The following is a 115343-nucleotide window of genomic DNA, read 5'->3' as shown; positions in this document are numbered from 1 at the left end:
TTCGCCCCCGGCAGCAAGATGGTCTACTCGAACCTCGGCTACCTCGTCCTCGGGCGCGTGATCGAGGCCGTCACGGGCCAGAAGTACGAGGCGTGGGTCCAAAAAAACATTCTCGCGCCGGCGGGCGCTCGGGGCATGTCGTTGGGGCGCGGGGTACCGGAAAAGCGCGCGAAGGGCGAGGTGTGCTACTACGACTCGAAGAAGCGCACCGGACGGTGCCTGTACGCGCCGCGCGCCGGCGATCAGGTACCGCGGCCGGACGGCGCAGACAATATTGAAGGGTACGAGGCGCACGGTGGATGGATCGGGTCGGCGATCGACCTGGTGCGGTTCGCGGCCGCATTCGATTACGGCAAGAAATCCCCGGTGCTCTCCACAAAGGCGATCACCGAAATGTGGGCGCGGCCCGACGGTGACGCGGGGTTTGATTCCGACAAACACCCCCGGGACGCTTATTACGGCTGCGGGTGGAGCGTGCGGCCCGTGGGTAAGACGGGCAAAGCCAACACGTGGCACAACGGGCTGATCCCCGGGACCAGCTCGCTCCTCGTCCGCCGGTGGGACGGGTTAAACTGGGCGGTGTTATTTAACACTGACGCGACCGCCGAGGGGCAGCAACCGTCCGCGCTGATCGACGAGTTAATGCACGCCACCGCCGGGACCGTGAAACAGTGGCCTGAGAACGATTTGTCTGAAAAATTCTCCCCGCGCGAAAAAAAATAAGGGCACCGGCGTCAACGAGATGACACCGAATCGCCCCGGTGGGCGATTCGGCTGTTGTTCGCGCACGCCCCTTGGTAAACTAAAATCGCTTACAACTGAGAAAATTTTCCGACCAACGGAGCGGTTCGGGACAAGTAATTGTGTAGAGAGTGGTGTGAAATTGTGCGGCGGAGTAAATGACACCGCACCACTAACGAACAATAAGCACTACCGCCGCAAACGCCCCGTAACCTTTTGCCCGAGGGCTGGATATGCGACCTCTCCAGTTCCTGAAACGACACCCGATCACTGCGCTCGGCGCGCTCGTACTCGTGTTTGTGGTGTGGATCGGCTTGGATCTTCGCAAACCGAACTCCGAGTCGACTGAAGCTGCCCCTTTTCCGGTGGGAACTGCTTTTTTGACGAAACGGTTCCCGGCTCCGCCGGAATTTGAGTACGCAAAGCCATCACCGCAAGGAACGGCCCAAGTTCTACCAAAACTCAAACCGGGAATGACCCGTATCGAAGTCGAGGGACTTGTCGGTGCACCTGTTTCCAGCGACGTTCACCCCGCAATGGTGGCAGGCGGACGGATCACGTATCACACGGCATACGAGGCTGATCTCGAGCCTCTCTCCACGGTGCGCCCGATCCGGCACACTAAGGTGATCGGCCCCGCACCGCCCCGTACATTGATCACGTTAGAGTTTGATGCCACCAAACCCGGGCACCCGCTGGTCGAAATCCACTATCCCGACCCGTTGTTCTGATCCGCGCTTCGCACAACTTACCCGCCGCCGGCGATGTCCGGCGGCTTTTTCGTCCCATTACAATTAGCTCCGCCCGCGCCGATTGTGTCGGTTCTGCCGACAGCGCGAGCGGTCCGTATTGACCCATTTTTCCACGCTTCTTAGATTGGGAGTCTGGCGGGGTCCGCGGGCACCGGAGCGACGCGCAGCCCGGCGCGGGCATTCACGCTATGGGAGTTTGACAATGGCGACAGCGCAAGCGGGCCTCGAACCGACCATCTTCGAGCGCCTGGGCGACCGGTTCAACGCCTTCGTTGAGGGGTGCGTGCGCGCCATCTCCCGCATGTTGGGCGGTTCGACCGACGAGCGCCGGATCAAGAGCATCGGTTACGTCCGGCCCCGGAACGCGGAGACACACACCGTTATCCCCGGCTCGGCCCTCGCGCGGGTGAACGAACTCGAACCCAAGATGCAGGCGCTCACCGACGACCAGTTGAAGGCGCTCAGCACGGAGTTCCGGGACCGGCTGAAGAAGGGCGCGACGCTCGACTCCATTCTGCCCGAGGCGTTCGCCGCGTGCCGCGAGTCCGCGCGCCGCACCAAGAACATGCGGCACTACGACGTGCAGCTCCTGGGCGGCGCGGTGCTCCACGGGTACGGCACCGGACTGGGCAGCATCGCGGAAATGAAAACGGGTGAGGGCAAAACGCTCGTCGCCACGCTCGCCGCGTACCTCAACGCCCTCGACGACCGGGGCGTTCACGTCGTGACCGTGAACGACTACCTCGCGCGCCGCGACTGCGAGTGGATGCTCCCCATTTACAACGCACTGGGCGTTTCGGCCGCGTACATCCAGTCCGACATGGACCCGGAAACGCGCCGCCGCGCCTACGAGTGCGACATCACCTACGGCACCGCGTCCGAGTTCGGGTTCGACTACCTGCGCGACAACATGAAGATCGCGCGCTTCGACGACGAGCAGTACCACCCGTACTACCGCCAGGTCCAGCGCGCGCACCACTACGCTATCATCGACGAGGTGGACAACATCCTCGTCGACGAGGCCCGGACGCCGCTCATCATCAGCGGCCCGGCGTTCTCCGACGCCAAGCGGTTCGCCGAGGCGGACAAGGTCACACGCGCGCTGACGGAACTCGAGCGCAAGGCGCGCAAGGAACTGATCGCGGCCGGAACGGTTAAGGCGGGGGGAACCGAGGGCGACAACCTCACGATCCTGACCCCCGTCGACCCGGCGAAGGTCGATCCGCAGAACCCGCCGCCCAAGGGCGTGTACTTCGAGATCAAGGAAAAAGAGCGCACCTGCCACCTGACCGATGCGGGCGTGCGCAAGGCGGAAGAGCTGGCCGGTGTCGAGAGCTTCTACACCGCCGGTAACATGGAGTGGCCGCACCTGATGGACAACGCGCTGAAGGCGCACCACCTCTATCAGCTCGACCGCCACTACATGATCGACCGCGACCAGCGGGAGAACAACGAACTCAGCATCGTCATCATCGACGAACACACCGGGCGCGCGATGTACGGGCGCCAGTGGTCCGACGGGTTGCACCAAGCAGTAGAAGCGAAGCACCCGAAAGAGGGCGTGCAGATCAAGCAAGAAACGCAGACGATGGCCACGGTCACGCTGCAAAATTTCTTCAAGCTCTACACGAAACTCGCCGGGATGACCGGGACCGCGAAGACCGAGGAAACCGAGTTCTGGAAGATCTACAAGCTCGACGTGGTCGCGGTCCCGACCAACCGGCCGATGCGCCGGATCGAGCACAAGGATCTCGTGTACCGCACCGACAAGGAAAAGTGGGACGCGGTCGTCAAAGAAGTGGTGGAGCTGAGTAAGACCGGGCGCCCGATCCTGATCGGCACCAAAGACGTCGACCGCAGCGAGAAGCTCTCGCAGATGCTCCGGCGCCAGGGCATCAAGCACGAGCTGCTCAACGCGAAGCCGGAAAACGTGGGGCGCGAGGCCGAGATCGTCGCCCAGGCCGGGCGCATCGGCGCGGTGACCATCTCCACGAACATGGCCGGCCGCGGAACCGACATCATCCTCGGCGGCAACGCCGAAACTCTGGCGTGGGCGCGCCTCAAGCAACTCAAGGACTCCGACAACCGCCCGCTGTACCCGACGCGCCTCGAAGTGCCCAACGACGTCTGGACCTCGACGGTCAACGAGATCGAGTCCAAGGAAAAAATGAAAGAGGAGGGGCGCAAGGTCGCGGAGATGGGCGGGATGCACATCCTAGGCACCGAGCGCCACGACTCGCGCCGCATCGACAACCAATTGCGCGGGCGCGCCGGGCGCCAGGGCGACCCCGGTTCCAGCCGGTTCTACCTGTCGCTCCAGGACGAACTGATGCGCCACTTCGGGGGCGAGTGGGTCGGTAAGGTGCTTACGCGCTTGGGTATGGAAGAGGGCGAGGCGATCGAGTCCGGGATGGTGAGCCGGCGCATCGAGGGGGCACAAAAAAAGCGCGAGGAGATGCACTTCGACCAGCGCAAGAATCTCCTCGAATACGACGAGGTCATGGACCTCCAGCGGAAGCGCGTCTACGGCGCGCGCCAGGAGATCCTGGACGGCAAGAACCCGCGGCTGATGATCCTCGACATGATCCGCGTCCAGATCGCGGCCGCGAACGAGCGGTTCCTCGCGGACAACTACGGGGCGGCCAGCTTCGCGGAGTTCGCCAGTAACCGGCTCGGCATGGAATTCGAGGCCGGCGACTTCCGCACCTCCTCATACGAGGACGCCTCGCGCCAGGCGCTCGAACAGGCCATCGCGAACGTGCCGACCTTCATCCAGGAGCGACTGGAAGAGAACCTCAACCCCGATGAGGAAGAAAAGGACTGGAAGTGGTCCGAACTGACGCGAGCACTCAACGCGAAGTACGACCTCAAGCTGACCGAAAAGGATCTGCGGAAGATCGGGGCGGACAAACTCGCGGAAGCGCTCGTTCAGAAGGCCGAGACCGCGGTAAAGGCCGTGAACCTGTCCGACGGCGAGCGGTTCCTTTCGCGCACCTACGGCGCGAACGCCCTGGCCGAGTGGTGCCGGCAGAAATTCGGCGTGAAGGTCACCATCGAGGAGATCCAGCCGCACAGCGGCGAAGCCCTGACCGAGTACCTGTACCACAAGGTTCTGGCGACCTACCGACAGAAGGACGTGGAGTTCCCGGTCCGCGTCGCGATGCAGAATTTCATGGCGGATAAGCCCGCGGCGGGGCAACAGCGGTACGACCGCGACGGCCTCGCGCAGTGGGCGACGCGGCGCCTGGGCACGGTCCTCGCCACCCGCAAGCACGGGCCGAACGCGCTCGCCGACCAAGCCGGCTTCTTCGCGGCCGCCGACAAGTCGCTCGAAGAGGAGGGCTGGACCGACGAGTTCCTCCGCACGGAACCGCGCTCCCGGCTCCGCGAGAAGCTCACGGAGATCGCGCCGAAGGCGATGCCGACGGCCGACGTCAGCGAGATCGACAAGCAGCTCGAATCGATCTACACCGGCGCGAAAGTGGCCGAGCAGGAAGACGCGAAGGAATTGACCGATTGGGCACAACGGGAGCTCAGCCTCGCGCTCGACCCGGCGAGGATCGTCGGCAAGACGCAGGACGAAGCACGGCACGGGATTCTGAACGCCTATGACGAGAAGTACCGCCCCGAGATGCACTCCGTGGAGCGCTCACTGGTGCTGGAACAGATCGACAGCGCGTGGAAGACGCACCTGTTGGTGATGGACAACCTGCGCAGCGGCGTCGGACTGGCCGGGTACGCCCAGGAAGACCCGAAGATCGTGTACAAGCGCGAGGGGATGCAGGAATTCGACAAGATGTGGGCGGGGCTCCGCGACCGCACGACGGAGTCCGTGTTCCGCATGGAAGAAATGGGCGACGAGGAAGCCCAGGCCGCTCTGTGGGCCGGCGCCCGCGCCACGCACGCAGCAGCAATCTCCGCGTCCCAGGCGCGTCAGGCACAGGCTGACGCGAGCGAGCAACAAACGAACGCGGGCGGCGAAGGCAAGAAGGTGGAGCCGATCCGCAACGAGGGGAAGAAAGTAGGCCGCAACGACCCGTGCCCGTGCGGTAGCGGCAAGAAGTACAAGAACTGCCACATGAAGATGGAAGCGGGCAAGAAGTAAGTACCGCGGAAACCAGGCTCGCGTAATTTTGTCAGGTACGAAACTCAGAGGCAGGGTGCTTCGGCAAAGTGTCGAGGCACCTTGCCTCTTTTAATTTCTAGTTTGTCTTGACAGCCACTCCTGGTCACTGTTAGGCTCACATCGGTTTGCACATCTCGCACCTTGCATCTTCGGATAATTTGTCGATGTTTCGCAATCGCCTGATCGGATTCTTTGGCTTGGTGATCGCTATTGGCATGATGGCCTGCGCGAGCCCCCAAAAGGCATTCGCCGCCGTTGCTAACCCATTCACATGGGGCTCTTACAAAGGCACAGATAATAACAATCACAACTACCCTCGTTGGGTCAATATTCCAAACCAGAATGGCAAGGTGAATTTCGATATCGGACAGGGGAGCGCAACAGACCCGGCTGGCTGGACGCCGATCTCAGCAGTTGCGAAAGTTTACAAGCCTTCGGCTGTCCAACCGGGGGGATACGAAGCAACCCCGGCCCTAACGATGACCACGGCTAATTTTCTTACCGTTCTGGGTATATCCACAATGTCTTGAGCAGACAATAATCCGAAAGCTGTGTTCGACAGAAACATAACTGTCATGATTGTCGTAACTATCACTTATAGGAACAATGCAAACCAGAACATCACTCAAGATGTGGTCATGCCCGCGTTCTATGTGAACACCACCGCGTTCTAATCTGATCGGATGAGCAGTTCGCCACCCCTTCCGGGAGAGAAGACATGGAACGTCGGCCCGCCTTTACTTTGCTAGAGTTGTTAGTCGTCATTGCAATCTTAGCGATCTTGATCGGGCTCCTGTTACCGGCAGTTCAAAAGGTTCGGGAAGCTGCGGCCCGAATGCGGAGTGTAAACAATCTCCGCCAGATCAGCTTGGCACTCCACAACTTCGCGAGTGCCAACAACGAAGAGTTACCGACAGTCGACGGCAACCCGCGGCGGGTATGGTTTGAACCGCTCCAGATGACGACGACCCAGCGCGGCCCGATTCTGTTCAATGCCCTTCTCCCCCACCTCGAAGTTACCATTGCGTCCACCCAAATTCTACCGGACTACGTTCCTGTGTACGTCAGTCCGGTCGATCCGGGGTTCACTGCGGATCAAGGTTCTGGGCCACTTAAAGGGGCTACAAGTTACGCGGGAAACGCTCAGGTGTTTGCCGGTCAACCGCGGATGGTGACGGCATTTTCGGACGGCCACAGCAACACCATTGCATTCGCCGAACACTACGCTTCGTGTGGCAGCTTGCGGTACAGGTATGCGTGGTGGGAAGTGGTAGGGCGTCCGGGTTACCAGCTCCACCGACCGACCTTCGCGGACGGCGGGGCTCTCTTTAAAGGACAGAACGAGCAAGATGTCTACCCAATCACGAGTGGCGACCCGATCGTCACGCGCCCGAGTCGGCCGGGAGCGATCTTCCAAGTCGCGCCGCAGGTCTGGTTCCAAGACAGTTGGGAAGCCCCGCGCGCGCCGGGCGCAAACGAGTGCGACTGGTCCGTTCCCCAAACACCCCACCGCAGCGGGATGCTGGTCGCATTAGCCGATGGCAGCGTGCGAACTCTCAGCACGTCAATGAGTCCAGAAACCTTTTGGGCAGCCGTTACCCCGGCAGGTGGTGAGGTACTGGGCGGAGACTGGTAAGTTGAGTTGACATGGGAATCGCGTCGGAAAGGAGGTATCCTTTCCGACGCTTCTGTATTTAGTGCCGGGAACGGATTCCCAATGCTCCTCAACCTCGTCTACCTGCTCGCGCTTGCGATCCTCTCACCGTGGCTGATATGGCGCGCGGCACGTACCGGGCGCTACCGCCAGAACCTCACCGCAAAGCTACTCGGCCGCGCCCGCATTGCACCGCGCGCGAAAGAGCCAGTCGCGTGGTTCCACGCGGTCAGCGTGGGCGAAGTGAACCTGCTCGGTACGCTCGTACCCAAATTCCGGAAGCGCCACCCGGACTGGTACGTGGTCGTTTCGTCTACCACCGATACGGGGCTCGCAGAAGCACGCAAGCAGTTCGCAGATCTCGACGTAATCGCGTGGCCGTTCGACTTCACCTGGGCCGTTACGACCGCTCTCGATGCGGTCAACCCGTCCCTCGTCGTACTCACCGAAAGCGAACTCTGGCCGAACTTCCTCGCCGCAGCGAGCACACGAAACGTGCCAGTAGTTGTGGTGAATGCCCGCCTCAGCCCGCGGAGTTTCCAGCGCCTGAAGCGCGTCGCGGGCTTCGCCCGGCGCATACTGTTCCGACACGTCACTCGATTCGCGGTTCAAGAAACCGAATACACCGAGCGCCTTCAACAACTCGGCGTGCCGTTCGCGAAACTCGTCACCACGGGATCGATCAAGTACGACGGGGCCGCGGGCGAACGGGATACCCCGAAGACGCGCGCACTGAGACGCGCAATCGGGCTTGGGGAACCTACCCCCCCGTCCCCCCTCCCTGAAGGGAAGGGGGAGCCGACTTTCAGGGCCTCAGCGATTGGGGCTCTCTCGGCGATTTCGCGCGCCAGCACCCCCTTCCCTTCAGGGAGGGGGGACGGGGGGGTAGGTTCCCCCCTGGTTCTCCTCGCGGGCAGCACGCACGCGCCCGAAGAAGCACTCATCCTGACCGCCTTCGCGCGCCTCCACGCGCAGTTCTCTCACCTGCGACTGATCCTGGTTCCACGGCACCCAGACCGCTTCGAGGAAGTCGCTCGCCTCGTCGAAGACTCACGGCTCCCGTTTGTGCGCCGGAGCCGAATCACAGCCCCACTGCCTGAAATGCCCGCGGTAGTGCTGCTCGACACGGTGGGCGAACTCGGTGCCGCGTGGGGGCTAGCGGACGTGGGATTCACCGGCGGCAGTCTCGATGGTAAGCGCGGCGGTCAAAGTATGATCGAACCAGCCGGGTATGGCGTGCCGTGCGTGTTCGGGCCGCACGTTTGGAACTTCCGCGCCGCCGCCCGGCGGTTGGTCGAAGTCGGAGGCGCTGTCATGTTGAAAGACGCGACCGAACTGGAAACCGAACTCGCCAAACTCATCGCCGATTCCGACCGGCGCGCACAGATGGGGAGCACTGCACGCGACCTCGTGCATCGACAACAAGGGGCAACTTCCCGCACTCTTGACGTGATCGATTCCGTAATCACTTCCCCGGTACTCACTCGGGCCGCCTGAATCGGCTAGAATTGACTCACCTCAATTCACGGTCCGGGTGTGATGATCCAGACCTATACCTTCAGTGCCGCGGGCGGACACGCGGTCAACGAAGACGCATTCGTACTTTGTCCCACCACCGATAGAGGTGCGTGGATCGCGACCCTCGCCGACGGGCAGGGCGGACGCGCCGGCGGAGCACGGGCCGCGCAACTTGCGTGTGATGTTGCCGCTCAGCACGCCACCCGAGGTGAGTCGCTCGATTGGGTCGAAATCTTGACTCGCGCCGACGTTGCGGTCGCACAGGATCGCGAGGCCGGCTTCACGACGCTTATTGGTCTGTGTGTTCGCGCCGACCGCGTTATTGGCGCATCGTGTGGCGACAGCGCCGCGGTTGTGGTGTGCGGCGATCAAGCACCGCGCGTACTGACCTCCCGACAATACAAAAATCCGCCGGTTGGTTGCGGGGATGCAATCTTCGTCCCGTTCGAGATGAAACTCACAAACCCCTGGAAGTTACTCGCGATCACGGACGGCGTGTGGAAGTACGCAGGGTGGGAGCGCGTGTGGGATTATGCCGCTCGATTATCGGGCACCGAACTGATCGCGGAACTCCAAAGCGCGGCCCGGCTCGCCCTCACCGGCGAATTCCAAGACGACTTCACCATTGTGTTACTGGAGAGCGCGTAACCGTGTATCGCATCACCCAGTGCCTCTCCGTCGGGCCATTCGCATCACCAGAGCGCGCACAGAAGCTCCTCGCGGCCGGCGTCACGCACGTCCTGAACGTGTCCGACGGGCCGAGTCACGTCTCGGCCGGCAAAGATTCGTTCGCAGACGTCCTGTGGGTACCAATGTCCGATAGCCGCCGCTTGATGTTTCCAACCGCAGTGCAGGCGATCGATGCACTTCACGAACTTGCCTCGGCACCAAACGCGCACGTTTACGTTCACTGCGTCGCGGGCATAGTCCGCTCGCCGACGATCCTGTGGCTGTACCTGATTGCGTGCGGTCTTCCCACGAAATTCGCACGTGACGTCATCGAAACGCGCTCGCCCAACGCAACCGCGGGCCACTACCGTATGGTCGACCACGAGCACGTGTCGCTCGCGCAAAAGCACGGATCGAAGCACTACCTTCCGCACCCGCGCCCGGACGTAATTGTCCCGTTCCCGTTGTCGGAGGACGCGGAGGAATGACCACGCCCCTGGCCTACCTCAACGGTCGGTTCCTGCCGTTTACGGAAGCCGCACTACCGCTGCACGACGCCGGGTTCGTGTCCGGCGCGACGATCGTGGATAACGCGCGCACCTTCCGGCACAAGCTGTTCCGCTGGCCAGATCACCTCGCACGCTTCCGGCGCGACTGTGCCGCGTGCTTCGTTCCGCTCAATGCGACCGACGAGTACCTCACCGCGACCGCGGAGGAACTCGTCGCGCACAACGCGGCTCTGCTCCCCCCGAACGGTGAATTGCAGTTAGTTACGTTCGCTACCCCCGGGCCGCTCGGATTCTACTCGGGCGAAGTGAATAACGGACCACCAACGATCGGTATGGTGACGTACCCGCTCCCGTTCGCGCGCTACCGGCGGTTCTTCACTGAGGGCGCGGCGCTCGCGGTCGCAGGCACGCAATCATCCGACCCGGACGATCTTCTACCGCCGCGAATCAAACACCGTAGCCGGTTGTTCTGGCACATCGCGGACAAAACACTAAACGACCCCACAAGCCGATATTACTCCCCAGGCGCGGTGCCGGTCGTTCTCGATCGCGTGGGAACCGCGGACACCGCGATCGCGTGCGTCTTGGCTGTCGTGGACGATACCGTCATCTACCCACTACCGGATCGCGTGCAAGACAGTATCAGTGCAAAGGTAGTTGCTGATTTGTGCGCCACAATCGGACTGAAGCACCGGACCGAATCGCTCGACTTCCGCCAGATTTGCGGGCCAAACGAAGGCAACAGAAAAAGCGCAATCGCTCTCGACCCGTCCGAACTACTCTTAGCCGGCACCGGCTTTTGCGTGGCCGGGGTCAGGCGGTTCGCATGCTCCGAACACGTGCGCGACTACCCGCGGCCGGGACCGGTGTTCAGCCGGTTACTGACAGCGTGGAGCGATTTAGTTGGAGTAGACATCGCGAAGCAGTTTACCGGGTAACGGATCTCGGAAACGCGGTTTACCACTTCTCGCATTATCGATCTGGATGGGAAGCGGTCCGTTCGTCACAGTTCTTCACAGCCTCTTCTTTACACCCTTGACAGTTTGTGACATTTGTCACAAGCTACGGTCTCTGTCCCAACCGGGCCGCTGGTGGTGGTGACGCGCTTACCTCTCTCCACCCCGCCGACCTCGTGACCGGTTGGGTTTATTGCCGTCCGCTCAAGCGCCAGGATTGCCACATGTCCCTCTCTCGCTCTCGCGCACGTCGGCCGCGGTTCCCGTGGCTGCTCGCGCTCGTTTGTGCCCTCCCAGTTGGGCTTCTTGGCGCGGCCCCCACGAGTCCGCTCGCGCTCTTTGGCGCGGGGTGGGAACCGTTCCTGTTCCTCACCTCCGATACTTACGGGTTGGGTGAGAAACTCGGGTTACTCGGGTGCCTCGTCGTCGCCGTGTGCGGCCTGGGCTACGCCGCGTGGCTCATGAAGCAGGTGTACGCGGCCGACACCGGTACGCCCGCGATGCAGAAAGTCGCGCTGGCCGTGCGCGAGGGCGCGAACGCCTACCTGCGGCGGCAATTCACCGTCGTCGGTGTGCTCATTGTGCTCCTCACCGGCGTCATCATCGCGTCGAAGTGGCCGTGGCACGTTGAACCCGGAGCGCACTCCGCAGGCGAACTGAAGACGATCGCGGTCGGGCGCGGGATCGCGTTCCTGATGGGCGCGCTGTTCTCCGCGGCGGTCGGGTTCACGGGCATGCGCCTCGCGACCGCGGGTAACCTGCGCGTCGCGGCCGCGGCCCGCACGAGCTTCGGCAGCGCGATGCGGATGGCGTACAAGACCGGCACCATCACCGGCATGTTCACCTGCGGGTTGGGATTGCTCGGCGGGACACTAATCCTGCTCATGTTCGGCGAACTCGCCTACGAAATCCTCATCGGCTACGGCTTCGGTGGGTCGCTCCTGGCGCTGTTCATGCGCGTCGGGGGCGGCATCTACACGAAGGCTGCGGACGTGGGGGCTGATCTCGTCGGGAAAGTGGAGCAGGCCATTGCGGAAGACGACCCGCGGAACGCGGCCACCATCGCTGACAACGTGGGCGACAACGTCGGCGACTGTGCGGGGATGGCATCGGACGTGTTCGAGAGCTACTCGGTGACGCTGGTCGCGTCGGTCATGCTCGGGTATGCCGCGTTCGGCTACAAGGGCATGATATTCCCACTCCTGGTGCAAGCTGTTGGAGTGATCGCGAGCATCATCAGCACTTCGATGGTGGGGGCCGGGATCACGACCGGCAACAGTTCCATCGCAATGGGTTCGATCAACCGCGGATTCTGGCGCAGTGCGGTCATCAGTACGATCGGCTTCATGCTCTTCGGCCTCATCTACCTCCGGTTCGACGCGGCCTACATCGTCGAACGCGGCATCGACAAGGGCATGTACCAGGAACTCTACGACAACCCGGACGTGCGCAAGGAACTGAACCTCACGACCACCGGACAGCACACGGTCGCAGATCAGGTGAAAGACCTGCGCGACCTGCGGAACGGGCCGGAACGGAACTCGGACAAGACGGTGAAACTGGAAGAGGAGGTTGAGAAGTACCGCGCTGCGGCGCTGGAGGCGTGGCGCAAACTCGACCCTGCAAAGAAGGCCGAGTTCGCTGAGCGCAAGGTTCACGTTGCCGCCGCGAGCCGAGACCACGAGAAAACGCTCGTCACGGAACTGAAGGGCCGAGGGCTGAACCAGGACGGCGAGAACCGCGGCACGGCCACACTGCTCGAACTGTCCCAAGCGCGCTACCACGTCCCGCTGAAACCGGGGCTGAACCTCTCGATCGCGTGGTGCTGCCTCATCGGAATTTTGCTCGCGGTCGCGCTCAACAAGTGTACCGAATACTGGACCAGCACCGAGTACAGCCCGGTGCGCGAGGTGGTGCGGTCGAGCAGCACGGGCCACGCGACCAACATCATTTCCGGTCTGGCTCTCGGCCTCGAAAGCTCGGTGTGGGCGGTGCTCATCATCTCGGGCGCGATCCTCGGCGCTGTGGCGGTGTGTAACGACGCGCAGAACCTTCTCTACATGGCGTTCGGCGTCGCGATGTGCGGCATCGGGATGCTCACGCTCACCGGCGACACGATCAGCATGGACGTGTTCGGGCCGATCGCGGACAACGCGAACGGGATCGGCGAAATGGCGTTCAACCGTAACGCGGACGGCAAAGACCTGAAAGAAGGTGATGCCGGATTCATGAGCGAAGCCGAGAACAAGGCCGCGCGCCAGATCCTCGCGGACCTCGACGCGGTCGGTAACACAACGAAGGCCATCACGAAGGGCGTCGCAATCGGTTCGGCGGTTATCGCGGCCGTGTCACTATTCGCCAGCTTCATCGCGGTGCTCGTTACCGGGAGCGAGGAGAAGATCGGGCAGTTGCTCATCGGCGACTTCACCGCGGGCGCGTCGAAACTGACCGTCGCGGAACCGCTCGTGTTCATCGGCATGCTGATCGGCGGCGCGGTGCCGTTCCTGTTCAGTGCGATGACAATCCGGGCTGTCGGGCGCGCGGCGTATCTCATCGTGTTCGAGTGCCGCAAGCAATTCCGTGACCCGGAGATCATGGCCGGCACGAAGACGCCCGATTACGGGCGCGTGGTAGACATCTGCACGGGCACGGCCCAGCACGAGTTGATCGGCCCTGGGTTGCTCGCGATCGGTACGCCGCTCGTGGTCGGGTTCTTGCTCGGGCCGTTCGCCCTGGGTGGCTTCCTGGCCGGGATGATTCTGAGCGGTCAACTCATGGCAGTGTTCATGTCGAACGCCGGTGGTTCGTGGGACAACGCCAAGAAGATGATCGAGGACGAGCCCAAGAGCAAGGAGCGGAACACCGGTAAGGGTAGCGAAAAGCACAAGGCGAGTGTGACCGGCGACACGGTGGGCGACCCACTGAAGGACACGTCCGGCCCCGCGATTAATCCGCTCATCAAAGTGATGAACATGGTGAGCTTGTTGGCGCTACCCCTGGTGATCCTGCACAACGTGAAGGACGGAACCGGGAACGCGGTGATCGGCATCACGGTCGCGGTCGTGGCGGGTTTGGCCGTCGCGTGGGCGTGGTGGCAGTCGAAGAAAGACACCGCCGCAATGAACGCAATGGACCAGGCGCCCCCAGCGCCGACCAGCGACGGGAAGTGATACGCGAAGCAGATGAACGAGTTCGGGCCGGGTGACGGAGGTGACGGGATCGGGTGTCGATCTTGTTCGCTTCTGTCACCCGGTCCGAACTCTTGTGTTTCCGGTCAAACCGCTGCGTGATAGGCTATTCGCGTCGTACCCTCCCCACGCGCGGCACAACATGGACCTGTTCGCTGTTACGCTTTACTCGCACGATCCCCATTCCGGGCGCCTGCTCCTGCACGCGATGCCGGTCATGGTCGTCGTGCTGTGCTGTCTCGCCATCGCCTACCGGTATTACTCCGCGTTCCTCGCAGCGAAGGTCGCGGTGCTTGATGATTCGCGTGTTACGCCCGCGCACCGCCTCAACGACGGCCAGAACTACCACCCCACGAACAAGTGGGTGCTGTTCGGGCACCACTTCGCGGCCATTTCTGGCGCCGGTCCGCTCATCGGCCCGGTGCTCGCCATTCAGTACGGGTTCGCGCCCGGACTCGTGTGGCTGGTCATCGGCGTGTGCCTCGCTGGGGCCGTTCAGGACATGCTCGTGTTGGCCGCGAGCGTTCGGCGCGATGGGAAATCGATCGCCGAAATCGCGCGGCACGAACTCGGCTACCCGGCCGCGATCATCGCGTCGGTCGCGATCCTGTTTATCGTGGTGATCGCGCTCGCCGGTCTGGGGATCGTGGTGGTGAAGGCGCTCGGCGGCGAAGAGGTAAAGTTGCCCGCGGGAATGACCATCGAATCGCCAGAGCCACCAGCCCAACGCGAAGGTGTCTACCATTTTCCCGCGAAGTGCCGCGTCCGGTACTCTCCCGAGGCACAGCTCACGCTCCGGTCCGAAACGTTCCGCATCAGGTGTCCGGAAGCACCGGCCGTGTTGTCGGAGCCGGCGCTGCCCGTAACTTACCGGCTCCCCACCGGTTGCACTCAGGTCGTGCCTGGGAGTTCGTGGGGAACGTTCACAATCGCGTGTACGATCCCGATCGCCCTGTTGGTCGGGCTGTGGATGTACCGTATTCGCCCGGGGCGCGTGGTCGAAGCGTCGCTCATTGGCGGGTTCCTCACGCTCGCCGCGGTCGTGGCCGGGAACTGGGTTCCCGGGTCGCCACTCGAACGCTTCTTCTCTCTCACGCGCGACCAAACCATCGTCACTCTGGGTGTTTACGGGTTCATCGCCGCAGTGCTCCCGGTGTGGCTGCTACTAGGGCCGCGCGACTACCTCTCCAGTTTCCTGAAGATCGGCACCGTCGGGTTGCTCATTGTGAGCGTGTGTGTCGCGAACCCGGCACTTCAGGCCCCGCCGATCAACGAAGTGTTCATTAACGGCGGACCGACGTTTCTCGGGGTGCCCGGGCTTTCCGCTCCGGTTTTCCCGTTCGTGTTCATTTGCGTGATGTGCGGGGCCGTCAGTGGGTTCCACTCGCTCGTTTCTAGCGGTACAACACCGAAGATGGTGGAAAAGGAATCACACATCCGCACCATCGGCTACGGGTCCATGCTGATCGAAGGGGTCGTCGGAGTAACGGCACTCGTTGCCGCTGCAGCGTTGCCGCCGGAACTGTACTACGCGATCAACGTGCCCATCGACCGCACATCGGAATACCAAAAGCAACTCGACGAGGTGTACGACAAGTACGGCGTGAAGGTGCCCCCGGAGGGAAAAGACCCGGCGCACGCGACCAATGTGGATTCGCCGCAGCACCTCGACCTGGGCCGGGTGGAAGAGAAGGTCGGCGGCGAGTCACTACGCGGGCGAACGGGCGGCGCGGTCACGCTCGCCGTGGGCATGTCCGTCGTCTTCGAGCAGGCGTTCAACTGGTTCGGCGTTACAGGCGAGTGGCTCCTGAAATACTGGTACCACTTCGCAATCATGTTCGAGGCGCTCTTTATTCTCACGACGATCGACGCCGGAACGCGCATCGCGCGATTCTTGTTACAAGAAAGTGTGGGGCGCGTTTACGCTCCGATGGCTAAGCAGAACTGGTTGCCCGGGGCGCTCCTCGCCAGCGCCACAGTTACTGGCGGTTGGTGCTGGCTCGTGTGGACCGGCAGCATTGATACCATTTGGCCCATGTTCGGTATCGCGAATCAGTTGCTCGCGGTGCTGGCACTCGCACTCGTAACGACCTGGATGGTAAACAACGGGCGCGGAAAGTACGCGGCCGTCACAATCCTCCCGATGCTGTTCGTGACCAGTACCACGCTCACGGCCAGCTTTCAGTTGGTCACGGGCCGGTTCGCACAGTTGATCGAAACCGGGCGCGCGAAGGTGACAGCGGGAGCGTCCGAAGTGGGGCAGAAAATGATCCTGACGGGTTTCCTCAACACAGCGCTCACCCTCTTCGTCGTTACGTGTGTCGTCACGCTCCTGTTTTGGTCCGCCGCGCGCTGGCTGACGGTGTGGCTGGGTTGGGGTAAACCGAGCAGCGCCCCCACGAAACCGAATGGTGTGGTATGACGCGACACGCGCGCGAAGCCGTTTCGCTCGCAGTTGCGGCGGCGCTGGGCGAGGTCGTACTCGTCGCGTTCATGACCACCGATTGGTCGGCAGTTGGGGCGAACGTGCTGTTGTTCGCGTTCCTCGTCGGCCCGCCGCTCTTTCTCGCCATGACCGCATGGCGCCGGCGCACGCACCCGGCGCGTTCGCGCCTGCTCTTCGTGGTGGCAGTCGTGATCGCGGTCGGCGGGTTGGGTGTGCTCGGCTGGGATCTTTATCGCTACAGCACAAACGCGCAGTTCCGCCGAACGCCGAACATGCACGGGTTAATCGTACCCATCGTTCAGTGGGTCGTTATTCTGGCGGCTTGGCTGGTTCTGGTGGTTCAAGAGGGCCGGGACAAACACACGGCCAAGAGCGCACCACTTCCCCTGTCTGGGGCAGAAAAACAAACATCAACGCGCCCACAATCGTAGCCGCAAAAAATCGCACACAAAGCGCTTGACCCGAGCCGCACTTCACGGCATACCACGCGGCTCATTCCGTGGGAACAATCCGCGTCGGGGGACGGGTCATGCGGCGAGCCTTACTCGCGGTGGGGGTGATGTGCGCGGTCGGGGTGACCGGCCGCAGCACGGCACAGTTCAACACGACGAGCGCGTCCAATAACAGCGGAACGACCATGCCGGGGCAGGTCGTGGGCGGGTACACCGGTCAGGTTCTACCCGTGGGACAATCGGCCCCTCAAGCCGCACCGCAAGCGGGCCAGTCGATCACCGCGAATGGGATGCAGCGCCCCTACGATCCCAATCGCCCCTACGACGCCTTCAAGGGCACGGGTATCGATCCGAAGAACGTGCTCGCTCCGCTCGTCGGTGCGGACGGGAAGCCGATTGCCACGCCGGACGCACTCGACAAGCTCTCGGAGCGGATCAAAGCGTTCTTCATTAAGAACCCGCCGCCCCCGCGCCCGCCCTACACGCCGGGCATCACCCGCCGGGCCAAGGAACGTGGGAATCAGATGTGGCGCCGGGATTGACCGCGCGAGTTACGACATGCCTATTCGGTTAGCTGAAACGAGTCCAGAAACGCAGTCGATTCGTCCGAGGCCGCGTAGCTGTCTGTACCAAGTACCGTCACTTGGTACAGTCGCGTACCGACAAGGTAAATCCGAGCGCGGAGAATGCCTGGTTTAGGCTCCGTAACGTGCACCAAGAAATCGCGCCCCGGGTACTTGCCCGCGAGCGTGATATTCGTTCCCGACACCGCTTTGCCGCCCGCGGCGCGAATCATGTCACTCTTCGCCGAATCCAAATAGCGCGGGATCAACTCCGCCGGCTCGTCACCCTTGAGCGGCAGCTCCGTTACTGCGACCGTGCGTGCCCCTTCTGTCGTCACAACGGAATACACGACGGAGCGCAAGCCGCCGACGGTCTTCTCAACGACCTTTGGTTCACCGCCGAACTGCGCCTGGAACTTGTCACCCTTTGAGACGAATACAGACGGGCGTTGCTGGCAGCCCGCTACCAGCAACACGGTAACAACAATCCCCAGGTGCAACCGAATCGCGAACACGGTGCCCACCCTCGCGGTGAACGATGCGCCGGGCGCATTAAACGCCCCGGCACCAACCAGCGGTCCTATTTCTTTTCTAACGGATCGGCAGCTCCTTCGCCTTCCTCGAGCGACGTAAAGAGCGCGGGGGGTAGTATCCGCAAATTGATCGCGTACCGCACCTTCAACTCTTTTCCGCCGCTCACTGCGAGCGACATCGCGGAAACGAGCTTGTCCTCCTTACCGAGCACCCGCTCCACCTGAGCCGCGGGACCACCGGCTTTCTCGATCAGCTTCACCAGACGGTCCGGGTTCACAACGATATCAATGACCGGCGCGTCAGCGGCCTTTACCGTAAGTGCGTCCTTCACCACCGTGACCGCGTCCGTGCCAACCGCCACGAACACGCCCTTCGGCGCGAACGCGAACGCGATCACGCACTTATCACCACCGAACGGCTTCGTGACATCAAAGAAATTCCCCCCGGCCATCTTGTACGTGTGAATGTTGATGGCTCCGGCTTTATCCGCACTCCACTTGAACCGCTCTTGTTCGTTCTCCGGCGCGTTCTTCTCGACGAAGGCTTTGAATTCCTTTTCCAGTGCCGTGGTGCCCTCGAACGCACCCGCCGCGACCACGCTGAAGTCACCGTCCTTGTTCGGCCCGCGAACGGCCCCGACAATATCAACCTCACCCGTCTTCACAGTGCGGATCAGTCCTTTAAATATCTCGTCCGCAAGCGCCTTGGACGGGTCGTTGGCGGGAACTAGTTTTTGTCCCTCTTCGAGCGACTTCGCCGCACCGGTCTTCAGTTCATCGTTGAAGAACGGGAGGCGCGTCTTGAACCCGACGGCCGTGTCCGGCCCGAGCAACCCGGCGAACTTATTGCCAACCGGTTTGAAGCCCGCGATCGCCTTCGATAGAGCAGAATCGGGCTTCCCTTTGAGTGCCGCGTCGATGCTCAGATCTCCGGTCGGCACGTCCAGGTTGAGTCGCAGCGTGGCCGTGTCCCCGCCGCCCAGGAGCAGAAAGTAGCGCCCGACCATCTTCTCGAACTCTTCGACGAGCGGCTTGAAGACCGCCGCCTCCTGAGCGCCGATGCCGAATCCCCCGCGCCCGTTCCCAAAATCGAGCGCTTTCTTGAAGTCTTCGAGGCCCTTCGCCGCAGCCAGCTTCACTTCGGGCGTCAGTCGATCGAAGTGAAGTTTCCCGGCGAAAAGCGCCTGGTCCGCCGGATCGTAAAGCTTGTTGGCCGGGACGAGGGCCTTCGCTTCCAGCGCCGGTTCCGGCTTCGATCCGTAGGAGATGTAAGCGTACTGCTCGCTGAACCGCATCCGGGCCTTATACTGCGGGTCCAGCGGCGGGAGCTGGTACAGCCCCTTACCCAAATCTTCGGGCTTGCCTTTATTGAATCGCTCGCACAGCGCGAGGAAGTCCTTCTCGTTAGTGATTGGGAACGCGATCACTGCCGTGATATCTTCCGGCTTCGGAGCCAGGTTCACGTACCCCACCACTGGTCGAATCATATCCAATCCGTTGAAGCCCTTTTCGCCGAAGCGTTCTTTGATCGAATCGTTCAGCGCTTTGACCGCTTTTGCGCCGCCGATGAGGTCGGCCGCGGCTCGCAGGTCGCCGAGCACGCGGTTGGCCGGCTGCGTTTGGAACGTGATCGGCGGAGCCGGGGGATCGGCGGAGAGGGCGATCGGCGCGAAGAACGCTGCGGCGGTCAAAACCAGCGCGTACCGCATTTGGGGGCCTCCGAACGAATGAGGTAACCGGCTCACCTCAGAATACGGCCCCCAGATGTCGTTTGCCATCCGGGGCGCGATCAATTAGAACGCCCAACGGAGTGTATTCCGCGCCGGAGCTTGTGCCCCGGATTCCAGCCAGAGTCTCACATGCACGAACGCGCTTCGACCTATTTCCGGGGGCTACAGGACCGGATCTGTGCCGCACTCGAAAGTGCCGACGGTACCGCCCGGTTCCGCGAGGACACGTGGACGCGGCCCGGCGGCGGGGGCGGGCGCTCGCGCGTGATCGAGAACGGCGCGGTGTTCGAGAAGGGCGGAGTGAACTTCTCCGAAGTGTTCGGCTCGTTCACCCCGGAGTTCGCGAAGCAAATGCCCGGCGACGGGTTGGCGTTCACGGCTGTGGGCGTGTCGCTCGTGCTGCACCCGCGCAGCCCACTGGTACCGACCGTACACGCGAATTTCCGCTACCTCACACACGGTGCGAAGGCGTGGTTCGGCGGCGGCGGCGACCTCACCCCGTATTACCCCTTCAAGGAAGACGTGATTCACTTCCACCGCGTCTGGAAGAAGGTGTGCGACGCACACGCGACAGTCGCCGATCACGCAAAAATGAAGAAAGAGTGCGACGACTACTTTCACTTGAAGCACCGCAACGAGGCGCGCGGGGTCGGCGGGATCTTCTTCGACTACCTGGACGCGACCGACGCCGCGTTCGCGTTCGTGCAGGCTGCGGGGGATGCGTTCCTGGACGCATACCTGCCGGTCGTGGAGCGCCGAAAAGCACTGAACTATTCGCCGGAACAGCGGTTCTTTCAGGAGTACCGGCGCGGGCGCTACGTGGAATTCAACCTGGTGTACGACCGCGGTACGGTGTTCGGTCTGAAGACCGACGGCCGCACCGAGAGCATCTTGATGAGCCTCCCACCCGTCGTGCGATACATCTACGATTACCGCCCCGCGCCCGGATCACCGGAAGCGGAGCTGACGGAACACTGGCTCAAACCCAAGGACTGGGCCGCGATGGAGGGGTGAGCGACTCAAACCGCCCTTTTCTCTGTCTCTAGTGCGTGCAATGTACTTCGACGGTCGATGTTCTTTTGCGTCCCCGATTTTTCGCGTCCGGGACGCACCCACGCAATATCGCCGTCGGAATCCGCGGTCATCTGGGCATCGCGGGTGTCATCCGTCTCGAAGCCCCCGACCGTTTTGAAACCCGCGTTGTTGCGTGGACTGGCAAACATGTGATAGACCACAACGGCCGTGGTCTTCCCGAGCAGGTAGTTTTGAACCAGGGTATCCGCTCCGCGAGCGTCGCCGACCACGAACGAGTCTCCGCATGCCAGTGCCGCATCGATTGCTTGGCGGTAATGCACATCGAACTCGATCGCGGTCAGGTTGAGGTGCCCACTGACGAAATGCGTCATGGAGTTCGTGCTCGATTAGTGGTGCCGACCTTCACAACGATCTCTCCCGCCACCTCTCGTTAGCAGCACCCGGACTTCGCCCCGTTCGGTGCGGGTGCGCACCCGCTAACACCGCACTTGTCTGGCGCGAGGCAATCCGTGTGCTTGCGCCCGAGGTGGAACAGCACGCCCGCGGGCGTCATCTCGGCGAACGCGACCGGGAACTGCGACACGGCGTCGCGTTCGTATTCCACTTCGACCACCAGATCGTCCGAACCAAGCAGTGGGGCCGCGAGGTTCAAGATGCTCGCCAGTTTCCCGGCGGTCAGACGGTGCGCGGTGTCGTTCGCGACCCACACCTGAAGTAGGCACGAAACAACGGAGCGTCTCGTCCCTCCGCAATCCATGAAGTCCTTCTGTACGCGCCCGACTTCGGTGACGTGAAAGTGTGCGGGCACGAAATCACCGTCCGGGAGCATCAGGTGCAAGGCCGCGCCCGGATCAGCCAGCAAAACACCTCGAAATTCAGCCACGTTCATTCGCGTATCTCCAATCAACCGGTCGTATACGACCAGCCGCACTGAGGGCACTTGTTCTCGCCAGCGGGGATCGATCCGCGGCATGCGACGCACACGGACGGTTCGGACACGTCGTCCGGTTCCGGTGCGTCAGGTGCTTCCGGCACTTCGCTCTCCGGCTCGCCCGTACCGAACTTCCAACCGTACACGATGTGACTAATCGCCGCTACGATCGTGCAGCCAAAGAGGAGCACTTCGCCCAACGTGAGCGGCGCGGCGAGCAGGCGCGGGAGCATGAGAACCACCCCGGCCAGACGCACCGTCCAGTCGCGCGCGAACAAGAGGAAAAGCCCCGCGACCGCGACGAACAGGAGCGCGTTGATGAACTCGGGGCCACCCACGGGGGCGGTCATTTCTCTCTCCACTCTCCCAATCGAACTCGATCGATGCAGCCTATCGGGACCGGCACCCGTATGCAAGTTGGCACCACGGTGGCGCCCCGCTCACAATGGACGCCATCACCCCCGGAGTCTCGCATGTCCACTTTTCGCAAAGTCGCGCTCGTTACGGGTAGCGCCACCGGTGTCGGGCGCGCGTGTGCCGTCCGGTTCGCCAAGCTCGGGTACGCGGTCGTGGTGAATTATTCCAAGTCCGAAACCGAGGCTCACGAAACGCTCAAGCTCGTTGAGGCCGAAGGCGCGCCGGCGCTGTTGTGCAAGGCGACGGTCGCGGACGCGGGCGCGGTGAACGAAATGATCGCCGCAACGGAAGCGACCTTCGACCGGCTCGACGTGCTCGTGAACAACGCGGGCACCACGCACTTCGTCCCGCACACCGACCTCGACGCTCTCACCGACCAGGTCTGGGACGACATCTTCAAAGTGAACGTGATGGGAACGTTCTACTGCACCCGCGCCGCGATGCCGCTGCTGAAGGCGAGTGGAGGGAACGTGGTCAACGTGACGAGTGTCGCGGGATTGACGGGGCTGGGAAGCTCGATCCCGTACTGCGCGAGCAAGGCCGCGCTAAACTGCATGACACAGTCACTCGCTCGTACCTTCGGGCCGGACGTGCGCGTGAACGCGGTCGCCCCGGGACCGATCCTCACGCGCTGGCTCGAAGGGCGCGAGGCCCATATCGCAAGATTCCTGGAACAAGCCCCGCTCGGACGCGCCGCCAGCCCCGACGACATTGCCGACGCGGTGGTCTATCTTGCCAACGGTACCACGCTGACGACCGGGCAGGTTTTGGTCGTCGACGGCGGCCGAACGATGTAACGGGGTAACGTCAGTCAGTCTTCCTCGATATGGGGGCGATGGTCTTCATTTCCGTATTCTCGCCCCGAAGATCCTTCAGCGCCTCCTGCCACTGGCGCTTGTCATCGGGCGTGATGCACCCGGTCGCGGTCACTAGCGCAGCGAGCACGACAAGTGTCAGAATCCGTCGCATAACATGTCCCCCGGCACGGCGAGCGAGCCCAATACCGCCGGGGGTAGCACCACGCAACGAGAATTCGATTAGAAGCGAACGTCACTTCTCGGGTACCGCCATCGGGATCGGGCTACTCGGTGGTCCGAGCGTTCCAGTGGCCGCGCGGCCGGTGTCGGTGAGCGCGGTCCCGGAGCGGTACTTCGCGCCCTCGCCCGGTTCGTACCCGGGCGGCGTGATTCGCCACTTCACACCAGACTGCGCCCACTGCACGCCTTCATCGAACAACCGCTTCATCTCGTGCGGATCGAAATCGGTGCTGGATAGCGGCGACTGCACCCGCTCCGGAATGACCGACACGTTGTAGTTCATCCCGGTCATCGTCGTGAGCAGGAAGAGTTTGTGCAGGTCGCTGCGCGTCTGGTCGTAAACGATGGTAGAGATCGCGTTGCTCGCGATGGCGAACGTGCGCGGTTTCACCGGCGTCGGGTCCGGGTACATTTTCCCCGCAACCAGGACGTACACCTCGGACCCGTGGAGCCAACCCGCCGGCAGCTTCTCGTGCTCGGCGTGTGGCACCCACGGCGGGGCGAAGAACATGGACGACGTGGTACCGCCATCAATGTGGCGCTCGACGAACCGCTTGCCGTCCACCGTGACCGGAATGCGCACGGGCGGGAAGAAGCCCGGGATCGACGCGGACGCGAGGAGCACTTTGCGGAACAGTTCGCGGCTCTGCGGTGTGTCGCGGGCCGCGATCGCACCCATGTCCCACACGACCGCCCGGCGCGCATCGAGATCAGTGGTGCCGACGTAGAACCGACGCCCCTTGCGGTGCTCGATCGCGAACCGGGCAATGCGCTCGTCCGTGGCGACTTGGTGAATCACTCGGTTCAGCGGTGAACTGTCTGCGAGCGACTCTGATAACAGAGCAGGAATGAGTCGGTTCTTGCGGTAGATGTCCGAACTGCGGAGCGTGGTGTAACACCGCTGCAACTCCGCGTCCTCGGACGTCCCCAGGAACGCAAACGCACCGAGCAATGCGCCGGTGCTAATACCGGTCACCACATCGAACTCGGGGCGCGTACCGGTCGCGGTCCAGCCGACGAGAACGCCCGCAGGGTACGCCCCATAAGAGCCGCCGCCGGTGATGACCAGAATGTGTTTTTTGGGAAGTGGGACGGGCGGTTTGGCCCCTGCGCGCGCCTTCTCCGCGAACGCGAGCAGGTCTTCCGTGCGAATGGTGCTGCGACCGGCTTCCTGGGCCTCCAAATCGAGCCATCCGACGGACGCCTTGAGTTCGGCAGGTGTACGCTCACCCCGCGAGCGCAAGCGCCCGGGCGTGAGGCGATCGCCGACGGCACTCGGGCCTGCGCACCCGAGCACGACAGCGCCCATGAGCAGCGCCAGCCCAAGGGCCGGCACCGGTCGCGTGAACGTGCGGACCATTCTTCCCCCCAAGAATTTGAGGGGGATAACGTGAGGGTGCGAAACCCGCAAGAGAATACTGCCGGGTTTCGCAGAGACTGCTTATTTACGGTGCCGAATCCGGGAGCGCATCCGGCGCTTCTTCCGACCCACTTTCCGCCGACCGGTGCCGCGACGCCGACCCATAATTCGCTCCTACCGTCAGAAATTGTCAGGGAGGTTTGTGTGTTGTTGCGAAGTCGTGATTCTAGCCACAAGTGAGCGAGTGACAAGTACCGTTCGCGGCACCAAACCCGTCGCTCGCCCCAATCACCCCAGTCGCCAGAATCAAATTATGAGCCCCAAACCGCCCGTGCGGAGCAATCTGGGCGTGAGACATGGGCTTCTGACCGGGACGCCGAATCTGTTGGTTGCGATTTCACGAAGATATGGACACGATACCTTCAGCCAACACGCGCAACTCACTTCAACAAGCGTGAGTTCGGGAGCGGTGTACCCGGAGGGGCGGATAGGGTTGTCCGCCTTCCGTTGCAGCCATATACTTTCTACTCTTATAAAGACAGCCTGCGGGCACGGAGTTCGCTGCGGATGCGGTTCCACCTGATCGATCGAATCGACCGTTGGGAACCGGGCAAGACGCTGGCGGCCACCAAGTACCTCGCGCTGGGGGAAGAGTATCTGGCCGACCACTTCCCGCAATTCCCGGTCATGCCCGGCGTTCTCATGCTCCAGGCGTGCGTGGAAGCGGCGGCGTGGTTGTGGCGAGCAACGACCAACTTCAAACACCCGGTCATTGTGCTCCGGGAGCTGAAGCCCGTGAAGTACGGGACGTTCATGCTCCCCGGGCGCCGGATGGACGTCACCGCCGACCTGACGAAGTTTGACGCGGCAACCGACACCGCAACGTTTAAGTGCAAAGGAATCAACGACGCCGGCGAATCGACCGTCAACGCGACCTTTATCCTTCACGGATACTCGCTTGCGGATCGCGGACCGGCGGGAGCGGCGACGGACACCCGACTAATCGAACACTGGAAGAGCCGCTGGGCACTGTTAACTGGCGAGTTACGGAAGAAATAGGCGGCTCGCCGCCACATCTTTAAGATTCCGTTATCAGCAACCGGCACCGAATTGACGATAAGTGTGCGGACCGACAGGACGAAGCAATGATTTTGAAGGATCAAGTTGCACTGGTGACGGGCGGAAGCCGGGGGATCGGGCGCGGCATCGTGCTCGCTCTGGCCCGTGAAGGCGCCAAAGTGTCCTTTGTCTACCGCGGTAACGCGGAAGCGGCCCAGCAACTCGTTCAGGAAGTGGCTGCGATCGGCGGAACCGCGAAGGCGGTGCAAGCAGACGTGGCCGATCCCGCCGCGGCCGAAGCCGTCGTCGGCGGGATTCTGGCGGAACACGGCCGAATCGATATCCTGGTCAATAACGCCGGTGTCATCCGCGACAAACTGTTCCTCAAGATGGAAGCTGATGACTGGAATACGGTCATCGGAACCAACTTGACCGGAACGTTCGCGTTCTGCAAGGCCGTGGCCCAACCGATGGCGTTCAAGCAACGGTCCGGGCGGATCATCAACGTGTCGAGCATCGCCGCCGAACACGTAAACAAGGGCCAGGCGAACTACGCGGCGAGCAAGGGCGCGATCAACAGTTTCACGCGGGTTCTCGCGGCGGAACTGGCTGCTCGGAATGTACTTGTGAACGCCGTTGCCCCCGGCTTCATTGCGACCGATATGAGCCAGGCCGTGCGGAACATGGCCGGCGAAGACAACCTGAAGAAGCTTATTCCGGTGCGGCGGCTCGGTACACCGGACGACATCGCCAACGTGATCCTCTTTCTCTGTGGTCCGGGCGCTGCGTACATCACTGGGCAGGTGATTACTGTGGACGGCGGCCTCAGCCTCGGGGCGGTGTCCGGCTGACCTGGCCGGCTGGAGAACTCAAAGATGACGCGCGAAGATATTTTCGGCAAGGTCCGCACCACGCTCATCGACGCCCTCAGCGTCGACGACGATCAAGTGACGCCGACCGCACGGCTCAAGGGCGACTTGGGCGCCGAGTCCATCGACTTCCTGGACATCGTGTTCCGACTGGAAAAGCAGTTCGGCGTCACGATCCCGCGGGAAGAACTCTTCCCCGAGTCCATTTTCCAGGGCGACGCCGGGTTCGTCTCCAACGGGAAAGTGACCCCGGTCGGGTTGGTCGAACTCGAAAAGCAGATGCCCTACGCAGACCTCACCGAATTCAAGAAAGATCCGCGACTCGATAAAGTCGAGGATCTGTTCACGGTCGACCTGATCGTGCGTTACCTGGAATCGAAGGTCGCCGCCAAGAAGTAATCGTGTTAGCGATTTTGTGAGGTGGGTCCGCGTTTCGCGCCGGCCCACCGTTCGTTCTTCCTGCACCGCTCGACAAAAGCACTCAACATGCGATGGACGTGGATCGACCGGTTCGTGACGTTCGAGTCCGGCAAGTCGGCCACGGCGGTGAAGAACCTAAGCCTGGCCGAAGATCACTTCGCCGATCACTTTCCCGGCTTCCCGGTCATGCCGGCGCCACTCATTCTGGAAGGTCTCGCCCAAACCGGCGGTATCCTCGTGGGTGAGGCCCGGCAGTACCGCGAAAACGTAGTGCTCGCGAAAATCACCGCGAAGTTCCACTCCGAAGCGATGGCCGGTGAACAGTTAACGTACACGACCACGCTGCTGGACCTGAACGATACGGGTGCGAGGGTGTCCGCCACGGCACACAGCGGTGATAGTCTCATCGTTGAAGCCGAAATTATGTTCGCCCACGCGAACCCGTCGCAACTCCCACCCGGACTGCCCGATACCAAGTTCGTCTTTAATGGCGAACTGACTCACTTGCTCCGTATGGCGGCCGCTGTGAGTAAACCTTCTGCCCCCAGCACATAGTGCCTCAAACAAACAATGCGACAAACCACAAGAAGCCCCTGATTGGGGCTTCCGATTTTCCCCTCAAATCCCAAACAACCCAATTTACCCATTCCACCGAACCTTTCGCGCCGAAAAGACTTGCGCTTCTGTTAAATCGGACGCAAGTAATCCGGGCGAATACACTACCACTTGAAATATAGCGCCATAACTGGCGCCATTATCCACGGAGTTCAGCACCGAGTGGCCACATGGTAAGTAACTCTCGCCGCACCGTGCTGACCGGATTGGGCGTCCTCAACCCGATCGGGTCCACGCCCGAATCGCTATGGGACGCACTCGTTGCGGGCGCCCGCGGCGTTCGCACAGTTTCGCTCTTCGATGCAACCGAATTGCCCTGTCACATCGCGGGCGAGATCCAGGGATTCTCCGCGAAGGCGATGATCGACAAGGGTTACCGCCGGTCGCTCAACGCGATGGCCCGAACAGTCGAACTCGGGGTCATCGGCGCACAGCTCGGGCTTCAGAACGCCGGGATCGCAAAGGGTACGATCCCCGCGCACCGAATCGGGATCGAGTTCGCCTCGCTAATGGGCGCAACCGACCTGAACGACATGGCCGCGGCGAGCAAGGTGTCGTCCCCGGATGGCGAGACGATCGACCACGCTCTCTGGGGTTCCGCCGGTCTGCCCGAAATTACGCCACTGTGGATGCTGAAGTACCTGCCGAACATGCCGGCGTGCCACACCACGATCCTGTACGACATCCAGGGGCCGAGCAACACGCAGATCCCGGGCGATACGTCGGGGCTGGTCGCGCTGTTTGAAGCCGCCCGTATCCTCCGCCGCAACACAGCAGACGTGATGGTCGTGGGCGGGAGTGAAGCCCGCATCAACCCGATCACCCTTAGCCGGCACAACCTGTTCGTCCAACTGTCGCGCCAAAACGACAATCCGGGACACGCGGTTCGCCCGTTCGACGCGGACCGCGACGGCAGCGTGTTGGGTGAAGGAGCCGCTGTCTTCACGCTCGAAGAACTGACCCACGCCCGCAACCGGAACGCGACCATCCTGGGTGAACTGGTGGGGTGGGCGGCCGGGGTCGATCGTGGCAAGAAGGGGCCGGGACTGGCGCGAGTCATCCGCAACGCGCTGACCGCCGCCGGCATCCAACCGCAAGACGTGGACCACGTTAACGCACACGGCACCGGTACCACCATCGGCGACTCGTTCGAGGCACGCGGGATCGCCGAAGTGTTCGGACGGGACGTGCCGGTTTTTGCGCCACTGAGCCGGTTCGGGAACCTCGGTGCGGCCTCTGGATTGATGGAACTGGCGTGCAGTGTGCTCGCCCTCCGTCACGGGCTGTTGCCCGGCACACTCAACCACGAGAAACCGGCCGCGGACTGTCCGATTGCGGTTCACGCGGGAGCACCGCGTCCCGTGGCCAAGCCCTACGCGGTGAAAGTGAGCTACACCGATCTCGGTCAGTGTGCCGTGGCCGTCGTGAAGAAGTGGGAATAGCCCCAAGAAACGTAATTGCAGCGATTTACAGCGTAGGCAGCGAATTCGAGAGCGAGACGCGGAGAGCGTGAAGCCCTCTAATCGGCTCGGGCAGCCGGTCGCCAAGAGGTAGTGTGATGCGCAGACGAGTGGTAATCACTGGGATGGGCGTTATCAGCCCGCTGGGTCACAGCGTGGGTGAGTTGTTTGCCGCACAAGTTGCGGGCCGAACAGCGGTTGGGCCGATCGCGCACTTCGACGCCCGCACGTTCCCGACCACGTTCGCTTCCGAAGTCAAGGGTTTCGACCTCGCGAAGTTTATTCCGGACGCGGCCAAGTTCCGCAACTGCGGTGTGAACACCAAGTACGCGCTCGCGGCCGGCCGACAAGCACTTGTGGACGCCGGACTTCTCGAAGTGAAAGGCGATCGCTCACGGATGGGGGTGTACCTCGGCTCCGGTGAGGGTCAGGAAAACTTCGAGGCACTCACGACCAGCACGTCGAAAGCTACTCCTGCGGGCGAACGCACCGCGAACCTGCGTGAAGCCGCGGCCCTGTTACTCAAGCGGCTCAACGGCCCGGAAGAAGCCGAAGCGGAGATGTACGCCCCGTCCGGCTACCTCGCCGACACGTTCGGCCTTGATGGACCGTTCGCGTCGTGCCAAACTGCGTGCGCAGCGAGTTCGCAAGCCATCGGCGAAGCGGCGGAGATGATCCGCACGAACGAAGCGGACGTCATGCTCGCGGGCGGATCGCACAGCATGATTACGCCCACGGGTATCAGTGGCTTCAACCGGCTCACCGCGCTGTCGCAGCGAAACGACAGCCCAAAAACAGCGAGCCGCCCGTTCGACCTCACGCGCGATGGCTTCGTGATTGGTGAAGGTGCGGGTCTGATCGTGCTAGAAGAACTGGAACACGCGAAGGCCCGCGGTGCCAATATCATCGCGGAATTAACGGGTTACGGTTCGACGGCCGATGCGTTCCGTATGACCGACCCGCACCCGGAGGGCCGCGGAGCCATTCGGTGCATGGCCGAGGCACTGACCGACGCGGGCCTGAACCCCACCGACATCGGCTACATCAATGCGCACGGCACCAGTACCCAGGCCAACGACTCGGCTGAAACCGCCGCGATTAAGTCAGTGTTTGGCGATTACGCTTATAAATTGCCGGTTTCGAGCAGCAAGAGCATGCTCGGCCACCTGATCGCTGCTGCGGGGGTCGTCGAGCTGATTATTTCGATGATGGCGCTCCAGAAGGGCGTGGTCCCGCCGACGATTAACCTCGAAACGCCCGACCCCGTTTGCGACCTGGATTACGTTCCGCACCAAGCCCGTGAGGTGCGGTTCAAACACGTGCTGTCCAACAGTTTCGGTTTCGGTGGGCAGAACATTGCACTGATCGCTAGTGCGTTCCGGGGTTGAAGATTGGAGCCAGCATTCTGATAATGAAAGGTTGATAATTGTAACAGGACGTTCCTCGTCACCGAGACGAGAGTTTTGCGGATCGGATGCCGCATCATTCTACCCGGAGGGTTCGGGGTGGTTTTCTGGTTGTGGACTGGTATCGCGTTGCTCGCCTTCTTCCCCATCGCGGTGGGGTTGTTTTTGGCGATTGCGTACCTGTACGTCCGCTGGAAATACATGGGCTTCCTGACTCGCATCTTTCAGGAAAAGCCCCTGTTCGTCGTCCCCCGGGGCGAACCGGACCCGCGCGCCGAAGAAGTCTCGATTCCCGCGGCCGACGGACTGGCCCTTCGCGGGTGCTACTTCCGCACCAGCGCCCCCGAGCGCCGCGGGGTGATCCTGTTCGGCCTGGAGTTCGGCTCGAACCGGTGGGCCTGCCGGCAGTATTGCCAGGCGCTCATCGAAGCGGGCTACGACGTGTTCGCGGTCGAACCGCGGAACCAGGGCGAGAGCGAGCGCGACCCGAACTACGAACCGCTCCAGTGGGTGACCGACCGGGACGTGTCCGACATGCGGTCGGCCGTTTCGTACCTGCGATCGCGCCCGGACGCGGACCCGAACGGGATCGGCATCTTCGGCATCAGTAAGGGTGGAAGCACCGGCCTGTTGATCGCCGCGTCCGACCCGTGGGTGAAGTGTGTTGCGACCGACGGCATGTACGGCACGCACACCACGATGGTGCCGTATATGCAGCGCTGGATTCAGATCTACAGCGGCAACCGTCGCATTCAGAAGGCGCTGCCGGGTTGGTTCTACGGCATGGTCGGCACCGTGGGTGTGAAGCGCGTGGCGCGCAACCGCGGGGTGACGTACCCTAGCGTAGAAAAGGCCGCCGCCAAACTGAACCGCCCGCTCCTGATGATCCACGGGGCGGGCGACACGTACATCAAGCCCGAAATGGCCACGTCCCTCTTCGCACGGGCCACCGGAACGAAGAAACTGTGGCTGGTGCCCAAGGCGAAGCACAACCAAGCCCTGCACATTGCCGGGGACGAGTACAACCGCATGATAGTCGAGTTCTTCGACCGCCACTTGGCTGAAGAGAGCCGAGAGTTGGTGCCGGTAGGGTAAGAGGTTGGGACTCCGGCCGAAAATTGACGGCCCTGTTACGGTTGATTGTGGGTCGTAATTCGTATCTACGAACCGCGACCCATCCTACCGACGCCCACGGCCCGCCGTGGGCGTCGTCGCGCGCGGGTGAGTCATGTCTCTGAAACGGTTCCTGCTCGTTCGGCTCGGTCGGTTACTGACGTACCCGGTGCGGAAGCAGTTGCGCCAATTTGAGATCGCGTGCGAAACGCCCGAAGCGGTGCAGAACGCGCTCCTTTTCGACATCCTCCGCAAGCAAGCCGACACACAGTTCGGGCGTGACCACAAGTTCGGCGCGATTACGTCTGTCGCCGAGTACCGCAACAACGTCCCGGTCGCGCCCTACGAGTACGTCAGCCCCTACATCGAGAAAGTCCAAACGGGTGACACGCGGGCACTACTAGCCGACCCGCGTGTGCTGATGTTCGCACTCACCAGCGGCACCACGGCCAGTCGCAAACTCATTCCCGTAACGGACTCCTACCTCGCGGCGTACCGGCGCGGCTGGAACATGTGGGGCGTGAAGATGTACCGCGACAACCGCGGTCGGCGGATCGCGATGCGCCCCATCGTGCAACTCGGCGGTGATCCGGAAGAGTTCCGCACGCCATCAGGCATCCCGTGCGGGAACCTCTCGGGCTACACCGCGATGGTGCAACGGCGGCTCATCAAATGGATGTACACGGTCCCGCACGTGACCGGCAAAATCAAGGACGCGAAGGCGCGGTACTACGTCGCTCTGCGGTTCTCGATCGGCCGGAACGTGTCGCAGCTAATGGCCGCGAACCCGAGCACACTGGTTCAACTGGCCCGCACACTCGACGCGGAAAAAGAATTCCTCCTCCGCGATCTGCACGACGGTACACTCCGCGCGGACCTCGACATCAGTCCGGAAGTTCGCGCCTATCTCACCCCTCGCGCGAAGAAAAACCCAGCCCGCGCGGATGAATTGAGTGCGATCGCGGGAAAACTCGGCCGCCTGTACCCAATGGACGTATGGCCCACAGACGCGACCGTCATCAACACGTGGACCGGCGGAAGTATGGGGCCGTACCTGCGGCAACTGCCGCAATACTACGGCGAACCACCGGTTCACGATCTGGGGCTACTCGCGAGCGAGGGGCGGTTCACGATCCCGCTTTCGGGCGGCACCGCGAGCGGTGTACTCGATATCTGGTCGCACTACTTCGAGTTCATTCCCGAAAACGAAATCGATTCGCCCAAACCCACGGTACTCGGCGCACACGAGCTCCGAGAGGGTGGGAGCTACTTCATCCTGCCGACCACCTCATACGGGCTGTACCGCTACCACATTTCGGACCTCGTCCGCGTGACGGGCTTCCAGGGCAAGACGCCGCTCGTCGAGTTTCTGGGTAAGGGGCACCGGTTCGCGAACCTGACCGGCGAGAAACTAAGCGAGTACCACGTCACAAAAGCGATGGACGCGGTCGCCCCGCGCACCAACCAGCCCGTCACAGCGTACAGCGTCAGCCCAGTTTGGGACGACAAACAGCCCTATTACGCGATCTTCCTCGAAGAACCGGACGTCGCCAACGAACCGGCGCTGAAACACTTCCTCGCGGAGTTCGACAAACAACTTGGTGTCGAGAACATGGAATACGCTGCAAAACGCGAGAGCGGGCGGCTCGGTCCGCTGCGTGCGATGGTGATCGCCACCGGCACGTGGGCGAAATGGGACCGCGACCGGTTGTCACAAACCGGCGGCTCGCCGGAACAGTACAAACACCCGTGCCTGATCGGTGACCTGAAGTTCCGTGAAACGATGACCGTGCTGCGCGAAGTCGTGTAGGCGAGAACGAAGAGCCACGGATGACGCAGATAACGCAGATCAAAACCAAGAATGGAACCTGATCCTGGTTTGGCCTTCATCTGCGTCATCCGCGGCTTATTTCTGCCCTCGCTATCATCGGCCTACATCTGTCATTTCTGACACGCGCACAGCAGTCGCTATACTCTACCTCAATTCACGCTTCCCCTTCGAGCCACAGCCATGCCACCAGCCACCGCCACTACCCCACCCGAGATCAAGTTCGATACCGCAGCCGCGGTCCAGCGGCTCGTGCGGTTCCTTGGGATCAACGCGATCACCGGACACGAAGCGCCCATCGGAAAGGAACTGGTCGCGGCGCTGAAGGAAGTCGGCGTGCCCGCAAAGGCCATCAGCTTCGACGACGCACACACGCGCATCCCGGAACCAACGCCGATCGGCAACCTCATCGTGAAGTTGCCCGGTACCGGTAAGAAGAGCGCGAAGCCGATCCTGTTCATGACGCACATGGACACCGTTCCGCTGTGCGCTGGGGCGAAGCCGAAAGTGGTCGGCAAGCGCGTGGTGAACGAACTCGAAGGAACCACCGCACTCGGAGGTGATAACCGCACCGGGTGCGCGGTGCTGGTCACGCTCGTGGCCGAACTCATCAAGCAGAACCTCCCGCACCCGCCGATCACGATGCTGTTCACGGTGCGCGAGGAGAGCGGGCTGTTCGGCGCGAAGCACCTGAACCCGGCGGACCTCGGCGGGCCGACCGTGGGCTTCAACTTCGACGGGCGCCGCGCCGCGGACGTCATCACTGGTGCCATCGGCGCCGATCGCTGGACCGTGGACATTCGCGGGAAGGCGGCCCACGCGGGCGTGGCCCCTGAAAAGGGTATCTCCGCGACAATGGTTCTCGCGCTGGCAATGGCCGAGGTCCACGCGGGCGGGTGGTTCGGCAAAGTGGTGAAAGAAGAGCGTGAGGGAACAAGCAACGTCGGCTGGGTCGGCACCACCGATGGCAAGAGCGCCGGCGACGCGACCAACGTGGTCACCGACTTCGTTCACGTAAAGGGCGAGAGCCGCAGCCACGACGCGAAGTTCGTGCGCGACATCACGGCCGCGTTCAAGGCCGCGTTCACTAACGCCGCGTCAAAGGTGAAGGACCACGAGGGCCGCACCGCGAAAGTAAAGTTCACGTCGCGCCTGGACTACGTCCCCTTCCGGTTGAAGCCTGATGCACCCGTCATCAAACTAGCCGAGTCCGCGGTCCGCGCGATCGGACTCGAGCCGAACCTGCGCGTCACCAACGGTGGGCTAGATGCGAACTGGATGGTCAAGCACGGCATCCCAACCGTGACCTTCGGCGCCGGACAGAACGAGATTCACACAGTGAAAGAGTTCGTAGACCTGACCGAGTTCGAGAGCGGGTGCCGCCTGGCACTCGCGCTGGCAACCGCGGAGTAAAAGAGGCACTTTCTCAAACGACGCGAACCCGGCCAAAGGCCGGGTTCGGGCATTTTCGGCACACTTACTTCGCGATTACACCGAGGCGTTGAGCGCCGGCGTAGTGCGGTTGTAACCACCCGCGCGGTGCAGGACCGTCCACGCTTCGGCTTGCCGATTTCCGGCTTCCACGGTCACGAGGAACCGGCCGCCGTGAACTTCGGACTCGTAGTATCGAGCGTCGTCTTCCGGAATACCGACACCGATCAGTGCCCCAACCAGCCCCAGAATCGCCGCACCACCGGCCGCGTTGAGCAGCACCGTGCCCAGCGTACCGACCGCGAGTACCGGCCCGATCACCGGAATGGTGCCTGCGAGAACGCCCAACCCCACGAGTGCCCCAGCCCCGGCCCCGATGACCGCCCCAGCCGCGGCACCCTCACCGGCGAGCGTTTCGTTGTTTCGCTCGTTCACCATATTGCCTTCGGCGTCGCGTGCGATCATGCCGATGGTGCTGTCCGCGAATCCCGCGTCGCGCAGGTCGCGGATCGCCGATTCTGCTTCCGACCGAGTGTAGAAGACGCCGACCACGGCGTTCGCTGTTGCCTTCTTCATGATGGTTCTCCTGATGTAACCGGGCCGGCTTCGATGTGTCGGGCGGCCCCGATCCGATTCAGACAAAGAGGCTAGATGCACACGCAGTGCCGAACGACTACGGAACGCTAGGCCCACGATTGGCATGAAATGATGTGACAAAAACGCAACGGGACGCGCACATGTGCGCGTCCCGTTGCGTGTCAGACTTTGTGCGCCCGGGTTACTTGTAGTTACGCCGTGCGCGGCAGTAACACACGCTCGATGAAGGTGGTGTCTACCTTTCCTTCGATGAACTGTGGGTTGTCGAAAATGGTCTTCAGAATCGGGATCGTGGTGTGAATGCCCTCGACCACGAACTCGCGCAAGCACCGGCGCATCACCGCGAACGCCTCGGCCCGGGTCGGTTGGTGAACGAGTAACTTCGCCACCATGCTGTCGTAGTTCGACGGCACGCGGTACCCGGCACACACGTGCGAGTCGAGCCGCACGCCCGGGCCGCCCGGCGGGCGCCAGGTCTTTACCACACCGGGGCTCCCGCGAAAGTCATTGGCCGGGTCTTCCGCGTTGATGCGCACCTCGATCGCGCACCCGCGCTGCTGGATGTCCTTTTGCGCGTAGCTGAGTTTCCCACCGGCCGCGACGCGAATCTGTTCGCGGATGATGTCTACCCCGGTCACCAGTTCCGTGACCGGGTGTTCCACCTGCACGCGGGCGTTCACTTCGATGAAGTAGAAGTTGTTCTGCTGGTCCACGAGGAACTCGCAGGTGCCCGCGTTGTAATACTTGGCCTCCTTCGCGAGCCGCACGGCCGCGGTACACATCTCCTGGCGCACCTTGTCCGGCAGGTTCGGCGACGGCGACTCTTCCACCAGCTTCTGGTGCCGGCGCTGGAGCGAGCAGTCGCGCTCGAAGAGGTGAATCACGTTCCCGTGCTGGTCGCCGATGAGTTGCACCTCGACGTGCCGGGGGCGATCGAGGTACTTCTCCAGGAACACACTACCGTCTTTGAACGCGGCCTCGGCCTCGGCCCGCGCCGCGGCCAGCCCGGTCACGAGTTCCGCCTCGTCACGGGCGACGCGCATCCCGCGGCCCCCGCCCCCGGCGGACGCCTTGACCAGCACCGGGTACCCGACGTTCCGGGCGAACCGCTTTGCCTCGTCCTCGGACTCGATTAACCCGTCGCTCCCCGGGACGGTGGGCACCTTCGCGGCTCGCGCCACCGTCTTCGACTTGTCTTTGTTCCCGAGCCGGTCCATCGCGTCCACGGACGGCCCGATGAATTCGATGCCGGACGCGCGGCACTGCTCCGCGAACCGGCTGTTCTCGGAGAGGAACCCGTAACCGGGGTGAATGGCCTGCGAACCGGTCTTTTCGGCCGCGGCGATGATCCGCGGGATCTTGAGGTAGCTCTCGGCGGAAACGGCCGGGCCGATGCACACGGTCTGGTCGGCGTGGTCCAACCACGGCGCGCCGCGATCGGCTTCCGAATAGACCGCGACCGCCTCGATGTTGAGATCGTGACACGCGCGGATCACCCGCAGCGCGATCTCCCCGCGGTTGGCGACAAGAATCCGGTTGAACATAGTCGTAAAGTCGTAAGGTCGAAAGCCGTGGGGCCAGCCGCTCAGGTCTTCGACTTTACGACTTTCGACCTTACGACTTTCGACTCGTGTTTAGGAAGGGTCGACCCGGAACAGAACGGTGCCGAACTCAACGAAGTCCCCGCTCTGAACGCAGATTTCGGCGATGGTTCCGGCGCAGTCGGCGGTCACGGGGTTGTACGTCTTCATCGCCTCGATCGTGCAGACGACGGTCTTGGCGTTGATCTTCGCACCGACAGTCACGAAGTCGGGCTTCTTCGGGTCGGGCTTGATGTAGAACGTGCCGACCATCGGCGACTTGATCTCGAGGTAATTCTTGGACGCTGCGGCCGGGGCCGCTCCCGCGCTCGCTGGGGCCGAAACCGGCGCCGGGGCACCGGGGGCGTGAGCGACCGGGTACGGGGCCACATGTGCGACCGGAGCCGGGGCGTAAGCCACCGGAGCGGCTGGCGGGGCGACCATCGCGGCGCGCTTGCGGAGCCGGATACGCTGTTCCCCCTCCGTCAGATCCACTTCACCGAGATCGTGCTCGGTCATGAGTTTCAGGAGGTATTCGACCGTCTTGACATCGAACGGCCGGGGCGCATCCCGTTTGTCGTCGGCCACCGCGAAACCCTCAATAACGAAACCCCGGCAAGACCGGGGAATATGAGGGGCTAGTGTATAAGTTTTGGTGTGATGTGGCGCGGGATGTTGTCGGTTGCGACCATATCCTGCCGGTTCCAACTTGGGAACTCGGCAGGAGAAATAGCACTTGTATAAATATCAAATAGGCGAGAGTCACTTAGCCCACATTCAGGGTCACAGGTTCGCGGGAAAGTGTGGTCAGGAGCTTGCAGCCGTCGTGGGTGATGAGAACGTCGTCTTCGATGCGGATGCCGCCCCACCCCGGGATGTAGATACCCGGCTCGATGGTGACGACCATACCGGCTTCGAGCACGTCTTCCGAGTTCGCCCGGATGCGCGGGGCCTCGTGAATTTCCAGCCCGATCCCGTGGCCGACGCCGTGGGTGAAGAAGTCACCCAGCTTCAGTTCCGGGTATTTATCGAACTTGGCGTTCGCGATCACCTTACGGGCCGCGGCGTCCACGTCCTTCGCCTTCACGCCGTGTCGGATCACTGCCATCGCCGCGTTCTGGGCTGCGAGCACCACCGCGTAGAGTTTCTCGAAGTCGTAGCCCACGCGCTCCATCTTGTTGCGCCGGCTCGGGGACGTCCCGAACGGGCTCTTCAGGGTGCGGGTGATGTCGGACTTGTACAGCAGGTCCGCGCCCCAATCGACGAGCAACTTGCTGCCTTCGCCGAGTTGCCGGGCGGTCGGCTGGGCGTGGGGCAGCGCCCCACGTTCGCCCACGGCCACGATCGGCGGGAACGACGTGCTCCGGGCACCGGCGCGCCGGACGTAGCCCTCGAGGGCGTCCACCATGTCCTTTTCGCTGTCGGCTTCGCGGAGCGTCGCCACGAACATCCGGAACCCGCGCTCGGCCACCCGCACGGACTCGCGGATCTTCTCGACCTCACCGGGGTCTTTTATCGCGCGCTGCTTTTCCACGACCCCGTCGACCGGGACGAACGTAATTTTCGGAGCGAACTGCTTGAAGGCTTCCAGTTCGCCGAGCGTGATCCGGTTCCCCTCGACACCAACGGCCTTCGCACCAGATTTGGTCAGCGTTTCGGCCGCCGCCTCGATCGTCGTTTTGTTGTGCGGGCGAATAACAATGTCCAGGTCCGAGCACTCTTCCTTGATCTGCTCCTCGAACCGCGTGTCACCGATGATGACGTTGTTCTTCGGGAGCGCAGCGTAGAAACTGCAGTCTCCCGTGAACGAACTCAAATAGGTTACGTTGGGGGCCGCGGTGACGAGGAATGCGTCAAGACCGTTTGCCTTAAGTGTCTGACCCAGGGCTGACCGGCGTTGTTGAAGGTAGTTCATACGAGAGAAATGGGTGCGAGGGGCTGGGAAGTACGAGTGATGTGCCACACGTACAGGCACTTTAACCCGCCTAACCGGAGAAAAAAAGGGAGTCAAAGTCAGTTACTATCGGCTTCGGCGCGAGAATTCAACAATGAACTGAATTAATTACTGCAACTCACGCGACAGACGAATCGTAGGACGAGTACGGACGTTAAGCCTGGTTCCAATTATCCTCATGTGACGTTTTGGGGCGTTTTTAAGTTAAAACAGGAGATTCGAGCGCGGAATGGCACATCAGAGAATAAGCGATCCTGCCCAAGTCGACAGATTTTGGTTCGGGTACCACCCGCGGGCGCTGGCGCCCACGATTGTCGCGGTCGCGATCGTTTCGATCGTGACGTGGACCGGGCGCTGGTACCTGGACCATCTGTCGGAACTCGCGAACCGCTTGGGCGCGCTGGCCCTGTTCGCGGTTGCGTGGGGCCGTGGCCGGTGCTAGTGACCGTGTTCCTGTACCGTACTGTGACGTACTCGTACCGGCTCACGGACCGCGCTCTGGTCGTCGATTTTGGCTTCTGGCACCGTCCCGTCCCGCCCGTACTTCTAGCCGATATTACAAGCGTGCGCAACGGACCAACACTCCTCGGCAGCGCGCTGAGCGTGGGTTGGATTGAAATTCAAACGATTGGGGGGAATATACGGCTTGTTGGCGTCTACCGCCCACATGAAATCGCCGAACGCATCCGCACCGCGGTGACCACGAGCCGCGCGAAAACGGGAACGAATGAGACACCGCCTCCCGGCAAGTAGAGACGTTCAATCGCCCAAGTCCGCGTCCTCGTCTGCCACGCGCTCAACGGCTCGCGTAACGGTCAGCCCGAGTTCCCGCAAGCGCGCCCGGAGCGTCTTTCGTGTGATCCCCAACACCTCCGCGGCCTGAACCTGATTCCCCCCGGTGTGTTTAAGAACGAGCGGTAACAGAACCCGTTCGACCGCGGAAACTGTCTCCGCGTACAACCCGCGACTGCCACCTTCCAAGCGCTCGCGGACGAACGCTTCCAACTCGAATTTGCTGTCTATGGGTGGGCTACTTGGAGAAACCGAAGCCCGGAGTGATCCCGGCAGAAAAGCCGGTAGCAGCAGTTCCCCGCGTGCAAGTAGCAGCGCCTGTTTCAGCACGCTTTGAAGCTCCCGGACGTTCCCCGGCCACGGGTACGCACGCAGGATCTCCAGCGCGTCCGGCGCGGCATCGCGCACTTCTCGGCCCAGCTCCCGGCTGTACCGACCGAGGTAGTGACGAACCAGCAGTGGCAGGTCGTCCCCGCGCTCGCGCAGAGGGGGAAGGGCGACCGTGAACACTCCGAGCCGGTAGTACAAATCCCCGCGAAACAGACCCCGCGCGACCATTTCCGGCAAGTCGCGGTTGGTCGCAGCCAGTACCCGCACATCCGTGCTAATCGTCTCGTTTCCGCCGACGCGCTCGAACGCCTGATCTTGCAGCACGCGCAGCATCTTGGCCTGCGTCGCCAGCGGCATGTCGCCGATCTCGTCGAGGAAGATCGTCCCGCCGTGGGCCTGCTCGAACCGCCCGATCCGGCGCCGATCCGCGCCCGTAAACGCCCCCTTCTCGTGCCCGAACAGTTCGCTCTCTAACAAGTTCTCCGGGATCGCGGCGCAGTTCAGTGCGAGGAATGGCCCGGTCGCCCGGCGCCCGTGCTGGTAGATCGCACGGGCGATCACTTCTTTGCCGGTCCCGCTCTCACCCGTAATGAGAACCGCCACGTTCTGATCGGCGACGCGGCCGACGGCCTTGTACACCTCGCGCATCGCCGGACAGCGGCCGATGATCGCGTCCGTTCGGTCGTCAGTCGGGAGCGTGTCGGCCAGAACCGCGGGCTGGCGAACGAGTCGACTCACTTCTAGAGCCTGGGCGACCACGCGCTTGAGTTGCTCCAGTTCGACGGGTTTGAAGAGGTAATCAAACGCTCCCTCTTTCATCGCTTCAATGGCGGTGTCTGTGCCGGCCGACCCGGTGATGAACACGACCGGAGTGCGCCGGTCCGCCGCCCGGAGCCGGCGGAACACGTCCAGCCCGGTCCCGTCCGGGAGGTGCATGTCGAGCAACACCACATCCGGCGGGGCGTTCGCCGCCAGTGCCAAGCCCTCGGTCGCGGACCGCGCGACGAGGAGTTCGGCCGGTCCGTCGCGTAGCGCGTGCCGGACCAGTTTCTGGAGCAGTTCCGGCTCGTCGTCGATCATCAGCACGCGGGGCACGGCCGGTCTCCGGACGGTCACGGATTGGGAGAGTACATTATCACCACGCACACTCACAGTTTCGAGATCAGCCCGTGACCGACGCCGCCTTCCGGGTTCTGGTCGAGCACGCCGCGGACCTGCTCGTCGTCACCGACGCCGCGGGCGTGATCCGGTACGTCAGCCCGTCGGCCCGGCGACTCGGGTACGCGGGCGCCTGGACCGGGCGCCGGGTGGAAGAGGTCGTTCATCCCGACGACCGGTCCGCGCTGACCGGCGCACTCGCGACCGCGGCCCCGGTCGAGTGCCGGCTGCCGCTCGTGTCCGGGGCGTGGCGGTTCGTGGAGGCGGTCGCCGCTGACTTACGGGCCGATCCAGTGGTCGGCGGGTTGATGATCGACTTCCGGGACGTGACCGACCGGAAGCGCGCGGAGGAACAGCTCCGTGCGCTGAACGACGATCTCGAACGGCGCGTCGCGGAGCGAACCGCGGAGGTCACCGCGGCCCACACGGTCACGGCATCGATCCCGGGCGTCGTCTATCGGATGCGGATCGATATTCCGACCCGGCGAGTTTTCCACGACTTCGTGAGCGACGGTATCCGCGAACTGGCCGGGATCGTTCCCGAAGACGCGCTGGGGGACGCGACCGGGTTCATCGAACTGATCTACCCGGACGATCGCCCGCGCATGGAAGCCCTTCTGATGGCGGCCATCCAGACGGGCGCTGCGACCGATGTGGAGTACCGGCTCCGGCACAGCGACGGGCACCTGAAATGGGTCCGCGGGCGCTTGAAACTCTCGGGCACCACGCCCGACGGGTGGCTCGTGTTCGACGGCTTCGCACACGACATCACGTCCCAAAAAGAAACCGAACGGCAGCTCCGGGAGAACGATGCCAAGTTCCGCGCGCTGTTCGAGGGGACCAGCGCCGGGGTGATCCTGGTGGACGCGGAGCGGGACCAGATCGTTGATTGCAACGAGGCCCTACTCGGCATGCTCCGGTGCCGGCGCGAGGCCGTCGTCGGGCAACCAGCGGCCCGATTCCGCGCCCCAATTCAGGCCGGTGGGGTGCCAGTAGCGGAACTCCGCGAGCGGGTCGCCGAGCAGGTCACGCGGCAGGGCGGTTTACGCGAAGAACTCTCGCTCCGCCGACCGGACGGAACGGAGTTCCAGGCGGAAGTGGTCATCAGCCCGTTCCGCCTGGACGGGCGACTCATGGCGCTCGGTGTCGCAACGGACGTGAGCGGGCGGAAGCGCGCGGAGGAGGCGTTGCGTCAGGCCGCTCAAGCGGCAGAAGCGGCGAGCCGCGCCAAGAGCGAGTTTTTGGCCCACATGAGCCACGAAATTCGCACGCCTATGAACGGCATCATTGGACTGACGGCCCTCGCACTCGACGGCAACCCGCCGCCCGAGCAGCGCGAGTACCTCGAACTGGTTCGTTCGTCGGCCGATGCCCTGCTCGCTACGCTCAACGACCTGCTCGACCTGTCCAAGATCGAAGCGGGCAAACTCGATCTCGATTGCACACCGTTCGCCCTTCGGCGGTTACTCGATGAGAGCCTCCGGGCGTTTGCCGTGCAAGCACGCGGGAAGGGGCTGGAGTTCGCGTGTCACGTCGAACCTGATGTTTCCGACACGCTCTCCGGCGATCCGCACAGGCTGCGTCAGATTCTCACCAACCTCGTCGCGAACGCGATCAAATTCACCGAACGCGGTGGCGTGAGCGTGCGCGTCGAGCCGGTCCCGGACGACGGTCGCGTCGGGCTGCGGTTCACCGTGCGCGACACCGGAATCGGCATCCCGGCCGACAAACAGGAGCACGTCTTCCGAGCGTTCGAGCAGGCCGACAACTCGACCACCCGGCGCTACGGTGGAACGGGCTTGGGGCTGACCATCGCGGGCCGACTATCCGCGCTGATGGGCGGGCAGATCGGGGTTCACAGTACCCCCGGTTTCGGGAGCACGTTCTTTTTCACAGTGCGACTCGACCGCGCCACAGAAAGTGTCTCGGAACCTCCCACCGCGTGTGCCACGAGTGCGCCGAATCGCACCGGGCGCCGGTTACGGATTCTCGTGGCCGAAGATCACGAAGTGAATCAAATCTTGACGCGGAGGCTCCTCGAACGCGCGGGGCACGAGGTCGTGCTCGTAGACAACGGCCGGGCCGCGTTGGACGCCCTTCGTGGTCGTGAATTCGATCTCGCGCTGCTCGATATTCAGATGCCCGAACTCGACGGACTGGAAGTGGTCCGGCACTTGCGTGAACACGAACGCGAACACAAACTCCCGCGGCGCCCCGTTCTCGCGCTCACGGCGTTCTCCATGAAGGGCGACCGGGAGCGGTGTCTCGCGGTTGGAATGGACGGGTACCTGTCGAAGCCGATTCGAGCGGCCGAACTGTATGCCGCCCTCGATCGGTACGCAACGGCGCGCCCCGTAGTCACAAGAACTGCGCCCGCAACGGAACTGCTCGACCGACCAACTATTCTCGCCGCATGTGCCGGCGATCAGGAGTTGCTCGACGAAATCACCCAGGTGTTCCGCGACCGCGCGCCGGCTCTCCTCGGTGCAGTTCGCGACGCGGTTGAGCGGGAAGACGCCGACAAGCTGACCCGTTCCGCCCATGCGTGCAAGGGTGTCACCGCAACGTTCTCTTCTATCGCCGCCGCAACCGCTCGGAAGCTGGAACACCAGGGACACGCCAAAGACCTGACCGGAGCCAGCGAACTGTGCTCCGAACTCGCGGGGCAGCTCGAACAAATCGCACGCGAACTCGTCGGGTTGCGTGTCTGCACTCTGCGTTAACGAGATCCACCCACTACCCATCCCGAGTTTGGGTCGCGCGGACCCATCCTGGGTCTACACGACCCCGCGTTCCGGTGTCGCCTATCACCAGAACAGCGAAAATCTCGATTCTCTTTTCTCACACAAGCCAATACCACGAAATAATTTCCGCCAATTGATTAAGAATAATTAACGAATAGGTACAGCGTTCGCTTTTCCATCTCGCATCTCAACCCGTCGCCCCGACTTCGCGGGGGCATCGCGAGGTGCGTCATGAAGAAGATCCCGATTCCGCTCCTGGTTCTGGTAGCCGCAACTGGTGCTGCGGCCGCGTGGTGGTACTGGCCCCGAAGCAACGGACCCGAACAACTCCGGCTCCCCGGTACGGTCGAGATTCAAGAAGTCCGACTCGCCTCCAAAATCGGCGGTCGCGTCGCAACCGTGCAAGTCGCAGAGGGGCAAGTTCTGGAACCGGGTCAGGTGATTGCGACGTTCGAGAAACCGGAACTGTCGGCCCGACTAGAGCAGGCTCGCGCCAAATTGGAGATCGCCCGCGCGTCGCTCGACAAAGCCAATCACGGATCGCGCCCCGAGGAAATCGCGGAAGCAAAAGCCGCTGCTGCTGCCGCCCGCGCTCGACTCGCGCGAATCAAAGCTGGAACCCGTGAAGAGGAAAAGGAGCGTGCCCGAACCGAAGTCGAAGCCGCAGTCGCGGACGAACGGCAGGCCGAAGAGGAATACATCCGATTGAAGCAACTCAATGACTCCGGCGTCGGCGCCCGAACCGATTTCCTGGCCGCGATCACGACGCGCGACCGAACCAAAGCTCACGCCGTCGCAGCTCGCGCGGCTCTCGCTCTGGCACTCGCAGGGAACCGACCGGAAGAAATCACCGAGGCCGAGGCCGAAGCTGCTCGCGCGGATGCCCGGTACGAACTGCTCCGCAAGGGCACGCGGGAAGAAGATAAGGCCGCGGCGTACTCCGCGGTGACCGAAGCCGAGGCCCAACTCGCCGAAGCCGAGACGAATTTACGAGAGGCCACCGTCACCGCGCCGGAGCGGTGCGTGGTGGAAGTGCTGGCGGTCCGCCCCGGGGACGTGCTTCCGGCCGGACAACCCATAGCCCGCGTGCTCCGGGCCGATGACCTGTGGGTGAAAGTCTTCGTCCCCTCCACCGACCTGGGCAAGCTGAAACCAAATCAGCCGGTCGAGGTGACCGTGGATTCGCACCCGGGTCAGCGCTTCCGCGGTGAAATCACACAGATCGCGTCCACCGCAGAATTTACCCCACGGAACGTGCAATCCGCGGACGAACGGAAGCACCAGGTCTTTGCGGCCAAGGTGCGAGTGACCGACCCGCATGGCGTGTTCAAGTCCGGAATGGCGGCCGAAGTCTTCGTCACCCCGACCGGGGGGCAATGACATGGAACCCGCGATCATGATCGAGCGCGCCTCGATCCGGTTCGGCAAGTTCACAGCAGTGGATGAAGTGTCGTTCGATGTCGGGCGTGGGGAAGTATTCGGGCTACTTGGCCCGAACGGGTCCGGGAAAACCACCCTGATCCGCGCCCTGTGCGGGCTGATCCCGTTCGCATCCGGTCGGGCCGAAGTGCTCGGGCGAGACGTGAGCGCGGACCCTGAGGGCATCCGCCAGAACATCGGGTACATGTCGCAGAAGTTCTCGCTCTACGCCGACCTGACCGTTCGCGAGAACATGGACTTTTACGCCGGCATCTACGGACTTCCAGGGACCGAAGCCCGCGCACGGCAAGCGGAACTGGTCGAACTTACGGGCTTGGGGCCGTATCTGACGCGCCGGTCCGGGTTGCTATCAGGGGGCTGGAAGCAGCGACTCGCGCTGGTGTGTGCGCTGCTCCACCGCCCGCGGCTCGTGTTCCTCGACGAGCCGACCGCGGGCATCGACCCGGTCGCCCGCCGCGACTTGTGGGACTTGCTGTTCCGGCTCGCGGCCGAGGGCGTCACGCTGTTCGTCACCACACACTACATGGACGAAGCCGAGCGGTGCGGTCGGGTGGGATACTTGTACCTGAGCAAGTTGCTCACGCTGGGCACGCCGGAAGAACTCAAGCGCCTCCCGACCGTGACCCCGCCGGGCACGAAGCGCCTGGAAATCAATGGGGGCGAAACGGCAGCGACCCTCGACCGACTGAAACGGCACCCGGCAGTTCGTGAAGCCACGATCTTCGGCCAGTCGGTTCACGCCCTGGTCGCGGAAGGCGCTAATGCGGCCGACCTCGGACTGCAACCCGATCAGGTGCGCGTCACCACCCCGAGCCTGGAAGACGTGTTCGTCACCCTCGCGAAAGCACAACAAGCCGCGTGACCTCACACGTGCGGCCCAGTGGAGAATTGCCCAATGTCCCTGACGACTTCACTCCGCCGGACCGCATCGGTAGCCCGGAAGGAGTTCCTGCACATGTTCCGGGACCGCGGGACGCTGTTCTTCGCGCTCGCCATCCCGGTACTCGAACTCATCATGCTGGGGTACGCCGTTGACACCAACGTGCGACACATCCGCACCGTGATTTTCGACGCGGCCCAGACTCAGGAGAGCCGCGAACTGCTGCGTGCGTTCGAGAACTCGGACGACTTCGATGTGGTGGAAATGGTGTACCGCGACGAGGATCTGACCCAGCGAATTGTGGCCGGAAAAGCACACGTCGCGGTGAAGATCCCGGAGAACTACTCGCGCCAGTTACAGGCCGGGCAAACGGCCCAGTTACTCGTTCTCGTGGACGGGTCCGAGTCGAGTGTCGCCTCGACTGCTCTGAACGTGAGCAACGCAATCGCGCTCCAGGAGTCGCTGAAACTCGCACTGAGTAACCGGGTGCTGCCGGTCGAGAGCCGTCCGCGGATCTTGTTCAACCCGGACACGCGATCGGCCAACTTCTTCATCCCCGGGTTGATGGTCTTTCTGTGCCAGATGATGGCCTCGATGCTGACGGCCAACGCGATCGTGCGCGAAAAGGAACTCGGCACACTCGAGCAACTCTTCATGACCCCGGTCCGCCCCGGCGAGTTGATGGTCGGGAAACTGGTGCCGTATTTGGTGTTGTCCTTTGTGCAGTTCCTCACAGTCGCCGGCCTCATGAGGGCGGTGTTCCAGGTACCGATTGCCGGGAGTTTCCCGTTGCTCCTGGCGATCAACCTGCCGTTCGTGGTTGCGGCCCTGGGGATCGGGTTACTCATCTCGGCGAAGTCGAACACGCGCGAGGAAGCCGGGCAAAAGGTGATGGGGAGTGTGCTGCCCTGCGTGTTCCTCTCGGGGTACATCTTCCCAATCGAATCGATGCCGGCGCTGCTCCGACCGCTGTCCCATGTGATCCCGACGACGTGGATGATCGACGCGGCCCGCGGCGTGATCCTCCGCGGTGCTGGATGGGCCGAGTTGTGGCAGAACGCCGCAATCCTCAGTGCGATGGCGTTCGTGGTTATCACGCTCGCGGCCGTGCAATTCAAGAAGCGTGTGTCGTGAAGCACTATGGCGAATTGAACACCACAACAAAACAAGCCCCACTCGTTTCTGCGAGTGGGGCTTGTGACTTTGACGCGCCGGCTCGGTCTACTGCCTGACCTGATTCGCGGAAGGCTCACGGCACCGCCGCCCGGAACCGGCCGGTGCCCGGCACGGAACCACGATCGGCGGGTTGTTCCAGACCGTGCCGGGCACCGGCCGGTTCCGGGCGAAAGCGGTGCTGGAACAGCCTTCCCCGAGGCGAGTGCAACGGTATGCGCTCGGCTGACGCAACATCAGCCTGCTGTAAAACAGCGAGCTAAACCAACTCGGCTCGTCGGGTGTATTGTACTCTCTTGCGGCGCGGGCACCTACTCACTTCGGCGCCAAGTCGAAAAGGGTATCCTGGACTAGATCGGGTTATGGAAAAGCGCCATACGGCCACAAATTCAAGGGGCGCGGGCGTGAACCATTCCGGCAAGCCTCCCAGAGGGATTGTTCCAGACCACGCAGCGTGCGATGCTACACGGCATGTGCCGTCACCGCCATGCGAACGAAAATAGGGTCACCCCAACAACACCGGCCAAAGCCCGGTGTCTGGTTGAAATACTCCGCCGCCAAGTCACCCGACGGAAGTTAATCCTGTTAGAATGCGGGATCATTCGTTACGCGCCATTCGCTGACTGCGGCCGGCCGCTCTGGGATCTGATGGCACTCCAACCGTGGTTTGAAACCACGCAACCACCCGCCGAATGGTTCAAGATCTATCGCGCCACTCAACAAGTGCCGGACGTTGCTCCGAGCAATGGCCAACCGTGGCAGTTCACTCAAGTCAACGGGCATCACGCGGTCGAGTGGCTCGAACAGCACGCGGATGGCACCGCGGACGACGACCAGTTGCTCCTCGCTGGTGAGTATTTTCACCACGCCGAGTACGCGGCTGAGGCCTATCGCTTTGACACCCCCGACGACCAGCGCGCCGAGTTGGAAATCCGCTACGGGGTTGCGTCCTGGCTCCTCAGCTTACGTGAGATTGGCCCGAAACTATGGAACATGCTCGACTATTATCTCGCTAGTTTTCCTGGCGAGTTCTACGTGTGGGCGGCTTGGCGACCGTTTCATCCCGAACATCAGGCTGTCGCAACAAGCCTGATCGATGACACCTTGGGCCACCCGCTTCGGTCCACTCGGTTCGACGAATCGTGGCGAACACCAGATACCATTGCAATCGCATCTACGATGTACGAGACGCGCGATTTCTCTTCGGCACCAATCCTGGCCGATGTGCTGGAAGATGCGGGCTGCGACAACACAGACATCCTTACCCACTGCCGAACCGAGCGCCGACATTGTCGCGGCTGCTGGGTAGTTGATCTGTTGCTAGGGCGGTCCTGATCAGTCGGGGCTGCCTCACAACACGGCCGCTCTCACCTACGAGAACACGATCTCACTTCTTCGCCGGTCCGAGGTACTCCAGGGTTAAGTGAGTCACGGCACGGGTGCCCTTATCGAAGTTCACGCTCGCCGAGAGGCGCGTCGACCCCGCCGACAGGTTCGCTTCCATCGAAATCGAATCCGTGCCCTTCGCTTGGACGTCGAAGAGTTCCCCTGTCGCGCTCATGGTTCCGCGTTCCAGTTTACCGGGAGCATGGAACATCACCTTGTACCGACCGGCTCGGGCGATCTCGACTTCCCAGTGCCCTTCGCTGTCCGCGTTCCACCCGGCCTTCGGCCCGCGCCAGTCCTGGCGGCTCAAGCAAACGGGGTTCTCCTTTTCCGAACCGATCACGATCCGCGGAGGTTCAAAACCCTTCTTCGTCACGTCCGAGAACCACGCCTCATATTCACGTTTGAGTTGGGCAACTTCCTCCGGCTTGTCGGCCGCGAGGTCTTTCTCCTCGAACGGGTCGGCCGCAATGTCGAAGAGTTCGTATTTCGGTGTCCACTTCGCGTTCGGAGCCACGCCCGCGGACTGCACGAGCTTATATTTCGGCCCGCGTGCCGCGAACGCGCGGTACTTCTCCGGTTCGCCGCCGCGGTGCCACTGGAAGAACAGCGTGCGCCCCGGCCAGTTTCCCGGAGTGTTGGCAAGTTGCCGCGCGAAACTCCGGCCGTCGAACGCGGCAGCCGAGTTCGCGCCACACAGTTCCAGTAGCGTCGGCGTGATGTCGATGTGTGCGAGCGGCGTATCGATCGCCTGCCCGCCTCTCACTTTCGCCGGGTAGCGGACGTAGCACGGTACCCGAATACCGCCCTCGTACACGGTACCCTTGCGGTTCCGTAACCCGGCGTTCCAGCGCACACCGCCGGGACCGTTGTCTGTCAGAAAGACGACGATCGTGTTGTCCTTGAGCTTCTTGTCCTCCAGTGCCCGCATGAGTGCGGCAAAGTTGGTGTCGATGTTCTCGATCATGCCGTAAGCCTTCGCGATCTCGTCGGTGTTCAACTTGGGAGTGGCCCACGGCTGACCGATCTTCGGGAAGTTCTTCTCGGTGAGGTCGAGTTTCGCATACTTCGCAGCGAATGCTTCCGGCACCTGATACGGCGCGTGCGGCGCGTTAAACGCCACGAACGCGAAAAACGGCTTGTCGCTCTCGGTCGTAATAAACTTCACCGCGGCGCTGGTGAACACGTCGGTGCAGTAGCCCTGTGTCTTCACCGCCAAGCCGTTTCGCTTCAGCACCGGGTCGAAGTACGCAGTCTTTAGGTCCGCGTCCGGCGGATCACTCGGCTGCGCGAGTCCACCGCCCGCGCTCCACAGCGTTTGCTGGAACCCGCGGTCCTCCGGGCGCAGCGGATAGTTGTCACCGAGGTGCCATTTCCCGAACAGTCCCGTGCGGTAACCGGTGGAACTGAGGTGCTGGGCGAGCGTCTTCGCATCGGGTCGCATCAGCGAGCGCCCGAGGTACGTGTCCACCACTCCAGTTCGGTAGTTGTAAAGCCCGGTCAGGAGACTCGCCCGCGTGGGCGAACACACCGGCGACACGTAGAAGTTTTTGAGCCACACCGATTCCTTCGCGAACGTGTCCAGGTTCGGCGTTTTCAGGATCGGGTTGCCGTGCGCGCCGAGGTCGCCGAACCCCTGATCGTCGGTGATGAGGACGAGAACGTTCGGTGGAGCATCGGCCGCGAACAGGAAGGTAGGCAGTGCCAGAATGAGAGCGGAGAGGAGCCAGCGCATGAGTTGTGTTCCCCGTTTAGCGATGGCCCCGGCGGAGCCACCGCTAAACTGAACACAGCAGGTGTTCAAGATCAACACGGAAACAGACTCTTATGCCCGACCCGATCCGAATTGCGGCCCTCGTGAGTGGAGGCGGTACCACGCTCCAGAACCTCATCGACTTGATCGCACGCGGGGCGCTGAACGCCCAGATTGTGGGTGTGGTGTCCAGTCGCGCGGATGTGTTCGGTGTGACGCGCGCGGAGCGAGCGGGCGTCCCGGTTAGCGTCGTGGAGAAGGCACCCGGCCGGTCGCCCGCGTTCGCGGATCGTGTGTGGGATGCCGTGCGCGGATTCGCCCCCGATCTCGTGTGCCTCGCCGGGTGGCTGCACTTACTGCCGATCGCGGCAGACTTCCGGCACAAGGTGCTGAACATCCACCCGTCATTGTTGCCCGCGTTCGGCGGGAAAGGAATGTACGGGCACCACGTTCACGAGGCGGTACTGAACTACGGCGCGAAGGTGTCGGGCTGCACGGTTCACTTCGCCGACGACACCTACGACACCGGGCCGATTCTGGTGCAAAAGTGTGTGCCCGTCAAAGACGGCGACACGCCCGATACGCTCGCCGCGCGTGTCTTCCAAGCCGAGTGCGAAGCGTACCCAGAAGCCATCCGCTTGATCGCGGACGGCCGGGTTACGGTGCAAGAACGACGAGTCGTGATTTCAGGCTGAGGTGCGGTCAGTTCGCCGGCTTCTCGCCACTCGTATCGCTGGTGCCCGGTTTGCGGAACTTCGCCGGCAGTTTCGGCGCTTCCGCGGGAGCCGCAACCGGCTTCACCTTGAGTGCCTTGTCCGCGATGTCCGTGCGGTAATGCATCCCGGTGAAGTTGATGAGCTTCACCGCTTCGTAGGCGCGGGCCTTCGCGTCTGCGAGCGTGTCACCGAGTGCGGTCACACCCAGCACGCGCCCGCCGTCCGTCACGAGGCGATCGCGTTCGTCGATCTTCGTGCCCGCGTGGAACACCTTCACGTCCGGGAGCCGGTCCGCATCCGCGATCCCGGTGATCGGCTTGCCGTTGTCGTACTTGCCCGGGTACCCGCCCGCGCACAGCACGACGCACACCGCGGGGCGCGTGTCCCACACGATCTTGTCCTCGAACTCTTGGAGGCGCTCGTCGGCGACCGCTTCGAGCAGGTCGAGCAGGTCGGTCTTCAGGCGCATGATGAGCACCTGCGTTTCGGGGTCACCGAACCGGCAGTTGAACTCCAGCACCCGCGTGCCCTGGTTAGTCAGAATGAAGCCGCCGAACAGCACCCCCTGGAACGGGTAGCGCCCGCGCTTCATCGCGTGGATCGTGGGGAAGAAGACGGTGCGGTCCCATTCCTTCATCAGTTCCGGGGTCGCGACCGGGGCCGGGCAGTACGCACCCATACCCCCGGTGTTCGGTCCGGTGTCGCCGTCGCCCACGGCCTTGTGGTCCTGGCACGCGGGGAGCGGCAAAAAGGTGCGCCCGCTCACGAGCGCGAGAACAGAAACTTCTTCGCCGTCGAGTCGCTTCTCCACCACGACGTTCCGACCGGCCTTCGACCCGAACTCCGCGTCCGTCATGATTCGGCGCACGGCCGCGACCGCTTCCGGCCCGGTCTTGCACACCACCACGCCCTTACCCGCGGCCAGGCCGTCGGCCTTCACCACTACAGGGTAGTCGCGCGTCTCGATGTAGTCGCGTGCGGGTTGCGGGTGGTCGAACACGCGGAACTCCGCGGTGGGCACGTCCGCGTGGCGCATCAGTTCCTTCGCGAACACCTTGCTCGACTCGATCCGCGCCGCGTCCTTGGACGGTCCGAAAACCTTGAGCCCCTTCCCGCGGAGGAAGTCCGCGAGTCCGGCCGCGAGCGGGTCTTCGGGACCGATCACCACCAGCCCGATCTTCTCGCGCAGGCAGAAGCGCTGGAGCTTGTCCGTTTCGGTGTACTCGATGGCTACGTTCGTGATGCCGTCGCTTGCCGTGCCCGCGTTCCCGGGAGCACAAAAAATCGTGCCCGCGCGCGGCGATTGTTTCAGCCGCCATGCCAGTGCATGCTCACGACCGCCCTTACCAATCACCATCACGTTCATGATTTGTGCTTCGTGTTTTCGTGTTTCGTGCTGTTCCGTCATTTTATCCGCACTCGAACCGAAAGCCACGCGCGAGAAGGTTGGCGCAGTTTCCTCTCGACTTCGGAATTGATTTCGCGTAGCCTAAGTGTTAAATTAGCTTCAACTATTCGACATAAGAAGTTAGTCGTTCGGAGGTCCGAGTGAGTACCGAGAACGCCCTGGGGGACGAGCGAAACGACCTACCTTCTACCCCACCCGACACGGGCACCCTCTCCCTGGAAGGCTTGAACAGCACCGTCGCAATACCGCCCGAAAATGCGAGCTTTTGGCGCCAGTATCGTGCGTTCGTTGGCCCGGCGTTCCTCGTGAGCGTGGGCTACATGGACCCCGGCAACTGGGGAACGGACCTCCAGGCCGGTGCGAGCTACCGCTTCGACCTGCTGTGGATCGTCGCGCTGTCGAGTTTCATGGCGATCATCATGCAGGTGTGCTCCGCGCGCCTGGGGATCGTCACCGGAAAAGATTTGGCACAAGCGTGCCGCGACTATTTCCCGGCGTGGACCCGGTGGCCGAACTGGTTGGCGTGCGAGATCGCGATCGGAGCCTGTGATCTGGCCGAAGTACTCGGGAGCGCGGTGGCGCTCAACCTCCTCTTCCACATCCCGCTGTTCTGGGCGGTGCTCATCACCGCGTTCGACGTGCTGCTGATCCTCGCACTTCAGGGATTCGGAGTGCGCTTCATCGAGGCCGTCATCCTGGCACTCGTCGCCACCATTGGCGGGTGCTACTTCGTCGAAATCTTCGTGTTACCGCACACAACGCCGGACTTCCTGGAAATGGGGGCCGCGCTCATCACTCCGGGGTTCCGCCGCGAAGGAATGATCGTGGGGGCGATCGGCATCATCGGGGCGACCGTGATGCCGCACAACCTGTACTTGCACTCGGCCCTGGTCCGCACGCGGCAAATCGGGTTCGACGAATCGACGATCCGCCGGGCGATCAAGTTCAACACCATTGATACGGTCGGGGCGCTGTCGCTCGCGTTCTTCGTAAATGCGTCCATTCTGGTACTCGCGGCCACGACGTTTTACGGTCGAGAGAGTGTCGCATTGCCGACCGGAGAAATCATCCCGTTCGACGATGATGCGGACTGGATTCGCGTCGCGTACCTGACGCTCGCGCCTCTGCTGGGAGCAACGTCGGCGAGCGTCCTGTTCGCGGTCGCACTACTCGCGAGCGGTCAGAGCAGCACCATTACGGGAACGCTGGCGGGACAGGTGGTGATGGAAGGGTTCATGCACTGGCGCCTGCGCCCGTGGGTGCGGCGAATTATCACGCGCCTGATCGCCATCCTTCCGGCGATCATCATCATTGGGATTCGCGGGAGCGGGAGCGTTACGGATCTGCTTGTACTAAGTCAGGTTGTGCTGGCGATGCAGTTACCGCTGGCACTGTTCCCGCTGCTGTACTTCACCAGCTCGAAGAAGCGAATGGGGAAGTTCCGCAACGGCTGGTTCCTGCTCACCGTTGGGTGGACGTCCTGCCTGCTTATCACCGCGTTAGATTTCTACGGGTTGCCGGACACGATGCAAAAAGCGTGGGTGGTGATCGTGGGTAAATCGGGAGAGTAGCAACTCCGTGCTTGTGCGGAGGGTTGGCCCAGTAGCGGGCGTCCTCCGCACGAGATTCGTCAGCATCACTCCTTGAACTCCCACACCTTGACCGTTTTGTCACTGCTCCCCGTAACGATCATCTCCCCTCCGGGATTGAACGCCACTGTGGTTACCGCGTCCGTGTGCCCCTTCAGCACGGTCCGCTCCTTACCGGTTTCGGCATCGTAAACGCGAGCGGTCTTATCAGCACCACCGGTGACGACCTGTTTGCCATCAGCACTAAAGGCGATCGTGTTCACCGCGTCCTTGTGTCCCTTCAATGTGGTCTGCACCTTACCGGTGAGTGCCGCATAAACGCGAACCTCACCGTTCTTCCCGCCGACTGCAATCGCCTTGCTGGACGGGCACACGACCAACACCGTCGCCTCGAACTTTTCCAACTTCTCTTCCCAGAGGGGTTTAGCTTGCGCCTTATCCCACCGCCGGAGCACGCCATCGGAGATCGTGGCGACCACGTCCGCCTCACCCGCCGCGGCCAAGTCCACTTTCTCCTTGTGCCGGAACGTGCCCTCGTTTTCGCTGGTAAGCACGTTGTTCGCGAAGTTGTTTTTGAGCAATCTCAGGTTTTTGTGCTCGTCGCTGGCGCTGGTCTGGAGCCAGTATTCGCCGTCCGCGGTCACACCGTAAGCCTTGAAGTTCTCGTTCCCACCGGTCCCGGGAAAGATCCGGTCCTTCTTGGGAACGCTAACCTGGTGTCGGTTCGCGTTGTCATTGGTCATCAGGTACAGCCAGACACTGTCCGGAGAAATCTGAAGGTGATTGATCGGCCTAGCCAGCTCAGCCCCGTCGAGCAACGTTTCCGACTCCTTACCAGTCATCGTGTCCCAGAGAATCAGCGCCCCGTCTGCGTCACCGGCCGCGACGAGATCCAAGCCGAACACAACGGCCGTGATTGCACTCTTATAGGTGAAGGTGTATTTCGTGCCCCATCCCTTTATCGCTGCGGGTACAGCAAGCGGCGTAGCCGTGGTTTGTGCGGGAACAGGCGGATCGGCCGCGATGAGAGCGTGAAGGCCAAACGCACCCAGCGCGAGCGCGACGCCGGTTACCCCGGCCGCGAACAGTTTGAACGTAGTGGTGTGCATGGGAACCCCTTGAACCAGGGCGGCCACCGGCGCGGGAATCCCGTCCCCGGCGGTTACCCCGACCGCGACGAGTACCGCGGACCGGAACGTTGACGCGGCCAGTTGCGCTGGCACAGTTGCCAGAGCCGCCGACGCCGGTAACAGCACACCCAACCCCGCCGCCGAGACCGCGACACCGCGACGCGAGAGCCGATCGGCGAGCAGCTTCCGGGCACGCGAGAGCCGGCCCGAGAGTGTCCCTTCGCTCCACCCGAGTAGCCCCGCGGCTTCCGCACGCGACCGCTGTTCGAGATCGCACAAGACGATCGCGGAGCGGTATTTGGTAGGAAGCCCCGCGAGCACGTCGTCGATCTTCGCCCGCAACGCGATCACGTCCGGATCGCTCGCGTCCGAGGGCACCGGAACGCGAGTGAAATCGACAGAGGCCGATGAAACGAGCTTCCGCGCCCATGCTCGTGCTTTCTTCGCTACGTGAACCGCGACCCCGTACAGCCACGCCCCGACGCGCTCCGGTGGAGACACCGTTGCGGCCCGAGTCGCGAGCACGAGGAATGTCGCTTGGAAGGCGTCGTCCGCGGTGTGAACGTCGGGGTGAAGAACGCGCCGACACGTGGCGAGCACCATCGGCCCGTGGCGCCGAACCAGTTCGGCGAACGCGACCTCATCGCGGGCTTCCGCGAACCGGCGCACGAGTTCGCCGTCGTCCGCGTTCACTTCGGCGGAAACGATCGTGACCGGAGCGGCTCGGAACCAGGCTCGCAGGCGTGCGGACATGAGCGGAACCCTCCGCCCTCGCGTCGCGAGAGCTTTCATGCGGGGTAGGGAGTGTGTTACCGCCTCCCTTTCCCTCAAGGGGCCTTAGCGCGTACACGATTTTCCCAAATTTGCGAAAACAAATCCAACCGCAAGAATTCTGTACCGCAGCACCTCACAACTCGCCCAATAAATACAGATCGAAAATTCAGTTGTAAAATTTAGTTCACTAGCATACGATATCGATTGCGGTGGATACCAATTCGCAGATGTTTCAGTTGCGCAGCGGGGATAGTAGTCGGGCTGTGCCCGACAGTATGGAACTCGCAGCATAGCCGCGGATTGGCAGGCGTCGGGCACAGCCCGACCTACCAACCACAACGACCTGCGAATCTGTAGATCGGTGACTCCACTGGAGGCTGAGAAACGTGTTCTGGAGGGTACTGTTGGTGATTGTTAGCCAAATGCCGCTCCGTCGCCGTGGGTGTTCCGATCGCCCAATGCGGCTCATCTGCTTGAAATTCAGGCAAATGAGAGCAGCAGCCGCGGATCACAGCCCTCGAACCGGCCCGAATTGTTAGCAAATGTCAGCGTGGTGACTGTGCGGGAGGCAGACCGAAATTTTCGAGCAAAAACGCCCTCACGTCAAAATGCCGATCGGTCGCGAGCGTATTCCCGGTGTACCTCGCGGCTCCATTCAGGAAAAACGATGCTCTTTCGATTGAGCAACGTCACCAAAACATACGGCCCCGTCACGGCCCTGCGCGGGCTGACGGTCGAGGCCGCTCCCGGCGCTGTGGGCCTACTCGGTCCCAACGGTGCGGGCAAAACCACCCTCATCCGAACGCTCCTGGGCCTCATCAACGTCGATTCCGGCGGCGGTGAAGTCCTGGGGCTGAACATCCACACGCAGCGGCTGGACATCCGCCAGCGGGTCGGGTTCATGCCCGAGGACGAGTGCCTGTTCCCGGCCGTGCCCGGCGTCGGATTCGTGTCCTACGCCGGTGAATTGTGCGGAATGGCACCCGGCGACGCGATGCAACGGGCACACGAAGTCCTCAACTACATCGGACTCGACGAGGCCCGCTACCGCCCGGTCGAATCGTACTCCACCGGCATGAAACAGCGGCTCAAACTTGCGGCCGCCATCGTCCACGATCCGAAGCTGCTCATACTCGACGAACCCACCAACGGCATGGACCCGGCCGGCCGACAGGAAATGATCGAGCTGGCCCGCGATCTCTCGCACGGCAAGGGGATGAGCCTGATCTTTTCGAGCCATCTGCTGCCGGATGTCGAAGCCGTGTGCGATCACGTCGTCGTGATGGGACGCGGGGCGCTTCTGGCCCAGGGCAACATTCAGGAAATGAAACAGGCACACCCGCGGTCGTTCGACGTGCGCGTGAAGGGTGATCGAGACGTGTTCCTGGCGCGTCTGCGGGCTGCGGGTGGCGACGCCAAACCCTACGAAGACGCTCTGCGTGTCGAGCTACCCGAAGGGCAAACGACGGACCTAATCTGGCGGATCGCGGCGGAAACGGGTGAACAAATTCGGCACCTGCGCCCACACCGCAGCTCGCTCGAAGACGTGTTCCTTGAAGCGGTCGGAGGGTAGGTTTCGTTCAGTCGGCCCTTTGTGTTCGCCAAGGGATACATCACTCGAACTGTGAAGGTGCCACATGCGAGGCGTGCGATCAGCCAACGTTATTGCAGCGGTAACATTATGTTCTCTTGGGCTCGTGGCGCATGTCGTATCAGCGGAGAAGCCCCTCGCTAAGCCTATCGAACCGGAGAAATTAGTTGTGAATGTGGACAATGGAATTTTGTCCATAAATACCAAAGCAATCTCCTTACCTGGGAATCGTGGTGCCGTCGTTGAACTGCTTGGAGAACCGTCTCGTGTATTGAATAAAGCCAACACCATCTTTGTCTGGGATGAGCTGGGAATCTTAATTCACGAGAATCCGGATACCAAAAAGATTGAACAAGTAAGTGTAGCGTTAGGATTACTCAAATATGAATTCTGGCCAAAGAAATCATTCCGAGGCAAATTGGCCGTCGATGGTGCGGTGATCACGGCAGACACCACCATTGAAGCAATCAACCGAGACAAGAAGGGGAAGAAATTCACTGCAACTGGGTTCGGGCTCCATTCTTCCGTCAGTTACGAGAAGGTAGAGGTAGTGACTAACAGGGCGAAGGGCATGGAAGTGAAACCCGATGGCCCAATCGCTGAATTTCTTATCGGGGTGAAATGAGTGAAACTGTGATCGTTCTGTTTCACCACAGTCGTCAGTGGTTTCAACAGATCATCATGACTTTGTGACCTTCGACTCGACGACTTTCGACCCGACGATACGCGCCTGTGGAGCAGCCGGGACGTAACTATGCCGATCTTCGACCAGGGCTACCAACACTGGCAGGGGCAACTCTCGGGGCACGGCTGGCGCTGGCTCGCGGTGGCCCGTCACGGCGTCCGCGCGCAGCTCCAGAATCGGTTCGTCCGGCTCCTGCTTTTCGTCGCGTGGATGCCCGCGCTGGCACTGGTCACGGCGCTCACGCTCTGGGGGTTGCTCGAACAGCAGGCCGAATCCGTTATCAGTCTCCTTCAGAGGTTGCTCCCGCCAGAAATGGTGGCGCAACCGCGTGACTTCCGGGGCGCGATGTGGACGGTCGCATACGCCTACTTCTTCAAGGCTGAACTCCTCTGTTCGCTGTTCTTGGTACTGATCGTCGGCCCGAACCTCGTGAGCCGCGACCTCCGGTTCAACGCACTCCCGCTGTACCTCTCGCGCCCGCTCCGGCGCGTCGATTACTTCCTGGGTAAGCTCGGCGTCATCGGCTTCTTCCTGGCCATGACGGTCGTGATCCCCGCGGTCGGCGCGTACCTGTTGGGGGTGGCCTTCAGTCTCGACTTGGGTGTCATTCGAGACACGCACCGGTTGCTGTGGGCGGGCGTACTGTACGGGTTGGTCATCACGATCGCGTCCGGAACGCTGATGCTGGCGCTGTCGTCGCTGTCGCGGCGCTCGATTTACGTCGGGATCGCCTGGGCCGGGATCATCTTCCTGAGCCACATGCTGAGTTCGGCGCTCGTGGGTATTCAAAACGACACCGAGCGGCGCGAGATCGTCCGCGCGGATATTGAAGCGTGGGTCAAAGATCACCCACCGCCGACGGGTATCGAGATGCGCGGGCCGTACCCGATTTCGCGGTCCACTGCGACGCGGCGCGTAGTCACTCCAGATACGCAGAAGCTCCCGGATCTGAGTCCGGAAGAACGTACCCAGGAACGGTGGATGCGCGACTGGTCGGTCGCCATGAGTGACGCCGGCTCACGGGCCGAAAGCGCCCGCGCCGCCCGCAGCTACAGCGACTGGCGCCCCACGCTCTCGTTCGCCAACAACCTGGATCGTATGGGCGACTGGCTGCTTGAAACGGACGGCGCATGGGAACTGCTGGGCCGCACGCTCGAGCGCCCGCGGCAAATCGTCGGCCCACTGGCAAAGGGGCGCAACGTCCCCGTTCCGAGTGGCCCACCCAACGACCGGCGACTGGCCGAGCGCATGGTTTGGCAGTTCCCCTGGTACTGGTCGGCCGGTGCGCTGACCGGCTTGTGCCTGATGTCCGCGTTCGTACTGTCGCGCCGCGTGAAGTCCCTGGACCGGCTCAAATGACCCCGATCATCGAGTTCGACGGCGTTTCCAAGTGGTACGGGAACGTCATCGGCCTGAACAAACTGACGCTGCACGTCCCGGCGGGCGTTACGGGCCTACTCGGTCCCAACGGCGCCGGCAAATCGACGTTGTTGCAACTGGCCACTGGTCAACTGCGACCGAGCCAGGGCACCGTCCGCGTGTTCGGCCAGGACGTCTGGGACAACCCGGGGCTGAATCATCTCATCGGCCTGTGCCCAGAACAGGACGCCTTCTACGAATGGATGACCGGGCACGACTTCGTCCGCACCTGTGCCCGCCTGAGCGGAATGAGCCGCCGGGACGCGACCAAGGCCGCGAACCGCGCGATGGAAATGGTCGGGATGACGGAGCACATGTACCGCGGGGTGCGCGGGTACTCGAAGGGGATGCGCCAGCGCACAAAGCTGGCCCAAGCGATGGTCCACAACCCGCGCGTGCTGTTCCTCGACGAACCACTCACCGGGACCGATCCCGTTGCCCGCCGCGACCTCATCGACGTGGTTCGCGGCCTCGGTGCGAGCGGATGCAGCGTGGTGGTATCGAGCCACGTGTTGCACGAGATCCAATCCCTTACCCCGCGTATCGTACTCCTGCACCGGGGGCGACTTGTTGCGCAGGGGCACGTCCGCGAGATCCGCGACCTGATCGACAAGCACCCGCACCGCATCGTGCTGGTGTGCGAACAGTACCGCGCGCTCGCGGCCAAGTTAGCCACGTGCGCCGATGTGGACGGGATCAAATTTATCGAGCGCGAATCGAGCCTTGTGGTCGAAACGCGGCAACCGGACGCCTTCTACGCGCGGCTGCCCGAGTTGGCCGCGACCGGCGGACTGTCACTCCGCGAAGTGTACTCGGAAGACGATAACCTCGAAGCCGTGTTTAAGTACCTGGTGAACCGATGACCGTAGCGGAAGTTCGGCCCCCGCGCCGCTCACTGTCAACTGAAACATCCGCTCTGATGGCACTGTTCGATTTAACGGTGCGCCAGCACACGCACGGCCGGCGGCTGTTGGTTCTCATCCTCTTGTATTTGCTGCCGTGTGCGCTGGCGGTACTGCTCCGCTCGCTCCCGCACCCAGCGCCGACCGACGCACTGGAATTCGCGCTCGTTCTCACGCTTTTGCCGCACGGGTTGGCTCCACTCACGGCTCTGCTGTACACGGCCGGCGTGGTGTCGGACGAGGTCGAAGAACAAACTCTGACGTACCTGCTACTACGGTCGATCCCGCGCTGGGAACTGTTCCTCACGAAGCTGCTCGCGACGATGTGCATGACCGCGCTACTAGTCGCAATGGCGGTACTGGCCCTCTACACATCGATCTACGCGGGCACGCCCCAATTCTGGAGCGAAGCCCTACCGCGTGCGGGTGGGGTGATCGCGGTCGCGACACTGGCCCAAGTCGGCTACTGCGTGCTGTTCGGGTTCCTGGGACTGGTCACGCGACGGGCACTGATAGGCGGGATCGCTTACATCGTGGCAGTCGAGGGCATACTGGCGAACCTCGACTTCGTGGGGCGCTCGCTCACAGTGGTGTACTACGTCCGCACGCTGTCACTCCGGTGGCTGGACTTGCCCACGGAGCAGTTGCGCCGGTGCCAGGATGCTTGGGGTATGACGGAGTTAGACAAGCTTCCGTCGTCGAGTACATGTGCGTTGGGGTTGCTCGGCTTCGGGGCCGCCGTTTCGTTGGTGTCGGCCCTGTGGTTCGCACGCAGCGAGTTCCGAGTGAAGACGCCGGGCAGCGATTGAGACGCTGATTCTGCTCAGGACAGGAACGCGAACTGCTCGGCCGCGGGGCCGGAGCGAAGCCAGCCGGCGACCATCGCGGACACGGTGACCTTCTCCGCGCGCCGAAACACCAAACCGCACTCACACGACACTTGCTCGAACGGCCCCTTGTACACAACCGCACACGGTCCGGGGGCCGCAGTACCGGCCTTCCAGCCTTGCAACCGAAGTTCGCGGAGTTCGACGCCGTTCACAGTGAAACAGTGGATGTCGCCGAGCTTCTCGTAGAAGAGGCCGCCGAATCCAGCGCGGAGCAACAGACCGAGGGGTTCCGTTTCCACCGGCACGCGCTGAACCATTGACGCCAGCCCCGGCAGTTTCGGCGTGCCCGGGAACGGCTTGTCACTCACCAACCCGTGGATCGAGAGCTTGCCGCCCGGCCGAAGCGCACGGTGCGCGTCAACGAGGAGCTTGGCCAGGCGCTCGGGTGATACGAGCGCGTTGAATGTGCCTTCGAGTAGAACTTCGTCGAGTGAGTTGTCCTTGTGCGGGATGCGGTCCGGCACTTGGTCCGTGAGACGGTGCTGCCACACAGCTTGTGCGGGCTGTTCGAGCGGCGCGGGCGGGTCGTCGAACCCGGAGTGGTCGATGTCTTCGTGGAGGGTGTAAATCTCCCACAACGTCCGGTCCGGATCGGTCACCCAGAACTTCGTCTGCCGCGAGTAGCAGCACTCCACGCCCTCTTGCCGCTGCGTCGCGATCCCGGCCTCTTCGAGCCGGCGCTGCACGCCAACGAGAGCCGCCGAATCGGGAAACCGGAGGCCAATGTGGTTGAGCGCCCCGCCGGGCTGTTGCGGACTCGGGTAGAGCGCGAGCACGAGCGGCGGAACGGCGACGTCGAACTTCGCGTAGTCGTCGAAGTGCTTCGCCGGCGCCGTGCCCAGCAGCGTGCGATAGAACCGCACCGAGCGCGTCAGGTCCGCGACGTGCAACCCCACGTGGAAGCGCGTTGCGGTGGTTGGTGCGGCATCGATCGTTGCGGACATTGGTTGCTCCGTCTTGGGCGTGCGACCGGTGCGAGCCGGTGCAATTGAGAACGAAGGATAAGAACGGGCCTCAATCTCGTCAACCGACTCAGGTCGGTCGCGTACTTGAGCACCCGGCTCCTGTGTTCGGCTCAAAGAACAAGAACTGCTCGGCGATGGGACCGAGTCGGAGTTGCTCCCACACCGCGACCGGCACGCTCACGCGCTTTCCGCGCTCGAAGACGTGCCCACCGTCGGCGGTCGCGCGGGCGAATGGCCCTTTGTAGAGCACCTGTTTCGTCTCGCTTGCGTTTTTGGGAGACGCCGGTTTCCACGCGACGAACTTGACCTCTCGTAGCTCGACGCCGTCGGCGACGAACCACGCTTTTTCGGTGAACTTCACCACTTGCGCGCCGACGAATCCCGCGCGGCGCAGCACGTTGATCGGCTCCGTTTGAGCCGGAACGTAAGCGACCATTGCGGCCAACCCGGGTAGTTTCGGCGGAGCGCCGGGGAAGGGCTTGTCGCCCATCAGTCCGTGCGTGAGGATCTTCCCACCCGGTTTCAGCACGCGGGCGACTTCTTTCAGCAGGGCCGCGCGTTGAGCGTCGGTCAGTTCGGCGTTAAAAGTCCCGACGAGCCGAACCTCGTCGAGCGAGTTACCCTTGTGCGGAATGCGTTCGGGCAAACCGTTGGTGACAAAGTGTTCCCACACAGCTTCCGGTCGGGTCTTCGCACCGCTCTCGGCATCCGCGCGGGCCACTTTGCCCTCGAAGCTCTTGCGAACCATTTCCGGGAGCACGTCTTCTTCAACGCGGTAGATTTCCCAGAAGTTGCCGAACGGGTCCGTCACCCACAACTTGTTCTGCTTCGCGTAGCCGCACACCGTGCCGTCCTGGGCCTGCGTGCAGACGCCGGCCGCTTCAAGTCGTTTGCGGTAGTGCTGGATCGTCTCGTCGGACCCGACGCGGAGGCCGATGTGACTGAGGGAGGCACCGGGACCGGGCGGGTGCGGGGCGAGCGAGAAGATAACGGGCGGGTCTTCGAGTTCAAATTTGGCGTAGTCGGCGTGGTGCTTTGCGGGCTTCAGACCGAAGAGGAGCGTGTAGAACTCCACTGCCCGCACGAGGTCGGGCACGTTAAGCGACATGTGAAACTTAACCGGCTCTTCGATCACTGTCAGGGACGACATCACCAAACCTCTTCGGACTCTCGCTCCGGCGCTGGTATCAGTCGAGCCGGCGGATGAACCACCCACGCGGCTACAGCAAGCACCAGAGCGATCCCGGCAAAACTGTAAAAGAACAGTGCGGTTCCGCTGTTCTGTTCGCGAACGAAGGAAAGCAGAACCGGTCCGCTCGCGGACGCGAACACCGACAATACCTGTACCGTTGCCTGAATGCTACCCAAGTGGGCGCGCCCGTAGGTGTGACCGTACACGGCAAAGTAGATGACCGTAATGATACCACCCGAAGCGCCGAGCAGTGTAGCGTAAACGGCCGCTCCCACGAGTGTCGTTACCAGCGGGAAGATCAACAGCGACGCGGCCAAGATCGCGACACCCGCGCCGAGTAACTTCCCTAGCGGTCGGTGGCGCGCGAGCGCACCCGCGATGACATTTGCCGGTAGCCCGCTGACCATCAGCACCCCGAGCACCAAACCGTTGGCCTGTTTCCCGTCTAAACCATGTTCCTGCAAGAGCAGTTCGTTGTCGAGTGTCAGTGCGGAAAAGATCAGGTTAAAAACGGTCGCCGCAGAAGTGTACACCCAGAACGAAGGTGTCGCGAGTGCGGCCCATACTGTCATGGACGCGGCCCCTTGCGTCTCAAGTGCCGGCTCATCGGGAGGCACCCCGCACGCTTCGGGCGAACTCCGCGCGAACAACAAGCCAAGCGGAACGAGTCCCAGTAGAAGCGCCAGCCCCACGCCCTCCCACGCCGCGCGCCAACCGACCGACTTCACACTCGCTTCTACGATGAAAATCGGTGCCACGAACCCGACGGCGAGTAACAGCGTGAACGCCCCCATCGCCGCGCCGGCGCGTCGACGGAACCACTTCCCGACGAGCGCGATCGCCACGACCGAAAGTGCCCCCTGACCCAATCCACGAACCAGTATGAGCGCGACTGCAAGTTCCACCTCGTTCGCCGCACGACTCATGAGAAGCACGCACGCGCCAAGTGCCGCACCCAAGCCACCAAGAACGAGCCGCGTGCCGAATTTATCGATGGCCCGACCAATAGGAATGACGCACACCGCACCTACGACGATGGCCCAGAAATTGATGACGTTGAACCGCAAATCACTGATACCGAGTTCAGCGCGAAGTGGTTCTTTAATCAGTCCCAAACCGTAAGTACGACCCGGCAGCGTGGCCGACATCGCGACGGCCGCGATCCCCACGTTGACCCACCCGTAGTAGAACGGCAATCCGGCGACCCACGATCGCGTAGAGGGGGATGCGACTTCCGAACTCATGCGACTCCACGGGTCAAGGCAGCGTGATGACGGGCACTTCCTGGTCCGACTGTTTGCTCACCGTGAACTTGTGCGGTGACCTCTCCGGTTTGGCCAGTTTACCCGCGAGTTGATCCCCGCCCTCTGGCTCGAACGGTGTTTTCTTCGGCACGGGCCAGGTGATCGTGATGATGTAATCGCCCGCAGGTGCCCCGTCACCCTCGGCGTAAGTGGTGAGCGCATAGTTCCCCTGCTCGTCCGTTCGCGCGATGACTCTGTGGCTACGCAATGAGAGAAGGGCATGCATCGTGACTATGTGACGCTACAGGCGCGTCAAGTATTCGAGGGCACCGCTCGACCAATCGCGAGTGCGCGTAAAAACTCACTCCGCCGAAGTGACGAACTCAACCACCGCCAACGCGCTGCGGCGACCTATTGGGAGTAGCTCGGACGGCCAAAATTAGGGAGGATTTGTGGAAAGGGATCGGGAGTAAGACGTCTTTACAACTGTACCCCAAATCTCAGTTCTTTTTGGTGCCGCCGAGATGAACGCGATCCTTCTTCCCGCGCTACTGCTTGCTTGCGCCGCAGACGACACTCCACCCGCACCAAAACTGCCGCTGGGCAAAGACACGACCTACGTCACCGGCCCCCTCGACAAGCACGGGTACATCGATTACGAGGCCGCTCTCAATGCCGAATTGAGTAAGGGAGTTACACCGGAAAAGAACGCCAACGCGCTGCTCGCCCTCGCCTTTGGTCCAGCACCCGAAGGTGGTGACGGTATTCCACTCGATTACTACCGGTGGCTCGATGTGCCCGTTCCACCGAAACAGGGCGATTACTTCGTCAACATCTACGCCTACGTCCACAACAAGCTCGGTATCTCTGGTGACCGACTGGAAGCGGTTTTTGATGCCCAAAGTCGCTTCTCGCAGCGCCCGTGGGCGTCGAAAGACTGCCCCCCGCTCGCCGAGTGGCTGGAAGCCAACCAAAAACCTCTGGCCCTCGCTATCGAAGGCCTGAAGCGACCGGAATACTTCAACCCGCTCGTGTCTCGCCGGAAAGAAGGCGATCCGAGTAACCTGATCGGCGCGCTACTCCATACCGTCCAGAAGTATCGCGAATTAGCGTCCGCACTCACGGCCCGCGCCATGCTCCGGTTGCAAGAAAAAAAGTTCGACGAGGCGTGGCAAGACCTGCTCGCGTGCCACCGCTTGGGCCGGTTCGTTACGCGCGGCGGCACGCTGATCGAATCACTCGTCGGTATCGCCATCGGTCAAATTGCCAGTAACGCAACGGTGACCTATCTGGAGCACGCCGACCTCACGTCCAAACAAGCTATGCAATGCCAAAAAGACCTACGCGACCTCCCGCGCGGCACGGCGTTGACCGACAAAATTGGCGTTAGCGAGCGCATGATGGGACTCGATGCGCTCCAGTTGATTCGTCGCGGGGGTGCGGGTGGGCTGGCAGGACTCGTGGGGAACGAGGCACCTCCTATCGCGGACGAAAAGAAGGCACTCGAAATGATGGACTGGACCGCGGTTATGCAAACGATGAACAAGTGGTACGATCGCCTCAGTGCGGCAACGAAAATCAAAGACCGCGCGGCGCGTGACAAAGAATTCAAGAAAATCGCAGAGGAGTATCAGGTAACCAAAAAGGATCTGGCAGACCCGGAGAAGATGAAGAAGCTCCTGAACGATAAGGACGGCGGAAAAGTGGTCGGGAAGGCACTGGGAGACGTTCTGATGGGCTTGCTCTCCCCAGCCCTTGAGAAGGTGCAATCGGCACACGACCGTTCGCGTCAGGTAGATACCAACCTCCAGATCGCGTTCGCACTGGCGGCCTACAACAAGGACAACGGTCGCTACCCAGCCAAGCTTGCCGATCTCGCACCCAAGTACCTCGCCAACGTGCCCGATGACGTCTTCATAGACAAGCCACTGACTTACAAACCAAGCGAGAAGGGCTACTTGTTCTATAGCGTCGGCGTCAACGGTAAGGACGATGGCGGCAGCGGTTACAGCGACGACCCGCCCGGTGACGACCTCCGGGTCAAGATGCCGCAGCCCGAGTTGAAGAAGAAATAGGCGATTACCGCAACTGATCGCCGAGAAACACAAATGAATCGGGCCGTTGAGTGCGTTTCACTCGACGGCCCGATTCATTGCGTATCATCAACGGACGACTACACTTCGGTCACACTAACTGGTTCGGGGGTCGCGATCGGAGCGGGGGTGACCGCCGTATTACCGGCCAAGAGCGAGTGCCGGTTGATCCCCTTCTCTTCCAGCTTCTTCAGCTTGGTGTGGAGTGTATCACGGCTGATGTTCAGCAGTTTGGCCGCGTGGCTCACGTTCCCGTTCGTCTGCTTCATGGCCCGGCAAATGGCCCACGTTTCGATTTCACTCATATCCAGGCTCGGCGGCAGGTCCGGAGCCGCAGCGCCGGAAGTCACCGCTGGGGCCGCAACCAGTTCGGTCGTGCCGGTGAGCGGGATCGCGTCCGCTTCGATTGTGTCACCCTCACTCATCACCGCGGCGCTCTCGATGGCCGCACGCAGTTGCCGCACGTTTCCGGGCCACGGGTAAGCCTGGAGCTTGCGCATCGCGGCTGCCGTGAGTTTGAACTTCCGCCGGCACTCGCTGGACACTTTCGCCAGGAAGAACGCGGCCAGTTCGGGGATGTCTTCCGGGTGCTCGCGCAGCGGAGGCACGCGGATCGGGATCACCTTCAGCCGGAACATCAAGTCCTGGCGGAACCGGCCGGCTTTCACTTCCTTTTCGAGATCGCGGTGCGTCGCGGCCACGATCCGCACGTCAGCCTTGATGTCGCCCGTCGCACCCACCGGACGGAACGCCTTACCCTCAATCACGCGGAGCAATTTCGCCTGGCATTCCAGCGAAAGTTCGCCCACTTCGTCGAGGAACAACGTCCCTTCGTCCGCTTGCTGGAACAGACCGGGGTGGTCACGGTCCGCGCCGCTGAACGCACCCTTCTTGTAACCAAACAGTTCCGCTTCGAGCAGTGTCGGTGCGATGGCCGCACAGTTCACCACAACGAGCGGCCCTTCGGCCCGGCGACTGTTGCGGTGTAGCGCCAACGCGACGAGCTCCTTCCCGGACCCGCTCTCGCCCTGCACGAGCACCGTAAACGGCTGCGGCGCTGCGCGCAAAATCTGCTGGCGTAAGTGGATAACAGCGTTACTGCCACCGATGATATCGTCAGCCGCGGGCGTGTGGGTACGCAGACGCGAGTTCTCAGCCTCCAAGGTGCGCCGGGTACGCAGGATTTCCAGCCCGTGAGCCAGGAACCCGGCGACGGCCTCAATGAACCGCACGTCGCGTTCCACGAACGCGCGCCCGGAGCGGTACACGTGCAACGTGGCGAACGGCTCGCCAGACGCCTTCAGCGGAATGCAAATTGCGTCTGCGAAAGAAGATAGTGAGTCGGTCGGCGGGTGCGCCGCGCTGAGGTCCGGAAACAGCCAGATCGTTTTGCCGTTCTTCTGGGCCTGTGCGGTGAGTCGGCGGCTGAGCGGGATGTCGATCGCGGCCGATTCGGGCATCACGATCTTGGGACCGGGGTCTTCCGGATCGAGGCTCAGGTACCCCGCGAGTTTCGCGGCGGTCTGGTTCAGAATCGAGCGCAGAGCAAACCCGATAAGATCGTGCGGCGTCTTGGTTTCGACCGCGCCGGTCATGAACTTGCACAGCGCGGTGAGTTCATCTACCCGGAGCTGTTTGGCGGTCTGGTCCGGCGGGAGGTCGTTCGGCAGGAGCCGGTCGAGCGGGAGTTCGTGGACCTTTGTCGCGTTGTGCGGCCCTTCGTTCACCGTCTTGATGTTCGGCATCGTGGCCGGCGCGTCTTTGACCGGCTTCGGCGGGCTCTTCGGCTCGAGAACGAATTTGAGCACCACTTCGCCGATCTTGACCCGCTGCCCGTCGCTCAATTCGACCGCGCCGTTCACCCGATGCCCATCCACGCGGGTGCCGTTCAGCCCGAAATCGCGAACGTGCCAGCGCCCGTCCTCGAAGTAGATCTTCGCGTGGGTCCGACTCGCCATCTCGTCGCGTAGCACGACGGTATTATCCCGGCTGCGGCCGAGTGTGACCGGCTGCCCGGACGGGGACAGATCGAGAGTCGGCGGTACGCATTCTCCACCTTCGAGAGTGAGGCGCGCGCGCATCGTGACTACGCTCCAGCAGAGGGCCGCCGTCGGACGACACCAGAATGGCGAGAAGACGGCTGCGACGGCCCCCAGAACAACCGTTCGCTACGGAAAACTTTAGCACGCATTTTGCTTTGCGGAAGCCCCGTCGTGGGGTTCCCGTATCCCGCCCGTAGAACTAAGGTGAACAACGAAGGCAAAATACGCACAATAAACCCGAGAACGCGCCCCGAACAAACACGAATCGCGGAACAGATTTCGGTTCCGCCCGCCGCGTTGAGAAACACATTCGCACGGACAAGAGAGCGCGATTCGTATTTGTGGCTCGCACACCAATTGAGGCTCGAAATGCAAAACCACATCGAAGGCGTCGCATACGTTTTGGGCGACAACATCGACACCGACCAGATCATCCCCGCCCAGTACCTGACGTACAATCCGTCGATCGCGGCGGAGTACAAAATGTTCGGGAAGTACGCCCTCAGTGGCGTTCCAGAGGCCGCTGCGGGGTTGCCCAAGGGCCACGTCCCGTTCCACCCGCCCACCGGCGACGGGTTCGTCTCGCCGTACAAGATCGTCATCGGCGGGAAGAACTTCGGCTGCGGCTCCAGCCGCGAGCACGCCCCGATCGCACTGGCCGCCGCGGGCGTGGTCGCGGTGGTCGCAGAATTCTACGCACGCATCTTCTACCGAAACAGTGTGAACGGCGGCTATTTGGTCCCGCTCGAAGCGAAAGAGCGGCTCATCGACCGCATCTGTACCGGTGATAAGCTCGTTATCGACATCGCCGCGGGCACGCTCAAGAACGAGACGAGCGGCGAAACGTTCTCGCTGCTCCCGCTGGGCGAAGTCGCCCCGATTCTCGAAGCCGGTGGCCTGTTCCCATACGCGAAGAAAGTGGGCATGCTGGCGAGCTGAACCTCGCAAATTGAATCGAGCCATCTGACTACAGACGCTCTCACAATTACCCGCGACTCGAATGGCGACCACGTTCGCGATTCGAGTCACGCCATTTCAAGCGACAATTTCTTGACTATTCAATCTTATTTATCCAACTGCGACAGTTGGCAAATTTGAGCCAAAAAATGTTAACACTGGCACTCGTTCCACCCAAAAATTACGAACTCTTGTGGTGCGGAACTCTTTATTTCCCCAGCTCATTCACGTCCGAGGCTAACAAATGCTAACCTCTCGGGGAGGGCCACCGCACACGATCGCGGAAAGCAATTGGTGAGTGAGTAACCGCGTACCCGTTGGCCCTCGCAAGTGCCCAAATACCCCGTCCACATCCTGATGGCAGCTACCCAGGAAGATAACATACGTACATTATACTTACAATGCCAAATCTGAAAGCGGCCAACGGATGCCGGCGCCCCGGGCCAACTGCCGGTGTCAGACGACCGACGTGGGTGAAGCGAGGTCGGGCGAAGAATCTTGGACAGGATTAACTGGATCAACACGATCCAGATCAGCGACACACCTCTCACTGCATACGGAAGTGATTTCGGCTGGCTCGGTCTCTGGCCGTCCATCTCGGCGGCGACACGGTCAGAAGCGGACGGGTAACGTCTCCAGACCGCGAACTCCGAAGCTGGGTCGCCACGTCAAGGCTTCGCTCGCGACCCCGAGCCGCAGATCGGGCAGTCGTCGCAACAGCGTCCCGAACGCGATCTCGCCTTCCAGCCGGGCCAGCGGTGCCCCCAAGCAATAGTGGACGCCGTGCCCGAACGCGAGGTGCTTGTTGTCCGGCCGGGTGATGTCGAGCGCGTCCGGGGACGGGAACCGGGCCGGATCGCGGTTGGCCGCGGTGATGATGACGAGCACCATCTCCCCCTTCGGGATGACCACGTCGCCCACGCTCACGTCCGCCGCCGCGTACCGAAGGGTGGACGTTTTCACCGGCGATGTGAACCGCAGCAGTTCCTCGACCGCGGACGGCATGAGCGTCGGATCAGCCCGCAGCTTGGCGAGTTGGTCGGGGTGCTGTAACAGCGCCAGTACCCCGCTGCCGATCAGGTTCGCGGTGGTTTCGTAGCCGGCCACAAGTAGTACGTATGCCATCCCCTGCAACTCGTCCTTGCTCAGTTTGTCCCCCGCCTCCTCCGCATGCACCAGCCCGGTGATTAGATCCTCCGCTGGTGCCCGTCGCCGCTCCTCGAACCGGCCCTCAAGGTACCGCGCCAGCCCCTCCAACGCCGCGACCGCCGCCGGGGTCGCGGGTTGCGGCGGGATCGCGGTGAGAATCACGTCGGACCACTCGCGGAACTGGTCACGGTCGGCCACCGGGACGCCGAGCATTTCGGCGATGACGGTAATCGGCAGCGGGAAGGCGTACTCGTCGATCACGTTCATCTCGCCGCGGCCGGCGACCGCGTCCAGAAGGGTGTCGGCGATCACTTGAACGCGCGGCCGCAGTTGCTCGACCATCCGCGGGGTGAACGCCTTCGACACCAGTCGCCGGAGCCGGGTGTGATCGGGCGCGTCGCGGATCTCAAGACCAGCACGGCCACGTTCACCCTGACCCGCGGGAAGACGTTCGATCTTCGCCAACACACGCACTTGTTCGTCGTCCCCAAGGATGCAGAAGTGAAGGTCGCGCCCACAAAGTAACGCGATTGCAACACGCCCCGATCCCGCCCATCCGCTGCGAGTTTCGATTCGTCGGATGGGCGTGGTCGTTTCTCCAAACCGAAAGGTGCGTTATGCGAAGCGGAATGTGTGCGGTGCTGATGTTGGTTGTGGGTGCAGCGTTCGCGGACGAGTCGGCGAAACCGGTGGCTCGGGCAATTGATCTCAAGGACGTGCGCGTGGTAGCCCAATCGGACGGCGGGAAACCAAAGCCAAGCGAGATCAAAAGCGCAAAGGAACTGGCGGACTCGCTCTTGTTCGCCGATGCCACCGGGCGGGACGCGATCAAAAAGCAGGTCGACTTCGAGAAGGAAAAGATCGTCGTGTTTGCGTGGAGCGGTTCGGGACAGGACAAACTTACCGCGGCGATGAGCAAGGACGGTAAGACCGCAGAATTCACCCTGAAGACCGGGTTGACCGATGATCTCCGACGGCACGCCCTCGTGTTCGCGGTACCGAAAGACGCAAAGGTCGAAGTGAAGGAATAAATCGCGACCAGCACAAACGCCCGCGGACCAGAAGCACGATGGCTTCTGGCCCGCGGGCGTTTGTTGCACTTCTTACTTCTTGAGATCCCACACCCGAACGGTGCCGTCGCGCCCGCCGGCCGCGAGCGTGGTGCCGTCCGGTGCGAACCGAACTACATGAAAAGGCCGCGACCCACGGTACGCGAATACTTCCTTACCCGTTTCGATTTCCCACACCTTTACGTACCCGTCGGACCCGGCACTTGCGATCCACTTCCCGCAGTTGCTGAAGGCCACCGACCAGGCGTCACCGTCGTGCCCCCTGATGGACTGGAGCTGTGTCCCGGTGGTCGCGTCCCAGATCCGGACGTACCCGTCCCAACCCGAACTGGCGAGCTTCGACCCGTCCGGGTTGTACGCGACCGAGTAGACCGCTCCCCGGTGTTCGGTCAGTTCCAGCGGCGACTTGATCGGCGCGTCGCGCGTCACCCCGACGTCCTTCACGTCCCACACGCGCACCTTACCGTCGGACCCGGCACTCGCGAGCCGCGACCCGTCCGGGTTGTATGTCAGCGAGTGGACCGTTCCGCGGTGGCGCAGTTCGACGAGCGGAACTTGCCCCGTCCAGTCCCAAATGCGGACCTTCGAGTTCCGGTTCCCGGTCGCGAGGTGCCGCCCGTCCGGGCTGAACACGGCCGTCTTGGTCGAAACCGATTCCGGGAACGACAGTTCAACGGATAGCGTTCGGAGGTTCCAGAACGTGACGGCCGAGTCGTCGGACGCGGTCATCAGGTACTTCCCGTCTGGAGATAAAGACGTCGACCAGATGTTCCCGCCGTTGCTCTCTTTCTGATCGAGTGTGTTCCGCACCGTGGACTTCTGCCAGTCCCAGATTTTGACCACGCCGGACTCGAGGCCCATCGCGAGCCGTTCATTGTCGAGGAACGTGAGGCCCCACACCGGTCCGCCGTTGCCGTTAAGCACGACGCGCGGTTCGGGTCCGGATTCCACCGGCATGACGGAAGCAACTGGCACTACGGGCGAGGGTGATTGCTCCGCGACAACGGGCGCTGACTTGCCCGAAAAGCCCCAGAGCAACCCGACGGCCAATCCACCGAGAATCGCCCCGCCTACCCACGGCTTGGCGCGGTAGCCGACCGACTTCCAGCAGATCGGTTGGCGCGCGGCACGGGTGGACGACGTCCGCGACCCGGCGCACACTTCTGCCGGCACGTCCAGCGGCGAGAGCAGGTGCATCTCCGCCAGCCCGGACGCGAACACCTCGGCCACTTCGGACGCGGTCTGGAACCGGTCGCCCGGCTCCTTTTGGAGCAGTTTGTCCACCGCGTCGGAGAGCCACTTGGGGATCGACCGGTTGATCCGCATCAGGGGCATCTGCGTTTCGTCGGACACGCGGCGGAGCACGGCCAGCGGCGTCTTCGCATCGAACGGCGCGGTGCCGGTCGCGGCCTCGTAGAGCACCGTGCCGAGCGAGAACAAGTCGGCGCGGGCGTCCACTTCGTCCCCGCGAGCCTGTTCTGGGGCCATGTACAGCGGCGACCCGGCCACGAAACCCGTGCGCGTGAGTTTCACGTCTTCCGCAGCCCGTGCGAGGCCGAAGTCAGTGAGTTTCACGCGATCGACCGGCGATTCCAGCAGCATGTTCGCCGGCTTGATGTCGCGGTGAATCAGCCCGCCGGCGTGTGCGGCGGCTAACCCAGCCGCAGCCTGCATTCCGAGCCGGGCGACTTCGCCCGCGGTCAACTTCCCGGCGCGCCGGATGCGCTGCTCCAGCGATTCGCCGTTCACGAGCTGCATCACGAGGTACGGCAACCCGGACGGCTCGTCCTCGTTGACCTGGTGAACCGCGACGAGGTTGTCGTGCGTCACGGCGGCGGCGGCCCGGGCCTCGCGGCAGAACCGCTGGCGTGCGACCTCGTTGTTCGCGAGTTGTGGGTCGATGACCTTGATCGCAACGTCACGGTCGAGGGACGGGTCGTAGGCGTGTAGTACGACGCCCATCCCCCCGCGCCCGACCACGCGGATCACGTCGAACTGCGCGAGCTTACCGAGCCGCCCCGATTTTTCGGGCGGTTGAAGGAAATCGAGGTCCAGTTCGTCCTGCGGAACGGGGGTGTTGCCCAGTCCATTGTCCGGGAATGCGGCCGTGCGCCGCAATTCGTCTTCCGCGTTCGCCAGGGCGCGCCAGTACGACGAATCGCTGGGCGGCGTGTCTTTCTCCGCTTCTCGCAGGTTGTCAGTAAGATCCGACCCGGACCCGGTGAGCGCGTCGAGGCGCTTCTGGCACGCGGGGCACGCACCGACGTGGTCGCACAGCGCCGACGCACGGGCATCGGTGCAGCGTCCGCGCATGAGCCGTTCCAGCTCATTTAGCGGCGGGCACTCGGTGGTAGTCGTGGTGTTGGTTGGCATATATAGCTTCCGGGCGAATCCGGCCGCGAGCCGGTGAGCCGGGCGAACACCGGCCGCGGGGCCGGCGTGTGATTGTACCGGGCTGACGAGGCGCGCTGAATCAGGCCGCGTCTTCTTCAACCATTATTTTTTGCACTTCATCGCGGAGCCGGGCGAGCACCCGGCTCTTGGCGACGTACACGGCCCCGGGACTCATCTTCAGTTCGGTCCCAACCTCGGCGGCCGATTTACCCTCCACGGCGGTCTGCCAGAACGCGGCCCAGGTGTTGGGCTGGAACTCGCCTCGAACGAGTTCCATCGCGCGGGCGCTGAGCCGGCGCTGGTACTCCTTTTCCCAGTCCGCGTCCGGCCCCTCTTCCTCGCGGGCCGGGGTCGCGTCGAGGCGCTCTTGTGCGTCCGCGTCGCCGGTCCCGCGGGGGCGGTTCCGCTGGCTGCTCAAAAAGTTATAAATCTTGTTCCGCGTGACCGTGTACAGCCACCCGCGAAAGGTGCCGCGCTTCGGGTCGTACTCCATGCGGTGGGCGTTGCGAGCGACGCTCCGCAGCACGTCCTGCATGAGATCGGCGGCGTCGGCGTCCTGGAGGCCGCGGTTGCGGGCGAACCGGTACACGACGGGGCCGTAGAGTTGCACGAACTCCCGCCAAGCATCGGCGTCGCGCCCGTCACGGAGACGGGTGAGCAGCGTGACGCGAGTGAGCGGTGGCTCGGCCATGCGTAGACTTCCCAACAATTGATACAGGTTCGCGGTTGGCGACTTACGCGCTCCTGGGGGCGGTTGTGCGCGGAAGAAATTACGGACCCGGTTGCTACTCATTTTACGACCCGCGTGCCCGGTTGCGACATCGGTCCCCGTCGAAGCCCCCTTTGCGAGGTATCGTTTCCTTCGATACCTCACGTCACAAAGGCGGAACTCCATGTTCCGGCTATTTCGTCGCGTGCGCCACAATTGCGCTTTTCGTTACCGGTACTAAGCGTTCGAGGGCAACATGGGCGACGTCACTACGAAGCTCACCAGCGTGATGTTCGGTCCAAAAGACGTTGCATCGTTCGACAGGTGCGTATGGGGGCTTCGGCTCTGTAGCTTCAAACGGATTGCGGGCGAAGCCGCGGACCTGGTGGAGAGGGTGGAGGTCAGGGATTTTACGCACGGGACCGATCGGGGAACAAAGAAAGAATTCATTCCGGGCGCGAAGGGCGAATTCCACGCGAACAGTACCACTCAAACCGTCTCGCTCGCGCCAAGGAAAATCAATTCCTGAGCGAGAGCGAACACTTCGATTTAGGGGCGTCGTCTTCAACTACTTTGTTGCATCGAAGTCGTAGCAATTGCACCTTAGCGTCCGTACTGGTGAACAAAAACTACAGACGCTCGCGACACGGTTGTTATTTTGTGCCCACCAGATATTCGACTTCGTGGCACTCCGCCAGCGTCGGCACATCCAGTTTGTCGAACAGGCGTTCCCAAACACGCTCCGGCACGCGCTTCGTGCGCCCGGTGTTGCGGGAACGGATGAGCGGGATCGGTGGCTCCAGGTACACCACACGAATCCGCGCCTTGTACGCGGCACTCAGGTCGATCACCTTCCCGCGCAGAATGCGTGACACGTTTGTCGCATTCCACACGAACGGCTCACCACGACGCAACAGCGCTTTGGCCCGATCATACGCCGCCGCGACAACAGCGCTCTGGTCGTCGCCCGGTTCGACATCGAGTTCGCGGCGAATATCGTCGAGCGAGATGATTTCGCGCCCGCCCGCACGTTCGCTCACCCAAGTGTCCTTTCCGCTCCCGGGTAAACCGCTGAGGACCGTCACTTCACACTTCGAGTCATCAAACAGGTGAAGTGTCGGGTGCTCACTCGGCGTGCGGAAGTAGTGGACCCGCGAGGCATTGTTGGCGAACGCACGCGGGCCGCTCCACGATTCGCACTCATCACAGAAGTCGCGGAACAGCTCGATCCGCGTCATCGTGTCGTCGGGCTTCTTCACAATGCGCCCGCGGTGGTCAGCTTCTGCAAGAATCGTGAGCAGATCCATCCGCGTCGTCAGACTCGTAAGGATCACCGCGCGCTGCGGATCGGGTTTGTCGAGATAGTTCCCGGGCAATCCGTGCCAGCGCACGAGCGCGAGAATTTGCTCGCGGATCTCGAACGGTGTGCCGTGTGGCGCAAACGCTTCATCGTCCGTAAGGATTCGGCGCGCCTTGTACACGCCCTTCACCGCGTGCCCGGGTGAGCGCACGCGACCGTCCTCTTCGATGCGTGTGCATTCCGGCTTCGAGATGTCGTGTAGCAGCGTCGCGGCGAAGACGATGTGGCGGTCCTGCTCCGGCAGTGCGCGAAATGCCGGCAGCGCGGCGAGTTCCGTGAGCACCATGCCCAAGTGCGTAAGAACGTCGCCTTCCGCGTGGAAGATCGGGTCTTGTGGGCATTCACCGAGCGGTTCGAGCCACGGGTACAGTTCGCGCAGCGCCGCTACGTCCACCGTCCAATTGGGTGGCTCCGGGCAACCGGGAATTTGCCACACCTCAGCCATGACAGAACCTCGCTCGAACTCACCGGGAAGATGAGTAGAGCCCCCGCGCGGCGCGAAGGTTCGCTCTCTTCGGGAAAAACAAGCCGAGTGCGATGGAAGCTCAGACGGTAGGCGCGACCGGCCCTACAACAGCCACGTGATCGACATTCGGAACCTATCCATTCGACAGGGCACGTTCGTGCTGACGGACGTGACGCTCACGGTCCCACAAAGTCAGTACGCGGTACTGATGGGCAAGAGCGGGGGCGGTAAAACCACGATCCTCGAATCGATCGCGGGTCTACGAAAGACGCAAGCCGGCACGATTGTCCTCGCGAATCGCGAAGTAACACATCTGCGCCCGGCCGCGCGACACGTCGGTTACGTTCCCCAAGACGGTGTGCTCTTTTCGACGATGACGGTGCGCGACAACATCGGGTTCGCACTCGCGGTCCGCGGAAACGTTTCGGCCGACATCGCGAAGCGAGTGAGCGAACTCGCAGAGTGGCTCGAAGTCGCGCACCTACTCGACCGTTCTCCATACTTCCTGAGCGGCGGCGAAAAGCAGCGCGTGGCACTCGGGCGGGCACTCGCGAGTCGACCGCCGGTGCTGCTACTCGATGAACCGCTCGCGGCCCTCGACGACGACACCCGCGACCACCTCGTTTCGGTGCTGGCTCGCGTGCGAGACACGCGCGAAGTGACGGTGCTCCACGTCACGCACAACCGCACAGAAGCCGAGCGCCTTGCGGACGTGGTGTTTCACTTAAAGGATGGGGCCGTGAAGTGAGGGGCAACCCGTTCTTGGCGAACGGCCGGCATGAGCCGGCCGGTGAAAACAGCAAAACATCATTGGCTCATGAGGCGGTAGAGGTGGAGGTTTAGCAGAGGATGCTGTCGGGCAACGAGTTGCGACCAGCCTCCACCTCTACCGCCTTATGAGCCGAGATCTTTGGTGGGGATCTCCTTCACCATCGATTTCTCTTCGGCCGCCAGAAACAGTGCCGCCAGAAACAGTGCCGCCAGAATCGCACTTCGCATGGTTCGTACCTTAACAAGAGGGGGCGCGCGAGCGATCGCCCGCACCCCAAGAAGACGTGATAGGGCCGCGATCGGATTGCTATTTTTGCCGGTCCGCGACGGCTTGTTTGGCTTCGCTGTCGTAGTCGCCCATGACCCGGGTCATCACGCTATCGGGCAACCAGCGGCTCAGTTTGATGAGGAAGTGCAGCCCACGAGGGAAGTTGTACACCTTCTTGCCAGCCCGAATTGCCTGGATCATCTTTCGCGCCGCGTAGTCGGCTTCCATTAATTGCGGCATGTGGAACTTGTTCGTCGCGGTCATCGGGGTCTTGATGAAGCCCGGGCAGATAGTCGTGGTCCGCACGCCGGTGCCGCGCAGGTGCATCCGCAGCCCGTCCATGTAGATGTTCACGGCGGCTTTGCTCGCGCAGTACGCGGACTCGGCCGGCAGCCCGCGGTACGAGGCCAAGCTGGACACCGCGACGAGGTGCCCGCTCTTGCGCGCCAGCATTTCTGGGAGCGCTGCGGAGAGCGTGTAGATCACGCCCATCAGGTTGATGCGAAACGTATCCTCTACGTCGCCCATGTTCACCGGGTCGAGGAGCGTCGGGCGCCCGACGCCCGCGTTCGCGACGACGAGGTCGATGGGACCGAGTTCCGCGCGCACGCGGGCGAACGCCGCTTCGATCTGTTCGCGCTGGCCCACGTCTGCGGGCACTGCCAGCGCGCGTCCTTTCGCGGCGGTGATTTGCGATACGAGTTCGTTCAGCGGTTCCACTCGACGGGCGACGACACCGACCGCGGCCCCTTCTCCCGCGAGTTGCTTCGCCAGTTCCCAACCGATACCGCTCGACGCTCCGGTTACGAGCGCCACCTTCCCTGCGAATGCTCCCGCCATCGCGGTTCCCTCGACACGTGGTTTGTTGCGGGAAGTTTATGGATCGCGCGGAATAAAATGGGGTCGCCAGAAAAATGTGCAAGGCACGGGCGAATTGGGCGTTCAAGTTGCAAGGGGAGCGGCAAATTAAAGCAACTTTGCGGTCCCAGCGTTCGATTATTCAGGTGTGAGCCGCTGCAATTTAGGAAGTGCCTGACGCAGCGGCAACCCCTAGTTCGGAAAAAGTATTGTATAATTCTGGTGACTTGCTTATAGGCAGGTCACTACGCCGCGAAAGCCACAGCCGACCCGCCCGCGTCACACCAGGCGCGAAGTATTGGGGACGCATTTCGCGGTGAGTAGCCGGATCGCCGAGGCCCCGGGCCGACTTGCCGCGCCGTGAATAACGGAGCGGACCCTTTCCACGTCGGCCGCCAGCACCTCCCCGACCCGACACTCTCAGGTGTCGTTACACGGGTTCCTTTCACCTAACCGCACACGCGGCAACGCCCTCCGTGCGCGCGTTCCAACTAAGACGGTGCGCCTATGTCCCCTTCTGACCTGGTTCTGGCCGCAATATTACTCGCCGCTCCGGTCGGCACGCCCGAGCAAGTGCCGGCACCGGAGCGGTGGCCCGCGGTCCGCGAAGCGATCCACAAGACCGCCGTCCGCTGGGAAATCATGGACCCGCGCGAGGAACGGTACCTGTTGGCCGCTCGTGAGGACTTCGAGACGGACCTGAACCTGTTGCGGAAGCGGTACGTGGAACTGAACGACGCACCGAAACTCATGGACTGCCAGCGCCTGCCGGACCGCCGCACCGTGAACGAGTTAATCAAGTTCAACCGCGCGTTCCGCAAGAACCTCGAAGAGCGCGAGGTGTGGGAGTTGGACCGCACCGACCTGTTCACGCAGACGATTCAAGAGACCGATCGGCTTTACCAGTACTGGGACGCGATCCGCGACGCGCAGTGCGACTTCTACTACGTGACGGTGCGCCGGGCCGCACTGAAGAAGCTTCGCGAGTTCATCGGCGAGGAGGCGTTCCTGGCCGGCGTGATGCCGCCCTACGTTCCCGAATGGCGGTTCGCGTTCGCCCCGTAAGCAAAAATTAACAGAACCGATCGATTAAGAATACGCAGACACTTGCGATACTGATTCCGGTTCGCGCTTCATGAGCGGGCCGCGATCGCAAGGGAGTGGGGGCGCGACGGCTCCTGGCGTCGCGGCCTATTGGAGCCGCTGGCCCTCGCTCTCTTGCGGTCGCTGTTCGTTTGCGATTGCCGTATGGAACCGACACTGGCCCGGTGGAACGACGGCGGCTTTGAGCCGCGCGGTCGCTTCACCGGGTCGGTCCGTTTTCACTTGTGATGGGGCTTGCGATGTCCGTTGCGGACCTCCTAATGAAGCGGTCAGCTTTGCCGACCGAGTAATCATTACCGGTAAGAGTTGCAACGCGACCGCGAGAAATTGCAAGTGCGCTAAAGATGACCGAACCGCGTTCGTAAATGGTCTTGCAGTGTAGTTGGCTGTTTGTCCTTATTGGGTAATAGTTTGCGCGAAATTGATTGTGGTGGCGTCTGATTTGGCACGGGTCGTGCTTTCGTTTATTTCGTCGAAAACGGTTCTCCCCCAGAACCGCGACACGAGGCCGAGTGGTCCCCCAAATATACCGCCGCCTCTGCATTCGGTTTGCCTCCATCCCCCCGAGTCAGCCTCCCGGTTCCCCCAACCGGGAGGCTTGCTCGTTTTTACACGCCGTCGCGCGCCGCACGTTCGCGATCGGACACGGAACACCGACCTTTCGCGTTTGGTAGACTCCGTATAATCACGACAGTGTACCCGTTACCTCCGCGAGCGCACCTATGAGTGCCCCCGTCTACGTGCTGCCGCCACTGTTGACCGGCCCGGCGCAGACGGCTCCCGCGTCGACCGACGTTGTCGACCTGTTGCGCCAACTGGTCGCTCTGCAACAGGAACAGGTAACGCTGCTCAAAGCTCAGAGTGCCGCCCACGACCCTTTGAGCCGCTGGCGCGCGCTTCTCGCCCGATGGACCGGAGAGTTCCCCGGCATCGGCGGCACGTGCAAGCAGGTACTCCCGGCGATCGAACGCGCGTACCTGGGACTCGTTCGCGAAGTAACTGACAAACTCACCGAGGACGCAGAGGTGCTGACCGACGAATTCGTACTCGCCGAATTCCTCGATCGCTACGGCACGAAGCTGGCCCAAATGGGCAACATTGTGAACCAGCTCACGCCGCTCGCCGATGCCTCCTCGACGGAGAACGGGTGACCGAACCGGGATCGAACGGGTGAGGCGGCGGCGCTGGTAACAGTGCGCCCCGTTTTTTCTTACCCTTCGGTCGCGCCGCGGTTTACTCTGGCTCCATCCTTCCGGACTCGCTGCATGGAAATCGCACCCGCCGAACTGACCCGCGTTCGCGAACTGTACACGCAAGGCCGCTACCGCCAGGCGCACGACGCGGCGACCGCGCTCGGTCCGTTGCGGGAGTGGTCCGGTACGACCGCGCGACTGATCGGCGGGCGCCTCGCGATCCAACTCGCGGCGCCGAAGCTCGGGCGCCGGATGCACCTCGCCGCGTTCCGCGCTACGCCCGCGTACCCCGAAGCGATCTACTACCACGCCCGCTACCGCATGGAGCGGTTCGGCCCGCTGTCCACGTGGCGGTTCATGCGGAACCACCCGGACTGGTCCGACGCGCCGCCCGAGTTGCACGCGGACTGGCTGGCCCTCAGTGCGTTCATTGTGGCCCGGTTGCGCGACTTCGACCGCGCCGAGCGCTTGTTGAACCGCGCCGAAACGATCACCCCGGACCGGCCGTGGCCGTGCATCGAGCGATCGAGCGTGTACGAATTCGCCGATCGTCTCGACGACGCGATGGCCGCCGCGCGCCGGTCGCTGGAACTGCAACCGTGGTTCCGACCCGGTGTTCAGTCCGTTGCGCACCTGCTTCTGCGACAAGGCCGGGAGCGCGAGGCACTCGATTTCCTGACCGAAGCGGACCGGAACCTCGAAAGTGGGCTGGTGGCCGCGCAACTTGCGGCACTTCAGACTGACCTCGGCCACTACACCGATGCCCGGCGCACGCTCGACCGCTACGCGGAACTGTCGCCGCTGATGGAACTGGACGTCTCGAAGTGGCTGGCCGCGCGCCGGGCGGACTCCGCGTACTTCCTCGGTGAGCCTGCAACGGCGGCACGTTTCGCCCGCGAGGTGAAGGACGAGTTCTACGACCAGTTTGCGGAACGGCTGGAAACGCTGGCGGGCGCCCCTGTTAAAGAAGGCGCGAGCGCCGTTCCCGATTCTTCGCGGATGGCGATCAAACTCGATTTCCCGCCCGCACCCGCCGTGCCGAACGTGTACGAACTGCTGTCGCGGTTTTGGCAGCACCCGCTCCCGGGGATGAACGAGAGCCCTCCTCCGGCCGACGGGTTGCCGGACGCGCAAGAGCGCCGGCGCGCGGAAGAGGCCGGTTGGGTCGCGCGCGAGTTCACGCTCTCGCTCGATGCTGCTGTCGCGCTGATCGAGCGCCGCGTGCCGTTTATCGTCACGCTGGTTGAGGCGGGATTTTCGCAACCGCGGTTGTGTATCAGTGCCGATCCCGTGCGCGGATCGGTTTCCGTGGTCGACGGTTCGGATCGCCGACCGGTTGATGCCCCGGTTGGTTCGCTCGTGAAGCGGTTCGCGCCGTTCGGTCCGCGCGGCCTCGTGATCGTGCCGCAATCGGAAGCGAGCAAACTCGACGACCTCCCGCTGACCGACGCGGACGAACGCGAGGCTCTGTACCAAGTACAAAAGCCGCTGATCGCGCATGACCGAAGCGCGGCCGAGAACGCCCTGCGTGTCATGCGGGACCGGTTCACCGACAGCAAGTTCACCACCTACGGCGAGCTCGCGCTCGCGCGGTACGACGCGCACCCGCTGCGCCTGCTCGAAATTTACGACGCACTCCTGGCAAAATACCCGCACGAATCAACGTGGGTGCTCTCGAAGGCGAGCGTGCTGCGCGAGCTAAACCGGGTTCCGGAGCGCGAGGCGCTGCTCGAAGCCGAGAGTTCTCGCTTCAATGCCGAGCCGATGGTGCAGCAGACGTTCGCGCAGGCGATTCTGCCGTACCCGAACCGGCAGGCCGACGCGACGCGCCTCCTGCGCCGGTCGGTACAGGACCGCCCGACGGCCGCCGCGGGGTATTACCTGCTCGCGACGCAGTTGTGGGAAGAGCGCGAGTTCGACGAGGCCGCGGAACTGTATCGGTTCGCGTGTACCCTCGAAGAGCGCGAGGATCAGTTCGCGGACGCTTACTTCCGCGCGGCCCGTGCCACGGAGCAGGTGCCGGAGGCACTTCGGCTGTTTCAGCAGCGCGCGGGCCGCGCCGCAATCCCGGTGCCCGCGGCGACGCGGGCGCTCTTCCAGGCGCTCATGGATCGCGACGAACCGCAACAGGCTGCCGCGGCGTTGGATCAGGCGATTCGCAAGTTGCAGGAAGCCGAAGCAAAGGCAGCGAAGGCCGAAGACAAAGAGCAGAAGAGCGAGGACCGAAAGAAAACCGAAGCGGGCCAAGCGCTCGGTGAGTTGCTCCTGTTCCGTGCGGAGTGCCACGCCTCTGCGGATCGGTTCACGGAGGCCGAAACCGATCTCACGGCCGCGAAAGCGCTCGTTCAGCCCGTCGCGTGGCACAAGGCCGCGGTTCGGGTCGCACGGACCAAGCCCGACGTCGCGACCGCCGGCGCCCACTACCTCGAAGCGGTCAAGCTCGAACCGCTCGTGTTGGACTCGCACCGCACGCTCGCGGCCCTGCTCGCCGACACCGACGGGCGCGCGGCGGCCCGCACGCACCTTGCGCAGACGTGTCAGCGGTACCCGCACCACTACCCGCTCCTCAAGCTTCGGGTCGAGTTCCTCTCGGGCGACGCGGAGGGGGACGTCGATAGCGCGCTGCGGGACATCCTCACCGAGTACCCGAACGACGCCTGGGCGCTTCGCCAGCGCGCGCTCGTGCTCGCCGACCGCAAGCAAACCGACGAAGCCCTGAGCGACGTCACCCGTGCGGGCGAACTCGAACCCAACCACGTCTGGTACTTCTCGGTACTCGCGCAGGTTTACAAGCGCGCGGACCGCACCGCCGACGCGCTCGCCGCGATTCGCGACGGGTTGCGGCGCAACATCGACCAGGAACCGCTGATCGCGGAACTCGTACAGCTCAGCCGCGGGCGCCGGGAAAAGCGCGAGGCGCTGGAGTTCTTGGAAGGCGAGTTGCGCCGGCAACCGCATACGGGCGAGGGGCTGATGGCGTTCGTTGGCACCTCGCACCACGTGTTTCAGAGCGGCGGCGACGCGGACGATCACACTCGTCTGCTCGACACCCTGGAACAGATCCTCGACGAGCGCCCGGACCTCTGGCACGCCTGGTCCGTCGTTGTTCAGCAGATGGCCGGGTTGGGGCGCCTGGACGAAGCCCATTCCCTCGCGCAGGAAGCGATCGAGCGGTTCCCGCTCCTCGGTAAACTGTGGCTCGACCTCGCCCAAGTGTGCCACGCGATGGGCAACGCGGAGGGGCGACTCGATGCCCTCCGGCAAGCGGTCGCGGTGTCGCCCGGGTGGTCGCTGGCCGCGCGCGAACTGGCAGACGCCCTCGACGATGCCGAACAGCGCGACGAAGCCATTGCCGTGCTCGAGCGCGCGACCGTGCGTAACCCGCTCGACGCACTGGCCCACGGGTTCCTGGCCGAGCGGCTCTGGGACGAGGGGCGCTCGCGCGAGGCGCTTGATCGCGCGAAGACCGCGGTGCGCCTGGAACCGGGCTACGATTGGGCCTGGCACGCGGTTCAAATGTGGGCCGACCGGCTGGACGAACCCGACGAGCCGGCGGAACTCGCTCGCGCGCTCGCACGCGACCGGGCCGGCGACCCGCGCGTGTGGCTGCGGCTCGCGCGCATGTTGGGACACCCGCGCCACAACGATGAGGTGCTCTCCGCGCTCGATCGTGCCATCGCGCTTGAGCCGAAGAACGTTGAGGCGCACGACCTGAAGGCCGAGCGGCTCGCGGAGATGGGCCGGTTCGAGGCGGCACTCGAAGCCGCACAACCGGTGCAGTTCAAAGAAGACCGGCCGATCATTCTTCAGGGCCGCGAGGCGTGGGTGCAGGCGCGCCGCGGGAACTACGCCGCCGCGATCCCGCCCATGCAGGCGCTCGTCGCGGTTGATCCGTCCTACGTGTGGGGCTGGCACCAACTGGCCGACTGGTACAACGAGACCGGGCGCCCGGAGAGCTACCTCGAGGCCGCCGCTGAACTGGTACGACTCCAGCCGCACCACCCGACCGGCTGGACCATGCGCGGCGAGGCGAAACTCCAGACCGGCGACCGCGAGGGGGCCAAGAGCGACTTGCGCGAGGCGCTGAAGATCAGTGCCACGTACTCGCCGGCCGCCGCCATTCTGTTCGACGCACACTTGGCGGACGAGGAGTTCCGCGAGGCGCGGGTCGCGCTGGCCGTGCTCCAGGAGCACGCGGGCGGGCCGGAGGTCGCGGTGAAGCAGATCCAGCTCGCGTGCCGCACCGACGACGCGGAAACCGCGACGCGCGCGTTCACCGAAATCTGCGAGGGGCCGGGCACGTCCGCGTACCCCATGCAGGCCGCGCTCAGCGAACTGCGCGGCGCGGGCTGGGACGAGCGCGCCCACCGGGTTCTGCGCGAAGCGTGGCAGAGCGGCGGGCCGTTCCACCCGTGGGCGCCGATCTTCTGGATCGACTCGCCCGAGGGTCAGGAAGCGGACCCCGGTGACCGGCTCCGTGCGGCCGAAGCGGTCATCAAGGCGTACCCGAAGTTCATGCCGGGGCACGACAGCAAGGCCGAGCAACTCGCGCTCGCAGGTCGGTACGAAGAGGCCCTCGCCGCGTGCAAGCCGGCCGAAATGGGCGACCCGCTGCCGGTCGAACTGCGCGGGCGCGGGGCCTGGATCGAGGCGCGCCGCGGGGACCGTGCGAAGGCCATTTCGATCATGCGGCAACTGGTGTCCGAGCACCCGCAATTCGTCCTCGGCTGGCGCCAGCTCGCCGCGTGGTACGATTCGACCGGGCGGCCCCGCGACTGCCTCGAAGCGAGCGAACAGTTCGTGAAGCTCGAACCGGTCAACCCGCTCGCGTACATTTACCGCGGTGAAGCGCGCCGCAGCGTCGCGGACCGGCGCGGGGCGCTGGCCGATTTCCAGAAGGCATTCGACCTCGATCCGACGTTTGAAGCGGCGGGGCTGAACCTCATTACCGAGCAACTCGCCGCGGGTGACGTGACGGCGGCCGCGCGTACCCTCGCCACACTCCAGGAGCACGCGAGCGGGCCGCTCGTGCGCCTGCGCGGGATTCAGGTCGCGTGCCGCCAGGGGGCGCTCGAACTCGCGGTGTCCCAGTTCCGCGAACTCGCCGCTGACCCGGAAGTGAGTCGCGGTACGCTCCGCGAGGCCGTGCTCGCGTTCGACAGCGAGGAGTGGGGCGCGAAACTCACCGACGAACTCAAGGAGCTCGCGTTCACGGCCGACGTCAACGCGGACGTGGCCGGACTGTGGGCGGATCGTGCGGTTGCAGCGGGGACCGCGGACGCGGTTTCCGAGCGGCTCCCGGACCTGCTCGCGCAGAACCCGGCGGCCGGGCGCGAGGTCGTGCTCGCGTACCTGTGGGCGCTCGCCGAGGCCGGCAAGCCCGTGCAGGGCATCGTGCAAAAGCACAACGATGTTCTGAAGGCTGATGACGTCGCCTGGGCGCGCACCGGGGCCGCTCTCGTCGCGGCCGGGCACCACGGGATGGCGTCCGCGTGGCTCGCCGACTGGCGCGACCGCCCGGACGTGGAGGCGTGGATGCTGCGCCCGTTGGCGACCGCGTTCCGCTTATTGGACCAGGACGAGCGCGCGGCCGACGTGTGTCGTGCTGCGGTGCGACTCGGTGGACCCGAGGACGTGCTCGCGGACTTCCGGGCGTGGCTCGCGCTCGATTTGGCACTAAGCGGCCAAACGGCCGAAGCTACTGCGCACACGGCCAAAATCGATGCTGTCTTGGTATCCGACAGCACGCGCTTGGTGCTGGCAATGGCGCAAGCGGTCGTTCTGATGAAGCAGGCCGGGCCGGACGGCAAAGCCGGTGCCTTCAAGGAAGCCAAAGACGCCCTGCGCGTGGCCGCGGCCGCGTGTTCCGCGAAAGACGTGCCCGCAGGGGCGGCCCGGGCGTACCGGCGCGTGGTGTCGTGCGTGGCGGGCGAGGCCGGCGTGCTCACGGCGAAGCTCTGGGCCGTCTGGCAGCGCCTCGCGCCCTGGGTGAAGTAACTTTGGCCGATACCCGTGTACTGGCCTCTGGAAACGCCCCGCTGCTTGTGACCGCGCAGCGCAATTGGTATTGTGGACGTTGCTGAACCGCGACCGAAAGAAGAGGGCCGGACATGGCCGACCAAAAGCTGATCCTGGTGGTGGACGACGACCGCGAACTGGTGGACGCGATGCGCGCGGTCCTCGAGCGCCAGGGTTACAAGGTGATCCAGGCCCACGACGGGCACCAGGGCAAGCAGGCGATCTACAACGCGCGGCCCGACCTCGTGATCCTGGACATGATGATGCCGCGCATGGGCGGGTACCCGGTCCTCGAACACTTCAAGGACAAGGGCGACGCCCCGCCGATCATCATGGTCACGGCCAACGAGGGGAGCCGGCACAAGGTGTACGCCGAGTACCTCGGCGTCATCGACTACATTCGCAAGCCGTTCGCAATGGAGCGCCTGCTCGAAACCGTGAACAAGGCGCTGGGTTCGGGCAAGCCGAAGGAAGAGAAGAAAGAAGAAAAGAAGGCCGAGTAAACCTCGTGCCCGTTCGTGAGCGCTCACTTTCGCTGACAGCTCTGGCGAATCTTGAGCGCTAACGAACGGGCGAAGCGCTTTGGCGCCACCGCTCACACAGGTCGCGCGCGGCTTCGCGCCACGACGGGAACCGGAACTTAAATCCCGCCTCCAACAACTTCCCGGGTACGACACGCCGGCTCTTCAGCACCAATTCCGACTCGGTGCGTAGTGCCCACGCGCCGAGTTCCACCATCCACTTCGCAGCCGGCAGCCCGAATCTTACGCCCCAAGCTTCGCGCAGCACCCGCATGAACTCCGCGTTCGTCAGCGGTTCGGGCGCGGCGATGTTCACCGGTCCGTGCATCGCATCGTTCTGAATGAGGAACTCCACCGCTGCAATGAAGTCGTGTTCGTGAACCCACGACACGAACTGTTTGCCGTCGCCCGACCGCCCACCGAGCCACCGGCGCACCAGACCCAAGAGCACATCGAAGACACCCTCGCGGTCCGGACTCAGCGTTATCGCCGAGCGCATCGCGATTTTCCGCGTGTGTGGGGCGTGGACCGCGTCGAGCGCCTTTTCCCACGAAGTTGCCACATCGATGCTGAAGGTCCAGGTGTCGGGCGCGTTCGGCTCGTTACCTCCAATGATGCCGGTTGTTTCGTCGTTCGGGGCATCGAAGCGGTGCGCGTAGATGGTGGCGGTGCTGGATTGCAGCCACACACGCGGTGGGCGGTTGGACCGTGCGAGTGCTTCCCCGAGGAGCTGCACGGACCGCACGCGGGATTCGATGATCTCGCGCCGGTTCGCGGGCGTGTAGCGACAATTCACGCTGCGCCCAACAAGGTTGACGACCACGTCCGCGCCGTCGAGTTCGTTCGCCCACGGACCGAGCGTCTGTGCGTCCCACGCCACAGAGCGCCACGCGGTCGGAGCCGGCTTGCGACCCAAAACGACGACCTCGTGCCCCGTCGCGTGGAAGTGCCGCGCGAGGATCGTGCCCACCTGTCCCGATCCACCGGGAAGGACGATTTTCATTGGGAGTGCCCCGGAGAGAATTGCTCCGGGGTATCAACCGCGAGCGGTAAGAGTTGGTAACAGAAGTCACGCGGCCGAGTGATCTGGTGTTACTTCCCCATAAGCGCGAAACCGACCAGCCCCAGCCCGATCATCGTGAGCACCAGGGCGCCGTAGATCAGTGCGCGGAGCAAGCCGTACATCGACCGCAACGATCCCAGCGCGTTCATCAGGTGCCAGATGTCTTCGTTCTTCGTTTCGACGATCTTGCGAAACGATGTGGCCGCTCCGCCGGTCCAGAAGCCAATGCAGAGACACAAGAGCGCCGCGGTCCCGAGGCCGACCGCCGGGCCGTAGTTACCGCCCGAGTTCGCAGTGTGTGTGATCGTCAGTGCGGCCAGCACCACGAACGCGAGCCCCACCAACAGCATGAGACCGGACGTGACCCGCATGGCGTCCGCCAGCGCGGAGATTTCGCGGTTGTGTTCGTCATTGAACTCGTACTGCTGCGATTTGTACTCCTTGATCGGCGGCAGATCGGGTACGGGGGTAGACACGGTTCACCTCGGGAACGGGATGTGGAATGTTTTGGATTGTACCCCCGTGGGGTGTCTCGAAAGTGCCGAATCGCGGTAGAACTGACTCGTTGTGCGGAACCGAATCGGTGAGTCTGGTTGCAGAAGAACTGTGCGATTGGTTGTGGGCAGTCGATGTGTGGAAGTGGCTGGCAGTGAAATAAAAGAACCGGCCGCGAGATCCTGAACTGTCGCCCATTCAGTTCAAAATTCGCGGCCGGTCTGTAGTTATCTTTACTCCGAGTTTCCCGACGGGTCAACTTCGATGCGGCGGAAAGTCGGGCGCCTCGTCCGCTCGTGTCGGATTCCACGACGGCGTTTGCCGAGGCTAATTCCACCTCACCATCTCGGATCAAAAACACAAACTGTAACCCCAATTCAACTTGTAACCAATTTAGTATTTATTTTCGTCAGTGGTACGGGTCGTGCTTTTAGCTGATGCGTCGCCCAGGATCGCCCAAAAAGAATCGCCCAACTTTCGCCCAGCACTGGTTCGCCCGCTGTCCGAAGTCGCCCACGGTTCGCCCATTATCGCCCAAAGTTTTCGCCCACGGTTCGCCCGAGTTCGCCCGCCTGTAGTCGCCCGATCGCCCAAAAGTGTGTCGCCCTCGCCCAAAGATAACCCGGTCGCGCCCACGACCGGGTTTCATGTGAACAATCCCAACATCATCGATATTCCGTTCCGGGTCGCCCTCGGAACCCCGCCCGCGTCGGGCGCCCGTTCGCCCACCCCCGACGCGGGCGGTTTCGTTTTCACTTCACAGGCACCGCAGAATCCGAACAACCGATTCGTCTGGAGCGAAACTGGAGCGATTGTGAGTTTCGTGCGTCCCCGTCCGCGGCAATTCCTTGCACTATGACTCAAGTCCCCGTATAGTCCGTATCTCGAACCAACGATTGCGATTCCTGACGGTATATCACCGACTGTCTGCGATAATTCTCGCCGACACTAGTAATTGATTACAACTGTGATCGATCCAATTGCGCGCTAGCGCGTTCCCGAAATAAGGCAGTGCCATGAGTTCGCGCCGGAACCCCCCGCTCAATTCCCGCCGGTTCGTGCCCCGCGTGGAGGGCTTGGAAGACCGCACGGTCCCGTCCGGCAACGTGCAAATTGCAGTCGCTGGCGGAACGCTCTTCGTGGCCGGTGACGATCAAGGCAACAAGATTTGGATCGCGGGCAACGGCCGCGAGGGGGCCACGGTCCGCGCGCTCGACGCGACGACCACGATCAACGGGCAAACCGGCCCCATCTCGCTGGGGGGCATCAGGAACGACCTCTACGTCCGGATGTACGGGGGCGACGACCAACTGCTCGTCACGGGCATTCGCAACCGGGGCGCGCTCGATGTTGATATGGGCGCCGGGAACGACACCCTGGGCGTTTCCGACGCGGGCCAGCGGGGGGCGACGGTCCTGCGCGCCGGGGACGGCAACGACAACGTGATCCTCAACGGGTCGATCTTCCGCAAGTACCTGTTTCTCGACACCGGCGCCGGCGACGACTCCGTGACGGCCTCGCGCATCGGGGTCATCAACTTCGGATTGATGAACCCGTCGGGGAATGACTTCTTCGATCGGCAGAACTCCACCATCACGCGCCCGGTCACGGTCGGCACGGTCACCGCCGGTGCCCGCCCGTCCGTAACCGATACGGACGGCCCGACGGTCCTCATCACGACCACGCTCACGTCTCCGGCCACCGCGAACCCGCTCACGTACACGGTCACCTTCGACGAGGACGTGACCGGGTTCGATGAGGCGGATCTGATCGTCACCAACGGTACGGTAGCGTCGGTAACGGCCCGGGACGCGCGCACGTACACGGTTCAGGTTACTCCCACCAGCGCCGGGGTCGTCACCGTGACGGTCGATGCCAACGGCGCGGTCGATGCGGCTGGCAACGGGAACCTGGCATCGAACACGGTGGTACTCACGTTCAACAGCAGTACCGACACCACGGCCCCGGCGGCCCCGACGTTCGATCTCGCCGCCGCGTCCGACAGCGGGACGGTGGGCGACCTCCGCACCGACGCGAGCTCCGTCACCCTTACGGGCCGGGCCGAAGCGGGCGCGACCGTTCGCCTGTACCAAACTACGGTCCCGGGTACGCCGGGGGCCGGCTCTCCGATGGCGGAGGTGACGGCCGCGGTGGACGGAACGTTCAGCTTCACCAACGTCGCGCTCAACATCGGTCCCAACAGTTTCACCGTTCGCGCCGTGGACAGTGCGGGCAACAGCGGTTCGACGTTCACGCAGACGTTCACGCGCAACACCGCGCCGACCGTCGCCTCGGCTATTACCAATCAGAATTTGGCCGTCGGGGCACAGGATCTGGTGTTCAACCTCACCAACACGTTCGTGGACGCGGAGCGGGTCGTCCGCATGATGACCACGTACCCGAACGGCCAGACCGGGGTGATCGACATCAACCTGTTCGCGAACTTGGCGCCCGCGACCGTGGCGAATTTCCTGTCGTACAACTACGACGGCACCATCTTCCATCGACTGGAATCCAATTTCGTCCTCCAGACTGGCGGGTTTACATTCAACGACAGCGGAACGACCACGGCCACGGCGTTCCCGCCGATCACTGCGTCCGCGCCCGTTGTCAACGAGCCGGGGATCTCGAATACGCGCGGCACGGTCGCGATGGCTAAGGTCGGCGGTAACCCCAACAGCGCGACCAATCAGTTCTTCTTCAACTTGGGTGATAACTCGACCAATCTCGACACGCAAAACGGTGGCTTCACGGTATTCGGGCAGGTCATGCACGGCGGTCAACAAGTGGTGGATGCCATCTCCGGTCTACCGGTTTTCCGGAGCCTTGATGCCCCGGGTGCGGGGAGCGAACCCTCACCGTTCCCGGTTCGGAGCGGTGCGGACACGAGCAACTTCCCGGCCAACATCAACGCGAGCGACATCGCGACCGTCACCACCGTGCGCGAACTGGCCGCGGTCGATCGGATGGCCTTCGGAGCCACGAGTTCCGCTACGGGCGTCGCGACGGTGAGCGTCACGAACGGCCAACTTACGGTCCACGCGGTGGCGAGCGGCACGACGACGATCACCGTGACCGCGACCGACCTCGACGGCTCGGTTACCCAAACTCAATTCACGGTGACCGTGCCCTAGTCTGTGACCGGCTTTGCGAGTCGATCGAGCCCGTACCGTTCCGCGGTGCGGGCTTTTGCCATTCTTGAATGCCCCGACTTCGTTGCGTTGACTCGGGGCGTTGATCGCTAACAGTTACTCCCGGTAAAAGCGCGCACCAAACACGACCCGGAGGACCGCGCCGGATGCGGCTACAAGAAATAACGCACCGCCTGTAAGAATCGCTCGGAATAGTTTGGCTTGCTGTCCGCTTTCCAGACCGAAAATTTCACGGACTGAACTCGTCGCAAGGCTCGTGCTCAGAGCGACAACAACGGCCAAAATTACGAATGCCCAACCAAGTCCAGTTAATCGCGACGGTTGCGAGCCGGCGCGCTTGCGATCTTCGGCTCGGGGAGCTGCACGGCGCCACGCCGGGACTTCCACTTCGCGCCCGCACGGGCACTGCACAGTAAGCCCTGCTTGTGACGAATCGGCTGTGACCGTTTGCCCGCACCCGCAGGGAATCTGGACGTTCATTGCGGACCGCCTCACGATCGAAGTCGCCGACCCGTGCGAACGACTTATGCGCTCGCAGAAACGAATCACGGGTCGGACATCGTGCCGCACATACTACCGCTTCCCCGGTAAGAGATCGAGTTCCAATACTCGGGAGGAGAACTTGGAGGCACGCGCGGAATTTCTCTCCCGCGCTTCGGTGAATAGCGTCACGGGTTCGCGGACCATCCGGGCAGGTCGAACGCGACCATCACCGTGGCGTTGCGCAGGTACAGTCGCCCGCGGGCGATGATCGGGTGGTTCCAGGTTTTCCCCTTCACCGCGTCGATCTTCCACAGTTCCTCGAACTCGTCCGGCTTGGCCGCGACGCACGCCAGTTGGCCCGTTTCGGACACCACGAGCAGGTTGTCCCCGACCAGGAGCACCTGACCGGCCCCGTACTGGCCCTCTTTCCACGCACGCGACCCGTCCGCCAGTTTGAGGCACACCAGCGCGCCGCTGTCGAGGCCGTACAGGTATTTGCCCACCCGCACCACGTCGTTGAATTTCGGCGTGAACCTGGACGTTTTCCACACTTCCGACGCGGACCAGTTCGACCCGCTGTTCTCCACCTTCACGCACCGCGTACCGATCCCGACGTTCCCGCCGCCGATCACGATCCGCCCGTCCGCAAGTGCGAGCGGTTGGACCGTGGTCGGTTCGTTTTGGGCCGTTACCCAGTCGTATTTCCACAGTTCTCGGCCGGTTTCCGGGTCGTGACCGAACAGTCCCGCACCGTTGAAGATGAGCACCTGGGACACACCCGCAATCGTCGCCGGGTGGGGGGACGAATACCCTTCCGTTCCCCGGGTCTCGACTTCCCATTGCGTTGCACCGGTCGCGGCATCAAGGGCGACGAGGCGCGGGCCGGTTTTGGACGACGGGTTGATGAAGACCCGGTTACCGGTCACGAGTGGCGAGGCCGCGTACCCGAACGTCGGCTTCGTGACCCCGAACCGCTCGGCCAGGCTCACGACCCAGACCGGTTCACCGTCGGTCGCGCGGAGACACATGATTGTGCCGCTCGCGGTGGCCGCGAACACGCGCCCGTTCGCGCACGTCGGTGTGGCCCGCGGGCCGATCCCGCTCGGCCCGTCGGAGTGCTTGCCCGGTTCCCCGCGTGCCCAGACCTCGTCGCCGGTGTCGGCCTGGTAACACACAACGGATTCGGAATCGCCCCGCTGTTCCTGCGTGTAAATGAACGCCCCGGCCGCGCTGAACGACGACCAGGCCGGACCCACGGGTTCCTTCCGCCAGCGCTCGCGCGGTGCGGACCCGTTCCACCCGTGTGCCGCAACCGCTGCCACCACGCCGTCGCGGTGCGCGCCGCGGAACCCGGGCCAGTCGAGCGGTGATTCGGGGATCAGCTCGGCGATCGGACCGGTCGGGACCACCGTGGCGCGGCTCGCCAGTTGTTCGGCCGCTCTCTCGGCAACGGATGGCACCCACCGGTAGGAGGTGTCCATGTCGAACTTCCCCGACACCCCATCGAGTCGGAGCGCCAACCACGGCGATAAGGCAGTAAGTGCGATCAGTCCGGCCGTCGGCCACGAGCGAACCACGGGCACTGCTGCGAGTGCCAGCCCCGTAATTGCAGCGGTTAGAGGAACGCCCCAAATGGCCGCGAACAGGCGCATTGTTGAGTGCGCGACGAGAACTGAGACTCCCACACTCGCGCCCACCGCTACCACGCCGAGAACGCGCCGGCGGAACCGACCGTCGCCGCGTGCCACCCACCACAGCGCGAACCCCAGTAGAGCCAAGATCGGTCCGAGCATGACCGACATCATCATCGCTTGCGACGGGATGGTGCCGGAATCGTCCCGCCCCGCGAGCCACCCGAACCCGTATGCGCCCGCACCGAAGATGGTCGCTACCACCAGCGCCCGCCGCCACCGAGACGGGGCCGGTGCGGGGTCGGGTGACAGGAGGGTTGATTCGGTCATAGCTCCCTCATTGGCATTGAGTTCGGGCGACGGGGTGCAACAATGTGACAGCGAACGATCTGCGATCGGATTCGATTCTGTAATTACGGATATTGTATAGGTTCAGCAATGTCAAGTGAGACTGCGCCGTCTCCCGATGGCGCACTGCGATTGGCTCATGCGTTCGCTAATTTCGGCCCCGCTTACTTCAAGTGGGTCCAGAGTCAATTCGCTGCGTGCGGCGTCAGCTTTGCGCGCATGCGCTTGCTCGCGGTGCTCCACAAGTTGGGGCCGCAAATCATGAGTAGCCTGAGCGACGAACTCGGGGTCACAGCGCGCAACGTGACGGCACTGGTTGATGCGCTTGCAGGAGATGGATTAGTCCGTCGGGTGCCGCACGCTACCGACCGGCGCGCGACTGTGGTCGAACTGACGGAGGCCGGCGCCCGACACGGGTGCATGATGGCGGACGGCTCGCACCTGGAAATGATCGCGGCCCTGTTCCGTGATTTGACGGAAGAAGAACAGGGCCAAATGTTATCCATCGTCACGAAGCTTCAGGGCTTACTCGCCCGGCGCGGCTTCACGAACGGTCCCGGGGGCCGCCCCCGGCCGAAGGCGCGGGCGCGTGACGACTGGCTCTATGGGGCCGGTTTGCGCATGCGCTCTTCGATCGCGGTGGTTGCGCCGAGGGCACGGGTCCGCACCACGGTGTCATTTGTCGCCGTTGCGTAGGCCCGTAGTTCGCCCACCGATTCGGTGCCACCAACGGTTTCCAGAATGTCGATCGCGGTCAGTCGCGTGGCTTGGTCTTCGGACCGCTTCAGGAGCGCGAGGGCCGCCTGTTCCGCCGGCGGGCCACCGATGTTTTTGAGCACGGTTTTCGCCATGTGCGTTTCTTCGCTCGACCGCCCGATGAGCGATTGGGCCGCGCGCGCGGACTCCGCGTCCTTCCAGCGTGGCAGCAGTTCCAGCGCGTTTACACGCTCCTCCTGAGTCGGCGCCCGGAGCGCCGCAAGGCACAGTTCGCGGGTGACGGCCGCGTTCGGGTCCGCGTCCCACCGAAAGAGCGCGGCCAGCGCGCCGGTCCGCACGTCTATGAACTGGTGTTGGCACAGGGATTTCAGTTCGGTCGCCAGTTCGTCGCGGTCCTTGGCGTCCGCCGATCGGATCGGGTCGGTTTTCGTAAGGATTTCAAGGAGTTTGATGAGCGACTTGTAGTCGCGCTGGTCCCGGAACGTTCGCAGTTGCGCGAGTTTCGATTCCGCGACCGGTTCCGGCGGGGGCGGTGGGGTTTTCTTGGCGAGGAGCGGTTGCGTGAGGTTCGCGAGAGCGGGGACGGCCGCGGACAGTCCCGCGAGCACGGCCCCGGTGAGCACGAACCGGAGTGGGCGAAGTCGCGCGTATTTGTGCTGCGTCAGGTAGAAGAGTGTTACGGGTGGAATTGCGCACAACAGGCCGCGTTGCGGGTCACGTGCGTGCGTCATGCGAACGATCCACACGTACCCAATAAGAATCTGCGTCGCGCCGATTGCGAGTGCCGCCCAGCGCAGGTCCGCGTCACCGAACAGCGCGACCAGCACGCACGCGACTCCGGCGCCGGTCAGGAGCATCCACGCGGCTGTGGACGGTCGCAGGTCGCGCCGCGGGGCGGGCGGCGGGCGCATTCGGCTGCTGAGCGCGGCCGTGAGCGCGACCGTGATATCGACCTGTGTTTGCAACTGAACCGGTTCGGCGATCGTGACGCGCGGGGGGACGGGCGTAGCTTCACGCGCGACCGGCGGCGGGGTTCGCTCTGGAACGCGCGGAGCCGGTGTTGGTGCGGGCACGGGCAGGTCGCGAACTAGTTGAGACGGGATAGTCGCGGTTGCAACCGCACTCACCGATTCCGGCTCGGGTTTCTGCGCCGCGACCGGTTCGGTCCACGGTTCGCGCTCGATGGGATGCGTGACGCGCGGCGCGATGGGTTCCGGCGTGATCGGTTCCGGGGCGAACACGATCGGCGTGGGGGCCAGTGGTTCGGTGCGAGTCACTTCCGGCTCGCGCTCGACGTTCACGCGAATCGGTTCGGGAACGTGAACCTCGGGCGCCGACACGAACGGTTCGCTCGGTTCCTCAATCGGGTCGGCATCTCTCGTCAACTCTAATGCCGCTTCGGGCGCTTGCACGAACGGCTCACTCGGTTCCTCTGCGACGGGGGCGGGAGTGGCCGACTCTACCACCGACTCGACTTCCGTCTCTGTGATCTCGTTTTCGTGAATGCGGAGCGGAGGAGGCGTGTCAACGACCGCCACTGGTTCGACATTCGTTTCTGCGATCTCGAATGGAACCGCGGGGAGTTCGATTTCGGAAATTGATGTGGGGCGCACGTCTACCGGAATCGCGGCCGCGGGCGGGTTCAGTAGCTCGCCCGTTTCTGATAACCACAGGGTGGGATCGGCGGGGATCTGGTGCGGTTTCAGGCACGCTTTGCACACGCTCGACTGACCGATCCGGCGCTCGTGGGCGACCGTCAGTGCGGCGCAGTGCGGGCAGCGGTACCGAATCATCGACAACTCCGGGCGGGCGCACAGCACAATCGTCAGTCGGGCGTTCGTGAGAGAACTACCCTAGCTTATGCTCTGGCCCGGAGTACCACAACTCGAACGAAAACTCGTCTCCAAATCGCTCATCATTTCGCGTCTCAATCGCCGTGTAACCGGCGGAGTCGCGGGGACAGGCGCAGAATCCACTGCACGCGCTCGAACTGGTCGAGCCACTCTTGAACGGCCGCTTGTTGAACCGGGTCCGTGCCCTTCACGAAACCGGTCGCGCAACCCTCTCCGGTAAGTTGTGACACCAGTTGTCGGTAGCGCGCGAGCGTGCGTTCGCCGTACCGGGCTACCTCGTGACCGTCTTCCGAAAAGAACACCGCGACCGGCACGCGGTTCCCGCCGTTAATTTGGAGCGCGGCTTGTACGTCGGCGTGTTCGTCGCGGTCGAGATACCGCGTTACCACAACGGGAGCGGCTTCCGCGATACGCTCGAAAATGGGACATTGTGACGAACAATCCCCGCACCACGCCCCGGCGAGCACGAGCACGTTCGTGCGCCGCGTGAACGCGCGGAGCAGTTTCTGCTGGTCGTCGGTGAGCGTGGTTTGCGCGGTCGCGGACTGCCACCGGGCGCGGTGGGCGTCGGTGCCGTATTTCGCGAGGAACTCCGCGAGCGGTAACCCGGCCTCGAACTTGGAAAAGAGGTTCATTGGTGCTCGTCCCGTCTCGGTTTCAAACAAGGCTATTGAGGGATACCGCACTACTTGCCGTCGTCTTTTAGCAACTCCGGTTCACGGCCTCTTGTTGGAGGTAAGCGATCCAGAGCGGAAGTGGGCGCTACTCCTTGCCCAACACGAGATCGACGACCCAGCACCCGCGCACGTGCGGCCCCGGACCGCGGCAGTGGTTCAGCACATCGGCGCTGTCACATCCCGCGTCTTGAAGCGCGTCAGCAAGGATCGGCATCGCAGAGAAGTCGCGAGCCTCGTACATCTGGGACGCGAGCGCCACCGCGGTGGAAGTGCGCCAGGAATGGGAGAAGGCGACGGGGCGGAACGGGTTCCCAACCACCTCGCGCAGTCGAATCGCTTGACGACACGTCCACGCGGGTCCGTCCGGTGGTGCCGTGCGGTACTCGGGCTGTGTTGATACCCGGCGCTGGTTGTACGCTTCGGCCGTGACCAGCGCAATTGCATCGAGCCAAGTCACCGCTCCGATCCCCACCAATCGCTCAACAACGTCATTCACGTTCCAGGGATTCCCCCCTACCCGTTCCAGTGGATCGAAATCGACAGGGCCAAGGGGCAACGTCGAGGGGTGCCGCCCATTTTCCTGAACCCATCGAACGAAGTTGTCGAACGGCTCCCGGAGGTGAAACAGGAGCAATTCACGCACGCGCCCGGACTCGGCAAACGTGGCCGCGAACGCCGACGAGCGCCGGCTCGGGTGCCGGAACTCGCAAGCGAGCGCGATGAGCATCCGCTCCGAGTCTTCGCACGCCAGCCACTCCGCTTCAGTCATCGGTCGCTCCCAAGAACCGCTCCCAGCATGACCGATCCCCGGCCACGGTGCGCGTCCTATTGCAATTGGCGAGCTTGCGCTTCAGCCTCTTCGATGTGGATACTTCCGAGATCACTCATCGTCGTCTTTTAGCAACTCCGGCTTCCCGAACTGGCTGAGGTCCACGCTCCCGCGCAGTTCGCTCTCGGCGAGCTTGATGCGCAGTTCCAGTTCGCGGAGCTTTGTTTGGATCAGTTCCAGTTTTGTTGTTGCGTCGTCGCGAACGCGGTAGCGCGGCACTTCGGGGTAACCCAATTGGCGCTGAAGGGCCGCGAACAGGTACAGCGGATCGCGCGTGCGGCTCGCCTTCGCGATCTTACCCTCTTTCTCACCGAAGATCGGGGGGAGAGGCGGCTCGAACGTCGGGTTCCGCCGGCGCTCTTCGATCACGTAGAGGTCGGACCGCAGGTACACGAGGTCGCAGAAATCGATCTCACCGACCTGTTTCCGCAAGTGGTCGAAGTAGCCGCGCCAGTTGGTGTCGTAAAACGGGTCGAGTGCGAGTGCTTCGAGGCCGTCGAGGTACCCGAGCCGGTTACGGGCGATCGTCTCGAACTGGTAGACGAACAGCCCCGCCTTCGTGGGCTTCTCCGCTCGGTACGCGGCCTCGCGCTCCAGAATGAGGAACGCGGTGGGCATCGGGAGCCGAGACTTCTCGTTCTCGGCCTGGCGCACGACGAACGCCTGGAACGCGGTGAAGTAGTGTGGCAGCTTCGCGAACCCGTTCGCGACCAACCCTGTGTGCTTCAGCTCCGACGCGACGAACTGCACCGCGAACGGCAATCGCGTGCTGGACAGTAGCTCCTCGCCGACCCGCAGGAACACGTCTTGCGCGGGCTGGTTGTCCGCGATCCGCTCGCGCACGGTGCGGTACAGGTACGCTTGTTCGATGTACTCTTCGCGGTCGAGGATGGTCGCGGTGCTCATGGTTTTTAGTGTACCCGAAAACCTACCCCCAACCCCCTCCCTGATAGGGAAGGGGCTTTCGAGACTGACGCTGTCTGATAACGTCGCTCCGGGCGCGGTGATTTCGCGCTGGACGCTTCCCTCTCAGTGCGGGTGAGGGTAGATGGCCTTTATCTCGCGCTCAATTTCTCTCAATTTGGTGGGAATAGCACGTCTCGCCGGATTGCTCCGGTGGTGCCGCTTGCGAGTTTCGGGCCGGTTGGCGTTTTTGTGCTGATCCCGCAGGTTCCGGGTGCCAGAAGGTTGGGGCGATCCGCGTAAGCCGCCTGTTGCAGTACCGCTCCGTCGCGCACATTTCTCATAACGCGGTCCCGTTCGCGGGTCGGCGTCTCCATGATTTGCACCGTGATAAGAGCACGCAGCCAATGAGAAACCAACTCGGATTGTGGTTACTCGCTTTCGGCGGACTGATGGGGTTGGCGGAGCCGGCCCTCGCCGGGCACTGCGGAACGTGCCGCTACCCCCGGGGGTGCGTTACCCCCGATCAGTGTGTTACGCCCGTCGTGACCAGTACCGTTCAGTACCAGCCGGTCATCGAACAGCACCAGCAAGTTTGCTACCGACCCGTCTACAAGACGGAGTATCGGGCGGAGTCGTACACGACGTACCGCACCGTCCAGGAAACCAACTACACCACCGAGAAGTACACGGTCCAGCGCCCGGTCGTCGAGCAGTTCGACACCGTCCGCACTTACACCGTGAACCGCCCGGTGTACGAAACGCACCTGCAAGAGCAGCAGTACACGGTGATGAAGCCGGTCACGCGCACCTTCCAGGTAGCGGTCCCGTACTGCACCACCCGGCCCGTGTACGAGCAGCACGTGAAGGACGTGTCGCACACGGTCATGCGGCCGCACGTTCAAGAATACCAGGTGGCGATCCCGTACTGCACGATGCGCCCGGTGGTCGAGCAGCACGTCCGCACGCACACCTACGTGGTGAACCGCCCGGTGGTCGAGAACTACCAGGAGCCGGTCACCTACGTGGTGAACCGCCCGGTGTACGAGCAGCACGTGAAGGACATCCCGTACACCACCTACCGCACGGTGCGCGAGCCGTACTGCGTGGAGATCCCGTACTGCGTGATGAAGCCGGTGTACGAGCAGCACGTGAAGGACATCCCGTACACGACCTACCGCACGGAAACGCAGGAATACCAGGTCGCGATCCCGTACTGCACGGTGCGCCCGGTGTACGAAACGCAGACCTACTACACGCCGGTCACGACCTACCGCACGGAAGTGGACTACGTCACGCAGCAGCGCGTGAGCTACGTTACCGAGCCGGTGGTCACGGAGCGCGTCGAGAAGGTGTGCAGCGGCCGGTACGAGACGGTGACCGAGTACATCCCCGGTCCCGTTGTGACCCGCGCTGTCCGCTCGCCGGGGACGTGCGTCTTCGATCCCTGCACCTGTACGAGCCACTACGTTCCGGGGTGCCTGACGCAGCAGACTGTGCAGTGCCCGGGCCGGACCGTGTGCAAGAAGGTGTGGGTGCCGCACGAAGAGTGCCGCGTGGTGAAGGATTGCCGGATGGTGTGCAAGCCGGTCTGCACCACGGTTCAAGTGCCGGTGTGCCGTAAGGTCGCTCAGACCGAAATGAAGACCTGCACCCGGACCTCGTGCCGGCTCGTGAAGGAACAACACGTGCGATACGAGACCCGCACGAACTGCTACAAGGTGCCGGAACAGCGCGTTCGCCAGGTGTGCTACACCACCTGCCGCATGGTTCCGGAACAACACACCCGCACCGAAACCCGGTACCGCTGCTACACCGTGCCGGAGCAACACGTTCGGCAGGTGTGCTACACCACCTGCCGCATGGTCCCCGAGCAGCACGTGAAGATGGTCAACCGCACGCGCTGCTACTCGGTGCCCGAAGTGAAGACGTGCGAGATCCCGTACAAGACCTGCCGGTGGGAGAAGGAAGAGCACGTCCGCTACGAAACGCGGCGCCACTGCACGATGGTTCCGGAAACGGTAACGCGGCAAGTGTGCTACACCACCTGCCGGCTCGTGAAAGAGGACCACGTGCGGTACGAAACGCGGTGCGTAGTCGAGAAGGTGCCCGAGGTGTGCGTGCGGCACGTGCCCGTGACCACCTGCCGCATGGTGTGCGAACAGCGGCAACAGGTGGTGCGCCAGTGCCGCGTGAACTACGTGTGCGAGGAGCGCGTCCGCTGCGTGCCGCACACCACCTGCAAGGTGATCCCGGAAACGCACTGCAAGATGGTGCCGCACACCTCCTGCCAGATGGAACCGTACACGGTGAACTACTGCGTGAAGCGCTACGTGCCGGTGTGCGTCCCAACGTGCAACCCGTGCCCGTAAAGCAGAGATAGGACAGAAGAGTAGCCGCGGATGAACGCAGATGAGACGCGGATCAGATAAGACAGAAGAGTGCGAAGCGATTTCCACTTTCCTGTAATGTCTGATCCGCGTCTCATCTGCGTTCATCCGCGGCTACTCTTGTTGCATTTCCCCTGCCCTTCGCGGTTCTTATAACGACGGCTGCGAACGCCGTCGGAAACGCGAGGGCCGATGTCCACCACACTCCGCGTCGGTGCGGTCAATTACCTGAACACGAAACCGCTGATCGAGCGGCTCACCGACTTCGCGCCCGGGATTGAGCTGTCGCTGGACCTGCCGAGCCGACTGGCGGACCAGCTCGCGGCGGGCGAACTCGATGTCGGGCTGATTCCCGTGGTCGAGTTCTTTCGCGGTGACAACTACACGTTCGTCCCGAACATCGCGATCGGCTCGCGCGGCCCCGTTCTGAGCGTCACGCTCTTTAGCAAGGTGCCGTGGGCGGACATTCGCACGGTTGCACTTGATGAAGGCTCGCGCACGAGCGCCGCACTCACGCGGATCATCCTCGAAAAGCGGTACGGCATCGAACCCGTCATTCAGCAACTTCCAATCGATACTCCCGCAGACGATCTCACCACGGACGCAGTGCTGCTTATCGGCGATCGCGCGATGCGAGCGTGTTTGCCGGGCTACCGCTTCGCCTACGACCTCGGAGAAGAGTGGACCGCGTGGACCGGCTTGCCAATGGTGTTTGCGGTGTGGGCGATTCGCAGCGGCGTCGATTTGGGCGAAGCCGAGCGCGCGTTCCATCAGGCGAAAGAATACGGTCTCGCGAACGCGGGTCTGATCGCCCAACGCGAGGCGCCTGCACTCGGACTCGATCCGGGGTTCTGCCGCCGGTACATGAGTAACGTGCTCCGTTACGATCTCGGACCCCTGGAACTGGCTGGGATGCAGAAGTACCGCGAATTGGCCGAAGGGGTTGGTGTTTTGGCGAACTCCGGTCCCGCGGCCGGAGGGGGCAATACCCTCCAACGCCGTACACCCGGTCTCGCGGCCGGGGTTCGCTAGATTAGGGGTACCATGAACACCATCGACCACATTCTCGCGAAGGCCGTTGGGGGCACGCGCCTGACGCCCGACGAGGGGCTGGCCCTGTTCGCGTGTCGCGATCTGCACAAGCTCGGCCGGGCCGCGCACGCGGTCACGATGCGGTTGCACCCGGAACCGTACCGCACGTTCAACATTGATCGAAACATCAACTACACCAACGTGTGCGCTGCGGTGTGCGACTTCTGCGCGTTCTACCGCAAGTCGGCCGATTCAGACGCCTACGTCCTGTCGCGCGACGAGTTGTACAAGAAGATCGAGGAAACCATCGCACTGGGCGGCGATCAGGTGCTCATGCAGGGCGGGATGCACCCGTCGCTCAAGCTCGAATGGTACGAAGAACTGCTCCGTGACCTGAAGGCACGGTTCCCAACTGTGAACCTTCACGCCTTCAGCCCGCCGGAAATCTGGCACTTCCACAAGATCAACAAGTTGCCGCTCGAAACCGTCCTGACGCGATTGAAAGACGCGGGCCTCGGTTCGCTTCCGGGCGGCGGCGGCGAGATCCTCGTGGACCGCGTGCGGAAGGAACTCACGAAGGGTAAGGCGCTCGCGTCCGAGTGGCTCGAAGTGTGCCGCGTGTGGCACAAGCTCGGTGGCAAGGGTACCTGCACGATGATGTTCGGCCACATCGAAACGGACGCCGAGCGAGTCGAGCACCTGACGCGGCTCCGCGACCTCCAGGACGAAACCGGCGGGTTCACTGCGTTCATCTGCTGGACCATGCAGCCCGGTCACAAGATGGCCGACTTCCCCGAAATGGGCGCGTTCGAGTACCTCCGCACCCAGGCCATCAGCCGGCTGTACCTCGACAACATCCCGAACATTCAGTCGTCCTGGGTCACGCAGGGCGGGAAGATCGGGCAGGTCGCGCTCTTCTTCGGTGCCAACGATATGGGTTCGCTCATGATCGAGGAGAACGTGGTCGCGTCCGCGGGGACGGTCCACTACCTCACGCTCGAAGAGATCAAGCGCAGCATCCGCGAGGCCGGCTGGGAACCGCGCCAGCGGAACGTCTTCTACCAACTGATCGACGAGAAACCCGTCCCGCACAGCGAACCGCGTTCCACCGGAGGCAGCGCCCAAGTTCCACACACGTCATTGCCGGTACTGAACTGAGTCGGCACAATGGGTGTGTTCCGCCGCGCTCCCGAGGAGCGCGAGTCGGTCCCGCTCGCCACTCTGAGACGTGAATGACCGAAGAAACCACTCTACGGCTGCGGCTCCAGACCGTGGCCGCGTATCGCGAACTGCGCCGCAACGTGCAAAAGAGCGGGCGCGAGAACGTCATTTTCGCGCTTGTCATGCTCGGTCTCGCGTACTTCGCCCACCAAAACGGCCAGAACACGTTTGTGGCGCTCATATACGTTGCCCTCGGCCTCGGTGAACTGCTCGTTGGCCTCTTCAAGTGGGCGGTACCGTCGGCTGAAGGGCTGATTCTCGACGGTATGGTGTTGCTCGTATTCGCCGCACTGAACTTTGGGCGCGAATTCTTGCGGTTTCAAGGCGGTGCTCAGCCCACTTCGACCGGGATCTTCTTCGGCTTGTTGATGCTCTACTTTGCGGTCGGTCGGTTTAAGAACTACGCGGCCCTGCGCCGACTGTTCGCGGAGCGCCCCGCGCCGGAACACATCGCGTGGTTCGACGACCTCGTCCGCGACATCCTGACGTCCGACCCGCACGCGGACCAACTCGCACTCGATTTGCCGACCACACCCCACTGGCGGGTGAAGCTCCTCGGTAGCACGGCGTTCTTCGTGGCGAACAACGGCGGCTCGGTGTGGGTCGTGGGGCCGGACGACTTCGTGCTCGTGCGCGAGAAGCACGACCGCGGGGGCGGGCGCCGAAAGGCTTTGCTCCGCATTTACGGCGATGCCTACCCCGAGTTCACGCTCGACGACGTGAGTTGGGCGAACTACGCGCGGTGGATGGACGAATTCGCGGCCCCACACCCGGCCTGAGCGCACTCGAAATTTCTGTCGGATCAAGGCACCCATGATCGAAGTACGCGACCTGTCGAAGTGGTTCCGTGGGCCGAACGGTCAGCGCGTCACCGCGGTCGATGCCGTGCGCTTCACGGTTCACCCCGGTGAGGTGTTCGGGCTGCTCGGTCCCAACGGGGCCGGCAAAACGACCACGCTGCGGATGCTCTGCACCGTGCTCAGACCCTCGGACGGCACCGCGACAGTTGCGGGGCACGACGTCGTCACGGACCCGGGCGAGGTGCGGCGCCACGTCGGGTTCCTTTCGGCGAACACCGGCGTGTACGACCGCATGACCGCGTGGGAACTGGTCGAATACTACGGCCGGTTGCACCAGGTGCCGCCCGAGGAACTGTACCCGCGGATGGAGGAGCTGTTCACCACGCTCCAGATGACGAACTTCCGCGACACCCGCGGCGGTAAGCTCAGCACGGGCATGAAGCAGAAACTCTCGATCGCTCGGGCGCTCGTCAACGACCCGCCCGTGCTGATCTTCGACGAGCCGACGGCGGGCTTGGACGTGCTCGTTCAGCGGGCGGTGTTGGACAGCATCAAGCGCCTACGCGGGCGCGGGAAAACGATCATCTTCTCCACTCACATCATGCGCGAAGTGGAGAAACTGTGCGACCGCGTCGCGGTGATGGCGAAGGGGCGAGTCATCGTCTGCGGTACACTCAACGAACTGCGCGAGATGTACAAGCAGGACGACCTGGAAGAACTGTTCTTTGATCTGGTGTCCTGATTAATCCCTGGGACCGCGGTCCTAGGGATTAATCACCCGCTCGTTGACACTCGCGGTTCGCCAAGAAAGCTCCGGGCGAACCGCGAGTGTCAACGAGCGGGTGGAACTGTCTTAAACTCGATCCCCGACAGCGTCAGCCCTTTGACCTTCTTGTCCGTTACGGTGAACGTGGCGAGTTCCGTCTCGAAGCGCCCGCCAGTGACGCGGAACGTGTCGCGTTCGTAGTGCTCCAGTGGGTACGTGAAGGCGCCGAACGTCGCAGTGAGTTTGCCATCAGCGAACCGGACGGTCGCGGTGCCGTAGGCGGGATTCGTGTACTCGCCCGCGAGGGCCGTTAACGGGAGCGACGGCTTCGCGTTCGGGTCGCGGGCCATGTCGCGTGCCGCTAGCGCGGCTTTCTTGGCTTCGGCTTCGTCGTCGACCAATTTGCGGAAGTGGGCGTTCCAGTCTTTGGGTTTCAGGTCGCAATACAGATCAACAAGGGTGTTCGTTGCGGCTATTGGCATTCGCGTGTCGTGCAGGTTGGTCAGTACCGCGAAGCCCAAATCCTTTTCCGGAACGAGCGTGATTTGAATGCGGAACCCGTCGATCAAACCACCGTGGGCCACGACTTTCAACCCGCGGTAGTCGTTCACTACCCAGCCCATCGCGTAGCTGAGTTGCACCGTGTCCGGAAACGGAAATTTCGCCGCACCTTCCAGGCGCATCAGATTTTGTGGCGTGCGCGTTTCGAGGAGCGGCTTGGACGAAACCAGTCGCTGGCCGCTCGGGGCGACACCGTCGGAGACGTGAAACTGGAGCCACGAGACGAGATCCCGTGCGGTCGCGTTCATCGAGCCGGACGGATTCGGCTCCTTCATCTCGTAGATCGGCGCCCGTTCGATCTTCCCGGTTTTGTTGAGTTGATGACCCAGGGCGCGGTCGGCGTCTTTCGCGATCTCCGTCGTGGTGAACGTCACGCCCTTCATTTCGAGCGGGTCGATGAGACGCTCGCGAACGAGTTTCTCCCACTTTTCCTTCCCGCACCGCTCCGCGATGCGTCCGGCCGCCATGAACGTGATGCTGTTGTACCGGTAGCCGCTCCGGAACGGGTATTCGAGCGGGAGCAGTGGAACTTGCTTGAGTATGTGGTCGATGCTCCACGGCGCACGGTACCACAGCAGATCGTGACTCGCGAGCCCGGTGCGGTGCGTCACGAGGTCGCGCACGGTAAGTAGCGCGCTCGCGTTCGGATCGGAGAGCTTGAAGTCTGGTAGGTGCTTCTTCACCGGATCGTCCCAGTCCAGTTTCCCGTCGTCGACGAGCATCGCCAGAAGTGCCGTTGTGAACTGTTTCGTGCAGGACGCGAGCGGGAAGGACGTGTCCGGTGTGACCGGGTCTTTCGCGTCGATCGAGCGGTACCCATAACCCTTCAGGACGAGTGTCTGGTCACCACGAACGACCACGAGAGCCGCACCGGGTACCTGGAACGCTTTGAGGGCGTCGGTCATCACCGCGTCCGCGGCTTCCGGTTTCGGCTCGTCCCCGCGCGCGGAGAGAAAAGGAGCAAGGAGAACTGCGGTCGCGAAGGTCCAGCGCATAACGAGGCCCGTTACGGGTACAACACCGCACCGTTTGCCCGCGAAATGCGTAAACCAGATGGATCTATTTCGCAGGGGTCGCAATGAACCGTCGGGTCACCATCATCGGCGCGGGGCTGCTCGTTCTCGTTGTAGCGGGCTTGGTGATCCCGTTCATCGTGAAGGCGCGGTTGAAGGCGAATCTGGCCGCGTCGCAGAACAATTTGCGGGAACTCGCACTTTTCGCCGCGCACAACGCGAAGCCGGACCCAAATAACGACAAACGCAAGCTCCTCACGGAGATCCCCGCCGGCACCATCGCCCTGTACGGCACGCCCCCGAAGAGCGGCTCAGTTGGGTCGTGGGGGTGATTCCGGGCATGGACCAGCGCCGGGTGAACTCGGAGCAACTTCTGAGCACCATCGACCGCACAAAGCCCTGGAACGCGGACACGAACCAACAAGCGGCGCGCACGCGGCTCCCGGTTCTCCTGTGCCCGGAAAACTTGCCCGAAATTCCCCCCGGCTCCCCTGCGATCACTTGTTATGTGGGGATCAGCGGACTCGGCGCGAATGCGGCCGCACTGCCCATCGATTCTCCGCAGGCGGGCGCGATGCGATACGATGCCCCCACGCCGTTCGAGCGCATTTCCGACGGCCTGAGCCAAACGCTGCTGTTCGCCGAAACGCGGAACGAACTCGGCCCGTGGCTCCGCGGTGGTCCCTCGACGGTTCGCGGGTTGGACAACGCTCCCGGCGTTCCGGCGCTTATTGGGACGGACGGGCAGTTCGGCGGTTACTTCCCGGGCATCGCGCATTTCGCCATGTGCGACGGGAGCGTGCGAGCGTTCACCGCGAATGCGGACCCGCGCGTGTTGTACGGTCTGAGTACCATTGCGGGTAAGAACACCGATCCCGTACCGGGCGAGTGAGATCGGCGCTGATCCCGATACAATCTCCTCATGTCTGACGAGCCACCCAAGAAAAAGAAGAAGCGTCCGTTCTGGCGTAAGCGCATCCGGCGCTCGACCACCGAGGGCGAGCACAAGCCGGTTCTGCTCGCGGAAGTGCTCGCTGCGCTGAACCCGCAACCGGGGCAAACGATCGTCGATTGCACGCTCGGCTTCGCGGGGCACTCGCTCGAACTGCTCCAGCGCGTCTCCCCCGACGGGTTACTCATCTCGACCGACCTCGACGCCGGGAACATCGAACCCGCTCGCGCGAAACTTGAAGCCGCCGGTGGGCTGTTCGCGCTGCATCACTCCAACTTCGCGGGGCTGCCCACGGTTCTCGCGATGGAGGGCATGTCGCAGGTCGATGGCGTGCTCGCGGACCTCGGCATGTCGAGTATGCAGGTGGACGACCGCACGCGCGGGTTCTCGTTCATGCGCGACGGTCCACTCGATATGCGGATGGACCGCACCCGCGGGCGCACCGCGGCGGATTTGCTCGCGACGCTCTCAAAAGACGAACTCGCGGCGTGTTTCAGCGAATTCGGCGACGAACCGCAAGCGGAAACGATCGCTGCCGCAATCGTAACCCAGCGCGAAGTAAAGCCGGTCGAACGGACGAAGGAGCTGCGCGAACTGATCGACCGCGCGGCCCCGGTTCGTGTGGACCGCAGCCCAGGGGCGCCGCCCGAACGGAGGCAGTTACTCGGCCCGGCGACGCGGGTCTTTCAGGCGCTCCGCATTCTCGCCAACCGCGAGCTCGCGAACCTTCAACAACTGCTGCGCGTGCTACCGACCATCCTGAAACCGGGCGGGGTGGCGGCGATCATCAGTTTCCACAGCGGGGAAGACCGGCTCGTGAAAGCGGCGTTCCGCGACGGGCTGCGAAGCGGTGTGTACGAAGCCGTCAGCCCAGACGCGATCCGCTCGACGTTCGACGAGCGCCGGGCTAACCCGCGCTCGCGTTCGGCGAAGTTGCGTGTCGCGAAGATGAAGGCGTGAGGCCAAGAAGAGCGCGGATAAACGCGGATGAAAGGCACGATCAGACATTTCGGACGAACGGCCGGTTGATACCGGCCAGCGTGATGTCCTTGCGGCTAAATGTACGTCGAGAGCAGGTACAGCACAGTACCGATGCCCGCGAGGAACAGCGTGATGCGCAGCCCCCACCCGGTCGCTTCGTGAATGATCTTGTCCCAGCGGTCGTGTCGCGTCGCCGCGTACACGAGGCTAACGACCACCAGCAGCACCGGCAGATCCCAGTAAATGCTCACGGCCAGAAGTGGCAGGTTCATTACGCGCCTCCTTGTGCAGTGGGCGGGACGGGCGGCGCGGTGTGAGCGGGAGCCTCAACGGGGGGCGCGGGCGGCTTGAACGAGGGCACCGTCGTAACCGGTGGTGGAAGCGGGGCGGCGGGTGCCGGGGCGCGAGGCGCTGCGGTGTAGGCTTCCTCGTGTTCGTCACCGATCCATTCGGACGGCGGATCGCGGAACATCGGACCCGCAAACGCATCGTAGATCACGAGCAAGTTCAGCACGCCCGCGATCACCGTGTACACCCAACCCAAGTCCCAGCGCTTGTTGCCGTTGCGCTGCAGGTCGTTCAGTTCTTTTTCGTCGGGCATTCGCTGGAATTTGCCGAAGATCGGTCCCTCGTCCTTCGCCTTATCGAACGCGATGTACTGGTACACCCCGGGCCACGCGGCGGCACCGATCCAGAACTGGCCGAGGAACTGCGGGCGGTACGAGATCGCTTTGGCGGCGCCGGGCAGGTCGGTCCCGGCGAACGCGACCGCGGGGAGGTCTTCTGTGTCGGGTAGCCACACGTTCCGCCACTGCCCCATCCACATGCCGTAGAAGAACAGGAGGTACAGCCCGCCGAAGAACAAAAGCCCCTTACCCACGCGCCCCTGGTATATCTGGCCGAGACCGGGGATGATGTAACTGAGCAGGCCGGCGATCGGGTCGAGTGTGACCGGCGGGAGCGGCGGATCGTTCGTCGGCGAAGACGCCATCAGCGGGCCTCGGCGGAGTGGCTCCGGGCAAACGACGCAGCCCGGTTGGAGAAACCAATGGTCTCCCATCGGGTGTTCGCCACTGGCCGGGCGACATTGTCGGTTCTCAAGATTATATGATCCGCCGCACGCCGGCCAAGTCACTTGGGCCAGGGAAGCATGACGGGAAGTGACACCCACCCCTGGACCTGCGCCACGTGAAGAACTGTGTACACGATCAGCCCTAAACCTGCGAATCCCAACAGGTTCTTGAAGAACCCCGAGCGGAAGAGGCGCCCCAGTGGGCCGAACATGCCACAGATACTATCGAACAGGCCGTTGAGTGCAACGAACGGGAGGAACACGAACGGTACCGGGGGCGCCGCCGGTACCGGAGTCAGCGCCGTGGGTGGTGCCGGCGGAGGAGGCGCTTTGGGTTGTGGCGCGGGAGTTGGCTTCGGAGTGGGAGTCTTGGTCGGAGCGGGGGTGACTTTCACCATCGGTGCCGGAGCAGGCGCTGGAACCGGGACTGGCGCAGGTTGAGGGGGCGCGGCCGGAGTCGGAACGGGCGCCGGGGCCTTTGCGACTGGTGCCGGTGTAGCGGGCGCAGGCGGCTCGAATTTCAGTGTCGCAGGCGGTTCGTTGACCGCGAGGTGTGCGAGTGACGGGGCCGGCACAGTCGCGGGCGCATCGACACGCCAACTCGGTGGCAGCGGTGGCTGCGTCATCGACGGGGGCGGAACGGGCACTTCCGCCGGCGCGAGCGGCACCATCAGCATCTTCTGGAGCAGCGCGTCCAGCTCGTCGAGTTGCTGTCTGGTCAGGTCGTTCGGGCTGGGGGCGGTGGCCATGAGCTTCCTTTCGCGGCCAAATCCGTGTCATGCCGCGAGCGGCAACCGGAGCGCGGGTGGAAGTCTAGCCCCCTATGAGCGGGGAAAAAAGGGCAAGTCGCAGCGCGAAATGGATCGGACCTGATTGCGCGGATCTCGTGCTGTGGCCGACCTTTGCGAAGCCGGCTACAGGGTCAAACGCGACACCCGGACCCCTAGTGGGGCGTCTCCTTCACTTCGTTCCGGTTCCACTTAGGGATGAGCACAATGAGATCTTGAGTGCCGTTGGGCACACACTGACACGCGAGCCGCGATTCCGGTGACAGGTCCGGGGCCTTGTCCAGTTCGTCTTCCTCGTTTTCCGTCGCGCGCGAGCAACTCGCGCCGCCCTTCTCAATGCGCACGTGACACGTCGAGCACGCACACACGCCGCCGCACGAGTGGTTGATCTCGATCCCCGCACCGTCGGCAATATCGAGGACGCTGCCCTCCAGCCCGATGTGCCCGAGTGGGAACGTGGCCGGATCGACCGCGACTTCGGTCGATTGGCCCGTCGCCTCGTCCACGAACGTGACCTTGAACGGCTGGGTCGCCTTCGGCGCCGGTCCCTTCTGGATATACGGGTTCACGCCCGCCATGCTTGGTTTCCTGCGTCAGAGAAATCGGATCGTGTGGTCTATTATATCCGCGACGGGAAACGAAGAAGCCCGCGAACTCGGTTCGCGGGCTTCTGTTTTACTCAGAGATTGTTCGTTACTTGCTCGCGACCGGGAACGTGAGTTCGTTCGAGATGGCGCCGACACCGGGCGTCAATCGCACGAGCCCCTCGACGAGCCGGGCCTCTTCGTCGTCTTTCACCGTGCCACGGAGGGTGACGTTGTTGTTACCGTCCGCGAGAACTTGCACGCCCTTCGAGTTGGAAAGCCCGCCCGCGTCGATGATGCCGCGGAGGTCCGTTTGCAGTTTGATCGCGGGGACGGGGGGCGTGGGGAACCGCATCTGAGCGGTGTAGTGGATCTGCACCGGGAGTTGAATCAGGATGCCGCTCTGATTCGTGGTGCTCTGCGTGCCGCGGGCACCGGTCCCCGTCGTTCGGCCCGTAGTGGTGCCTGTGCCCGTGCTCCCGTAAAGGGCCGCGCCGAAGCCGCCCGGGGTGGTGCTCGACTTGTTATTGATGCCCTGGTAGTACGGGTTCGCGAAGTACCCCGAGAGGAAGTTCGATTTTGAGGACGAACTGGTCGCGTTCCCGGTCGGCGCGCTGGGCGGCTCCGGTGCCGTAACCGTTTGAAGCGCCGACGACGATCCGGTCAGGCTGCTAGTCCCCAGACTGCTGCCGAGAGTGCTTCCGAGGCTGCTGGTGTTACCCGAGCTTGTGGTGCTCCCACTCGTTGTTCCGCTCGTGGTACCGCCGCTGCTCGTATTTTGCGAGAACACGGGGGGCGCCGTGGCGCCCGCGATCACAACTGCCCACGCCCAAGTTTTGAGTCCGCGCACGGAACACCCTCTTTCTTTCGGGGCACGCAGTGGTATGCTGCGGCGGGGTCACGTCTCCCACACATTATCGACGATCCGATTCGGCCGGTCCAGTCATACGTTGATGAGAAAGCGAGTAGTATTTCATTTCCGGTGTTCGGTTTACCGCAAGAGCGGCGCCGGTCCGCGGGCCGGCCGCGAGCACCCATAAACTCGGAGCTCCCATGCAACTCGGCTTCGTATCGGCGATCCTGGCCGACCAGTCACTCGAACAGGTGTTAGCGTTCGCGGCGGACGAGGGGTTCTCGTGCGTCGAGCTGATGTGCTGGCCCCCGGGCCGGGCCGACCGCCGGTACGCGGGCGTCACGCACCTGGACGTCACAAATTTCACCGACGAGGCCGCCGCGAGCGTGCAGGATTTACTCCGAATCCACCGGGTGAACATCTCCGCGCTGGGTTACTACCCGAACCCGCTCGACCCGGACCCCGCGCACCGGGCGCTCGTATGTGACCACCTGATTAACGTGATCCGGGCCGCGGCGAAGCTCGGCGTGGGCGTGGTGAACACGTTCATCGGGCGCGACCCGGCCGGCACAGTGAACGCGAACTTCGACCTCGTTAAACAGGTGTGGCCGCGCGTGCTGGACGAGGCGCGCGAGGCGGGCGTTCGGCTCGGTATCGAGCACTGCCCGATGCTGTTCAGCGAGAACGAGTGGCCCGGTGGTAAGAACGTCGCGATCAGCCCGGCGCTCTGGCGGCGCCTGTTCGACACGTTCCCGGACGCCCCCCTCGGGTTGAACTTCGACCCGTCGCACCTGATCTGGCAGTTCATCGATTGCGGGCGCGCCGTGCGCGAGTTCGGGTCGCGCATCGTTCACGTTCACGCGAAGGACGAGCGCATCGATTCCGCCCGGCTCTACGACGTGGGCGTTTTGGGGCTTGGGTGGCACGTACCGAAGCTGCCGGGGCTGGGCGACGTCAAGTGGGGCGAGTTCTTCGCCGCGCTGACGGACGTGGGGTACACCGGTCCGGTGTGCATCGAGGTCGAGGACCGGGCCTACGAGGGCTCGCTCGCCGAGCGCCAGCGGGCGCTCCGCCAGAGCCGCAAGTTTCTCGAACAATTCATCGGCTAGCGGGAACCGGAACGGGCGCGGTGTGTTCAATTTTTGGACTCGCGCCTTGCATTTGGCCGCGACTCGTCGCTGGCGTCCCGCGCGCCAACGACGTATGATCCAAATACGTTTCTCGACGTACCGCTCCCCTCTCGCTAACGAGGACAGATCATGCGACGCTGGTTAGCTGCCCCGGTTGCGTTTGCCGTAGCAATCGGGCTTTCGTCCCTGCACGTGGCCCCGGTCAAGGCCCAACCCAAGGGCGAGGCGCCGGTCGAAGAATCGTTTCTCACCGCGGACGGGGTGCAACTGAAGGGGCTGTTCCACGCTACCAACAAGGACGCGGCCACGGCGCCGGTGGCGGTCCTCTTGTACGCGCCCGGTCCGGACCGGGACATGACGAAGGGGGACTGGGCCGGGCTCGCGGGGCGGCTCAACGAGGCCGGGTACCACGTGTTCCGGTTCGACTGGCGCGGGCACGGCAAGAGCACGGAAATTAAAGACCCGAAGAAGTTCTGGAACAACCCGTTCCTGAACGGGGGCAACGTCAATTACAACGGGTACATCAAGGGCGGGCCGCCGAAGAAACCGCTCAAGAACGACCTGTATTACAAAGACCTGAGCCCGACGCGGGCCGAGCGGTACCTCCCCGCGTACCTGAACGACCTGGCCGCGGTCCGCCTTCACCTGGACTCGAAGAACGACAACAAAACCCTGAACACCAGTTCGATCTATCTGATCGGTACCGGCGACGCCGCGGCCCTGGGGCTGGGCTGGATCGCGACCGAGTGGTCGCGCCCGGCCGTGTTCCCGAAGGAGGGCCAGTTGGGTGTGGGCGTGCCCGGGTACGAATTCGTGCCGCAACAGCTCGTCGGGCAGTTCCCCCCGGAGGGCGGGCACGACATCGCCGGCGCCGTGTGGATCAGCCCCAACCGCCCGGCCCTGATCTCCGAAGCGGCCACGAAGAAGTGGATCAGCACTTACGCCCCCAAGATCCGCGAAAACAAC

Annotated in this window: 97 protein-coding genes (2 of these 97 cut by a window edge); 59 read left to right on the top strand and 38 right to left on the bottom strand. The window is 63.1% G+C overall.

Annotated features, from left to right (window positions below; genetic code table 11):
• The 13 genes from VT84_RS37820 to VT84_RS37760 all read left to right on the top strand — a co-directional run.
• Positions 1 to 723 carry the 3' portion of a serine hydrolase domain-containing protein gene (locus VT84_RS37820; protein ID WP_239465616.1) on the top strand. The gene continues 504 nt to the left of window position 1, outside the view, so the window shows 723 of its 1227 coding nt (coding positions 505–1227); its start codon lies beyond the left edge, outside the window; its stop codon occupies positions 721 to 723.
• Between the two features lie 251 nt (positions 724 to 974).
• On the top strand, positions 975 to 1472 hold the full coding sequence (locus VT84_RS37815; protein ID WP_052549381.1) for a hypothetical protein: 498 nt from the start codon (positions 975 to 977) through the stop codon (positions 1470 to 1472).
• Positions 1473 to 1695: 223 nt separating this feature from the next.
• Positions 1696 to 5598, top strand: coding sequence for a preprotein translocase subunit SecA (gene secA, locus VT84_RS37810; RefSeq protein ID WP_082843181.1), 3903 nt, complete (start codon positions 1696 to 1698; stop codon positions 5596 to 5598).
• Between the two features lie 185 nt (positions 5599 to 5783).
• On the top strand, positions 5784 to 6149 hold the full coding sequence (locus tag VT84_RS39385) for a hypothetical protein (protein ID WP_157470308.1): 366 nt from the start codon (positions 5784 to 5786) through the stop codon (positions 6147 to 6149).
• Between the two features lie 188 nt (positions 6150 to 6337).
• Positions 6338 to 7255 carry a DUF1559 domain-containing protein gene (locus VT84_RS37805; protein ID WP_052549387.1) on the top strand — a complete coding sequence of 306 codons (918 nt, stop codon included), beginning with the start codon at positions 6338 to 6340 and terminating at the stop codon, positions 7253 to 7255.
• Between the two features lie 81 nt (positions 7256 to 7336).
• Complete coding sequence (locus VT84_RS41590) at positions 7337 to 8770, top strand: 3-deoxy-D-manno-octulosonic acid transferase (RefSeq protein ID WP_239465613.1); 1434 nt, start codon at positions 7337 to 7339, stop codon at positions 8768 to 8770.
• A gap of 42 nt (positions 8771 to 8812) precedes the next feature.
• A complete protein-coding gene (locus VT84_RS37790) occupies positions 8813 to 9439 on the top strand; it encodes a SpoIIE family protein phosphatase (protein WP_082843180.1) in 627 nt (208 codons plus the stop codon).
• Positions 9440 to 9441: 2 nt separating this feature from the next.
• Positions 9442 to 9948: a dual specificity protein phosphatase family protein gene (locus VT84_RS37785; protein WP_162271975.1), complete on the top strand. Its 507-nt coding sequence runs from the start codon at positions 9442 to 9444 to the stop codon at positions 9946 to 9948.
• Positions 9945 to 10907: an aminotransferase class IV gene (locus VT84_RS37780; protein ID WP_082843178.1), complete on the top strand. Its 963-nt coding sequence runs from the start codon at positions 9945 to 9947 to the stop codon at positions 10905 to 10907. Before VT84_RS37785 ends, VT84_RS37780 begins: the two co-directional genes overlap by 4 nt.
• 242 nt (positions 10908 to 11149) lie before the next feature.
• A complete protein-coding gene (locus VT84_RS37775) occupies positions 11150 to 14095 on the top strand; it encodes a sodium/proton-translocating pyrophosphatase (RefSeq protein ID WP_082843177.1) in 2946 nt (981 codons plus the stop codon).
• 160 nt (positions 14096 to 14255) lie between these two features.
• A complete protein-coding gene (locus VT84_RS37770; RefSeq protein WP_157470305.1) occupies positions 14256 to 16535 on the top strand; it encodes a carbon starvation protein A in 2280 nt (759 codons plus the stop codon).
• On the top strand, positions 16532 to 16990 hold the full coding sequence (locus VT84_RS37765) for a hypothetical protein (protein ID WP_052549398.1): 459 nt from the start codon (positions 16532 to 16534) through the stop codon (positions 16988 to 16990). The genes VT84_RS37770 and VT84_RS37765 overlap by 4 nt, the downstream gene beginning before the upstream one ends.
• A 98-nt stretch (positions 16991 to 17088) precedes the next feature.
• Entirely contained in the window at positions 17089 to 17553 is a 465-nt protein-coding gene (locus VT84_RS37760) for a hypothetical protein (protein ID WP_082843176.1), read from the top strand.
• Between the two features lie 20 nt (positions 17554 to 17573).
• Here VT84_RS37760 and VT84_RS37755 read toward each other — a convergent pair whose 3' ends face one another.
• Positions 17574 to 18089, bottom strand: coding sequence for a hypothetical protein (locus VT84_RS37755; RefSeq protein ID WP_157470302.1), 516 nt, complete (start codon positions 18087 to 18089; stop codon positions 17574 to 17576).
• 65 nt (positions 18090 to 18154) lie between these two features.
• Positions 18155 to 19816 (bottom strand): hypothetical protein, encoded by a 1662-nt coding sequence (locus VT84_RS37750; protein WP_082843174.1) that lies wholly within the window; start codon positions 19814 to 19816, stop codon positions 18155 to 18157.
• A 150-nt stretch (positions 19817 to 19966) separates the two neighbouring features.
• Here VT84_RS37750 and hemF point away from each other — a divergent pair, with 150 nt between their 5' ends.
• A complete protein-coding gene (gene hemF / locus VT84_RS37745; RefSeq protein WP_052549406.1) occupies positions 19967 to 20851 on the top strand; it encodes an oxygen-dependent coproporphyrinogen oxidase in 885 nt (294 codons plus the stop codon).
• Between the two features lie 5 nt (positions 20852 to 20856).
• On the opposite strand, the gene VT84_RS37740 is transcribed toward hemF, so the two are convergent.
• Genes VT84_RS37740 through VT84_RS37730 form a run of 3 tightly spaced genes read right to left on the bottom strand, consistent with a single transcriptional unit; the run spans position 20857 to position 22153 of the window.
• On the bottom strand, positions 20857 to 21243 hold the full coding sequence (locus VT84_RS37740; protein ID WP_052549408.1) for a hypothetical protein: 387 nt from the start codon (positions 21241 to 21243) through the stop codon (positions 20857 to 20859).
• A gap of 59 nt (positions 21244 to 21302) precedes the next feature.
• A complete protein-coding gene (locus VT84_RS37735) occupies positions 21303 to 21761 on the bottom strand; it encodes a DUF6428 family protein (protein ID WP_052549410.1) in 459 nt (152 codons plus the stop codon).
• Positions 21762 to 21775: 14 nt separating this feature from the next.
• Positions 21776 to 22153 (bottom strand): hypothetical protein, encoded by a 378-nt coding sequence (locus VT84_RS37730; RefSeq protein WP_052549412.1) that lies wholly within the window; start codon positions 22151 to 22153, stop codon positions 21776 to 21778.
• A 123-nt stretch (positions 22154 to 22276) separates the two neighbouring features.
• Between VT84_RS37730 and VT84_RS37725 the strand changes: the two genes are divergently transcribed.
• Positions 22277 to 23017: an SDR family NAD(P)-dependent oxidoreductase gene (locus tag VT84_RS37725; protein ID WP_052549414.1), complete on the top strand. Its 741-nt coding sequence runs from the start codon at positions 22277 to 22279 to the stop codon at positions 23015 to 23017.
• A gap of 10 nt (positions 23018 to 23027) precedes the next feature.
• Here VT84_RS37725 and VT84_RS39380 read toward each other — a convergent pair whose 3' ends face one another.
• Both VT84_RS39380 and VT84_RS37720 read right to left on the bottom strand, forming a co-directional pair.
• Positions 23028 to 23189, bottom strand: coding sequence for a hypothetical protein (locus tag VT84_RS39380; RefSeq protein WP_157470299.1), 162 nt, complete (start codon positions 23187 to 23189; stop codon positions 23028 to 23030).
• An 81-nt stretch (positions 23190 to 23270) separates the two neighbouring features.
• Positions 23271 to 24617 carry a patatin-like phospholipase family protein gene (locus VT84_RS37720; protein ID WP_052549416.1) on the bottom strand — a complete coding sequence of 449 codons (1347 nt, stop codon included), beginning with the start codon at positions 24615 to 24617 and terminating at the stop codon, positions 23271 to 23273.
• A 567-nt stretch (positions 24618 to 25184) separates the two neighbouring features.
• Between VT84_RS37720 and VT84_RS37715 the strand changes: the two genes are divergently transcribed.
• The 9 genes from VT84_RS37715 to VT84_RS37675 all read left to right on the top strand — a co-directional run bounded on the left by VT84_RS37715 (position 25185) and on the right by VT84_RS37675 (position 34800).
• Positions 25185 to 25676 (top strand): hydroxymyristoyl-ACP dehydratase, encoded by a 492-nt coding sequence (locus tag VT84_RS37715; RefSeq protein WP_052549417.1) that lies wholly within the window; start codon positions 25185 to 25187, stop codon positions 25674 to 25676.
• Between the two features lie 86 nt (positions 25677 to 25762).
• On the top strand, positions 25763 to 26527 hold the full coding sequence (locus VT84_RS37710) for a 3-oxoacyl-ACP reductase family protein (RefSeq protein WP_052549419.1): 765 nt from the start codon (positions 25763 to 25765) through the stop codon (positions 26525 to 26527).
• A 24-nt stretch (positions 26528 to 26551) separates the two neighbouring features.
• The gene (locus VT84_RS37705) at positions 26552 to 26944 is read left to right on the top strand and encodes an acyl carrier protein (RefSeq protein ID WP_052549421.1); all 393 of its coding nucleotides are present in this window, start codon (positions 26552 to 26554) and stop codon (positions 26942 to 26944) included.
• 21 nt (positions 26945 to 26965) lie between these two features.
• Entirely contained in the window at positions 26966 to 27520 is a 555-nt protein-coding gene (locus tag VT84_RS37700) for a 3-hydroxyacyl-ACP dehydratase FabZ family protein (protein ID WP_239465610.1), read from the top strand.
• Positions 27521 to 27750: 230 nt separating this feature from the next.
• A complete protein-coding gene (locus VT84_RS37695) occupies positions 27751 to 29022 on the top strand; it encodes a beta-ketoacyl-[acyl-carrier-protein] synthase family protein (protein WP_052549423.1) in 1272 nt (423 codons plus the stop codon).
• Positions 29023 to 29138: 116 nt separating this feature from the next.
• Entirely contained in the window at positions 29139 to 30428 is a 1290-nt protein-coding gene (locus VT84_RS37690) for a beta-ketoacyl-[acyl-carrier-protein] synthase family protein (protein WP_082843173.1), read from the top strand.
• A gap of 117 nt (positions 30429 to 30545) precedes the next feature.
• On the top strand, positions 30546 to 31541 hold the full coding sequence (locus VT84_RS37685; RefSeq protein ID WP_082843172.1) for an alpha/beta hydrolase: 996 nt from the start codon (positions 30546 to 30548) through the stop codon (positions 31539 to 31541).
• 133 nt (positions 31542 to 31674) lie between these two features.
• Positions 31675 to 33369: a GH3 auxin-responsive promoter family protein gene (locus VT84_RS37680; protein WP_082843171.1), complete on the top strand. Its 1695-nt coding sequence runs from the start codon at positions 31675 to 31677 to the stop codon at positions 33367 to 33369.
• A 234-nt stretch (positions 33370 to 33603) separates the two neighbouring features.
• Positions 33604 to 34800, top strand: a complete 1197-nt coding sequence (locus VT84_RS37675; protein ID WP_162271981.1) for a M20/M25/M40 family metallo-hydrolase — start codon at positions 33604 to 33606, stop codon at positions 34798 to 34800.
• 75 nt (positions 34801 to 34875) lie between these two features.
• On the opposite strand, the gene VT84_RS37670 is transcribed toward VT84_RS37675, so the two are convergent.
• From VT84_RS37670 to VT84_RS37655, 4 genes are all read right to left on the bottom strand, one after another.
• Positions 34876 to 35394 (bottom strand): general stress protein, encoded by a 519-nt coding sequence (locus VT84_RS37670; RefSeq protein ID WP_082843169.1) that lies wholly within the window; start codon positions 35392 to 35394, stop codon positions 34876 to 34878.
• A 212-nt stretch (positions 35395 to 35606) separates the two neighbouring features.
• Entirely contained in the window at positions 35607 to 36959 is a 1353-nt protein-coding gene (gene accC / locus VT84_RS37665) for an acetyl-CoA carboxylase biotin carboxylase subunit (protein ID WP_082843168.1), read from the bottom strand.
• A gap of 90 nt (positions 36960 to 37049) precedes the next feature.
• Complete coding sequence (accB, locus tag VT84_RS37660; protein WP_239465609.1) at positions 37050 to 37583, bottom strand: acetyl-CoA carboxylase biotin carboxyl carrier protein; 534 nt, start codon at positions 37581 to 37583, stop codon at positions 37050 to 37052.
• Positions 37584 to 37761: 178 nt separating this feature from the next.
• Positions 37762 to 38910: a M24 family metallopeptidase gene (locus VT84_RS37655; RefSeq protein ID WP_082843167.1), complete on the bottom strand. Its 1149-nt coding sequence runs from the start codon at positions 38908 to 38910 to the stop codon at positions 37762 to 37764.
• 268 nt (positions 38911 to 39178) lie between these two features.
• Between VT84_RS37655 and VT84_RS39860 the strand changes: the two genes are divergently transcribed.
• Positions 39179 to 39391, top strand: a complete 213-nt coding sequence (locus VT84_RS39860) for a hypothetical protein (protein ID WP_052549437.1) — start codon at positions 39179 to 39181, stop codon at positions 39389 to 39391.
• 317 nt (positions 39392 to 39708) lie between these two features.
• Here VT84_RS39860 and VT84_RS37640 read toward each other — a convergent pair whose 3' ends face one another.
• Positions 39709 to 41166 carry a sigma-54-dependent transcriptional regulator gene (locus tag VT84_RS37640; protein WP_157470296.1) on the bottom strand — a complete coding sequence of 486 codons (1458 nt, stop codon included), beginning with the start codon at positions 41164 to 41166 and terminating at the stop codon, positions 39709 to 39711.
• A 74-nt stretch (positions 41167 to 41240) separates the two neighbouring features.
• Here VT84_RS37640 and VT84_RS37635 point away from each other — a divergent pair, with 74 nt between their 5' ends.
• The 5 genes from VT84_RS37635 (at position 41241) to VT84_RS40380 (ending at position 48801) form a co-directional block, all read left to right on the top strand.
• Complete coding sequence (locus VT84_RS37635) at positions 41241 to 43952, top strand: PAS domain S-box protein (RefSeq protein WP_162271973.1); 2712 nt, start codon at positions 41241 to 41243, stop codon at positions 43950 to 43952.
• Positions 43953 to 44204: 252 nt separating this feature from the next.
• Complete coding sequence (locus VT84_RS37630) at positions 44205 to 45353, top strand: HlyD family secretion protein (protein WP_082843165.1); 1149 nt, start codon at positions 44205 to 44207, stop codon at positions 45351 to 45353.
• A gap of 1 nt (position 45354) precedes the next feature.
• Positions 45355 to 46275 carry an ATP-binding cassette domain-containing protein gene (locus VT84_RS37625; RefSeq protein WP_082843164.1) on the top strand — a complete coding sequence of 307 codons (921 nt, stop codon included), beginning with the start codon at positions 45355 to 45357 and terminating at the stop codon, positions 46273 to 46275.
• A gap of 33 nt (positions 46276 to 46308) precedes the next feature.
• Complete coding sequence (locus VT84_RS37620; RefSeq protein ID WP_082843163.1) at positions 46309 to 47427, top strand: ABC transporter permease; 1119 nt, start codon at positions 46309 to 46311, stop codon at positions 47425 to 47427.
• A 687-nt stretch (positions 47428 to 48114) separates the two neighbouring features.
• Positions 48115 to 48801, top strand: coding sequence for a hypothetical protein (locus VT84_RS40380; RefSeq protein WP_204249848.1), 687 nt, complete (start codon positions 48115 to 48117; stop codon positions 48799 to 48801).
• A gap of 52 nt (positions 48802 to 48853) precedes the next feature.
• On the opposite strand, the gene VT84_RS37610 is transcribed toward VT84_RS40380, so the two are convergent.
• Entirely contained in the window at positions 48854 to 50587 is a 1734-nt protein-coding gene (locus tag VT84_RS37610) for an arylsulfatase (protein ID WP_082843162.1), read from the bottom strand.
• Between the two features lie 92 nt (positions 50588 to 50679).
• Between VT84_RS37610 and purN the strand changes: the two genes are divergently transcribed.
• Complete coding sequence (gene purN / locus VT84_RS37605; protein ID WP_082843161.1) at positions 50680 to 51300, top strand: phosphoribosylglycinamide formyltransferase; 621 nt, start codon at positions 50680 to 50682, stop codon at positions 51298 to 51300.
• A 7-nt stretch (positions 51301 to 51307) separates the two neighbouring features.
• Here the strand turns inward: purN and purD are convergent, their stop codons facing one another.
• On the bottom strand, positions 51308 to 52729 hold the full coding sequence (purD, locus tag VT84_RS37600) for a phosphoribosylamine--glycine ligase (RefSeq protein ID WP_239465608.1): 1422 nt from the start codon (positions 52727 to 52729) through the stop codon (positions 51308 to 51310).
• A 140-nt stretch (positions 52730 to 52869) separates the two neighbouring features.
• Here purD and VT84_RS37595 point away from each other — a divergent pair, with 140 nt between their 5' ends.
• Positions 52870 to 54300, top strand: coding sequence for an Nramp family divalent metal transporter (locus VT84_RS37595; RefSeq protein WP_157470293.1), 1431 nt, complete (start codon positions 52870 to 52872; stop codon positions 54298 to 54300).
• Positions 54301 to 54365: 65 nt separating this feature from the next.
• Here the strand turns inward: VT84_RS37595 and VT84_RS37590 are convergent, their stop codons facing one another.
• Positions 54366 to 56201, bottom strand: a complete 1836-nt coding sequence (locus VT84_RS37590) for a sigma-70 family RNA polymerase sigma factor (RefSeq protein WP_052549460.1) — start codon at positions 56199 to 56201, stop codon at positions 54366 to 54368.
• A gap of 688 nt (positions 56202 to 56889) precedes the next feature.
• Between VT84_RS37590 and VT84_RS37585 the strand changes: the two genes are divergently transcribed.
• The 5 genes from VT84_RS37585 to VT84_RS37570 all read left to right on the top strand — a co-directional run bounded on the left by VT84_RS37585 (position 56890) and on the right by VT84_RS37570 (position 61628).
• A complete protein-coding gene (locus VT84_RS37585) occupies positions 56890 to 57795 on the top strand; it encodes an ATP-binding cassette domain-containing protein (RefSeq protein ID WP_052549462.1) in 906 nt (301 codons plus the stop codon).
• A 64-nt stretch (positions 57796 to 57859) separates the two neighbouring features.
• Entirely contained in the window at positions 57860 to 58438 is a 579-nt protein-coding gene (locus VT84_RS39370; protein ID WP_157470290.1) for a hypothetical protein, read from the top strand.
• Positions 58439 to 58567: 129 nt separating this feature from the next.
• Positions 58568 to 59857, top strand: a complete 1290-nt coding sequence (locus tag VT84_RS39850; RefSeq protein WP_162271972.1) for an ABC transporter permease — start codon at positions 58568 to 58570, stop codon at positions 59855 to 59857.
• Complete coding sequence (locus VT84_RS37575; RefSeq protein ID WP_162271971.1) at positions 59854 to 60780, top strand: ABC transporter ATP-binding protein; 927 nt, start codon at positions 59854 to 59856, stop codon at positions 60778 to 60780. The genes VT84_RS39850 and VT84_RS37575 overlap by 4 nt, the downstream gene beginning before the upstream one ends.
• A 56-nt stretch (positions 60781 to 60836) precedes the next feature.
• Positions 60837 to 61628, top strand: coding sequence for an ABC transporter permease subunit (locus VT84_RS37570; protein ID WP_052549466.1), 792 nt, complete (start codon positions 60837 to 60839; stop codon positions 61626 to 61628).
• Positions 61629 to 61642: 14 nt separating this feature from the next.
• Here the strand turns inward: VT84_RS37570 and VT84_RS37565 are convergent, their stop codons facing one another.
• From VT84_RS37565 to VT84_RS37550, 4 genes are all read right to left on the bottom strand, one after another.
• On the bottom strand, positions 61643 to 62653 hold the full coding sequence (locus VT84_RS37565) for an ArsI/CadI family heavy metal resistance metalloenzyme (RefSeq protein ID WP_052549467.1): 1011 nt from the start codon (positions 62651 to 62653) through the stop codon (positions 61643 to 61645).
• Positions 62654 to 62741: 88 nt separating this feature from the next.
• Positions 62742 to 63824, bottom strand: coding sequence for an ArsI/CadI family heavy metal resistance metalloenzyme (locus VT84_RS37560; protein WP_052549469.1), 1083 nt, complete (start codon positions 63822 to 63824; stop codon positions 62742 to 62744).
• Entirely contained in the window at positions 63824 to 65110 is a 1287-nt protein-coding gene (locus VT84_RS37555) for a CynX/NimT family MFS transporter (protein ID WP_082843157.1), read from the bottom strand. Before VT84_RS37555 ends, VT84_RS37560 begins: the two co-directional genes overlap by 1 nt.
• 13 nt (positions 65111 to 65123) lie before the next feature.
• Positions 65124 to 65378, bottom strand: coding sequence for a hypothetical protein (locus VT84_RS37550; protein WP_052549473.1), 255 nt, complete (start codon positions 65376 to 65378; stop codon positions 65124 to 65126).
• A 256-nt stretch (positions 65379 to 65634) separates the two neighbouring features.
• On the opposite strand from VT84_RS37550, the gene VT84_RS37545 reads away from it, so the two are divergent.
• Positions 65635 to 67185, top strand: coding sequence for a type II secretion system protein (locus VT84_RS37545; protein ID WP_082843156.1), 1551 nt, complete (start codon positions 65635 to 65637; stop codon positions 67183 to 67185).
• 98 nt (positions 67186 to 67283) lie between these two features.
• Here the strand turns inward: VT84_RS37545 and VT84_RS37540 are convergent, their stop codons facing one another.
• Positions 67284 to 69284, bottom strand: coding sequence for a sigma-54-dependent Fis family transcriptional regulator (locus VT84_RS37540; RefSeq protein ID WP_052549477.1), 2001 nt, complete (start codon positions 69282 to 69284; stop codon positions 67284 to 67286).
• Between the two features lie 330 nt (positions 69285 to 69614).
• On the opposite strand from VT84_RS37540, the gene VT84_RS37535 reads away from it, so the two are divergent.
• On the top strand, positions 69615 to 70184 hold the full coding sequence (locus VT84_RS37535; RefSeq protein ID WP_052549478.1) for a 3-isopropylmalate dehydratase: 570 nt from the start codon (positions 69615 to 69617) through the stop codon (positions 70182 to 70184).
• A gap of 630 nt (positions 70185 to 70814) precedes the next feature.
• Here VT84_RS37535 and VT84_RS37530 read toward each other — a convergent pair.
• Positions 70815 to 71717 carry a cytochrome P450 family protein gene (locus VT84_RS37530; RefSeq protein WP_052549480.1) on the bottom strand — a complete coding sequence of 301 codons (903 nt, stop codon included), beginning with the start codon at positions 71715 to 71717 and terminating at the stop codon, positions 70815 to 70817.
• Between the two features lie 18 nt (positions 71718 to 71735).
• On the opposite strand from VT84_RS37530, the gene VT84_RS41585 reads away from it, so the two are divergent.
• The gene (locus VT84_RS41585) at positions 71736 to 71876 is read left to right on the top strand and encodes a hypothetical protein (RefSeq protein ID WP_239465606.1); all 141 of its coding nucleotides are present in this window, start codon (positions 71736 to 71738) and stop codon (positions 71874 to 71876) included.
• Between the two features lie 92 nt (positions 71877 to 71968).
• Positions 71969 to 72382, top strand: a complete 414-nt coding sequence (locus tag VT84_RS37525; RefSeq protein ID WP_052549482.1) for a hypothetical protein — start codon at positions 71969 to 71971, stop codon at positions 72380 to 72382.
• Between the two features lie 72 nt (positions 72383 to 72454).
• On the opposite strand, the gene VT84_RS37520 is transcribed toward VT84_RS37525, so the two are convergent.
• Both VT84_RS37520 and VT84_RS37515 read right to left on the bottom strand, forming a co-directional pair.
• Positions 72455 to 74794, bottom strand: a complete 2340-nt coding sequence (locus VT84_RS37520; protein WP_082843154.1) for a WD40 repeat domain-containing serine/threonine protein kinase — start codon at positions 74792 to 74794, stop codon at positions 72455 to 72457.
• Positions 74795 to 74894: 100 nt separating this feature from the next.
• Complete coding sequence (locus tag VT84_RS37515; RefSeq protein ID WP_052549485.1) at positions 74895 to 75506, bottom strand: RNA polymerase sigma factor; 612 nt, start codon at positions 75504 to 75506, stop codon at positions 74895 to 74897.
• A 274-nt stretch (positions 75507 to 75780) separates the two neighbouring features.
• Between VT84_RS37515 and VT84_RS37510 the strand changes: the two genes are divergently transcribed.
• Positions 75781 to 76053, top strand: a complete 273-nt coding sequence (locus VT84_RS37510) for a hypothetical protein (RefSeq protein WP_052549486.1) — start codon at positions 75781 to 75783, stop codon at positions 76051 to 76053.
• 124 nt (positions 76054 to 76177) lie between these two features.
• On the opposite strand, the gene VT84_RS37505 is transcribed toward VT84_RS37510, so the two are convergent.
• Positions 76178 to 77329 carry an AAA family ATPase gene (locus tag VT84_RS37505; RefSeq protein WP_082843153.1) on the bottom strand — a complete coding sequence of 384 codons (1152 nt, stop codon included), beginning with the start codon at positions 77327 to 77329 and terminating at the stop codon, positions 76178 to 76180.
• A 136-nt stretch (positions 77330 to 77465) separates the two neighbouring features.
• On the opposite strand from VT84_RS37505, the gene VT84_RS37500 reads away from it, so the two are divergent.
• Positions 77466 to 78098 carry an ATP-binding cassette domain-containing protein gene (locus VT84_RS37500; protein WP_082843152.1) on the top strand — a complete coding sequence of 211 codons (633 nt, stop codon included), beginning with the start codon at positions 77466 to 77468 and terminating at the stop codon, positions 78096 to 78098.
• 330 nt (positions 78099 to 78428) lie between these two features.
• Here the strand turns inward: VT84_RS37500 and VT84_RS37495 are convergent, their stop codons facing one another.
• Positions 78429 to 79229, bottom strand: a complete 801-nt coding sequence (locus VT84_RS37495) for an SDR family NAD(P)-dependent oxidoreductase (protein ID WP_082843151.1) — start codon at positions 79227 to 79229, stop codon at positions 78429 to 78431.
• A 525-nt stretch (positions 79230 to 79754) separates the two neighbouring features.
• Here VT84_RS37495 and VT84_RS37490 point away from each other — a divergent pair.
• The 4 genes from VT84_RS37490 (at position 79755) to VT84_RS37475 (ending at position 88065) form a co-directional block, all read left to right on the top strand.
• Positions 79755 to 80312, top strand: a complete 558-nt coding sequence (locus tag VT84_RS37490) for a hypothetical protein (RefSeq protein ID WP_052549495.1) — start codon at positions 79755 to 79757, stop codon at positions 80310 to 80312.
• 761 nt (positions 80313 to 81073) lie between these two features.
• On the top strand, positions 81074 to 81502 hold the full coding sequence (locus VT84_RS37485; RefSeq protein WP_082843150.1) for a hypothetical protein: 429 nt from the start codon (positions 81074 to 81076) through the stop codon (positions 81500 to 81502).
• Between the two features lie 114 nt (positions 81503 to 81616).
• A complete protein-coding gene (locus VT84_RS37480) occupies positions 81617 to 87541 on the top strand; it encodes a tetratricopeptide repeat protein (protein ID WP_052549498.1) in 5925 nt (1974 codons plus the stop codon).
• A gap of 113 nt (positions 87542 to 87654) precedes the next feature.
• Positions 87655 to 88065: a response regulator transcription factor gene (locus tag VT84_RS37475; RefSeq protein ID WP_082843149.1), complete on the top strand. Its 411-nt coding sequence runs from the start codon at positions 87655 to 87657 to the stop codon at positions 88063 to 88065.
• Between the two features lie 58 nt (positions 88066 to 88123).
• Here VT84_RS37475 and VT84_RS37470 read toward each other — a convergent pair whose 3' ends face one another.
• Both VT84_RS37470 and VT84_RS37465 read right to left on the bottom strand, forming a co-directional pair.
• Positions 88124 to 89086, bottom strand: coding sequence for a TIGR01777 family oxidoreductase (locus VT84_RS37470; protein ID WP_082843148.1), 963 nt, complete (start codon positions 89084 to 89086; stop codon positions 88124 to 88126).
• Positions 89087 to 89175: 89 nt separating this feature from the next.
• Positions 89176 to 89622: a hypothetical protein gene (locus tag VT84_RS37465; protein ID WP_082843147.1), complete on the bottom strand. Its 447-nt coding sequence runs from the start codon at positions 89620 to 89622 to the stop codon at positions 89176 to 89178.
• A gap of 1035 nt (positions 89623 to 90657) precedes the next feature.
• Here VT84_RS37465 and VT84_RS39845 point away from each other — a divergent pair.
• Positions 90658 to 92775 carry a peptidylprolyl isomerase gene (locus VT84_RS39845; RefSeq protein WP_082843146.1) on the top strand — a complete coding sequence of 706 codons (2118 nt, stop codon included), beginning with the start codon at positions 90658 to 90660 and terminating at the stop codon, positions 92773 to 92775.
• A gap of 686 nt (positions 92776 to 93461) precedes the next feature.
• Here the strand turns inward: VT84_RS39845 and VT84_RS37455 are convergent.
• Positions 93462 to 95237, bottom strand: a complete 1776-nt coding sequence (locus tag VT84_RS37455) for a PQQ-binding-like beta-propeller repeat protein (RefSeq protein WP_082843145.1) — start codon at positions 95235 to 95237, stop codon at positions 93462 to 93464.
• 108 nt (positions 95238 to 95345) lie between these two features.
• Between VT84_RS37455 and VT84_RS37450 the strand changes: the two genes are divergently transcribed.
• Positions 95346 to 95951 (top strand): MarR family winged helix-turn-helix transcriptional regulator, encoded by a 606-nt coding sequence (locus VT84_RS37450; RefSeq protein ID WP_082843144.1) that lies wholly within the window; start codon positions 95346 to 95348, stop codon positions 95949 to 95951.
• On the opposite strand, the gene VT84_RS37445 is transcribed toward VT84_RS37450, so the two are convergent.
• From VT84_RS37445 to VT84_RS37430, 4 genes are all read right to left on the bottom strand, one after another.
• Positions 95858 to 97765 carry a hypothetical protein gene (locus tag VT84_RS37445; RefSeq protein WP_082843143.1) on the bottom strand — a complete coding sequence of 636 codons (1908 nt, stop codon included), beginning with the start codon at positions 97763 to 97765 and terminating at the stop codon, positions 95858 to 95860. The two genes, VT84_RS37450 and VT84_RS37445, sit on opposite strands and share 94 nt — an antisense overlap.
• Before the next feature lie 134 nt (positions 97766 to 97899).
• On the bottom strand, positions 97900 to 98460 hold the full coding sequence (locus VT84_RS37440; protein ID WP_052549516.1) for a thioredoxin family protein: 561 nt from the start codon (positions 98458 to 98460) through the stop codon (positions 97900 to 97902).
• 127 nt (positions 98461 to 98587) lie between these two features.
• Positions 98588 to 99271 carry a hypothetical protein gene (locus VT84_RS41580; RefSeq protein ID WP_239465605.1) on the bottom strand — a complete coding sequence of 228 codons (684 nt, stop codon included), beginning with the start codon at positions 99269 to 99271 and terminating at the stop codon, positions 98588 to 98590.
• 111 nt (positions 99272 to 99382) lie between these two features.
• Positions 99383 to 100237, bottom strand: coding sequence for a hypothetical protein (locus tag VT84_RS37430; protein ID WP_082843142.1), 855 nt, complete (start codon positions 100235 to 100237; stop codon positions 99383 to 99385).
• Positions 100238 to 100641: 404 nt separating this feature from the next.
• Here VT84_RS37430 and VT84_RS37425 point away from each other — a divergent pair, with 404 nt between their 5' ends.
• The 5 genes from VT84_RS37425 (at position 100642) to VT84_RS37405 (ending at position 106419) form a co-directional block, all read left to right on the top strand.
• Complete coding sequence (locus VT84_RS37425; protein ID WP_082843141.1) at positions 100642 to 102606, top strand: hypothetical protein; 1965 nt, start codon at positions 100642 to 100644, stop codon at positions 102604 to 102606.
• Between the two features lie 210 nt (positions 102607 to 102816).
• Positions 102817 to 103656: a menaquinone biosynthetic enzyme MqnA/MqnD family protein gene (locus VT84_RS37420; protein ID WP_082843140.1), complete on the top strand. Its 840-nt coding sequence runs from the start codon at positions 102817 to 102819 to the stop codon at positions 103654 to 103656.
• 12 nt (positions 103657 to 103668) lie between these two features.
• Positions 103669 to 104814, top strand: coding sequence for a cyclic dehypoxanthinyl futalosine synthase (gene mqnC, locus VT84_RS37415; RefSeq protein ID WP_082843139.1), 1146 nt, complete (start codon positions 103669 to 103671; stop codon positions 104812 to 104814).
• A gap of 74 nt (positions 104815 to 104888) precedes the next feature.
• Positions 104889 to 105656, top strand: coding sequence for a hypothetical protein (locus VT84_RS37410; RefSeq protein ID WP_052549526.1), 768 nt, complete (start codon positions 104889 to 104891; stop codon positions 105654 to 105656).
• A gap of 34 nt (positions 105657 to 105690) precedes the next feature.
• Complete coding sequence (locus VT84_RS37405; RefSeq protein ID WP_082843138.1) at positions 105691 to 106419, top strand: ABC transporter ATP-binding protein; 729 nt, start codon at positions 105691 to 105693, stop codon at positions 106417 to 106419.
• 89 nt (positions 106420 to 106508) lie between these two features.
• Here the strand turns inward: VT84_RS37405 and VT84_RS37400 are convergent, their stop codons facing one another.
• Positions 106509 to 107999 carry a serine hydrolase gene (locus VT84_RS37400; RefSeq protein WP_082843137.1) on the bottom strand — a complete coding sequence of 497 codons (1491 nt, stop codon included), beginning with the start codon at positions 107997 to 107999 and terminating at the stop codon, positions 106509 to 106511.
• 83 nt (positions 108000 to 108082) lie between these two features.
• Here VT84_RS37400 and VT84_RS37395 point away from each other — a divergent pair, with 83 nt between their 5' ends.
• Genes VT84_RS37395 through rsmH form a run of 3 tightly spaced genes read left to right on the top strand, consistent with a single transcriptional unit; the run spans position 108083 to position 109929 of the window.
• Complete coding sequence (locus tag VT84_RS37395) at positions 108083 to 108349, top strand: hypothetical protein (protein WP_082843136.1); 267 nt, start codon at positions 108083 to 108085, stop codon at positions 108347 to 108349.
• An 8-nt stretch (positions 108350 to 108357) separates the two neighbouring features.
• Entirely contained in the window at positions 108358 to 108909 is a 552-nt protein-coding gene (locus VT84_RS37390; RefSeq protein WP_239465604.1) for a DUF1559 domain-containing protein, read from the top strand.
• A gap of 30 nt (positions 108910 to 108939) precedes the next feature.
• A complete protein-coding gene (rsmH, locus tag VT84_RS37385) occupies positions 108940 to 109929 on the top strand; it encodes a 16S rRNA (cytosine(1402)-N(4))-methyltransferase RsmH (RefSeq protein WP_082843134.1) in 990 nt (329 codons plus the stop codon).
• Between the two features lie 95 nt (positions 109930 to 110024).
• Here the strand turns inward: rsmH and VT84_RS37380 are convergent, their stop codons facing one another.
• The 5 genes from VT84_RS37380 to VT84_RS37360 all read right to left on the bottom strand — a co-directional run bounded on the left by VT84_RS37380 (position 110025) and on the right by VT84_RS37360 (position 113244).
• A complete protein-coding gene (locus tag VT84_RS37380) occupies positions 110025 to 110222 on the bottom strand; it encodes a hypothetical protein (RefSeq protein WP_082843133.1) in 198 nt (65 codons plus the stop codon).
• Complete coding sequence (locus VT84_RS37375) at positions 110222 to 110941, bottom strand: DUF6677 family protein (protein ID WP_082843132.1); 720 nt, start codon at positions 110939 to 110941, stop codon at positions 110222 to 110224. The genes VT84_RS37380 and VT84_RS37375 overlap by 1 nt, the downstream gene beginning before the upstream one ends.
• 140 nt (positions 110942 to 111081) lie before the next feature.
• Positions 111082 to 111771, bottom strand: coding sequence for a hypothetical protein (locus VT84_RS37370; RefSeq protein WP_082843131.1), 690 nt, complete (start codon positions 111769 to 111771; stop codon positions 111082 to 111084).
• A 194-nt stretch (positions 111772 to 111965) separates the two neighbouring features.
• Positions 111966 to 112388: a 2Fe-2S iron-sulfur cluster-binding protein gene (locus tag VT84_RS37365; protein WP_082843130.1), complete on the bottom strand. Its 423-nt coding sequence runs from the start codon at positions 112386 to 112388 to the stop codon at positions 111966 to 111968.
• Between the two features lie 115 nt (positions 112389 to 112503).
• Positions 112504 to 113244: a BON domain-containing protein gene (locus VT84_RS37360; protein WP_082843129.1), complete on the bottom strand. Its 741-nt coding sequence runs from the start codon at positions 113242 to 113244 to the stop codon at positions 112504 to 112506.
• A 203-nt stretch (positions 113245 to 113447) separates the two neighbouring features.
• On the opposite strand from VT84_RS37360, the gene VT84_RS37355 reads away from it, so the two are divergent.
• Both VT84_RS37355 and VT84_RS37350 read left to right on the top strand, forming a co-directional pair.
• Positions 113448 to 114356, top strand: coding sequence for a sugar phosphate isomerase/epimerase family protein (locus tag VT84_RS37355; RefSeq protein WP_082843128.1), 909 nt, complete (start codon positions 113448 to 113450; stop codon positions 114354 to 114356).
• Between the two features lie 150 nt (positions 114357 to 114506).
• Positions 114507 to 115343, top strand: the 5' portion of a protein-coding gene (locus tag VT84_RS37350; RefSeq protein ID WP_082843127.1) for an alpha/beta hydrolase. It continues 333 nt past the right edge of the window; the window shows 837 of its 1170 coding nt (coding positions 1–837); it begins with the start codon at positions 114507 to 114509; the stop codon falls past the right edge of the window.

The sequence above is a fragment of the Gemmata sp. SH-PL17 genome, from assembly GCF_001610855.1.
In the GTDB taxonomy this organism is placed as follows: Bacteria; Planctomycetota; Planctomycetia; order Gemmatales; family Gemmataceae; genus Gemmata; species Gemmata massiliana.
This window is presented reverse-complemented; position numbering and strand designations above follow the sequence as displayed.

Excerpts from the sequence above, each read along its gene's own strand:
- VT84_RS37815 (WP_052549381.1), top strand. The coding sequence starts at position 975 with ATGCGACCTCTCCAGTTCCTGAAACGACACCCGATCACTGCGCTCGGC.
- secA (WP_082843181.1), top strand. The coding sequence starts at position 1,696 with ATGGCGACAGCGCAAGCGGGCCTCGAACCGACCATCTTCGAGCGCCTG.
- VT84_RS39385 (WP_157470308.1), top strand. The coding sequence starts at position 5,784 with ATGTTTCGCAATCGCCTGATCGGATTCTTTGGCTTGGTGATCGCTATT.
- VT84_RS37805 (WP_052549387.1), top strand. The coding sequence starts at position 6,338 with ATGGAACGTCGGCCCGCCTTTACTTTGCTAGAGTTGTTAGTCGTCATT.
- VT84_RS41590 (WP_239465613.1), top strand. The coding sequence starts at position 7,337 with ATGCTCCTCAACCTCGTCTACCTGCTCGCGCTTGCGATCCTCTCACCG.
- VT84_RS37790 (WP_082843180.1), top strand. The coding sequence starts at position 8,813 with ATGATCCAGACCTATACCTTCAGTGCCGCGGGCGGACACGCGGTCAAC.
- VT84_RS37780 (WP_082843178.1), top strand. The coding sequence starts at position 9,945 with ATGACCACGCCCCTGGCCTACCTCAACGGTCGGTTCCTGCCGTTTACG.
- VT84_RS37775 (WP_082843177.1), top strand. The coding sequence starts at position 11,150 with ATGTCCCTCTCTCGCTCTCGCGCACGTCGGCCGCGGTTCCCGTGGCTG.
- VT84_RS37770 (WP_157470305.1), top strand. The coding sequence starts at position 14,256 with ATGGACCTGTTCGCTGTTACGCTTTACTCGCACGATCCCCATTCCGGG.
- VT84_RS37765 (WP_052549398.1), top strand. The coding sequence starts at position 16,532 with ATGACGCGACACGCGCGCGAAGCCGTTTCGCTCGCAGTTGCGGCGGCG.
- VT84_RS37760 (WP_082843176.1), top strand. The coding sequence starts at position 17,089 with ATGCGGCGAGCCTTACTCGCGGTGGGGGTGATGTGCGCGGTCGGGGTG.
- VT84_RS37750 (WP_082843174.1), bottom strand. The coding sequence starts at position 19,816 with ATGCGGTACGCGCTGGTTTTGACCGCCGCAGCGTTCTTCGCGCCGATC.
- hemF (WP_052549406.1), top strand. The coding sequence starts at position 19,967 with ATGCACGAACGCGCTTCGACCTATTTCCGGGGGCTACAGGACCGGATC.
- VT84_RS37740 (WP_052549408.1), bottom strand. The coding sequence starts at position 21,243 with ATGACGCATTTCGTCAGTGGGCACCTCAACCTGACCGCGATCGAGTTC.
- VT84_RS37735 (WP_052549410.1), bottom strand. The coding sequence starts at position 21,761 with ATGAACGTGGCTGAATTTCGAGGTGTTTTGCTGGCTGATCCGGGCGCG.
- VT84_RS37730 (WP_052549412.1), bottom strand. The coding sequence starts at position 22,153 with ATGACCGCCCCCGTGGGTGGCCCCGAGTTCATCAACGCGCTCCTGTTC.
- VT84_RS37725 (WP_052549414.1), top strand. The coding sequence starts at position 22,277 with ATGTCCACTTTTCGCAAAGTCGCGCTCGTTACGGGTAGCGCCACCGGT.
- VT84_RS39380 (WP_157470299.1), bottom strand. The coding sequence starts at position 23,189 with ATGCGACGGATTCTGACACTTGTCGTGCTCGCTGCGCTAGTGACCGCG.
- VT84_RS37720 (WP_052549416.1), bottom strand. The coding sequence starts at position 24,617 with ATGGTCCGCACGTTCACGCGACCGGTGCCGGCCCTTGGGCTGGCGCTG.
- VT84_RS37715 (WP_052549417.1), top strand. The coding sequence starts at position 25,185 with ATGCGGTTCCACCTGATCGATCGAATCGACCGTTGGGAACCGGGCAAG.
- VT84_RS37710 (WP_052549419.1), top strand. The coding sequence starts at position 25,763 with ATGATTTTGAAGGATCAAGTTGCACTGGTGACGGGCGGAAGCCGGGGG.
- VT84_RS37705 (WP_052549421.1), top strand. The coding sequence starts at position 26,552 with ATGACGCGCGAAGATATTTTCGGCAAGGTCCGCACCACGCTCATCGAC.
- VT84_RS37695 (WP_052549423.1), top strand. The coding sequence starts at position 27,751 with ATGGTAAGTAACTCTCGCCGCACCGTGCTGACCGGATTGGGCGTCCTC.
- VT84_RS37690 (WP_082843173.1), top strand. The coding sequence starts at position 29,139 with ATGCGCAGACGAGTGGTAATCACTGGGATGGGCGTTATCAGCCCGCTG.
- VT84_RS37680 (WP_082843171.1), top strand. The coding sequence starts at position 31,675 with ATGTCTCTGAAACGGTTCCTGCTCGTTCGGCTCGGTCGGTTACTGACG.
- VT84_RS37670 (WP_082843169.1), bottom strand. The coding sequence starts at position 35,394 with ATGAAGAAGGCAACAGCGAACGCCGTGGTCGGCGTCTTCTACACTCGG.
- accC (WP_082843168.1), bottom strand. The coding sequence starts at position 36,959 with ATGTTCAACCGGATTCTTGTCGCCAACCGCGGGGAGATCGCGCTGCGG.
- VT84_RS37655 (WP_082843167.1), bottom strand. The coding sequence starts at position 38,910 with ATGAACTACCTTCAACAACGCCGGTCAGCCCTGGGTCAGACACTTAAG.
- VT84_RS39860 (WP_052549437.1), top strand. The coding sequence starts at position 39,179 with ATGGCACATCAGAGAATAAGCGATCCTGCCCAAGTCGACAGATTTTGG.
- VT84_RS37630 (WP_082843165.1), top strand. The coding sequence starts at position 44,205 with ATGAAGAAGATCCCGATTCCGCTCCTGGTTCTGGTAGCCGCAACTGGT.
- VT84_RS37625 (WP_082843164.1), top strand. The coding sequence starts at position 45,355 with ATGGAACCCGCGATCATGATCGAGCGCGCCTCGATCCGGTTCGGCAAG.
- VT84_RS37620 (WP_082843163.1), top strand. The coding sequence starts at position 46,309 with ATGTCCCTGACGACTTCACTCCGCCGGACCGCATCGGTAGCCCGGAAG.
- VT84_RS40380 (WP_204249848.1), top strand. The coding sequence starts at position 48,115 with ATGGCACTCCAACCGTGGTTTGAAACCACGCAACCACCCGCCGAATGG.
- VT84_RS37610 (WP_082843162.1), bottom strand. The coding sequence starts at position 50,587 with ATGCGCTGGCTCCTCTCCGCTCTCATTCTGGCACTGCCTACCTTCCTG.
- purN (WP_082843161.1), top strand. The coding sequence starts at position 50,680 with ATGCCCGACCCGATCCGAATTGCGGCCCTCGTGAGTGGAGGCGGTACC.
- purD (WP_239465608.1), bottom strand. The coding sequence starts at position 52,729 with ATGACGGAACAGCACGAAACACGAAAACACGAAGCACAAATCATGAAC.
- VT84_RS37590 (WP_052549460.1), bottom strand. The coding sequence starts at position 56,201 with ATGTCCGCACGCCTGCGAGCCTGGTTCCGAGCCGCTCCGGTCACGATC.
- VT84_RS37585 (WP_052549462.1), top strand. The coding sequence starts at position 56,890 with ATGCTCTTTCGATTGAGCAACGTCACCAAAACATACGGCCCCGTCACG.
- VT84_RS39370 (WP_157470290.1), top strand. The coding sequence starts at position 57,860 with ATGCGAGGCGTGCGATCAGCCAACGTTATTGCAGCGGTAACATTATGT.
- VT84_RS39850 (WP_162271972.1), top strand. The coding sequence starts at position 58,568 with ATGCCGATCTTCGACCAGGGCTACCAACACTGGCAGGGGCAACTCTCG.
- VT84_RS37575 (WP_162271971.1), top strand. The coding sequence starts at position 59,854 with ATGACCCCGATCATCGAGTTCGACGGCGTTTCCAAGTGGTACGGGAAC.
- VT84_RS37570 (WP_052549466.1), top strand. The coding sequence starts at position 60,837 with ATGGCACTGTTCGATTTAACGGTGCGCCAGCACACGCACGGCCGGCGG.
- VT84_RS37565 (WP_052549467.1), bottom strand. The coding sequence starts at position 62,653 with ATGTCCGCAACGATCGATGCCGCACCAACCACCGCAACGCGCTTCCAC.
- VT84_RS37560 (WP_052549469.1), bottom strand. The coding sequence starts at position 63,824 with ATGTCGTCCCTGACAGTGATCGAAGAGCCGGTTAAGTTTCACATGTCG.
- VT84_RS37555 (WP_082843157.1), bottom strand. The coding sequence starts at position 65,110 with ATGAGTTCGGAAGTCGCATCCCCCTCTACGCGATCGTGGGTCGCCGGA.
- VT84_RS37545 (WP_082843156.1), top strand. The coding sequence starts at position 65,635 with ATGAACGCGATCCTTCTTCCCGCGCTACTGCTTGCTTGCGCCGCAGAC.
- VT84_RS37540 (WP_052549477.1), bottom strand. The coding sequence starts at position 69,284 with ATGCGCGCGCGCCTCACTCTCGAAGGTGGAGAATGCGTACCGCCGACT.
- VT84_RS37535 (WP_052549478.1), top strand. The coding sequence starts at position 69,615 with ATGCAAAACCACATCGAAGGCGTCGCATACGTTTTGGGCGACAACATC.
- VT84_RS37525 (WP_052549482.1), top strand. The coding sequence starts at position 71,969 with ATGCGAAGCGGAATGTGTGCGGTGCTGATGTTGGTTGTGGGTGCAGCG.
- VT84_RS37520 (WP_082843154.1), bottom strand. The coding sequence starts at position 74,794 with ATGCCAACCAACACCACGACTACCACCGAGTGCCCGCCGCTAAATGAG.
- VT84_RS37515 (WP_052549485.1), bottom strand. The coding sequence starts at position 75,506 with ATGGCCGAGCCACCGCTCACTCGCGTCACGCTGCTCACCCGTCTCCGT.
- VT84_RS37510 (WP_052549486.1), top strand. The coding sequence starts at position 75,781 with ATGGGCGACGTCACTACGAAGCTCACCAGCGTGATGTTCGGTCCAAAA.
- VT84_RS37505 (WP_082843153.1), bottom strand. The coding sequence starts at position 77,329 with ATGGCTGAGGTGTGGCAAATTCCCGGTTGCCCGGAGCCACCCAATTGG.
- VT84_RS37495 (WP_082843151.1), bottom strand. The coding sequence starts at position 79,229 with ATGGCGGGAGCATTCGCAGGGAAGGTGGCGCTCGTAACCGGAGCGTCG.
- VT84_RS37490 (WP_052549495.1), top strand. The coding sequence starts at position 79,755 with ATGTCCCCTTCTGACCTGGTTCTGGCCGCAATATTACTCGCCGCTCCG.
- VT84_RS37485 (WP_082843150.1), top strand. The coding sequence starts at position 81,074 with ATGAGTGCCCCCGTCTACGTGCTGCCGCCACTGTTGACCGGCCCGGCG.
- VT84_RS37480 (WP_052549498.1), top strand. The coding sequence starts at position 81,617 with ATGGAAATCGCACCCGCCGAACTGACCCGCGTTCGCGAACTGTACACG.
- VT84_RS37475 (WP_082843149.1), top strand. The coding sequence starts at position 87,655 with ATGGCCGACCAAAAGCTGATCCTGGTGGTGGACGACGACCGCGAACTG.
- VT84_RS37470 (WP_082843148.1), bottom strand. The coding sequence starts at position 89,086 with ATGAAAATCGTCCTTCCCGGTGGATCGGGACAGGTGGGCACGATCCTC.
- VT84_RS39845 (WP_082843146.1), top strand. The coding sequence starts at position 90,658 with ATGAGTTCGCGCCGGAACCCCCCGCTCAATTCCCGCCGGTTCGTGCCC.
- VT84_RS37455 (WP_082843145.1), bottom strand. The coding sequence starts at position 95,237 with ATGACCGAATCAACCCTCCTGTCACCCGACCCCGCACCGGCCCCGTCT.
- VT84_RS37450 (WP_082843144.1), top strand. The coding sequence starts at position 95,346 with ATGTCAAGTGAGACTGCGCCGTCTCCCGATGGCGCACTGCGATTGGCT.
- VT84_RS37445 (WP_082843143.1), bottom strand. The coding sequence starts at position 97,765 with ATGATTCGGTACCGCTGCCCGCACTGCGCCGCACTGACGGTCGCCCAC.
- VT84_RS37440 (WP_052549516.1), bottom strand. The coding sequence starts at position 98,460 with ATGAACCTCTTTTCCAAGTTCGAGGCCGGGTTACCGCTCGCGGAGTTC.
- VT84_RS41580 (WP_239465605.1), bottom strand. The coding sequence starts at position 99,271 with ATGACTGAAGCGGAGTGGCTGGCGTGCGAAGACTCGGAGCGGATGCTC.
- VT84_RS37430 (WP_082843142.1), bottom strand. The coding sequence starts at position 100,237 with ATGAGCACCGCGACCATCCTCGACCGCGAAGAGTACATCGAACAAGCG.
- VT84_RS37425 (WP_082843141.1), top strand. The coding sequence starts at position 100,642 with ATGAGAAACCAACTCGGATTGTGGTTACTCGCTTTCGGCGGACTGATG.
- VT84_RS37420 (WP_082843140.1), top strand. The coding sequence starts at position 102,817 with ATGTCCACCACACTCCGCGTCGGTGCGGTCAATTACCTGAACACGAAA.
- mqnC (WP_082843139.1), top strand. The coding sequence starts at position 103,669 with ATGAACACCATCGACCACATTCTCGCGAAGGCCGTTGGGGGCACGCGC.
- VT84_RS37410 (WP_052549526.1), top strand. The coding sequence starts at position 104,889 with ATGACCGAAGAAACCACTCTACGGCTGCGGCTCCAGACCGTGGCCGCG.
- VT84_RS37405 (WP_082843138.1), top strand. The coding sequence starts at position 105,691 with ATGATCGAAGTACGCGACCTGTCGAAGTGGTTCCGTGGGCCGAACGGT.
- VT84_RS37400 (WP_082843137.1), bottom strand. The coding sequence starts at position 107,999 with ATGCGCTGGACCTTCGCGACCGCAGTTCTCCTTGCTCCTTTTCTCTCC.
- VT84_RS37395 (WP_082843136.1), top strand. The coding sequence starts at position 108,083 with ATGAACCGTCGGGTCACCATCATCGGCGCGGGGCTGCTCGTTCTCGTT.
- VT84_RS37390 (WP_239465604.1), top strand. The coding sequence starts at position 108,358 with ATGGACCAGCGCCGGGTGAACTCGGAGCAACTTCTGAGCACCATCGAC.
- rsmH (WP_082843134.1), top strand. The coding sequence starts at position 108,940 with ATGTCTGACGAGCCACCCAAGAAAAAGAAGAAGCGTCCGTTCTGGCGT.
- VT84_RS37380 (WP_082843133.1), bottom strand. The coding sequence starts at position 110,222 with ATGAACCTGCCACTTCTGGCCGTGAGCATTTACTGGGATCTGCCGGTG.
- VT84_RS37375 (WP_082843132.1), bottom strand. The coding sequence starts at position 110,941 with ATGGCGTCTTCGCCGACGAACGATCCGCCGCTCCCGCCGGTCACACTC.
- VT84_RS37370 (WP_082843131.1), bottom strand. The coding sequence starts at position 111,771 with ATGGCCACCGCCCCCAGCCCGAACGACCTGACCAGACAGCAACTCGAC.
- VT84_RS37365 (WP_082843130.1), bottom strand. The coding sequence starts at position 112,388 with ATGGCGGGCGTGAACCCGTATATCCAGAAGGGACCGGCGCCGAAGGCG.
- VT84_RS37355 (WP_082843128.1), top strand. The coding sequence starts at position 113,448 with ATGCAACTCGGCTTCGTATCGGCGATCCTGGCCGACCAGTCACTCGAA.